Annotated in this window: 112 protein-coding genes, 4 tRNA genes, 3 rRNA genes and 1 riboswitch (2 of these 120 only partly in view); of the genes, 29 read left to right on the top strand and 90 right to left on the bottom strand. The window is 43.0% G+C overall.

Annotated features, from left to right (window positions below):
* On the top strand, positions 1-875 hold the final stretch of the coding sequence (locus K6V26_RS28245; protein WP_044245737.1) for an HD family phosphohydrolase. 1,156 nt of this gene lie to the left of the window's left edge; the window shows 875 of its 2,031 coding nt (coding positions 1,157-2,031); its start codon lies beyond the left edge, outside the window; its stop codon occupies positions 873-875.
* On the opposite strand, the gene K6V26_RS28240 is transcribed toward K6V26_RS28245, so the two are convergent.
* The 21 genes from K6V26_RS28240 to mutA form a co-directional block, all read right to left on the bottom strand.
* Entirely contained in the window at positions 850-1,341 is a 492-nt protein-coding gene (locus K6V26_RS28240; protein ID WP_122329206.1) for a low molecular weight protein-tyrosine-phosphatase, read from the bottom strand. The genes K6V26_RS28245 and K6V26_RS28240 overlap by 26 nt on opposite strands.
* A gap of 33 nt (positions 1,342-1,374) precedes the next feature.
* Complete coding sequence (priA, locus tag K6V26_RS28235; protein WP_044245839.1) at positions 1,375-3,837, bottom strand: replication restart helicase PriA; 2,463 nt, start codon at positions 3,835-3,837, stop codon at positions 1,375-1,377.
* A gap of 69 nt (positions 3,838-3,906) precedes the next feature.
* The gene (locus K6V26_RS28230) at positions 3,907-4,506 is read right to left on the bottom strand and encodes a porin family protein (protein WP_007654242.1); all 600 of its coding nucleotides are present in this window, start codon (positions 4,504-4,506) and stop codon (positions 3,907-3,909) included.
* Positions 4,507-4,773: 267 nt separating this feature from the next.
* A riboswitch (cobalamin riboswitch) is annotated at positions 4,774-4,972 on the bottom strand.
* 40 nt (positions 4,973-5,012) lie between these two features.
* Entirely contained in the window at positions 5,013-6,059 is a 1,047-nt protein-coding gene (locus K6V26_RS28225; protein WP_046147906.1) for a carbon-nitrogen hydrolase family protein, read from the bottom strand.
* An 11-nt stretch (positions 6,060-6,070) separates the two neighbouring features.
* Entirely contained in the window at positions 6,071-8,125 is a 2,055-nt protein-coding gene (locus K6V26_RS28220) for a heparinase II/III domain-containing protein (RefSeq protein WP_224264383.1), read from the bottom strand.
* A 66-nt stretch (positions 8,126-8,191) separates the two neighbouring features.
* Positions 8,192-8,695, bottom strand: coding sequence for a DoxX family membrane protein (locus K6V26_RS28215; RefSeq protein ID WP_046147904.1), 504 nt, complete (start codon positions 8,693-8,695; stop codon positions 8,192-8,194).
* A 22-nt stretch (positions 8,696-8,717) separates the two neighbouring features.
* Positions 8,718-10,256 (bottom strand): Gfo/Idh/MocA family protein, encoded by a 1,539-nt coding sequence (locus K6V26_RS28210; RefSeq protein ID WP_224264382.1) that lies wholly within the window; start codon positions 10,254-10,256, stop codon positions 8,718-8,720.
* A 152-nt stretch (positions 10,257-10,408) separates the two neighbouring features.
* On the bottom strand, positions 10,409-12,154 hold the full coding sequence (locus tag K6V26_RS28205) for a RagB/SusD family nutrient uptake outer membrane protein (protein ID WP_224264381.1): 1,746 nt from the start codon (positions 12,152-12,154) through the stop codon (positions 10,409-10,411).
* 12 nt (positions 12,155-12,166) lie between these two features.
* Positions 12,167-14,269, bottom strand: a complete 2,103-nt coding sequence (locus tag K6V26_RS28625) for a SusC/RagA family TonB-linked outer membrane protein (protein WP_262905158.1) — start codon at positions 14,267-14,269, stop codon at positions 12,167-12,169.
* Positions 14,236-15,624 carry a SusC/RagA family TonB-linked outer membrane protein gene (locus tag K6V26_RS28620; protein ID WP_262905157.1) on the bottom strand — a complete coding sequence of 463 codons (1,389 nt, stop codon included), beginning with the start codon at positions 15,622-15,624 and terminating at the stop codon, positions 14,236-14,238. The genes K6V26_RS28625 and K6V26_RS28620 overlap by 34 nt, the downstream gene beginning before the upstream one ends.
* 192 nt (positions 15,625-15,816) lie before the next feature.
* Entirely contained in the window at positions 15,817-16,905 is a 1,089-nt protein-coding gene (locus K6V26_RS28195; RefSeq protein ID WP_007654261.1) for a FecR family protein, read from the bottom strand.
* A 95-nt stretch (positions 16,906-17,000) separates the two neighbouring features.
* On the bottom strand, positions 17,001-17,594 hold the full coding sequence (locus K6V26_RS28190) for an RNA polymerase sigma factor (RefSeq protein ID WP_007654267.1): 594 nt from the start codon (positions 17,592-17,594) through the stop codon (positions 17,001-17,003).
* Positions 17,595-17,751: 157 nt separating this feature from the next.
* Positions 17,752-18,573, bottom strand: coding sequence for an N-acetylmuramic acid 6-phosphate etherase (gene murQ, locus K6V26_RS28185; RefSeq protein WP_010800518.1), 822 nt, complete (start codon positions 18,571-18,573; stop codon positions 17,752-17,754).
* A 69-nt stretch (positions 18,574-18,642) separates the two neighbouring features.
* Complete coding sequence (locus K6V26_RS28180) at positions 18,643-19,923, bottom strand: acetylxylan esterase (protein ID WP_224264380.1); 1,281 nt, start codon at positions 19,921-19,923, stop codon at positions 18,643-18,645.
* 62 nt (positions 19,924-19,985) lie between these two features.
* Complete coding sequence (locus K6V26_RS28175; protein ID WP_010800519.1) at positions 19,986-20,828, bottom strand: hypothetical protein; 843 nt, start codon at positions 20,826-20,828, stop codon at positions 19,986-19,988.
* A gap of 19 nt (positions 20,829-20,847) precedes the next feature.
* Positions 20,848-22,146 (bottom strand): MFS transporter, encoded by a 1,299-nt coding sequence (locus K6V26_RS28170; RefSeq protein ID WP_007654276.1) that lies wholly within the window; start codon positions 22,144-22,146, stop codon positions 20,848-20,850.
* Positions 22,143-23,105 (bottom strand): DUF4922 domain-containing protein, encoded by a 963-nt coding sequence (locus K6V26_RS28165; RefSeq protein ID WP_224264379.1) that lies wholly within the window; start codon positions 23,103-23,105, stop codon positions 22,143-22,145. Before K6V26_RS28165 ends, K6V26_RS28170 begins: the two co-directional genes overlap by 4 nt.
* A 1-nt stretch (position 23,106) precedes the next feature.
* Complete coding sequence (locus K6V26_RS28160; RefSeq protein ID WP_224264378.1) at positions 23,107-24,579, bottom strand: glycosyltransferase family 2 protein; 1,473 nt, start codon at positions 24,577-24,579, stop codon at positions 23,107-23,109.
* Between the two features lie 41 nt (positions 24,580-24,620).
* Complete coding sequence (locus tag K6V26_RS28155) at positions 24,621-25,847, bottom strand: J domain-containing protein (RefSeq protein WP_224264377.1); 1,227 nt, start codon at positions 25,845-25,847, stop codon at positions 24,621-24,623.
* Positions 25,848-25,935: 88 nt separating this feature from the next.
* Positions 25,936-28,086: a methylmalonyl-CoA mutase gene (scpA, locus tag K6V26_RS28150; RefSeq protein ID WP_010800522.1), complete on the bottom strand. Its 2,151-nt coding sequence runs from the start codon at positions 28,084-28,086 to the stop codon at positions 25,936-25,938.
* A 12-nt stretch (positions 28,087-28,098) separates the two neighbouring features.
* Positions 28,099-29,961: a methylmalonyl-CoA mutase small subunit gene (gene mutA / locus K6V26_RS28145; protein ID WP_010800523.1), complete on the bottom strand. Its 1,863-nt coding sequence runs from the start codon at positions 29,959-29,961 to the stop codon at positions 28,099-28,101.
* 274 nt (positions 29,962-30,235) lie between these two features.
* Here mutA and K6V26_RS28140 point away from each other — a divergent pair.
* Positions 30,236-30,308: transfer RNA gene (locus K6V26_RS28140), tRNA-Glu, on the top strand.
* A 216-nt stretch (positions 30,309-30,524) separates the two neighbouring features.
* Here the strand turns inward: K6V26_RS28140 and K6V26_RS28135 are convergent.
* Positions 30,525-30,875, bottom strand: coding sequence for an RNA recognition motif domain-containing protein (locus K6V26_RS28135; RefSeq protein ID WP_224264376.1), 351 nt, complete (start codon positions 30,873-30,875; stop codon positions 30,525-30,527).
* A gap of 381 nt (positions 30,876-31,256) precedes the next feature.
* Between K6V26_RS28135 and K6V26_RS28130 the strand changes: the two genes are divergently transcribed.
* A complete protein-coding gene (locus K6V26_RS28130; RefSeq protein ID WP_007654296.1) occupies positions 31,257-31,472 on the top strand; it encodes a winged helix-turn-helix domain-containing protein in 216 nt (71 codons plus the stop codon).
* A 58-nt stretch (positions 31,473-31,530) separates the two neighbouring features.
* Here the strand turns inward: K6V26_RS28130 and K6V26_RS28125 are convergent, their stop codons facing one another.
* The 3 genes from K6V26_RS28125 to K6V26_RS28115 form a co-directional block, all read right to left on the bottom strand.
* The gene (locus K6V26_RS28125; RefSeq protein WP_007654297.1) at positions 31,531-32,730 is read right to left on the bottom strand and encodes an alkaline phosphatase family protein; all 1,200 of its coding nucleotides are present in this window, start codon (positions 32,728-32,730) and stop codon (positions 31,531-31,533) included.
* Positions 32,731-32,812: 82 nt separating this feature from the next.
* Positions 32,813-35,998 (bottom strand): TonB-dependent receptor, encoded by a 3,186-nt coding sequence (locus K6V26_RS28120; protein ID WP_046147899.1) that lies wholly within the window; start codon positions 35,996-35,998, stop codon positions 32,813-32,815.
* A gap of 112 nt (positions 35,999-36,110) precedes the next feature.
* Entirely contained in the window at positions 36,111-38,114 is a 2,004-nt protein-coding gene (locus tag K6V26_RS28115) for a tetratricopeptide repeat protein (RefSeq protein ID WP_010800526.1), read from the bottom strand.
* A 134-nt stretch (positions 38,115-38,248) separates the two neighbouring features.
* Between K6V26_RS28115 and K6V26_RS28110 the strand changes: the two genes are divergently transcribed.
* Together K6V26_RS28110 and K6V26_RS28105 are read left to right on the top strand one after the other, a co-directional pair.
* Entirely contained in the window at positions 38,249-39,199 is a 951-nt protein-coding gene (locus K6V26_RS28110; RefSeq protein WP_007654301.1) for an SPFH domain-containing protein, read from the top strand.
* A gap of 28 nt (positions 39,200-39,227) precedes the next feature.
* Entirely contained in the window at positions 39,228-39,419 is a 192-nt protein-coding gene (locus K6V26_RS28105) for an Arc family DNA-binding protein (RefSeq protein WP_122329195.1), read from the top strand.
* A 41-nt stretch (positions 39,420-39,460) separates the two neighbouring features.
* On the opposite strand, the gene K6V26_RS28100 is transcribed toward K6V26_RS28105, so the two are convergent.
* Entirely contained in the window at positions 39,461-40,483 is a 1,023-nt protein-coding gene (locus tag K6V26_RS28100; RefSeq protein WP_122329194.1) for an HU domain-containing protein, read from the bottom strand.
* Between the two features lie 82 nt (positions 40,484-40,565).
* Here K6V26_RS28100 and cbiB point away from each other — a divergent pair, with 82 nt between their 5' ends.
* From cbiB to cobC, 6 genes are read left to right on the top strand one after another with little or no spacing between them, the layout of a single operon-like run.
* Complete coding sequence (gene cbiB, locus K6V26_RS28095; protein WP_046147895.1) at positions 40,566-41,516, top strand: adenosylcobinamide-phosphate synthase CbiB; 951 nt, start codon at positions 40,566-40,568, stop codon at positions 41,514-41,516.
* Positions 41,517-41,532: 16 nt separating this feature from the next.
* Positions 41,533-42,126, top strand: coding sequence for a S4 domain-containing protein (locus tag K6V26_RS28090; protein ID WP_007654307.1), 594 nt, complete (start codon positions 41,533-41,535; stop codon positions 42,124-42,126).
* Positions 42,127-42,130: 4 nt separating this feature from the next.
* The gene (locus K6V26_RS28085) at positions 42,131-42,649 is read left to right on the top strand and encodes a bifunctional adenosylcobinamide kinase/adenosylcobinamide-phosphate guanylyltransferase (protein ID WP_224264375.1); all 519 of its coding nucleotides are present in this window, start codon (positions 42,131-42,133) and stop codon (positions 42,647-42,649) included.
* A 15-nt stretch (positions 42,650-42,664) separates the two neighbouring features.
* The gene (gene cobT, locus K6V26_RS28080) at positions 42,665-43,702 is read left to right on the top strand and encodes a nicotinate-nucleotide--dimethylbenzimidazole phosphoribosyltransferase (protein WP_195437614.1); all 1,038 of its coding nucleotides are present in this window, start codon (positions 42,665-42,667) and stop codon (positions 43,700-43,702) included.
* Positions 43,703-43,734: 32 nt separating this feature from the next.
* Positions 43,735-44,487, top strand: a complete 753-nt coding sequence (locus tag K6V26_RS28075; RefSeq protein ID WP_007654313.1) for an adenosylcobinamide-GDP ribazoletransferase — start codon at positions 43,735-43,737, stop codon at positions 44,485-44,487.
* Positions 44,488-44,497: 10 nt separating this feature from the next.
* Entirely contained in the window at positions 44,498-45,031 is a 534-nt protein-coding gene (gene cobC / locus K6V26_RS28070) for an alpha-ribazole phosphatase (protein ID WP_224264374.1), read from the top strand.
* A gap of 98 nt (positions 45,032-45,129) precedes the next feature.
* Here cobC and rrf read toward each other — a convergent pair.
* The 6 genes from rrf to K6V26_RS28040 all read right to left on the bottom strand — a co-directional run bounded on the left by rrf (position 45,130) and on the right by K6V26_RS28040 (position 51,555).
* A 5S ribosomal RNA gene (rrf, locus tag K6V26_RS28065) occupies positions 45,130-45,240 on the bottom strand.
* 104 nt (positions 45,241-45,344) lie between these two features.
* A 23S ribosomal RNA gene (locus K6V26_RS28060) occupies positions 45,345-48,224 on the bottom strand.
* Between the two features lie 131 nt (positions 48,225-48,355).
* Positions 48,356-48,429: transfer RNA gene (locus tag K6V26_RS28055), tRNA-Ala, on the bottom strand.
* A 25-nt stretch (positions 48,430-48,454) separates the two neighbouring features.
* Positions 48,455-48,528 (bottom strand) — tRNA-Ile (locus tag K6V26_RS28050).
* Positions 48,529-48,684: 156 nt separating this feature from the next.
* Positions 48,685-50,211: ribosomal RNA gene (locus K6V26_RS28045) — 16S ribosomal RNA — on the bottom strand.
* Together the 16S, 23S and 5S rRNA genes with 2 tRNA genes alongside form the textbook arrangement of a ribosomal RNA operon.
* Before the next feature lie 711 nt (positions 50,212-50,922).
* Positions 50,923-51,555 carry a hypothetical protein gene (locus K6V26_RS28040; RefSeq protein ID WP_046146337.1) on the bottom strand — a complete coding sequence of 211 codons (633 nt, stop codon included), beginning with the start codon at positions 51,553-51,555 and terminating at the stop codon, positions 50,923-50,925.
* A 130-nt stretch (positions 51,556-51,685) separates the two neighbouring features.
* Here K6V26_RS28040 and K6V26_RS28035 point away from each other — a divergent pair, with 130 nt between their 5' ends.
* A complete protein-coding gene (locus tag K6V26_RS28035) occupies positions 51,686-53,119 on the top strand; it encodes a sensor histidine kinase (RefSeq protein ID WP_224264373.1) in 1,434 nt (477 codons plus the stop codon).
* Positions 53,116-53,799, top strand: a complete 684-nt coding sequence (locus K6V26_RS28030; protein WP_046146335.1) for a response regulator transcription factor — start codon at positions 53,116-53,118, stop codon at positions 53,797-53,799. The genes K6V26_RS28035 and K6V26_RS28030 overlap by 4 nt, the downstream gene beginning before the upstream one ends.
* Before the next feature lie 5 nt (positions 53,800-53,804).
* Here K6V26_RS28030 and K6V26_RS28025 read toward each other — a convergent pair whose 3' ends face one another.
* From K6V26_RS28025 to mltG, 5 genes are all read right to left on the bottom strand, one after another.
* The gene (locus tag K6V26_RS28025; RefSeq protein WP_224264372.1) at positions 53,805-54,593 is read right to left on the bottom strand and encodes a 4Fe-4S binding protein; all 789 of its coding nucleotides are present in this window, start codon (positions 54,591-54,593) and stop codon (positions 53,805-53,807) included.
* Positions 54,594-54,598: 5 nt separating this feature from the next.
* Positions 54,599-55,105 (bottom strand): peroxiredoxin family protein, encoded by a 507-nt coding sequence (locus K6V26_RS28020; protein WP_009859487.1) that lies wholly within the window; start codon positions 55,103-55,105, stop codon positions 54,599-54,601.
* 5 nt (positions 55,106-55,110) lie between these two features.
* Positions 55,111-55,692: an indolepyruvate oxidoreductase subunit beta gene (locus K6V26_RS28015; protein ID WP_224264371.1), complete on the bottom strand. Its 582-nt coding sequence runs from the start codon at positions 55,690-55,692 to the stop codon at positions 55,111-55,113.
* Complete coding sequence (locus tag K6V26_RS28010) at positions 55,689-57,287, bottom strand: thiamine pyrophosphate-dependent enzyme (RefSeq protein ID WP_046146333.1); 1,599 nt, start codon at positions 57,285-57,287, stop codon at positions 55,689-55,691. The genes K6V26_RS28015 and K6V26_RS28010 overlap by 4 nt, the downstream gene beginning before the upstream one ends.
* Before the next feature lie 83 nt (positions 57,288-57,370).
* Positions 57,371-58,414 carry an endolytic transglycosylase MltG gene (gene mltG / locus K6V26_RS28005; protein ID WP_009859490.1) on the bottom strand — a complete coding sequence of 348 codons (1,044 nt, stop codon included), beginning with the start codon at positions 58,412-58,414 and terminating at the stop codon, positions 57,371-57,373.
* Between the two features lie 146 nt (positions 58,415-58,560).
* Here mltG and K6V26_RS28000 point away from each other — a divergent pair.
* Together K6V26_RS28000 and K6V26_RS27995 are read left to right on the top strand one after the other, a co-directional pair.
* A tRNA-Ser gene (locus tag K6V26_RS28000) sits at positions 58,561-58,647 on the top strand.
* A gap of 251 nt (positions 58,648-58,898) precedes the next feature.
* Positions 58,899-59,207 carry a hypothetical protein gene (locus K6V26_RS27995; RefSeq protein ID WP_010800535.1) on the top strand — a complete coding sequence of 103 codons (309 nt, stop codon included), beginning with the start codon at positions 58,899-58,901 and terminating at the stop codon, positions 59,205-59,207.
* A gap of 76 nt (positions 59,208-59,283) precedes the next feature.
* On the opposite strand, the gene K6V26_RS27990 is transcribed toward K6V26_RS27995, so the two are convergent.
* The 10 genes from K6V26_RS27990 to K6V26_RS27945 form a co-directional block, all read right to left on the bottom strand.
* A complete protein-coding gene (locus tag K6V26_RS27990; RefSeq protein ID WP_009859492.1) occupies positions 59,284-59,541 on the bottom strand; it encodes a hypothetical protein in 258 nt (85 codons plus the stop codon).
* A gap of 96 nt (positions 59,542-59,637) precedes the next feature.
* Positions 59,638-60,381 (bottom strand): alpha/beta hydrolase, encoded by a 744-nt coding sequence (locus K6V26_RS27985; RefSeq protein WP_009859493.1) that lies wholly within the window; start codon positions 60,379-60,381, stop codon positions 59,638-59,640.
* A 49-nt stretch (positions 60,382-60,430) separates the two neighbouring features.
* The gene (locus tag K6V26_RS27980) at positions 60,431-61,288 is read right to left on the bottom strand and encodes a helix-turn-helix transcriptional regulator (RefSeq protein WP_224264370.1); all 858 of its coding nucleotides are present in this window, start codon (positions 61,286-61,288) and stop codon (positions 60,431-60,433) included.
* 292 nt (positions 61,289-61,580) lie between these two features.
* Complete coding sequence (gene fumC / locus K6V26_RS27975; RefSeq protein WP_224264369.1) at positions 61,581-62,981, bottom strand: class II fumarate hydratase; 1,401 nt, start codon at positions 62,979-62,981, stop codon at positions 61,581-61,583.
* 56 nt (positions 62,982-63,037) lie between these two features.
* A complete protein-coding gene (locus K6V26_RS27970) occupies positions 63,038-64,357 on the bottom strand; it encodes an MATE family efflux transporter (RefSeq protein ID WP_224264368.1) in 1,320 nt (439 codons plus the stop codon).
* 378 nt (positions 64,358-64,735) lie between these two features.
* Positions 64,736-65,104 (bottom strand): VOC family protein, encoded by a 369-nt coding sequence (locus K6V26_RS27965; protein ID WP_224264367.1) that lies wholly within the window; start codon positions 65,102-65,104, stop codon positions 64,736-64,738.
* 89 nt (positions 65,105-65,193) lie between these two features.
* Positions 65,194-66,015 carry an AraC family transcriptional regulator gene (locus K6V26_RS27960; RefSeq protein ID WP_224264366.1) on the bottom strand — a complete coding sequence of 274 codons (822 nt, stop codon included), beginning with the start codon at positions 66,013-66,015 and terminating at the stop codon, positions 65,194-65,196.
* A 225-nt stretch (positions 66,016-66,240) separates the two neighbouring features.
* Positions 66,241-67,098 (bottom strand): AraC family transcriptional regulator, encoded by an 858-nt coding sequence (locus K6V26_RS27955; protein ID WP_044215299.1) that lies wholly within the window; start codon positions 67,096-67,098, stop codon positions 66,241-66,243.
* A gap of 106 nt (positions 67,099-67,204) precedes the next feature.
* Positions 67,205-67,576 (bottom strand): DUF4907 domain-containing protein, encoded by a 372-nt coding sequence (locus K6V26_RS27950; RefSeq protein ID WP_195438336.1) that lies wholly within the window; start codon positions 67,574-67,576, stop codon positions 67,205-67,207.
* The gene (locus K6V26_RS27945; protein ID WP_224265886.1) at positions 67,551-68,552 is read right to left on the bottom strand and encodes a Kelch repeat-containing protein; all 1,002 of its coding nucleotides are present in this window, start codon (positions 68,550-68,552) and stop codon (positions 67,551-67,553) included. The genes K6V26_RS27950 and K6V26_RS27945 overlap by 26 nt, the downstream gene beginning before the upstream one ends.
* A gap of 264 nt (positions 68,553-68,816) precedes the next feature.
* On the opposite strand from K6V26_RS27945, the gene K6V26_RS27940 reads away from it, so the two are divergent.
* Complete coding sequence (locus K6V26_RS27940) at positions 68,817-70,139, top strand: DUF4270 family protein (protein ID WP_129698389.1); 1,323 nt, start codon at positions 68,817-68,819, stop codon at positions 70,137-70,139.
* A complete protein-coding gene (locus K6V26_RS27935; RefSeq protein ID WP_195438334.1) occupies positions 70,126-71,328 on the top strand; it encodes a hypothetical protein in 1,203 nt (400 codons plus the stop codon). Before K6V26_RS27940 ends, K6V26_RS27935 begins: the two co-directional genes overlap by 14 nt.
* Before the next feature lie 11 nt (positions 71,329-71,339).
* Here the strand turns inward: K6V26_RS27935 and K6V26_RS27930 are convergent, their stop codons facing one another.
* From K6V26_RS27930 to K6V26_RS27915, 4 genes are all read right to left on the bottom strand, one after another.
* Positions 71,340-72,386, bottom strand: coding sequence for a DUF2776 domain-containing protein (locus K6V26_RS27930; RefSeq protein WP_046146323.1), 1,047 nt, complete (start codon positions 72,384-72,386; stop codon positions 71,340-71,342).
* Positions 72,387-72,488: 102 nt separating this feature from the next.
* Positions 72,489-72,926, bottom strand: a complete 438-nt coding sequence (locus tag K6V26_RS27925) for a LytR/AlgR family response regulator transcription factor (protein WP_010800543.1) — start codon at positions 72,924-72,926, stop codon at positions 72,489-72,491.
* A 150-nt stretch (positions 72,927-73,076) separates the two neighbouring features.
* Entirely contained in the window at positions 73,077-73,835 is a 759-nt protein-coding gene (locus K6V26_RS27920; protein WP_009859506.1) for a LytR/AlgR family response regulator transcription factor, read from the bottom strand.
* A gap of 20 nt (positions 73,836-73,855) precedes the next feature.
* Positions 73,856-75,040: a sensor histidine kinase gene (locus tag K6V26_RS27915; protein WP_224264364.1), complete on the bottom strand. Its 1,185-nt coding sequence runs from the start codon at positions 75,038-75,040 to the stop codon at positions 73,856-73,858.
* A gap of 199 nt (positions 75,041-75,239) precedes the next feature.
* Here K6V26_RS27915 and K6V26_RS27910 point away from each other — a divergent pair, with 199 nt between their 5' ends.
* Both K6V26_RS27910 and K6V26_RS27905 read left to right on the top strand, forming a co-directional pair.
* A complete protein-coding gene (locus K6V26_RS27910) occupies positions 75,240-77,054 on the top strand; it encodes a 6-bladed beta-propeller (RefSeq protein WP_009859508.1) in 1,815 nt (604 codons plus the stop codon).
* 150 nt (positions 77,055-77,204) lie between these two features.
* Positions 77,205-78,332 (top strand): 6-bladed beta-propeller, encoded by a 1,128-nt coding sequence (locus K6V26_RS27905; RefSeq protein ID WP_195438332.1) that lies wholly within the window; start codon positions 77,205-77,207, stop codon positions 78,330-78,332.
* Positions 78,333-78,403: 71 nt separating this feature from the next.
* On the opposite strand, the gene rplS is transcribed toward K6V26_RS27905, so the two are convergent.
* The 3 genes from rplS to K6V26_RS27890 all read right to left on the bottom strand — a co-directional run bounded on the left by rplS (position 78,404) and on the right by K6V26_RS27890 (position 80,797).
* The gene (gene rplS, locus K6V26_RS27900; protein ID WP_009859510.1) at positions 78,404-78,751 is read right to left on the bottom strand and encodes a 50S ribosomal protein L19; all 348 of its coding nucleotides are present in this window, start codon (positions 78,749-78,751) and stop codon (positions 78,404-78,406) included.
* A gap of 143 nt (positions 78,752-78,894) precedes the next feature.
* Positions 78,895-79,539: a hypothetical protein gene (locus K6V26_RS27895; protein WP_224264363.1), complete on the bottom strand. Its 645-nt coding sequence runs from the start codon at positions 79,537-79,539 to the stop codon at positions 78,895-78,897.
* 4 nt (positions 79,540-79,543) lie between these two features.
* On the bottom strand, positions 79,544-80,797 hold the full coding sequence (locus K6V26_RS27890) for an AAA family ATPase (protein ID WP_009859512.1): 1,254 nt from the start codon (positions 80,795-80,797) through the stop codon (positions 79,544-79,546).
* 125 nt (positions 80,798-80,922) lie between these two features.
* Between K6V26_RS27890 and K6V26_RS27885 the strand changes: the two genes are divergently transcribed.
* Both K6V26_RS27885 and K6V26_RS27880 read left to right on the top strand, forming a co-directional pair.
* Positions 80,923-83,922, top strand: coding sequence for a glycoside hydrolase family 3 N-terminal domain-containing protein (locus K6V26_RS27885; protein WP_224264362.1), 3,000 nt, complete (start codon positions 80,923-80,925; stop codon positions 83,920-83,922).
* Between the two features lie 52 nt (positions 83,923-83,974).
* Entirely contained in the window at positions 83,975-85,003 is a 1,029-nt protein-coding gene (locus K6V26_RS27880; RefSeq protein ID WP_009859514.1) for an aminotransferase class I/II-fold pyridoxal phosphate-dependent enzyme, read from the top strand.
* A 422-nt stretch (positions 85,004-85,425) separates the two neighbouring features.
* Here K6V26_RS27880 and eno read toward each other — a convergent pair whose 3' ends face one another.
* On the bottom strand, positions 85,426-86,712 hold the full coding sequence (eno, locus tag K6V26_RS27875) for a phosphopyruvate hydratase (RefSeq protein ID WP_048314575.1): 1,287 nt from the start codon (positions 86,710-86,712) through the stop codon (positions 85,426-85,428).
* A 235-nt stretch (positions 86,713-86,947) separates the two neighbouring features.
* Here eno and K6V26_RS27870 point away from each other — a divergent pair, with 235 nt between their 5' ends.
* The 7 genes from K6V26_RS27870 to K6V26_RS27840 all read left to right on the top strand — a co-directional run bounded on the left by K6V26_RS27870 (position 86,948) and on the right by K6V26_RS27840 (position 93,177).
* Positions 86,948-87,346 carry a hypothetical protein gene (locus K6V26_RS27870; protein ID WP_010800547.1) on the top strand — a complete coding sequence of 133 codons (399 nt, stop codon included), beginning with the start codon at positions 86,948-86,950 and terminating at the stop codon, positions 87,344-87,346.
* A gap of 128 nt (positions 87,347-87,474) precedes the next feature.
* Positions 87,475-88,284 carry a MotA/TolQ/ExbB proton channel family protein gene (locus tag K6V26_RS27865; protein ID WP_009859517.1) on the top strand — a complete coding sequence of 270 codons (810 nt, stop codon included), beginning with the start codon at positions 87,475-87,477 and terminating at the stop codon, positions 88,282-88,284.
* 5 nt (positions 88,285-88,289) lie between these two features.
* Positions 88,290-88,898, top strand: a complete 609-nt coding sequence (locus K6V26_RS27860; RefSeq protein ID WP_009859518.1) for an ExbD/TolR family protein — start codon at positions 88,290-88,292, stop codon at positions 88,896-88,898.
* A gap of 12 nt (positions 88,899-88,910) precedes the next feature.
* A complete protein-coding gene (locus K6V26_RS27855) occupies positions 88,911-89,585 on the top strand; it encodes an ExbD/TolR family protein (protein ID WP_122328885.1) in 675 nt (224 codons plus the stop codon).
* Positions 89,586-89,622: 37 nt separating this feature from the next.
* The gene (locus K6V26_RS27850) at positions 89,623-90,438 is read left to right on the top strand and encodes an energy transducer TonB (RefSeq protein ID WP_044215307.1); all 816 of its coding nucleotides are present in this window, start codon (positions 89,623-89,625) and stop codon (positions 90,436-90,438) included.
* Between the two features lie 198 nt (positions 90,439-90,636).
* Positions 90,637-91,575 carry a PstS family phosphate ABC transporter substrate-binding protein gene (locus K6V26_RS27845; RefSeq protein WP_195585965.1) on the top strand — a complete coding sequence of 313 codons (939 nt, stop codon included), beginning with the start codon at positions 90,637-90,639 and terminating at the stop codon, positions 91,573-91,575.
* A gap of 21 nt (positions 91,576-91,596) precedes the next feature.
* Positions 91,597-93,177 (top strand): tetratricopeptide repeat protein, encoded by a 1,581-nt coding sequence (locus tag K6V26_RS27840; RefSeq protein WP_195585966.1) that lies wholly within the window; start codon positions 91,597-91,599, stop codon positions 93,175-93,177.
* An 87-nt stretch (positions 93,178-93,264) separates the two neighbouring features.
* Here K6V26_RS27840 and rplQ read toward each other — a convergent pair whose 3' ends face one another.
* The 34 genes from rplQ to K6V26_RS27670 all read right to left on the bottom strand — a co-directional run bounded on the left by rplQ (position 93,265) and on the right by K6V26_RS27670 (position 113,087).
* Positions 93,265-93,762: a 50S ribosomal protein L17 gene (rplQ, locus tag K6V26_RS27835; RefSeq protein ID WP_010800551.1), complete on the bottom strand. Its 498-nt coding sequence runs from the start codon at positions 93,760-93,762 to the stop codon at positions 93,265-93,267.
* Positions 93,763-93,770: 8 nt separating this feature from the next.
* The gene (locus tag K6V26_RS27830) at positions 93,771-94,763 is read right to left on the bottom strand and encodes a DNA-directed RNA polymerase subunit alpha (RefSeq protein ID WP_009859525.1); all 993 of its coding nucleotides are present in this window, start codon (positions 94,761-94,763) and stop codon (positions 93,771-93,773) included.
* A 12-nt stretch (positions 94,764-94,775) separates the two neighbouring features.
* Positions 94,776-95,381, bottom strand: coding sequence for a 30S ribosomal protein S4 (gene rpsD, locus K6V26_RS27825; RefSeq protein WP_009859526.1), 606 nt, complete (start codon positions 95,379-95,381; stop codon positions 94,776-94,778).
* Positions 95,382-95,504: 123 nt separating this feature from the next.
* Entirely contained in the window at positions 95,505-95,894 is a 390-nt protein-coding gene (rpsK, locus tag K6V26_RS27820) for a 30S ribosomal protein S11 (protein WP_005634781.1), read from the bottom strand.
* An 11-nt stretch (positions 95,895-95,905) separates the two neighbouring features.
* Positions 95,906-96,286, bottom strand: a complete 381-nt coding sequence (rpsM, locus tag K6V26_RS27815; protein WP_009859527.1) for a 30S ribosomal protein S13 — start codon at positions 96,284-96,286, stop codon at positions 95,906-95,908.
* 34 nt (positions 96,287-96,320) lie between these two features.
* On the bottom strand, positions 96,321-96,437 hold the full coding sequence (gene ykgO / locus K6V26_RS27810; RefSeq protein WP_005645768.1) for a type B 50S ribosomal protein L36: 117 nt from the start codon (positions 96,435-96,437) through the stop codon (positions 96,321-96,323).
* Positions 96,438-96,449: 12 nt separating this feature from the next.
* Positions 96,450-96,668, bottom strand: a complete 219-nt coding sequence (gene infA, locus K6V26_RS27805) for a translation initiation factor IF-1 (RefSeq protein WP_009318521.1) — start codon at positions 96,666-96,668, stop codon at positions 96,450-96,452.
* Positions 96,669-96,678: 10 nt separating this feature from the next.
* Positions 96,679-97,464, bottom strand: coding sequence for a type I methionyl aminopeptidase (gene map / locus K6V26_RS27800; RefSeq protein ID WP_009859528.1), 786 nt, complete (start codon positions 97,462-97,464; stop codon positions 96,679-96,681).
* A gap of 4 nt (positions 97,465-97,468) precedes the next feature.
* Positions 97,469-98,809: a preprotein translocase subunit SecY gene (gene secY, locus K6V26_RS27795; protein ID WP_009859529.1), complete on the bottom strand. Its 1,341-nt coding sequence runs from the start codon at positions 98,807-98,809 to the stop codon at positions 97,469-97,471.
* 3 nt (positions 98,810-98,812) lie between these two features.
* Positions 98,813-99,259, bottom strand: coding sequence for a 50S ribosomal protein L15 (gene rplO, locus K6V26_RS27790; protein WP_009859530.1), 447 nt, complete (start codon positions 99,257-99,259; stop codon positions 98,813-98,815).
* 29 nt (positions 99,260-99,288) lie between these two features.
* Positions 99,289-99,465, bottom strand: a complete 177-nt coding sequence (gene rpmD / locus K6V26_RS27785) for a 50S ribosomal protein L30 (RefSeq protein WP_009859531.1) — start codon at positions 99,463-99,465, stop codon at positions 99,289-99,291.
* A gap of 16 nt (positions 99,466-99,481) precedes the next feature.
* Positions 99,482-100,000, bottom strand: coding sequence for a 30S ribosomal protein S5 (gene rpsE / locus K6V26_RS27780; protein WP_009859532.1), 519 nt, complete (start codon positions 99,998-100,000; stop codon positions 99,482-99,484).
* Between the two features lie 5 nt (positions 100,001-100,005).
* Positions 100,006-100,350 (bottom strand): 50S ribosomal protein L18, encoded by a 345-nt coding sequence (gene rplR / locus K6V26_RS27775; RefSeq protein ID WP_009859533.1) that lies wholly within the window; start codon positions 100,348-100,350, stop codon positions 100,006-100,008.
* A 21-nt stretch (positions 100,351-100,371) separates the two neighbouring features.
* A complete protein-coding gene (gene rplF, locus K6V26_RS27770; protein WP_009859534.1) occupies positions 100,372-100,923 on the bottom strand; it encodes a 50S ribosomal protein L6 in 552 nt (183 codons plus the stop codon).
* A 16-nt stretch (positions 100,924-100,939) separates the two neighbouring features.
* The gene (gene rpsH / locus K6V26_RS27765) at positions 100,940-101,335 is read right to left on the bottom strand and encodes a 30S ribosomal protein S8 (RefSeq protein ID WP_009859535.1); all 396 of its coding nucleotides are present in this window, start codon (positions 101,333-101,335) and stop codon (positions 100,940-100,942) included.
* A 54-nt stretch (positions 101,336-101,389) separates the two neighbouring features.
* A complete protein-coding gene (gene rpsN / locus K6V26_RS27760) occupies positions 101,390-101,659 on the bottom strand; it encodes a 30S ribosomal protein S14 (protein WP_009859536.1) in 270 nt (89 codons plus the stop codon).
* A 3-nt stretch (positions 101,660-101,662) separates the two neighbouring features.
* On the bottom strand, positions 101,663-102,220 hold the full coding sequence (rplE, locus tag K6V26_RS27755; protein WP_010800552.1) for a 50S ribosomal protein L5: 558 nt from the start codon (positions 102,218-102,220) through the stop codon (positions 101,663-101,665).
* Complete coding sequence (gene rplX, locus K6V26_RS27750) at positions 102,220-102,540, bottom strand: 50S ribosomal protein L24 (RefSeq protein ID WP_009859538.1); 321 nt, start codon at positions 102,538-102,540, stop codon at positions 102,220-102,222. The genes rplE and rplX overlap by 1 nt, the downstream gene beginning before the upstream one ends.
* A gap of 18 nt (positions 102,541-102,558) precedes the next feature.
* Positions 102,559-102,924: a 50S ribosomal protein L14 gene (gene rplN / locus K6V26_RS27745; protein WP_010800553.1), complete on the bottom strand. Its 366-nt coding sequence runs from the start codon at positions 102,922-102,924 to the stop codon at positions 102,559-102,561.
* A 1-nt stretch (position 102,925) separates the two neighbouring features.
* The gene (gene rpsQ, locus K6V26_RS27740) at positions 102,926-103,183 is read right to left on the bottom strand and encodes a 30S ribosomal protein S17 (RefSeq protein ID WP_009859539.1); all 258 of its coding nucleotides are present in this window, start codon (positions 103,181-103,183) and stop codon (positions 102,926-102,928) included.
* A 9-nt stretch (positions 103,184-103,192) separates the two neighbouring features.
* Positions 103,193-103,390 (bottom strand): 50S ribosomal protein L29, encoded by a 198-nt coding sequence (gene rpmC, locus K6V26_RS27735; protein ID WP_009859540.1) that lies wholly within the window; start codon positions 103,388-103,390, stop codon positions 103,193-103,195.
* A 5-nt stretch (positions 103,391-103,395) separates the two neighbouring features.
* Positions 103,396-103,830: a 50S ribosomal protein L16 gene (rplP, locus tag K6V26_RS27730; protein ID WP_005634742.1), complete on the bottom strand. Its 435-nt coding sequence runs from the start codon at positions 103,828-103,830 to the stop codon at positions 103,396-103,398.
* Positions 103,831-103,849: 19 nt separating this feature from the next.
* Positions 103,850-104,587, bottom strand: a complete 738-nt coding sequence (rpsC, locus tag K6V26_RS27725; protein ID WP_009859541.1) for a 30S ribosomal protein S3 — start codon at positions 104,585-104,587, stop codon at positions 103,850-103,852.
* 6 nt (positions 104,588-104,593) lie between these two features.
* Complete coding sequence (gene rplV / locus K6V26_RS27720; protein ID WP_009859542.1) at positions 104,594-105,004, bottom strand: 50S ribosomal protein L22; 411 nt, start codon at positions 105,002-105,004, stop codon at positions 104,594-104,596.
* A gap of 53 nt (positions 105,005-105,057) precedes the next feature.
* On the bottom strand, positions 105,058-105,327 hold the full coding sequence (gene rpsS / locus K6V26_RS27715; protein WP_005634738.1) for a 30S ribosomal protein S19: 270 nt from the start codon (positions 105,325-105,327) through the stop codon (positions 105,058-105,060).
* A 20-nt stretch (positions 105,328-105,347) separates the two neighbouring features.
* Positions 105,348-106,172, bottom strand: a complete 825-nt coding sequence (gene rplB / locus K6V26_RS27710; RefSeq protein WP_009859543.1) for a 50S ribosomal protein L2 — start codon at positions 106,170-106,172, stop codon at positions 105,348-105,350.
* A gap of 8 nt (positions 106,173-106,180) precedes the next feature.
* On the bottom strand, positions 106,181-106,474 hold the full coding sequence (gene rplW / locus K6V26_RS27705) for a 50S ribosomal protein L23 (RefSeq protein WP_009859544.1): 294 nt from the start codon (positions 106,472-106,474) through the stop codon (positions 106,181-106,183).
* An 11-nt stretch (positions 106,475-106,485) separates the two neighbouring features.
* A complete protein-coding gene (rplD, locus tag K6V26_RS27700; RefSeq protein ID WP_009859545.1) occupies positions 106,486-107,115 on the bottom strand; it encodes a 50S ribosomal protein L4 in 630 nt (209 codons plus the stop codon).
* The gene (rplC, locus tag K6V26_RS27695) at positions 107,115-107,732 is read right to left on the bottom strand and encodes a 50S ribosomal protein L3 (protein ID WP_009859546.1); all 618 of its coding nucleotides are present in this window, start codon (positions 107,730-107,732) and stop codon (positions 107,115-107,117) included. Before rplC ends, rplD begins: the two co-directional genes overlap by 1 nt.
* Positions 107,733-107,753: 21 nt before the next feature.
* Positions 107,754-108,059 carry a 30S ribosomal protein S10 gene (rpsJ, locus tag K6V26_RS27690; RefSeq protein ID WP_005634728.1) on the bottom strand — a complete coding sequence of 102 codons (306 nt, stop codon included), beginning with the start codon at positions 108,057-108,059 and terminating at the stop codon, positions 107,754-107,756.
* 21 nt (positions 108,060-108,080) lie between these two features.
* The gene (fusA, locus tag K6V26_RS27685) at positions 108,081-110,210 is read right to left on the bottom strand and encodes an elongation factor G (RefSeq protein ID WP_009859547.1); all 2,130 of its coding nucleotides are present in this window, start codon (positions 110,208-110,210) and stop codon (positions 108,081-108,083) included.
* A 29-nt stretch (positions 110,211-110,239) separates the two neighbouring features.
* Positions 110,240-110,716, bottom strand: a complete 477-nt coding sequence (gene rpsG, locus K6V26_RS27680) for a 30S ribosomal protein S7 (RefSeq protein ID WP_009859548.1) — start codon at positions 110,714-110,716, stop codon at positions 110,240-110,242.
* A gap of 154 nt (positions 110,717-110,870) precedes the next feature.
* Complete coding sequence (rpsL, locus tag K6V26_RS27675) at positions 110,871-111,272, bottom strand: 30S ribosomal protein S12 (RefSeq protein WP_009859549.1); 402 nt, start codon at positions 111,270-111,272, stop codon at positions 110,871-110,873.
* Between the two features lie 456 nt (positions 111,273-111,728).
* On the bottom strand, positions 111,729-113,087 hold the full coding sequence (locus K6V26_RS27670) for a VapE domain-containing protein (RefSeq protein WP_224264361.1): 1,359 nt from the start codon (positions 113,085-113,087) through the stop codon (positions 111,729-111,731).
* 296 nt (positions 113,088-113,383) lie between these two features.
* On the opposite strand from K6V26_RS27670, the gene K6V26_RS27665 reads away from it, so the two are divergent.
* Positions 113,384-113,995: an HU family DNA-binding protein gene (locus K6V26_RS27665; RefSeq protein ID WP_224264360.1), complete on the top strand. Its 612-nt coding sequence runs from the start codon at positions 113,384-113,386 to the stop codon at positions 113,993-113,995.
* 86 nt (positions 113,996-114,081) lie between these two features.
* On the opposite strand, the gene K6V26_RS27660 is transcribed toward K6V26_RS27665, so the two are convergent.
* Positions 114,082-115,343 carry the 3' portion of a hypothetical protein gene (locus tag K6V26_RS27660; protein WP_224264359.1) on the bottom strand. The gene runs 844 nt beyond the window's last position, so only the last 1,262 of its 2,106 coding nucleotides appear in the window; its start codon lies beyond the right edge, outside the window; the stop codon is at positions 114,082-114,084.

Here is a 115,343-nt window from a genome sequence, read left to right as displayed (position 1 = left end):
TCCTGATCTTTATGTCCTATACGTTATGTTATATAAGCCTTGCCCTGTATCAGGAGGCGGACTTCAACAAGATCAACTGGTTGATGCTTCTATACTTCGGTATCAATTTCATCCTGCTGATGTTTACTTACATCCTGGTTTATATGCTGGAAAAAACATTCGGATATGTATCGAGCATCACGCTGGTGGAACTATCCAATATCAATACACCTATTCTTAAAAAGTTGTCGGAAACATCTCCCGGAACATTCCAGCATTCCTTGCAGGTCTCTATCCTGGCATCGGAAGCCGCTGCAAAAATCGGAGCAAATGCCCAACTGGTCCGTACAGGAGCCATGTATCATGATATAGGAAAGATGGCCAACCCGGCTTTCTTCACGGAAAACCAAAGCAGCGTGAATCCGCACGGCCAACTGACTTTCGACCAGAGTGCCAAAGTGATCATAAATCATGTCACCGATGGAGTCAGGATTGCAGAAAAGGCATTGTTACCCAAGGCTGTAGTCGATTTCATCCGTACACATCACGGATTAGGAAAGGCTAAATATTTCTATAATTCATTCAAAAACCAATATCCGGATAAAGAGATCGACGAAAAGGCGTTTACTTATCCGGGACCGAACCCGTTCTCGAAAGAGACTGCCGTGCTGATGATGGCAGACTCCGTTGAAGCCGCCTCCCGCAGCCTGAAAGAGCATACGGAAGAAAGCATCAGACAGTTGGTGGATAAAATTATTGACGGACAGATAGCAGACGGATTACTGAAAAGTGCCCCGCTGACGTTCCGGGATGTAGAGACGATCAAAAGCGTATTTGTCGACAAGCTGAAAACAATGTTCCACACCCGTATCAGTTATCCCGACCTGAAGAAATAGTTTCGAGCAATCCTCCACAGGCGTCTTCCAACAAATCGAGTACCAACTCAAAACCGGAGGCGCCCCCATAATACGGGTCAGGGACATGATCATACAACTTATTACGGGAATATTCCGTCATCTGATGTATTTTAGCTACTGATTCCAGATCGGGAGCTTTCCGTTTCAGGTCATCTATATTCCGGTCGTCCATTCCAATGATCAAATCAAAATCATAAAAGTCAGTCGTACGAACCGGACGGGAAATAGAATCCAGCACATATCCCCGGCGGGAGGCATGCGCCCTCATCCGCTGGTCGGCACGTTCTCCCTCATGGTATCCCATGATACCTGCCGAATCGACTTCTATATAATTGTCAAGGCCGGCATCTTTTACCAGCTTCTTCATCACAGCCTCCGCCGACGGAGAACGGCAAATATTCCCCAGACAAACAAACAATATCTTATACTCTTTCTTCTCTCCCATAATTTTCAATTCTCAATTCTCAATTTTCAATTATCAAGCCGGGTCCACATCATAATGCACCAGCAATTGCCTGAATGGCAAATAGCGTTGCATCTCTGAATGAACAGCCTCCAGTATTTCCCTGACAGGGGCGATGGCGGCGGCTATCTCTATTTTCAACACAATCTTCTTGATATGCAAAGTCTGCACACGTGTTACCGGAGGGGTGACAGGTCCCAGTACCCGTTCTCCGAGACGGGCATGCAGTTTCTCGGCATAGATCACCGACAGTTCCTGCAAAACCGACTCATTGCGGCTCCGGAGCACCAACACGATCAACCGGTAATAAGGAGGATACCGGAACATGCTACGCTCGCTCAACTGCAAACGAACCATTTCCTTATAAGCAAAATGTTGCACCATCCGTATCAGAGGATGTTCCGGCTGGGAAGTTTGCAAAACAACCGTACCACGTTTATCCCTTCTCCCTGCTCGTCCGCTTACCTGCACCATCAGTTGGAAAGCACGCTCGTGAGCCCGGAAATCGGGATAGTTCATCAGGTTATCGGCATTCAGGATTCCAACAACACTGACATTTCCGAAATCCAACCCTTTCGACAGCATCTGCGTTCCGATAAGGATTTGCGTCTTTCCTTTCTCGAAGTCGGAAATGATGCGTTCGTAAGCCGTACGGGTACGTGCCGTATCGAAATCCAACCGCTCGACCTTCGCCGAAGGGAACAGGGAAGCTATTTCCTCCTCCACCTTCTCTGTCCCAAAACCCATCATCTTCAACTCCGTACTCTGGCATTCCGGACAATGAGGCGGTAACTGGATGGTATATCCGCAATAATGGCAAACCAATTGGTTATGATATTTATGATAGGTCAGGCTGACATCACAGTTCACACAATGAGGCACCCAGCCACAACTCTTACATTCGATCAGCGGGGCAAACCCACGCCTGTTCTGGAACAAGATAGCCTGTTCACCGCGTGCCAGGGACGCATTTACTTTCTCGACCAATAACGGGGAGAAAAGTGTATCCTTCATGATCTTTTTCCGCTTCAGTTCCTTTATATCGGCAGTTATAATCTCCGGCATCAGGCAGTCACCGTAACGGGTAACCAACTCTACCAGTCCATACTTACCAGTCGTTGCATTGAAATAAGAATCGATCGAAGGGGTAGCAGATCCCAGCAGCGTCTTTGCCCCATGCATTCCCGCCAGCACGATTGCAGCATTGCGGGCATGGTAACGAGGGGCCGGATCTTGCTGCTTATACGTATTTTCATGTTCCTCATCCACAATGATCAGTCCCAGGTCCTTGAATGGCAGGAAGAGAGAAGAACGTACACCCAGCACTACCATCGGTTCGTTCCCATGCAGGAGTTTGTTCCATACTTCCACACGCTCGTTATCCGAGAATTTCGAATGATATACCAAGAGCTTATTACCGAACAGTTTAGCCAGCCGTTCGGTGATCTGCGTCGTAATAGCTATTTCAGGAAGCATATATAGAACCTGGCGTCCCAGCTTCAGAACCTCGTCTATCAGCCGTACATAAATTTCCGTCTTACCGCTGGAAGTAACTCCGTGAAGCAGGCAAACATCTTTAGAAGTAAAGGTATCATGTATCTCGCTATACGCTTTCTCCTGTGCCGGACTAAGCGAACTGAGAGGTTGCAAACGGCATACCGGAACCTGCAAACGCCCCACTTCTTTTTCATAGCTTTCAAGGACTCCCCGTTTCAGCAACCCGTCCAATATCGTTGATGAACAACCACTGCGTTCCAGTAATTCTTTTTTGGATACTTCCACGGTTAATGCCGGATTTAATGCGTGGCTCAGATCAAGGAAGCAAACCAGCAAAAGTTCCTGCTTCTTGGCCCGCTTAAAATCAGCAAAGGCTTCCTGCAAACGTTCTTCGGTTGCATATTCCTGAGACAGACGGATAAATGTCTGCATCTTCGGAACAAACCCGCGTTTCATCTCTTCGCTGACCTCCACTGCCCCACGGGCCATCAGGGAAGCAACTACGGGAACGACATTGCGCAGGCCTGTTTTCTTTTCCAACTCCGAAACTGTTAACTTGAGCACTCCTTTAAAAGCATCCAGCACAGCCTGCTCATTAGGACGCAAAGGACCGTCCGCCTCAAAATCGGCATTATAGGTGACAGCCGTCTCGCTTTCCAGTTTCAGCCCGGAAGGTAAAGCCGCTTTATAGACATCTCCCAGTTTACACATATAATAAGAGGCGATCCATTTCCAAAAACGAAGTTGCGGCCTCCGCAACACAGGGCTGGCATCCAGCAGGGCGTAAATCTCTTTTGTCTCAAAGTCCGTATTCGGCTTGCGTTCATGTACTTCCATCACAATGGCAGTGTAGTAACGTTTCTTGCCGAAATGAACAATGACTCGGCAACCGGGAGTTACGGCTGCCTCCAGATCCGTCGGAATACTATATGTATAGCTATTCTCCAACGGCAGGGGTAGTATGACATCTGCATATTTCATTTCCGAGGCCAAAAGTAACAAAAAAGGCCGGACTGTTAAAGCCCGGCCCCTCATATCTTCTGTCTGTTATCAGAACAAGATAGCGGCTGTCACCGACCATCCGCGGTTCTTGGCATTCAGATCATATTTTTCCGCACTGTAATTATCAGTCAGTCCCAGGCCATAGTTTATACCGACCTGCAAATGGCTGATCAGTTCCACACCTGCACCAAAATTAAGACCGGCACTAAAGTTTTTCGCTTTCACCTGTCCTACTACACTTCCGGGAATCTCCCAGAATTTATCGCCACCTACACGGAAACCGATATACGGACCGGCAGCCAGATATCCTTTAATGATAGGCAATCCGAATTTCCATTTCAAATTCACCGGGACATCGATATAATCTGTTTTCACATTCGTGGAAGTTCCTGTCTCCGATTTCACATCCATCCCTTTCTGTGAATAGAGGATAGCCGCATCCAACCCTACTCCAATCAGAGGAATCGTTGTCTCGATCATCGGACCGATCTGGAAACCAGTCACATTATCCGCTTTCAGAATATCTGAATTCAAATGAACGGACGATATATTCAAACCGCCTTTTACCCCAAACTTCAATTGGGATTTAGCGGGAACAGCAATAAATGCCATCAAAATAATCAAAACTAAACCTGTAACCTTTTTCATATTGCCTGTTTTTTATAAATACTATCTGCAAATAAACATACTTTTCCAATAATAAACAAGTATTCCGTCTTAACTGTTCAGTCTTTGAAAAAGAAAAGCATGGACCACCGACGGAGCTCATCCCGTCAACCGAACCATGCTTCTTTTCCTAATTATTATGGCAAAATAATTAAAAACAGATCCTAAAAGGACAGCAAACTGGGAATGGAACAAGAATAGAAAGACATCAGATGTCTTGTTTTTCTCATCCGGCCTTTCCTCGAAGCCGTCGAAATAATATGCCTTGCAGGTCTTCTGACTTACTTCCGGATCAAGCGCCTTCCCATTCCCCTTACAGAACAGTGGCAAAAGTATGCCTGATACGTTATGAAGCTCACAGCAGCGGGACTGTCCGGGATTCACACCCGGTTCCCTTTTAATCCTTACCCGCGGATACAGGCTCGGAACAATGCATAGCGCAAATATAGAGATATTTTTACATCTTATGGTAGCAGATCCTATAAATTTTATTTATTATGTTTACGATATTCATCTATTGCGTCTTTCGCCGGAGCTTTAATCAATTTTTGTTCACGAACAGCACGGGATTGATTGAAATAATCGTCCAATAACTGAATATCAAATTCATCTATCATCCGGTCTGCTGAAATCGAATCATGTTCACTGGTGATCATCACTGCCCCTATACGTCCGGGATCAGAGATAGAAACAAGATCACCGTACTTTCTTTTCAAAGCGGTCAATTTCTCCCAGTTATTATCGAGATGTACCAATTTACGGTCAAGGTTGACTGTAGCCACAGCATAATTATAATAGTTCGTACTTGAGGCGACCATCTCTCCCAATGGGTTACGTATCTCCGACGGAGCATTCAGAAAACCATAGGCACAAACAAAATAAGCCTGACAGGAATAAGCCCATTTGCTTTGTTCCAAACCTCCGTGATACATTGATGGAAACAAAATTATGTCCGGTTTTTGCTGAGCATACCGTTCCCTCAACTCATCAAAATTAAGATCGAAACAAACAGCACAAGCAACAGTCCCGAAATCACATAGCAGGAGTTCTGCTTCATCAGAAGGCATGATCTCATTCATTTCCTGGATAGTAGGAAAATTCTTATTATATATACCGGCTACTTTTCCACGTCGGTCAAGCAGTATACATGAATTCCACCAGCTTCCGTTTTCTTCCCTTTTGGTTCCAAAAGCAATATAACAGTGATTATCTTTTGCTACCGAAGCCAGGTAATCCTTTACCTGATCTTTCCTTACTTTATAATATTCAAACTGCTCTGCCGTAGTTAATCCGGAAGGACGATCGCATGCTTCCGTTAATAATATCAGATCCGGCTTATGTAATAACACTTTTGACAACTGCCTTTGCCAGTAATCGATCATCTGATCGACCATTTGCTGATAACTCATCTGATTATTTACGGAAACCGCAACCCCTCCACCTCCGATAGTGACTATTTTCACCGGATTCTTTGCCCGGGCTGCCAACACGACTGTAAAAACAGTTATAAAAATCAGGTAAACAGAATGTTTCATCTTCTTTCAGGTTATTTATGTTCCTCAATCACTGCAGGTGTACCGTCTAAGGAAAACAGAATTTTCCAACCGGCAACGGACGCCCCCAGTCTGCCATTTTCTTTAATCAATAGTGCCTCATCGGGTGTTATTTCCGGAGAACCGGCATCATCGACAAACAACACATGCAGGAAATAATCTTTCATCTGCTTGACAGCCGGTGAAACTTCCAACCGCCAGGCACCAGTTTGTATCTGGGGTTTCGGCCAGCAATTCTTATTTAAAGGGTAATTGATGCCATTCACCCAGGCCTCTTTACCTTCTCCACCTATCAGTTCCAACCGGGCATTTTCAGGATAAAGGGTAAAACTTGTCAATCGCCCTCCTCCGTTCTCTGCTACCATTCGATTCTCAACTACTTCCGGTTCATGAACCGTATGAAGCAAGAAACGTTTTTCAAAATCCTTCCTGGTACTTTCTACGCGATCGAAAACGACTATTACAGGACGGAATGTTGTATTTCTCCGCAGGTAAATAATCTCCCGCTGTGCAAGGCTGACCCTTTCCCGGTCATAGGCTTTAGTTGCATCTCCAACAGCATAAGTATATTCATCTGTCTCCCGACACAACGTGATTCCATCCAAATGAGCATGGCCGCCGGGCAGGATATCAGTCAGCTTTGTCGGTTCCTCTTCCCGGTAAGGTTGTCCCCCGTCATTGGATACCGAACGGCCATATACCTTATATTCCTGTTCCGGATCAAATACAATAATCCCGTTATGGGCAATTGTACGGGTAAAATAATTACACCAATGCGTACTTCCGTATCCGCCGTTTTCACAACCTTCATCATACATTCCGGAATCAATTGCCAGGGGTGACTTATAGTGGATCGTGAACGTATTTTCATCCCGGTGATGATGATTCGCCGAATAGAAAGGGACAGAACGGAACTGAAGCAAAGTTGTCTCTTCATCCCAACGATCCCGTGCTATAACAACTCCGGCATTTCCAAAATCCCGACTCAAAGGTAACGGTATTGTTTTATCATCCGGTGCAACCGGCCTAACGCTCTTATCAGCATACAAGATTCGGGCGAACGGATCTTTTGTCGGTTTGGCCAGCCAAGCTGCATAGGGATTTTTATAGATTCCGGCAGAAATATACAATAGCTCCTGTTCATCCTGCAAGTCGGTGTCAACCGAGTAAGCGTCCCCCGTATTCGCGAACAAACCATCTCCCTGCTGTCCGTATATCCAGAAAAGAGGTATTTCTGCCTGCCAGGGGAAATACATACATTCATTCGTAGCACTTGACATGACACTGTGCGTTCGTCCCGATAAATAAGGAGCACTGTAATTCCATCCCATATGATAGCCACCTTTCTCAGTGATCCATCCTTGTACAGGAAAATACCCCTGAACCCAGTGTTCACGTATCTCCAGTAATTTTTCTCTCAGCTCCGGTTTATCCGTAACCAAAGCCAGCAATCCGGTCAGCAAAGAAAAATTACCCCAGCGTGAATGTCCGCCAACATAATCCGCATAAGCCGAGAAATGCCAGTTCGTGTCCAAATGATCCAGTATTGCCTTTTCAATAGCCAGTTTCTCCCGGACAGTCAGAAAATGGTACAACCAATCATAGGCTACAGCCAGCGACATTAATCGTCCGCGGTATTCATCGTCATTTCCGACAGGACCGTCGTCCACCATCACCTGTACCCATTCTTTTACCCATCGGATATAGTTTTCATCTTCCGTCACCACAGCTACAAACGCCATATTACGCCCGATATCCCAATGTTTGAGATACCTTCCCCTACCCAACACCTCCGGAGAGAATTGTAAGGTCTGTTCTTTAAGATAAGACAATAATTCACTCCACTCCTGCCTGAACTCACCACGAACACGTTCACGGATAACCGGTAAATCCGTATCACGAAAATATAACCTGGGATGTCCCGGGTAAACTTTCACCCGGGAGGTATCCGAATAGATTATTACCGACGGTATTTCTTTTTGTCCGATCGTATACCCCCATTGTCCATACGCATCCGTAAAAGGGAAAACGGAAAATATTCCTATCATCCCCTTTATTCCGGTCCTTATATATCGATGTACCTTGCTCTTCATTCTTGTTTGAATTTAGAATTATTACAACCTCCTTGCCTCCTGTTTGAATCTGAACCGCCGGACAAAATAATCAAGTCCTGTGATATGGCTGGAAGGGAACCAGCAAAGCAGAAACAAAGCAGCCATTTCGATCAGATTCTTATTTACGACCCAATAACTTCCCTCTACATGAACATTTACTCCCAAGCTTGCAAACGGGGGATAAGCCAGATAATAGAATAACAGTAGTACGATCCCGAATATCTTACAATATCTGGAACATATTCCCAGAAACAATCCCAACCCCAGCAGAATCAGCCCCCATTCATTCATCAAATCCACACAACGCAGTACGGTTTCCGACTCAGTCATGCTTTTAAACAAGGGAGCAAACGGACCTGTCGTATTTTGTAAATAGGCTTTGGCAGTCCAGCCCGGAGTATAAAATTTGATCAATCCTTCATACAAAAAATGCCAGCCGATCAATACACGTAACAACGTAAGAGCCCATAACTGGCCTGTTGAATATTTTATTTCTTTTTCCATGATATATCGATTGATAATAAGTTTATTCGATTATGACTTTCTCATTCACTTTATCCCAATGAACAGGTCGCCGGTGTTCATAAGCCAGATTTGCCAGATTAAAAGTGACCGCCTCTTCGAACCCGACATCGATCCCACAACTGGTAGTTCCGAATCCTCGAATAGCATCGATCCATTCTTTCAGATGCAGGAAAGTGGCGTCAATGACTTTCCCGTCGATATAGGTCGGACCATAACCACTTTTCAGGTAAGTCTTGGCCGTGGCCGAAGATATTGCGTCCACATCAGCACACGGTTCGTAATAATACATGGGATCGTCTGAGCTTATCGCATGTTCTTTGTATCGCTCCGAGTAAGTATCCTTATACATCATAATCGCATTATCTATATCCATTGTCACCTCCGAGCCCAAAATATGGGACTGACGATAAATTCCACTTTTCAGCGTACTGTCATATGTCATGGTGAGTCCCCTTTCCGGATAGGTAAAGATTGCACTGAACAAATCCGGCATATCTCCGTGTCCTTTATAATAATATTGTCCGCCTAAAGCTACGACAGTATCCGGTATCCCCAGTTCCAACACCTGATTAACACAATCATATTTATGGGTAAAATCATTTCCGGTAACTCCGGTCCCGTAATCACTATATCGCTGCCAGTTAAAATATCGCTTCGGGTCAAACTCAACCCAGGGAGCTTTACCCAGAAATTCTTCCCAATTAATTGTATCCGGATTACCCAAATGGTCAAATTCCCTTGTCCGTATCCAGGCACCATTCAGATCATTCTTGTTGGTATATGTCTGCACCAATGAAACGACTCCTAATGCACCTTTTCTATACAGTTCATTAGCTATCTTGAAACTCATTTGCTGACGATTTTCGTGTCCTAACTGGAAAATAACACCTGTCGATTTAATCACTTCCCTTAACTCCAAAGCCTCCTCAATGGTGTGTGTCATCGGTTTTTCCAGATAGACATGCTTTCCCGCTTTTGCAGCATCTATAGCAATCCGGGCATGCGTATGGTCAGGAGTAGCAATAATTACAGCATCTATTTCATCACTGGCTATCATCTCCCGGTAAGTAGGAAATACTTTAGCCGGCCTATGTTCTCTTTTATCACCTCCCCGCCGTACTTTATTCAATGATATCTCATATCCTCTTTTCGCATGAGCATCGAAAGTATCACAAACTCCGGCAAAATCGACGTACAAGTCCTCCTCATCCAACAGATCCTGAAGCCTTTTGGTATACTTACCATTAATCGTATTTTCTTCCACATACTTCGAAGAGACAAAACCCAGAGAATTCAACAGTTGATCACCACGCCAACCATTACCGATCACACCAAACCGAACAACATTACTGTTATTTCCCGTAGGAGGTCTTAACTTATCTTCCGGAGCAGACAGATGGTCTATTTTCAAGGTAGAGAGATAATCGTTCTGTATCCTTTCCAGTTCTGTTGTAATATTACCTTTTGCTCCAACTGCAAAATAACCCAAAAAGGGAACCGCAGCCATACCTTTCAAAAAATCTCTTCGATTAGTTTTCATGGTCTCATTCTATTTTCTAAATTAGATAATCTTTATTATTTTCCGGCCATAGTGATTCCGGATAAACTATGTTCCGGTCCCCTCACAACGGGACCGGCGACATAGCTTCCCCAATATATCAGCGTATCACCCTAATAGATTTATTATAAGCCTCAGTTAGTCTGCCAGCCCGGATTCTGCTTCAAATTCGGATTTAATACGATCTGAGATTCTGGGATCGGATTCAGATAATCTCTCTTCAGATCAAACCTGTATCCGTCAGGAAGCGACCCTTTGAACGGATCGAGATATCCCTTTTCATCAACCGGATAAAAATCCGTGAACTGATTAGCCTTAGCACCTTTTGGTCTTTTACCAACAATCAGCTCCTCCGCGGCAGCCCAACGGGCTATATCATCCCACCGGAAACCTTCGGAAGCCAGTTCCACACGCCGTTCTCTCCTGATTTCATTGATAACAGGAGAAAGGGAAGGAAAGTCCCATTCCGGGTCAGATACAATTTCCGATATAATTAAATTAGGCATCCCTACCCGGTCACGGAGTTTTTTAACGGATATATCAATGTCATTCTGTGTAAGTTCACCAAGTTCTGCTTTGGCTTCCGCATAGTTCAGTAACACTTCCGCATAACGATATACAACAGAAGGAGTTTCTTCATAATTCAAACTATGATATTCCATTCTCGGATCATATCCTTTACGCAATACATGACCGGAAGGTGCATTAAACTTCGTATTCGTATTGACCTGGTCATATACGTCTTTCCAGTAAGTCGTACTTGTCTCGTCAATCATCCAGGGAGCCTCCGGCGTAAATATAGTCTGTTTAAACCGGGGGTCACGATCCTGCATTTCATCCATCAATGTATTATCTCCTTGATACAAAGGACTTACTTTGATCGGTTTCCCATCTTTACACAGATAAGCATCCGCCAGATCTTTCGTTATCGATTTATCATTAGGATATTCCAACTGATAGTTCTTATTGTTATTGATATTTAAAGCCGTCGAGAACTTTTTCCACAACAGAACCTCCGGATTGGACGAATAATCCCGTTGAGCGAACAAATCATTATAATCCTTCTCCGGGTTCCCTGTCGAATAGATTTCAAATAATCCTGAATTCATAACCAGGGTAGCTGCTTCAACCGCTTTTCTCAGATATTTCTCCGGATTGGATTCCTGTGCCTTGAAGTCGTCATTCGCATGATATTTCTCCCAGGTTCCTTCATACAGGGCTACTCTGGATTGAACTGCCAACGCCATCCATTTATTGATGCGTGACACACCATCGGTTTTCAGGTCAGACATCAGGAAAGCCGCAGAATCAAGATCCTGAATAATACGGTCGGCAACCTGATTGCGAGGTGTACGGGGTTCATACAATTCCGGGGAATCCGTATTCAACGTCTTTGTTATTACCGGCACATCCCCGAATGTCTGTAACAACTGGAAATAAATCAACGCACGGAAGAAATAAGCCTCTCCCACATACTGTTTGTAGCTATTGAAATCGCTTTCACATTTATGGTAATTATCAAAAAAGTAATTTACAGATCTTACTTCCGAAAAATCCCAACGGACACGCCCTTCATAACCGACCGTACGACTTCCCATCAAACGGGGATCTATCAGGCTGCCGATGATCATATTATCACTATTGAAATCATCACCTCCACCCCGATATTTGGTTCCCAGTACCGGTCCATAATACACAGGCAATAATGCATTCGTATAAAACTGGTTCACATAAATCTCCATATCAGACGGTTGCTTGAAAAAATCGGCAGAAGAGACCTCGTCCAAAGGATGTTTCTCCAACAAATCATCATTACATGCCGTAAAAGCCAAAGCAACCAGCAAAGAGAAAAATATAATTGTCAATTTATTCTGTTTCATAACTCTGTAGATTTAAAAGGTTAGATTAATTCCGAATGAATAGTTTCTCGATATCGGATAGATGGCACCTGCATTTTCTTTATTTCCTCCTCCCAAAGTCGGATCGGATGCAACCGTTGTCTCCGGCTCCAGAGAATCGGGTAACTTTGTTATTGTCAGCAGATTTTCTCCGGATACATAGATACGTATTCGCTGCAAGAACAATTTTCTGGAAATATGTTTCGGAACCGTATAACCTAATTGAAGATTCTTCAGACGTAAATAACTGGCATTAAGCACATATCTTGACTGAGGCAAACGATTTTTCTCCAACTCATATGTAAAATAAGGCTTCGGAAAATAAGCATCGGTATTAGGTCCCAATGCACTTTGCTCATCAGCCGGACGCCAATAGTCCAAAGCCGGACTGTTACTGAACAATGCAGATTCTGATCCGGGCGTTCCGCCTATCACAACTCCGTAAAACCGGTTCAAGCTTACATTTGCCAGATAATCCCGTTTACCGATGCCTTGCCAAAACATATTGAAATCAAAATCTTTCCATGTCAAACCGGCCGTAATACCATAATTGAAACGGGGGGTATGGTTACCGATCACTTTCAGGTCGCCATGATCATTCAATGTCCTTGCACCGTCATCCAGAATATTATTACCGTCCAGGTCTTTATATTTCATATCACCAGGCCCCCAGGTATTGTAATATTTGGACTGGTCGGGCATCGGTTCACCTTCCGATTGTATGATACCGTCTGTTACAAATCCCCATATCTCTCCTACTTTTTTACCTTCATACCAGTCATCGATACGTCCGCTGTCATTTTTGTATTTAAGGATCGTAGAACGGCTGTCTCCCAAGCTGAAAGCGACATTATAAGACAAGTCCGAAGTGATATGGTCACGCCAACTTACTGTCAGTTCAAAACCTTTGGTAGACAACTTGGCATTATTACTGTAAGGAATACTTGTTCCCAATACGGCAGGAACACTTTCAGCCGGTCCGAACATATCGCTGGTCACCCTGTTATACCAATCAAAAACAACTCCAAGACGATTATTGAGGAAACCCATATCTGCACCAATGTTCAATGTAGTCACAGTCTCCCAGGTCAAGTCATTTGGAACAATACCGGGAACTGTTGCATATATAGGCAACGAGTTTCCGATTATATGCGGTAAATCCCTATTAACAGGAACTGTGGAAAGATACAGATAGTTAGCGACATTCTGGTTGCCCAATGAACCGTATGAAGCACGTAACTTCAAAGAATTCATATAAGGTTCCACCGGATTCCAGAAATCTTCTTTCGAAATATTATATCCGACTGAAACGGAAGGGAAAAAGCCCCATCTCGAATTCTTTGCAAAACGGGAAGAGCCATTATAACGTGCACTGAATTCAAACAGATATTTCTCTTTATAATTATAATTAACACGTCCGAAATAACCTTCTGTCGCCCAATGCGTGATTTCATCCGACAAGGTCACATTACCTAATGCCGTATTGATCGAAGGTACTTCTTCCGTGATCAATTGCATCTTTGAACCGTACAAACCACGGAAATAACTCGTTTCCCTTTCATATCCGAATAATACTTTGAAATAATGGTCTTTCCATGTCTTCTCATACGAAGTGATCCCGTTGGCAAGCGTATAATAGGAATAAGCCAGTTGTTCCACAGAACCACTTTCCGGAGCACCGATATTTCCGATCGAACCATTCGGGTTCTGAACCTGAACCGGCTTGGGGTTCTGTATATTGGAACTGCCACCATAATTATAGTTATATGAAATACTGGTCTTCCATCCTGCTATCGGTTCGATCTCACCACGAAGCGTCAATCCCAGATCATGATTTTCCTTACGTTCACGTCCGTTACTCTGCAAAGCACGGACCAACGGGTTACTGATCGTACCATCTTCATTATACATAGGCATTAGTGGTCCGAAAGACAGGAAAGAACGTAAAATATACCCCTGAGACTGTCCTACAATACCTAACGGACGATCTATCTCTGAACGGGAATATTTGGAACTGAAATCAAAACGCAGCCATTTCTTGATTTCCGAAGATATATTGGCCATCACATTATAACGCTGGTATTTATCATCCCCCATTTATATAGACCACCCTGATCCAGATATCCGGCAGAAACATAATATTGCGTTTTCTCCCCTCCGCCTTCTATATTGATATTGTGCTTTTGCGAAAAAGCCGATTTCTTATAATACATCGAAGGCCAGTCATAATTCGCATTACCTTCCCATCTACCTCTCCAGATACTTGCAGGCGGACTCTCCAGATTATATTCCGGCTTATACGTCCCGGCCATATAATCTTTCACACGCTGCACCTGCGCATCCGGATAGATCGGAGCCAATCCGGAGTTTGCCTGTATCTGGTTATATGCCGTAACCCAAGTCAAAGCATCCACAAAATGCGGAATATTCAACGGAGAAGCAAAAGACAGGTTATTATTATACTGTATATGCATTTCCTGATTCTTTTTCCCTCTCTTAGTCGTTACCAATATAACCCCGAAAGGCGCACGCGAACCATATATCGCTGAAGCCGAAGCATCTTTCAGAACAGATATACTTTCAATAGACTCCGGATCCACAGTGTCAATATTAGTTTCCACTCCATCGACCAGAACCAACGGAGACTGGTTACCTGCCAATGAACCGGTACCACGGATATTCCATGTCCGTGCAGCACCTGGTTCACCACCCAGACTATTCATACTGATATTCAGGTTAGGAGAAGCTCCCTGGATCAACTGGGACATGGTTGGAGCCGAACGGTTTGCCAATACCTCTTCCGTGATTACATCGACAGAGCCGGTTAAATTCACTTTTTTCTGCGTGCCATATCCGACAACCACGACTTCATCCAGACTTTTAGAATCTTCCTGTAGCGTAATATTAAGCTGGCGGTTGCCTTTTACCGGGATTTCCTGCGTAATATAACCGATATAAGAGACCAGCAAAACAGCATTGTCCTGTACTGCCAAAGTAAATTTTCCATCCAGATCGGTAACAGTCCCATTTGTCGTACCTTTTTCCACCACATTAGCACCGATAACCGGCAATTTATGTTCATCCAATACAAGTCCTGTTATCTGCTTTTTTTCCACAACAGCCTGAGGCAGCCGGACTTCAGGATCCTGTTTCTTCTTATAAAAAATGACTTGACGATCTACAATTTTATAATCAGCCCCGGATCCTTCCAGCAGGTTATCCAGAATCTCATTTATAGAACCGTGAGACTTTTCCACATGGACTTTTTTAGACAAGTCAATCGCATTGTCATTATAAAAGAAAATAAATTCGGTTTTTCCTTCAATTTCGCTGAATACTTCTTGCAGGGTTTTATTTCCTGAAGACAGATGGATTTCCGTAACCTGGGCATACGTTGCTTCGTTCGCCCAACCATATGTTACAAACAGCAGGAGTAACAAAGTAATTCTCATAATATGAAGTACTTTCCGAAATTCTTTACAAGAATTCCGGGGATTTGTGATTAATTTCATACCTTTGTATATGTTTTTAGATTAAAAAATGTTTTTAGTAAAGCTTTTTTAATTTGAACTTAACCGGAAAGTAGGACCAGTACTTTCCGGTTTTCTTTTTTATGTCTTTTCTATCCCATGGTATTCCGTTTTTTATTGTTTAACACTAATCTTTATTACATCACCTTCTTTATCATATTCTATCGGCGCCGTGATAGATATAATCCGGAAAGTTTCCCTGATATCCGACTTTAAATCCAGTTTTCCGCTTACCGTCACTTTACTGATTTCCGCAGGATCAAAAGTCAGGACTACATTATAATATCTTTCTATTTTCTTCAGGACATCAGCCAACGATTCATTATGAAAAATAAGGAAACCGTCTTTCCAACAGATATATTCATATATATCCGCATCCTCTATCCGAGTCGCAAAAGTACTCTTCTCCAAAGTATAGAGTTGATTAGGCTTAATGGTTGTCGTATTCTTTTTATTAGCCACTTTAACCGCAACAGAACCTGTCGCCAAAGCGACGAACTGTTGTTTGTCATTTTTATAGGCAGATACATTAAATGATGTTCCCAGAACATTCACTTCCATCATATCCGTTTTTACCACAAACGGATGCTTTTCATTACGTGCTACCTCCAGATAAATTTCACCTTCCACATATATCTCCCGTCTGTCGGACGCAAATACTGCCGGATAAACCAGTTTCGTTCCGGAATTTGCCCAAATAGCGGAACCATCGCTCAATGTCACACGGGTTGTTTTTCCATGCGGAACGATCAGTTGGTTGTATTCACGCCTCGATGGTTCCGGCAAATCTATCTGCTTCTGATTCACACGCATATTCCCATCCTCATCATGGGATACTTGTACATCTTTGTCTTCAAACTCTATTTTATCTTTATCGCCTAAAATCACCATCACATTATTCGAGGCATCATCCGGTAATTGAGTATTGGAAAGAATGCTGTTATAATCGATCTCTTCCCGGGGAGATAAACCGGTATATATATAATAGGTAGCAATACACAATATTGCTACAACAGCAACATAACGCAGGAACATAGAGAAAGAGACAGACATACGTTTCGGACGACGGATAGCAGATTCTATTTTTGTCCACAATTCAGCTTTAGCTTCTGAAGAAAGTCCTTCATCAACCACTCTGATCTTCCGTTTCAATAACCGAAGATCTTCTTCCGAACTTTTTTTATTTTCTTCCGAGTTGTTCATCCTATTATAGTCTGTTATGTATTCATTAGGGAAACGAAAATGAGGCGCGTTTTGTACTCACTCAAAAGAGAAAAAATCAGAAATAAATTAAGCAATCAATTTAACGAGCTCAAAAACAAGATGATAAGAGTATCCATATTCAGACAACTTCTAATTTTTTCCATTGCACGGTGAACAATGTTACGGGCTGACTGATTATTAATTCCCAGCAACTGGGATATTTCATCATACGACATTTCCGCCTGAAAACGCAAATAAATCGCTTCTTTCTGACGATCAGACAAAAGACTGAGGACTTCTTCAAACCGGGCTTTTATACTTTCATCCGGTTCTTCATCCTCCTCCTGTCCAAATGCAAATTGTACATGGAAAGGTAATTCTTCCGGCGAAATATAGACCATCCGCTGGTTATGACGGATCATGTCTATCAATAAATTTTTCAATGAACTGAACAAGTAAAACAGAGGATTGGATAAAGCCGGAAGTTGTTGTCGGTTCTCATACAGTTTAATGAATAACTCCTGAATGCAGTCCTTCACTGACTCTTCATCGCTGACAAACTTTGTCCCATATCTGTATAATTTATCCGATGTCAATTCAAAGAGCGCAGAAAAGGCACTCTCCTCTCCATTACGGAAAAGTTCCCAAAGTGTAGTTTCATTTTTGAGGTCTTGCGAGTTTCGGACCATATGATATTTCTATTAATACGAACTATAAACACATAATAATGAAAAAAAAATACAGTCAAACCTTCCATCTTTATCTCACATCTCTAAGACAAAGATAAGAAAAGTATCGATAAATCCATTTTCTCTTGCTTTTGTTTCACACCCTCATACTATCATATCACAATTTCCCTGCACGATAAGCATCTATCGCTTCCTTTACGGATCCATGCATAAGCAGCAGATGGTAAGACTCAATGTAGCCAAGGTTTAGTTCGTTCATCAACATCCGTGTCCCACGGTCGATCAGTTTCTGGTTGGTAAGTTGCATATTTACCATCCGGTTGCCTTTTACACGTCCCAGTTGAATCATTACCGAAGTAGAGATCATGTTCAGGATCATCTTTTGCCCTGTTCCGGATTTCATTCGCGAACTACCGGTAACAAACTCCGGACCTACGATCATTTCAATGGCTACATCTGCCTCCGCTGCCATCGGAGAATCCGGATTACTGGAAATGGAAGCTGTCAGGATTCCTTGCTCACGTGCCTTGCGCAAGGCTCCTATTACATAGGGAGTCGTCCCGGATGCGGCAATGCCGATTACTGTATCTTTTGTTGTGATATGGTGCTCCTGCAATTCCTCCCAACCGCGATTCAGATCATCTTCCGCATTTTCTACCGGATTACGAAGCGCTTTGTCTCCACCCGCAATCAGTCCGATCACCAGGGTTGGCGGCATTCCGAAAGTAGGGGGGATCTCCGAAGCATCGAGTACGCCCAGACGTCCACTTGTGCCGGCACCCAGATAAAAGATACGTCCCCCTTGTTTCATCCGGGGGACGATCTGTAATACAAGTTCTTCAACCTTAGGTATCGTTTTCCGGACTGCTGACGCAACTTTCTGGTCTTCCGTATTTATATCGTCCAGTAATTCGCGGACCGACTTGCTTTCCAGATTATTATATAATGAGTCTTGCTCTGTTATCTTAGTAAACGACATATTAATATGTATTATGTATGTTGCTAAACAGATACAAAACTAACAAAATTTATGTCTGCGAACCTCTTCTTACTTATACATTTCTTTCAACCATTGGAACCGTGCCATATTTTGTTCCGGATAAGTCCAGTGACCGGTTTCCAGATAAAGATGCAGTTCTTTTGCTCCCGGAATGACATTATAAGCGGAATACATGGAAGTTGGAGGACAAGTCACATCATTATATCCCCAGCTATACCACCCCGGTGCATTTACACGACGGGCAAAATTAACCACATCAAAATAAGCTAATGTCTCCACCTCATTCGGACCAGGTTTTGCATTCCGGTAATAATGAGGCCAGCCACCGGCACGCTGGTGTAAATAACCGGCATAATCACATAAGGCCGGATAGAATGCTGCCAGAAACTTAATACGCGGATCCAATCCTGCCGTAACGATAGAAAGCGCTCCTCCCTGACTACCACCGGTTACACCGACAGTCGAACCGTCAAATTCAGGTAAAGAGAAAATAAAATCCACCGCTCTCACACAACCGAGATACACCCGTTTGTAATAATGGGTGTCACGATCATTCTTATTGATCCCGGGATAGCCGTTCAAAGCACCGGATGCCAGATTGTTATATACTTCTTGTGGCATATTTACCGGAATCCCATGAATTCCGATCTCTAATGTGATAACATCATCCCCTAAATTCATGCCGTTATACGGACGGATACCGGCACCCGGAACCTGGAGTATAGCCGGATATACCCCTTCCTTTTTGGGGACAACCAGAATACCATACATACGGGAACCCGGACGCTCATTCTGAAAACTGACATGATAAACGTTTTGCGTAGACGTACATCTTTCCGGCATCAACACCATTTTAGGGTCCAGAGACGTTTTACGGACATCTTCAATCGCCTGCTTCCAGAAACTGTCGAAATCTTTCGGATCAGCGGTTGTCGGCCGGATTCTTTCTTCGTCTACGGCAACCGTGGCCATTCCTTCATAATTGCGACCATCTACTTTTGCTATGACCTTACAACGCAAAAAACCAGGTTCATTCATAGAGCCTTTTAATGTTGTTTTACCATTTTTCAAAAGTACATCCGCTTCCTTCTTTACGGGGAAATACTCCGGTCCCACTTCATAATCAACCACCACGTCTTTCAGGAGATTTTCATTCCTAAAGACCTGAACGGTAAAAGTAACTTCCTCCTTTTGTTTATATTTCCAGTCTGTCCGATCCGGAGATACCACCACATTGACCAATTTCTGAGCCGGCTGAGCCTCCAGCCTTAACGAACTTCCTACCAGCAATACCAGAAGGAAGCAGAATGAGAATAACACTTTTTTCATCTTGAGAATTTATTAAATATAAGATTACAAACACAACAAAGATAAATACGATCTATCAGATATCAAAACGTTGATTGACCATGATATGCAATCAGTCCTTCCATCGGACTTCGGGCGATCGTCCCCAAACGGATTCCCAAATCAAACGCGATCTCCTTCAATATATCCTGATAATACCAGGCTACCGAACCTACCAGGTGGACAGGCAGTTCAAAATAATCGTACTGTTTCACATTCCGGGTAAAAAAAGCCAGAAAACTACGGGTAACCAACTCCCAGATAGCCGGTTCATCCAGATGCTCCCGTATAAAAGGAGAAAATCCTGCCAGAAAACGGTTAGGGAAAGGCTGCCGGTAAACCTTGTCCATAATCAGGGCCGGGGTCAACTCATATTGTGTCAGAAACTGATCTTTCAGGGCCGGAGACAACTGGTCTTTCAAGACATCACCAATCAATAATTTTCCCAATACCGCACCACTCCCCTCATCGCCCAGGATAAATCCCAGAGGAGAGACATTCTTTACAATCTCCCTGCCATCATAATAACAAGAGTTGGAACCGGTTCCCATAATGCAGGCAATCCCCGGCTGATCTCCGCACAGGGCACGGGCAGCCGCAAGCAAGTCGCTCCCTACCTCAACCGGAACAGACAGATACCGGTTGACGGCCCGCCTGATCATATTATTCTTCTCCGGGAAAGCACATCCTGCTCCGTAAAAATAAATAGCTGAAGGTTCGAAATCTTTTAGAGAAGGTAACAGGCCGGCTTCTATCTCCTTCCCGATTTCCTCTTCTGTCTGAAAAAAAGGATTCATGCCCCGTGTTTTGAAACGGAGGATAAATTCACCATTCTCCACTACACACCAATCAGTCTTCGTGGACCCACTATCAGCTATCAATATCATATTTCACTTTATTATAAAATCAATCAATACGTCTGTCTTTTTTGCCAAATGCAGGATCTATCTTCAGGAAAGCCGTCACTGCCAAAGTGATCAGGCAGCATCCCATCACCCACCAGAAAAAGTGCTCATATCCCAACTGCTCCTGCAACCATCCGGCAATCATTCCCGGCAGCATCATACCTAAAGCCATAAATGCCGTACAGATGGCATAATGAGCCGTCTTATGTTCACCCTCTGAGAAATAAATAAGGAACAGCATATAAGCCGTAAAGCCGAATCCATACCCAAACTGCTCAATAAAGACACATACATTTATGATAAGCAGATTCTCCGGCAGGGCACTGCTCAGGTAAATAAAGACCAGATCCGGCAAAGTAATTGCCAGCGCCATCGGCCAAAGCCATTTCTTCAGTCCGCCTTGTGCCGCAACAATTCCACCGATGATCCCGCCTAAGGTCAGTCCGATAATCCCGATCGTACCATAAACAAAACCGATCTCTGCCGTTGATAATCCGAGTCCTCCAACATCACGCGGATCAATCAGGAAAGGAGTGACCAGTTTTACCAGCTGTGCTTCCGGGAAACGGTATAACAGCATAAACAGGATCGCAATCAAGGCCTGTTTCTTCTTAAAAAACGAAACAAATGTAGCAAAGAATTCTTTAAACAGGGTAGAAGCCGTCACAGCGACAGCCGGTCTGTCCGATTCGGGTGTCGGCAATATATATTTATGATACAGGCATAGCCCGATAAACAAACCTGCCAGGATCAAAAATGTAACCGACCAGGCCAGCGGTATCTTTCCGGTACTTTCTTCCAAAGCACCAGCCAGCATCACCAACAGACCTTGTCCGGCAATAGTTGCGATACGGTAAAATGTACTTCGTATCCCGACATAAAAAGCCTGGTCATGCGAATCCAGCGCTAACATATAGAAACCGTCAGCCGCAATATCATGCGTCGCAGAACTAAACGCCACCAACCAGAATATAGCCAAAGTCAGCTGAAAAGAATAATCCATCGGAATAGTAAAAGCAATACCCGCCAGTCCTGCACCTATCAGAAACTGCATGGTAACCACCCACCAGCGCTTCGTCTTCAGTAAATCGACGAAAGGACTCCAGAAGGGTTTGATCACCCAGGGAAGATAAAGCCAACTGGTATAGAGGGCTATATCTGTATTACTGATCCCCAAACGTTTATACATGATGACAGAGATCGTCATCACTGCCACATAAGGGAGGGCCTCTGCAAAATAAAGCGTAGGTATCCAGCTCCATGGAGACGCTATTGTGGATTTTCCGGTTAATAGTTTCATTTTCGCGAGCTAGATTGTATCATTTTACGTACTATTTCATTCTTCTCTTCTTCCGAAATGCTTACTTCCCGCAAAATAGTTTCAAGATCTTCAGACGTCACCTTATCAAAATCCTTCTCTAAAGGAGTGATAAAAAGACCGGCCATCTCAACCGTTGCCGGACTGATCAGGATATTGGCATCCCCTTCTGCATAAAAACAGGACGGACGCAATTCCTTACGAGGGAATATACAGGATATCCAGTTATCCTCATCCTTCCAAGTAACCACATTCATCATCGGTTCAGAATCTCCTTCTTTTATTTCCAGTTGTGCGTATAATTGTTTAAAAGCATAGTCGGCTTCGCGCAAATCACTGGAGATCAGCAGAAATGCAGACGCCATAAAATCGTAAAGTACATAAAGAACCGTATTACGCCCCTCCCATACTACACCCTTGGAAGCCTTTTTATAGTTCATTTCAATCGGCAAATTTCCCCGTTCCATTGCCTGGAAATGCATATGATCCGGTGCAGAGGCTCCACATTTCGGACCATTGTAAAAGACGGCATAATCCTGAAGATCGTGTGCCAACCACAGCATATCCTCATAATAAGGAAGAATTTGCTGATCTTCATGCCACTTCAATGGTATCGTCAGATGTCCGCTGGAGATTGGATAAGGATTAACCAGTATATCGAAAGCATCATTGTAATCAATACCATATTGTTCTTCCGGCCGGTGACAGAAAAAACACGGTCGTGCTTGCAAAGAAGCAGTGTCTGTTTTAGCAGCAGAGGAACGGATACGCTCCGGATTGAACTGTAATATAACAGGGAAATCCTTTATATAAAGATACCGGGTCTTAAGGCTTGCCAAAGCATAGGTATTCGTGCGAACCAACTCCCAATCTCTTATCTGGTTATCGAGAAGATCTTCTACGCGTTCTCTCAACTCATTCATTTCAGACTTATCAATCATATCATTTTTGATTTAACGTTCTTCGGGTACCCAATTCAATGGCTCGGATACTGTCTTTATAGGCATTATGTTCGTTGGTTTTCCGGATATCCAATGCGGCATCGGTATTGTCCTCCCAACGGCGGCAGAGATAAAGGACATCGTAAATACGCCCGATCCGGTAAATACGCGATATAGCCAATCCTATGGCATAATCTTCGCCATAACTCACATTCGGCATTTTCAACTCGCGAAGAATCGGGGTATAGAAAGCACGGGGTGCTCCCAGTCCATTGATACGCAAAGCATTATTACGTCCATTCTCTTCCGTCCATTCCCGGTGGTCGATAATGCCGGGCGCTATTTCATTCAGGTCGAAATCAGTCATTTTATAGGTTCCGATCACCATTGCACAACTTTCCGCATAAAAAGCATCCACAATCTTTTGCAAAGTATCGGGACCGCTATACACATCATCACTGTCAAGCTGTACACAAAACTTACCGCACGAAGGATGCCCAGCCGCCTCATTCCAACAACCGCCGATTCCGAGATCGTCACGTTCGGGGATCAGGTGTATCAGACGTTTATCTTCTGCATACTGCTGAATAACCTCTGTTGTCCCGTCGGTCGAATGATTGTCGACAATGATCAGGTTGAAGTCAAAATTGGTCTGCTGCCTAAAAACAGAACGGATCGCATCCTCGATCGTACGGACGCGGTTGCGGACAGGGATGATCACAGATGCTTCGCAAGGGAAACCTTCCTTCTTAAACTTTACCTTCAAAGGCTTCTTCTTCAGAAAAGCACCCAAATATTTCAGATAGACAGTACAGGCCGATTCCATTTCCTCCTGCACCTCACGGTTCTTTGGATCCACATAATCAAACTGTTTCTCGCCACTTTTCCGATTATCTTCTTCTGTAAAAGAATAAAGATACTCCCGGATATGAACAATAGTCTCCGGCATAAATGAGGCATTGAGCTGGTAAAGATAGAAACCTGCATAGACATACTCCGGAAACATTTTTTTACGAGATTCGAAATAATAGTTCAATTCATCGTAATTAAGCAGCAATAACGGACCGAAATCAAAATCATCCCGTATGCTTCCCTCCTGATAATCGTTCAACGGGTGTTCCTGCCGAATACCGTTACATATTTTATAATGATCGGCATAAACGATTTTACAACATCTGTTTTCAGCGACAAAAAGCATCCGCTCCAGTCCGTTTTGTCCGAACTTCAAAGGAGTTGTACGGGTATAGAATAAAACATCCCGCCCGTCGGCATGTTCCCAAATAGTACGCAAAGTCTTTGTACCGGTCAGCGTATCGACCTGCAGGATTTCGCAACCGTCACAGGCTTCCGCCTGCAATGAATCAGAAGCTAAAAGATATATTTTATTAACCAGCCCGGTACTCCTGAGTTCGTCTACAGTCAGTTTCACCATGGCTGGAGAAACATAAGGCAAAAAACAATTTACTGTTTGCATAATAGCACTTTTAAGATTGTCGGGTAAAGATAACAAAAAGATTAATCCTCCTCCCAGTAAAAGTCATCATAAAGCTCTTCTTCTCTTTGCTTTTTCCGGTATTTTTTCAAAAAAGCTCTCATTCCCGTAAGCGTAGAAACGCTTTGCATATACTCTTCCACTGTTTGCAGCAGGTTTTTCTGCTGAGACAAAAGAATATCCAGGTGAATATCTATCTCTTTCAAAGGAACAGTTCTCAATTGCGTATAAGCATTTTCCACACCAGATAAAGGAGCCTGACAAATCAAGTAAAATTCTTCTTCCAAACGATTCAACTGTGCACGCAAAATCTTATTATAACGTTTCAAAACCTCATCCGTTTGCGATTGAGGTGTCTTTGCCGATTCTTCCTGCAACCAGTTAATCTGCATCATCAACAAGGAAGCCAAGTCTTTTTGTTTATATGCTTCCGTCAGTTGTTTCATCCGTTCTTCCTTCTGTGCACGCAATGTTTCATCTGTTTCCCGGTCCGGATGAAGTTCCTTCACCAGTTCCAGATATATTTCACGCATTGACTTTAAAGTTTGTTCCTCCTGCAATTTCTGATTCAATTCGGCTTTGGTCATTTTCCTTTCTCTGGACTGCGACGATTTCTGTTCCTCTCTGGCTGCACGCCTCTGTTGTTCTTTTTCTTCCGCCGCCTCCATTTTCTCCATCTCATTCTTCATTAAATCATTAAAAGCGTTGAGCAGTTCCTCTTCCGTCTTTGCGTTTTTCATTTTCTTATTGAGTTTAAAACCCATCATTTGGATAGCGAACAACGTATCCTGTACTGCTTCCATTTCCAGTTCTTCATGAGTCATTCCAGATAAGAGTTCCTCATATTTATGAACGAGGGGAACAATAACGGAGCGTTGCTCTTCATTCATATAGTCAGTCACTCCTTCGCTTTCAGCAGCAATAAGATCTATCAGCGTTTTCCGATCCGTTTTACTCAGTTTCCCTTCTTCATATATTCCATCCAGATAAATCAGATAATCATATTTCATTGCAGTCTCTTTCTCAAATAGAGATTTAGCATGCTCCTGATAGAAAGTTCTGATTTTTCGTTCCTTCTCAGGAATAAACGTGATCTCTGCCTTTAGTTCATTTATCTTCCTGTTCAGGCGATTGAACTCAGACTGGGCAGCGGTAAGTTTCGTTCTTCCTTTCTTTTTAATAACAGGAGTCAGGGACAAATCATCATTTGCCACATCCTGATCTTGAAATAGTTTTGCTTGTTTGTTCATATCAATACTTATATGGTAATAAAAAAACTGCGTAACTCTCCACCGAAAGCTACGCAGTCTCCTATTTATTATAAAAACTTTACAGCTATTATTCCTCTCCTAACAGGATTTCCAGGATTTGAACGGCAGCCTTAGCTACTGATGTACCCGGACCGAAGATAGCGGCAACACCTGCCTTGTACAGGAAGTCGTAGTCCTGTGCAGGAATAACACCACCGGCGATAACGATAATGTCTTCGCGGCCTAACTTCTTCAGTTCATCGATAACTTGCGGTACCAATGTCTTGTGTCCGGCAGCCAAAGAAGAAACACCCATTACGTGAACGTCGTTTTCAACAGCCTGGCGGGCAGCTTCAGCCGGAGTCTGGAACAACGGTCCCATATCCACGTCGAAACCACAGTCGGCATAACCGGTAGCTACAACCTTAGCACCACGGTCGTGTCCGTCCTGCCCCATCTTAGCGATCATGATACGCGGCTGGCGACCTTCTTTCTTTGCAAACTTTTCTGTCAGCTCGCAAGCCTTCAGGAAGTCGGCATCTTTCTTTGTTTCTGATGAGTACACGCCTGAAATAGTTCTGATGATTGCTTTATAACGTCCTACAACAACTTCGCAGGCATCAGAGATTTCTCCCAGTGATGCACGCAAGCCGGCAGCCTTAACAGCCAGTTCCAGCAAGTTGCCTTTCTTAGTTTTCACACATTCGGTGATGTCTGCCAATGCTTTCTGAACAGCTTCTTCGTCGCGGTTTTCACGCAACACTTTCAAGTTAGCAATCTGTTCATTACGTACGGCAGTGTTGTCAATCTCAAGGATATCGATCGGATCTTCTTTCGGCAGACGGTATTTGTTAACACCAACGATTGTCTGAACGCCTGAGTCGATACGAGCCTGAGTACGAGCAGCCGCTTCTTCGATACGCATCTTCGGAAGACCTGTTTCGATCGCTTTTGCCATACCGCCCATGCTTTCGATTTCCTGGATCAAAGCCCAACCTTTGTGTACCAGTTCGTTTGTCAAAGATTCTACATAGTAAGAACCGGCCCACGGGTCGATTTCCTTACAGATCTTTGTTTCTTCCTGGATATAAATCTGTGTATTACGAGCGATACGTGCAGAGAAGTCTGTCGGCAAGGCGATAGCTTCGTCCAACGCATTGGTGTGCAAAGACTGCGTGTGTCCCAGTGCAGCTGCCATCGCTTCGATACAAGTACGACCTACGTTGTTGAACGGATCCTGTTCAGTCAACGACCATCCTGAAGTCTGGCAGTGAGTACGCAGCGCTAAAGATTTCGGGTTCTTGGCTCCGAAACTCTTCACAATCTTCGCCCACAACATACGTGCAGCACGCATCTTGGCGATTTCCATGAAGTGGTTCACACCGATTGCCCAGAAGAATGACAGACGCGGAGCAAATGCATCCACATCGATACCTGCGTTAACACCGGCACGAAGATATTCCATACCGTCGCATAGGGTATAAGCCATTTCAATATCTGCTGTCGCACCGGCTTCCTGCATGTGATAACCGGAGATAGAGATAGAGTTGAACTTAGGCATCTTCTGTGATGTATATTCGAAGATATCAGCGATAATCTTCATAGAGAATTCAGGCGGATAGATATACGTATTACGCACCATGAATTCTTTCAGGATATCGTTCTGGATAGTACCGGCCATTTCTTCCAGCTTAGCGCCTTGTTCCAAACCTGCGTTGATGTAGAATGCCAATACCGGAAGAACACCACCGTTCATAGTCATGGATACAGACATTTTGTTCAAAGGAATACCAGCGAACAATACTTTCATGTTTTCCAGCGAACAGATAGATACACCGGCTTTACCAACGTCACCCACAACACGTTCGTTATCGGCATCGTATCCGCGGTGAGTCGGAAGGTCGAATGCAACAGACAGACCTTTCTGACCGGAAGCCAGGTTACGGCGGTAGAATGCATTTGATTCTTCTGCGGTAGAGAAACCGGCATACTGACGGATCGTCCAGGGACGCATCGCGTACATACCGCTATACGGGCCACGCAGATAAGGAGGCAGACCGGATGCATAGTGCAGATGCTCCATACCTTCCAGGTCTTCTTTTGTATATACTGGTTTCACCTCGATATGCTCGGGTGTTTTCCAATTGGCTTCGATGCCATTGGCTTTTGCCCATTCGGCAGCATTGGTAGCTGCAAAACCGGCATTCTTTATATCTATATTCTTAAAATTTGGTCTCATAATTGTTTCTACTTAAGCGATTCCTAATTTTGCGTTGAAAGCCTTCAATGTTTCAAGTACGTTGCTCTTCACATTGATAAACTGATCGATACCCTGAGCTTTCAGGTCTTCCATGCATTCAGGAGCACCTGCTACAACGAATTCAGCACGTCCGGCCAACGCCTTATAAGCGGCAGGAGCATATTCTGCATATTCGTCATCACTAGAACAAAGAACAACGATTTGAGCACCGGCTTTCATCGCTGCCTCAACACCAGCTTCAACAGTTTCAAAACCTAAGTTATCAATTACCTTATATCCGGCGCAAGCAAAGAAGTTGCTTGAGAACTGTGAACGGGCAATACGCATAGACAAGTTACCGATAGTCAGCATAAAGACATTCGGTGTCTTGCCGCTGTTTTCAGTTGCCAGACGCAATGCTTCGAATTCAGATGCACCACGAGAGAAATCAAGAGGAGTAACCGTTGCTTCACCACAAGAATGACCACCACCGCAACAGCAGGAAGCTGTTTCTTTAATCTTACCGGCAGCTACTTCTGTGAAGTTCGGGAACTGGTTAGAACCCAGCAGGATTTCGCGACGGGTAGCAACAGCTTTCTTACGAGCTACGTTAGAAGCATTTACTGCATTCTGTATGTTACCGTTAGCCACTTCAGCACCGAAACCGCCTTTGTCTTCTACTTCCAGGAACAGTTTCCAGGCAACGTCAGCCAACGAGTTAGTCAGTACTTCTACATAATAAGAACCGGCAGAAGGATCGACCACCTTATCCAGGTGACATTCTTCTTTCAGTAACAATTGCTGGTTGCGTGCGATACGTTCTGAGAAATCATCCGGAGTTTGATAAGTCTTATCGAACGGACGAACAGTGATAGAATCGACACCTGCCAAAGCAGCAGACATCGCTTCAGTCTGAGAACGCAACAAGTTTACATGAGCGTCGTAAACAGTCATATTCCATTCGGAAGTCTGAGCATGTGCGTTCATCTTGCATGCACATTTGCATTCAGGATTGTAAGCAGCAACAATTTCAGCCCACAACCAACGTGCTGCACGAAACTTAGCAATTTCCATGAAGTAGTTAGAGCTGATACCCAGATTAAATTTAATCTTTTTGGCAACTTCGTCTGCGCTGAATCCAGCTTCAGTCAGTTTAGCCATCAGTTCGTTACCCCAAGCCAGTGCATAACCCAGTTCCTGAGTAATATAAGCACCTGCATTATTGAAGTAGAAAGCGTTTACAGCTAAAACTTTATAACCCGGCAGCGCCTGACCAGCTTTGAGCACAGCAGATGCAGCTTCTACCCAGTTTTCATTTTCTTTACCTTTTACCAACGGTTTCTTGAACGGGTCGTAGTTAACAGAACCGAAACATTTGTTCAGGTCTACGTCTTTTCCCTTCAGGATATATTCCAGAATACCGATCAGTTTTTCAGCCTTGCAGTTACAAGTGTTGAAGTTCAGTTCAGTAGCTTCCGGACAGATACCGTTTAATAATGTTGCAATATTTTCGGCATTCACTTCATCACCTTTGATGATGAAACCGAGAGAAGTAACACCTTTGGTTAGCAAATCAAGAGCCTTTTCGTTGGCTTCCTTGAAACAGGTTACTTCAATGTTCTGGCGTACCTTCCAGTCGTTATCCTTCTTTGTTCCGCGAACATAAGGGAATTCACCGGGAAGAGACTCGGTAGTCTTCAAACCTTCGATGTCTTCTGCACGATAGAAAGGATTTACATTAAATCCTTCGCCTGTCTTCCAGACAAGCTTTTTCTCAAACGGAGCACCTTTCAGGTCAGCCGTAATCTTCGCCATCCACTCTTCAGTAGTGACCGGAGCGAATTCTGAGAAAAGTTTTTCTTTTAGTTCTGCCATAATATTAGTTATTTTAATACTGGTATTAGTAATTGTTCAATAGTATATTGTTCAATAACAGGTGGCAAAGGTAGAATAAATAAACAGGAAGAACAATGAAAAATAAACGAAATTGCGCTCAGTTTTAACGCCTTTTAGTTGTATGGAGACAATTATAGTAGCATAATGACAGGAAGATACAAAATTCTTTACATTTTTTCCTGTTCCGGAGAACACCGAAACGAAATAATAACTATTTTTGTCCCGTCAAACAATGAAAACTATAATATGAAACGGTGCATTCGTCTAGTGGCCTAGGACGCCGCCCTCTCACGGCGGAAACTCGGGTTCGATCCCCGGACGCACTACAAAAGCCTGCTGAATGATTTCGGCAGGCTTTTTTATAGAGATCAACATACAGTTTGCAAATTTCTCATATATTATGATACTGCTTTCTCACATATTATGCGACTCTAATATCATAATATATGAGAAAGCAGTATCATAATATATAAAATCTGCGTCCATAAGAAACAAAAAAGCGACCTGTTGCCAGATCGCTTTTCCATTTGCTATAATGCGAATTAATATCTTCTTCCGCCGCCGTTACCGTAGCCACCGCCACGATTACCGCCGCCGTAACCACCACCACGATTACCACCGAAACCACCGCCACGGTTTCCACCACGGTCTTCTCTCGGACGAGCCTCTGTTACGTTGATTACTTTTTCATCATAAGTAGCCTGGTTTAATTCTTCGATAGCCTTCTTGGCTAAATCGTCATCCTTCAATTCTACAAAACCAAAGCCTCTTGAACGGCCTGTTTCTCTGTCTGTGATAACTCTAGCTGAGAGGATTTCCCCATAGTCAGCAAACAACTCGTTTAAGTCAGCGTCTGTGACGTTATAACTTAAATTTGAAATGTAAAGATTCATTTATAAAAACTTATTTAGTTAATTGTTTATTGAGGGATGAATAGAATAATAGTTGAATGAATATACTTTACAAATCTAAGTTGCGAGCAAAACTTCAAATACAAGTTTAAATCAATCTCAATAGGCTACAAATGTAAGGTTTAATTCGACACCACCATACTTTATGACAATCTTTTTCAAACATTTTTTCTCAAAAAACGCTTATAAACAAACAATGATTTATTTTAAGTTCGTGAATCTCCATCCGCCTGTTTTACAAAAAAAATCTTTTGACGGAATCTCCTTTTTATAAAACACACTAAAAAAAACGTCAGAATATATCATTTCCGCTTTAATTTCTGTTTTAACTCAACATACCATAAACATAAAAGAGAATTTGTCATGACGAAAGGAACAATTGGATTAAATGCAGGTACCATCAGGAATCTGTTACTGGATGGTGGATGTTGGAGTTTGGAGGAGTTGAAAAAGGCAACCTCCTTATGTGAAGCTGATTTATGGTCTGCAATCGGATGGCTAGCCCGCGAAAACATGATTCAGATCACTAGTGCCAAAAGTCAGATAGCTTTTTGTCCGGGGATGAATTTCAATTATTAAATGAAAGATACCCTTTGATATTAAAAAAGCGACCTTCAACAGATCGCTTTTTTTATTTTTACCGGAATAAAGTATTTACAACCACACTATCACCGTCATTTGGAGCAGGCTCCAAATTTAACAACCGGGATATGATCAGATAAAGATTTACATTTGCCATGACAGGTAATTCGACATTCTCTTTAAATGAAGGGCCTGCCGCATAAAATATAGCTTCCATCTCCGGTGAAAAATTATCATAACCATGAGTTGCACCCGGATAAGGATAGGATTTATCACGGAAATGCAGGTAAGTTCCGATATTGGGAAGCACAACCAAATCACCTATACGGGGATTATTCCCATAAACATATTCAGCAGGAATTTCCTCTTTCTTCCAAACCGTCACATTCGGAACCTTTTTCAGGATATTGTATGCGGTCTCGGTATAACCATTCTTCGGATAAAGCAAAGTCGGGACACCGTCAAAAATATAATCAAAACTGTCACGAGGCAAATAGTCGTTCAGATTGACATATTTCTCAGGCGTATAAGTAGCCATTCCGTGATCGGACAGAACTATAAAATCTATTTTATCGAAAATATCCAGCTTGCGGGCCTCGTTAAAGAAATGGTTCAATACACGGTCCAGCTCCTCTACTTTCTCTAAAGTTGCCGAAGAGTCAGGCGTACAGATATGACCGATCGCATCCGGCTCTTCGATATACCACATAACCAGATGAGGACGTATATCCTCCGGTAGCTGCAACCAGGCTACTACAGAATCGGCGCGGTCCGAATAAGGGACCTTTTTATCAAAAGGTTTCCAGATGGAAGGCTGGCGGCCCTGGATCGGATACTCACTGCCCACCCAGAAGAAAGAGGCTGCATGCACTCCCTGTTTCTCTGCCGTATTCCAGATCGGTTCCCCTCCATAAAAGCCGGGAGTGGGGTCCGCCATACGGTAAATACTATCCAAGTCGGAGGCATAAAAGAAATTATTAACCAGGCCGTGATGATCTGGGTGCAAACCGGTTGCCATACTGTAATGGTTCGGAAATGTTACGCTGGGAAAAGAAGGACGGAAAGCGGCACGAATCCCGACTTTCGCCAAAGAATCCAATGTCGGGGTATAAGCACGATCGGGATAATCGGAACGGAATCCATCCATGGAAAGAACGACCACATAACGGTCATGGCGTTTCGATGACGAACAGCCGGAAAAAAGTATACCGGCCAGAACGATACATCCTATAAATAAACTTACATATCTTTTCATATACAATCACCTCAAAAAGAAAGAGGTCCACAAAGATAGTGAACCTCTCCCGATTATTTTATTCAAATCGTTAAATACACGGCTAGAAAATATATTTCAATCCAACCTGGGCATGCCAGCGGGAAGTGATATTTGTATTAGTATACATTTCTCCCGGATCATAGAACTGGTAAGTTGCTCCATTTGTCCCAATCTTAGTTGTAAGAGGAGTCAAATCATAACCTGAATTAGTTTGATAATACATACCCCACTTTTTATTCAATAAATTGCCTACATTGATAATATCGAAATTAAGCTGGATTGTATTTCTTTGTCCTGCGATATCAACAAAAAAGTCCTGGGCAAAATGGAAATCAAAATGATGCTCAAATGGCAAAGTCATTTGATTACGTTTAATATGTGTTCCTTTGGATTTGCGAAGTTCACCATTTCCTTCAATCCATTTTATTAAAGCATCCTTTTGTTCTGCAGCAGTAACAGTATTATTGTTAGAATGAATATCAGTAAATACCATCTTCTCCAGTTCTGCATCTGTAGGCACATACATCAAATCATTACGATATCCATCTTTATTCAGATCCGTATAATCCAAAAGGGAATATCTGCCACCTGTCTGCCCATTATAAAACAAGCTGACTGTTGTTGCAAAATGTTTTGCATATTCCTTACGGTAAGATACAGAACCGATCACACGGTTACGGACATCAAACATCGACCATGTCAATTCTGGATTCATATCACCGTAATATGTTGCATTATATTTCCAACCGGAATAGGCTTGTGAAGAATTTCCGTCATTCAATGATTTTGCTTGCCCATATGTATAAGCGATCATTGCATTCAAACCGAAGTCAAATGATTTTTCCAGTTTTGTCGTAATATTAAAAGTATAACCTTTGCTTGTGTTTTTCAACAGCATGACCTGAGTGAAATGATTGTCCTGCTTTTCATAAACAGGACGGTCATCTCCTCCGTTGTTCAAAGTCTCGCCTTTCCACTGATAATTAATATTTTCGTATAAAATATTATTCAGAGTCTTGGAGTAAAGTCCCTCCAATGTTCCTCTGATACCAAATGGAAGCATTTGTTCCACAGCTAAATTTGCACGGAAAACAGAAGGGAAACGGAAGTTTTTAGCCATTACATCGACTTCCGATGTAGGCACTTTTGCATTAGGATCTTTATATTGCTTGTTCGGATCAATATTAAACTTAAAATCTGAAGGATAGTTGCCCAAACTGGAAGAATAAGCGGTGCGAACCATCTCAACTCCTGCATTTCCAAAACTATTTGAAATCCAAACAAATGGAACACGGCCTGTAAATATACCAGCCCCACCACGCAATAAAGTTGTCCGGTCTTCATTTAAGCTCCAACGGAAACCGACACGGGGAGACCACAGTACTTTGGTTGTAGGCATTTGGTCTGTTGCCAACCCCATACTCGTCGCTACTGTCGAGCTATTAAACACCTCATTCGCTCTAGGCTTATCAAATAATAAAGGAATATCCAGACGTAACCCGTAAGTCATACTAAAACGATTCGTAACTTTCCATTCATCCTGAGCATAAAAACCAAGCTGGGCAGCGCCAAACACTGGTGCCCAACGATCTGTTCCTGTTATTTTTTCATTAGAGTAGGAGTATTCATATGAATTCGGTAATACCTCATTTGCTGTTCCTACAGTCAAAAAATCATCTAACGAATTATAAACATAAGAACCATAAATATTAGTGATATACAGATTTTTCATATGGAAGAACTCATTATGGGTTCCCAATGTTATCGTATGATTTCCTTTATTCCATATCAGGTTGTCCTCCAGTGTAAAAATATCCTGGTCCAAAGCATTGGCGGCTGAATTTCGTTCTGTACCTAATTCCAAGCTTGATTTCTTGGTAGGATCACCATTATTTATCAAATTATTAATCGTTATATTTGGAAGAGGTTGTCCGATTGGATCACGATAATCCCTAACATAAGTCCAACCAAACCTGAACTCATTCGACCAGGAAGGGGTAAACTGTGTATTCAATTCGGATACCAGCGAATGCGTTTTGTTATTCATAAAATAACCGTTATCATTCAGTTTTGCAGAAGAGACAGAATTTGAAAATACCATTTTTCGCCCGTCCAGAAAGCTATAACGAACAGTAAATTTATTCTGTTCATTGATGTTCCAATCCAAACGGGTAAGAATTTTATTAGAGTACGTATCAATATCCTGTGGTCCATAACCACCTGCATTATAACCTCCTGTCAACTGGGATATTTTATTAACGATTTGGTCTACTTCTTTCACATCCAGATTAGACTCAGTCGAACCGATATTATTAGAAGACGGGTATGTTTCCTTTACCCGTTCATAGTTTGCAAAGAAGAACAATTTATCCTTTACAATCGGCCCACCTAACGTAAAACCATACGTTGCGCTGCTCTGATCACCTAACTTCTTACGTTCTTTTGCATCCTTTCCCGGAGTCTTCCCATAAAAATTCTCATTATTATAATACCAATAAGCAGAACCATGGAATGTATTCGTACCGGATTTTGTAATTGCATTTATACCTCCCCCGGTAAAACCTCCCTGACGGACATCATACGGCGCTATTACTACTTGAATTTCTTCAATCGCTTCAAGAGAAATCGGGTTGGCACCAGCTTGTCCGCCATTCGTTCCACTAGACGAAAGACCAAACACATCATTGTTTGTAATACCATCAATTTGGAATGAATTATATTTGTTACTCGAACCTGCAAAAGACATGCCACTAGCGGTATTCACTCCTAATGGATTCATCTTTGTCACATCAAAAATACTACGGCTGACAGAAGGAGTCGCCTGAATTTGCGATTGATTGAAGTTTTGTGCCGCCCCGGTCTTCTGAGAATTAAACAAGGCTGCCTTCGATGCCGTGACAACCACTTCATCCAACGATAATGATTCTGTCAACTTTACATCCAACAAATAAGTTTCACCTAATTGAAGCGTAATATTTTTATATACCGCTTTCTGAAAGCCGACATAAGACACCTCAACGGTATAAGGACCGCCGGTACGCATCCCCTGTAGACTGTAACGTCCATCCGCATTAGTAACAGTTCCATACGTAGTACCGGAAGGCTCATGAACAGCCTGTACTGTTGCGCCGATCAGAAGTTCGCCTTCCGCCGTCACTTTTCCACTGATCCCGGAAGTGGTAACCTGGCCATTCAACGTGAATGTCAGACAAAAAAGAAAAAGAACAAACACAGATAAGTTCTTCATACTAGATAATATTAAAATTAAAACAATCGAAACACTTTTTATACAACGCCACAAAGATATATAATCTATGTTACCAACGCATTACGAATATGCTTGATTTTTATGGACTTTCTTAAATATTTCGATTTTCCCGCAAACTATCGGCTATATCCTGATGCTGCTGAGCAAGTTCTTCCTCCCCGACAAAACGATAAGCTTCAGCCAGATACTCGTGTGCTGATGCGTGTTTGGGCTTAATGGAAACGGCTTTTTGGAGATCAGCGACCGCCTCCTCATAATATTTCATGCGTAGATAACATTTTCCACGATTATAACGGGCCTTAAATGAAAGGGGGCTCAGTTTGACAGCTTCATTCAATGCCACTTGGGCATCGTATGTTTCGCCAATATCCAGTAGCGTGACACCTTTGCGCACCCAGGCATCCACATACTCAGGATACAGTTTCAAGGCTTTATCGAATGAGCGGAGAGCAGCATTCGGATCATTGGCTTTGGTTACACATTCATTTCCCATCAAATAATATTCATGGGCATATTCTTTCAGGATTTCACGTTGCGCGTAAAGTTCTTCTTTTAGTTTCTTGATTTCCTGGCGTTGCGTATTCATACGCTGAAGTTTGGAACGGAGCAGGCGCTGCACCAGCGGTTTGTCCATTTCGTTTCGTTTCCCTATTGCAAGAGCAAAAGACTCCACGGCATCCTTCATATTCCCACGGTTAAAATCATGGGCAGCACGGGCATATAAAAGTTCCGCCTCACTTTCCCGCAGGCTCTTTTCAATCAGTTCCTTACTATTGAAGATCTGGCTGAACTGAACAATTTCTTTACGTACAAAAATATCGTGAGGAGTCACTTTACTCTTCAGAACCAGTCCTTCGAGGGATGTGCAACGGCTTAGTGCCACGTATGTCTGACCGCCGGCAAAGACACCTCCGGTCAAATCCACGACAACCCGGTTAAACGTAAGTCCCTGGCTTTTATGCACGGTAATTGCCCAAGCAAGACGGATCGGCAATTGTTCGAAAGTACCGACAATCTCCTCCTCTATCCGTTTTTCCTTTTCGTTATACTTATATTTATAATTACGCCACGAAGTAGGTTCCACCAGATGTTCGATCCCGTTTTCCAACAGGACATATACATTCCCGTTCTCATCGATACCCGAAATCATACCGATAGTTCCGTTCACCCACCGACGTTCATAATCATTATCAATAAAAATCACCTGTGCCTGTTCCTTGATTGCCAGATTCAATTGTGTTGGCAAAGATGATTCGGGAAAATCCCCATCTATACGCCCTGCGGAAATAAACTCTTCACCAGGCAATTCCGACAACTTCTTTTCATTGATGAAGTCTACCTGATCGCGCCGGGTAGCAAGTGTAATGTACATATCTTCGTTATTCGGCTCAAATTCAGGAAAATAACGGGTATTCAAAATTTCCAGCTCCTGTCTTCTTGCCGCATTGCTCCGTATCCGGTCCAATATATTAATAAATACGGGATCGGTCTGGCGATAAACTTTCTGCAACTCAATAGGCACCAGGTTGATTGACTTGAAAACCCTGGCTGAAAAGAAGAACGGACTGGCATAGAAAAGACTGAGTATCTCTTTCTGGTCAGACGGCACAACCGGCTCCAACTGAAACACGTCTCCGACAAACAATAACTGTTTTCCTCCAAACGGCAAACGCATATTTCCTGAAAAAACACGTAAAATACGATCTACACAGTCGATAATATCCGCCCGCACCATCGAAATTTCATCAATAATGATCAGCTCGACCTCCGATATTATTTTCCGGTGCTCTTTCCGGTATTTGAAAAATTCAAAGATCCGCCCGTCTTTCAGGCTTAAATCTGGATCATCCGGTAACATCGGACGGAACGGCAGTTTGAAGAAAGAATGCAAAGTCACCCCTTCAGCATTAATAGCCGCGATACCAGTCGGAGCCAATACGACATATTTCTTTTTGGTATGCGAACAAATATATTTGAGAAAAGTGGATTTGCCCGTCCCCGCTTTCCCTGTCAGGAAAACAGACTGGCGGGTATGGGTAATCAGTTGCAGGGCATCCTGAAATTCCTTGTTGTCCGTATCTAGTTGAAATTCCAATCGTGTAAATTTTGAGTAGACAAAGCTAAATAATATTTTAAATATCCCCTTATAAAAAGAGTATATTTTATTTGGTCATGTGCAGGAAATTGTTTTCATTTGTGATATCAAAATAATATCAAATACAAATTATTATGAAAGCAGAAGAACACAATTTTAAAGGACTAATAATCAATGGATTCATTGGTCTATTTATCAATCTCATTCTAATACCATTATTCATTGTATTAGTTCTCTATTTTTATGGAGAGACAAACTATATCTGTGCTCCACTGACAATAGTGTTGTTCATAGCATTCATCCTAATGCTTCCCGGATATATTTCCCAGGAGCCGAACGAAACCCGGGTCATGGTATTTTTTGGAAAATACGAAGGCACATTCACGCAAACAGGGTTTTATTGGGTAAATCCATTCATGAACAAAAAGAAACTTTCTTTGCGTGCCCGCAATCTGGATGTTGAGCCAATCAAAGTAAACGACAAAATCGGCAATCCGATCCTGATAGGACTTGTGCTGGTTTGGAAACTGAAAGATACTTACAAAGCGATGTTTGAAATCGATGCACAAACGATGGCTAATAATAAAAAGAATGGTCAGGCAGGTGTAACAGTAGCCGAACGGATGAATGCTTTCGAAGATTTTGTCCGTGTACAAAGCGATGCCGCTCTCCGGCAAGTAGCCGGGCAATATGCTTACGACAACAACGAACAGGAAACCAACAAGCTGACCCTTCGAAGCGGAGGTGAAGAAATAAACGAACAGCTGGAACATCAACTGAATGAACGTTTGGCGATGGCTGGCATGGAGATAGTGGAAGCTCGTATTAATTATTTGGCTTATGCCCCGGAAATTGCTGCTGTCATGCTACGGCGCCAACAAGCTGATGCCATTATCTCTGCCCGCGAAAAGATCGTTGAAGGAGCCGTCTCGATGGTAAAAATGGCATTAGACAAATTATCGGAAGAAGAAATCGTCGAACTCGATGACGAAAAAAGGGCGGCAATGGTAAGCAACTTATTAGTCGTACTATGCGCAGACGAGCCGGCCCAGCCGATTATCAACACAGGTACATTATATCAATGATTCTAAATTTTTAATATTAATATAAGTGATGGCCAAAAAAGAGAATGCAACCAAAAATTTTGTTCTGCGGATCGATGCAGAGATGATGGATGCTATCGAAACCTGGGCTGCGGATGAATTCCGCAGCACCAATGGCCAGATACAGTACATTCTGGATCAGGCACTACGAAAGGCAGGCCGGTTAAAAAAGAAAAAACAATACAAGAAGGAAGAGGAATAAAAAGAATTCGTATAAAAAAATCAATACAAGAAGGGGACTAATTATCGACTGATAAACAACCAGGCATCTTTATATTTCTCATTCGTACGCAAAGTTGCCATATAGCTTTCAGCCTGCTCACGATTATCAAATCTATCGGCATAGATACGGTACTTACCATCACGAACAACTTTACTCACATGCTTGCAATCTTTACGATCTACCCCGGCAATATATTTATCTGCTTGTTCTTCCGTAGGAAAACTGGCTATCACGATATGATACATTTTCTGATTCGGCTTGCTGACCGCCGGTTGGGGAGCGACCTCCTGCTTTTTCACTTTCGGGGTTGGTGCAACAGCTATCGCATCGTTTTTCACCTCCGGCGCCTTGGTTTCAGGAGCCACAGTCTCAACCGGTGCGCTCATTTCCTCCGTTTTCATTTCAGGCGCATTTCTGGCAACCATTTCCGTCGGAACAAAACTGGCAGTATAAGCAGCCTGGTTCACATCTTCCACCGGAGTTGAAACCAATAAGAATAAAGTGACAGCAGCAGCCGAAGCAGCTACTACGCGGAGAAACTTCCGGCTAACCGGTATATATAATGTATCTTTTTTCTTCTTTCCGGTAAGCAATGCTACCTCTTCACGCGCAGCCAAAACAGGTTTAAGCTGTGGAAAATTAAAAGCCGCCAATCCATATGAACAGACACTGAATGCATCCGATTCTCCCGGATGGAAAATCATCTGGCCTTCCTGTCCCAGACTGAAAGAACCTAACAGACCAAAGGATAATCTCTTTTCTTCCTGCAAAGCTGCTTTCATATCGTCGACATCTTCCTCCAGCATCAATTGTGCCTTCCGGTAATTAACACCATACATTTGCATGTATGACTCTGAAAGTAACCCGTCGTTATGTTGCAGTGTGATATTAAAAACGATTTCTTTGCGTTGCGGACTGAACAAATGTTCCTCTCCGTTGCATACGGCAGAAACTGTTTGCAGTACAAAACCTCCAAATTTCGGTACAATCACACAGTCATGTACCAGTAATAATCGTTCTATATGTGTTATTATCCTAAGCATAAGACAAAGGTAGATATTTATTAGTGAATTTACAAAACAAAAAACGGTACAATTTTCTACCTTTGTCTCTCAAACAAATAATATGTACTGGTTAACTCAATCGATATATTCATTCAAGGTAATCCCCTTTCTGGGCGGATGGCTGGCAGACCGCCTGTTAGGTGATCCGGAAGGCTGGCCTCACCCCATCGTCTGGTTCGGCAAACTCATTTCTTTCGGAGAGAAAAAACTGAATCAGGGTGAGAACCGTTTCTATAAAGGAGGTCTGTTGACACTAATCCTTGTAGCAGGCATTTACTTTATAACCCGGCTAATCCTTTTCTGGGGAGCATTTATAAATACTTATTTATACGCAATTCTTGTCGGAGTAGGTGTATTCTATTGCCTTGCCGGAAAAACATTGATTACGGAAGTAAAAGCCGTTTTTGAAGCAGTAGACCGTAGTGTGGAAGAAGGACGGACACAAGTCGGACGCATCGTCGGACGTGACACCTCCGATCTATCCCCACAGGAAATCAGGGCCGCCGCCCTTGAAACTTTGGCGGAAAACCTGAGTGACGGAGTGATCGCCCCGATGTTCTGGTTTGGCTTTTTAGGATTGCCCGGAATGATGGCTTATAAAATGATTAATACACTCGACTCGATGATCGGCTATAAAAACGAGCGATACAAAGAATTCGGAGAAGCTGCCGCCCGGTTGGACGACGTTGCCAACTACATACCTGCCCGGCTGACAGCTTGCCTGATGTTACTGGTTTCCGGAAACTGGCACAAAAGAGATTTTCTGACACGTTTCGGTAGGGCACATCTCAGTCCCAATTCAGGTTATCCGGAAGCAGCATTGGCAGCCATCCTCGATTGTCGTTTCGGGGGTACACACGATTACTTCGGTCAAGCAGTGGAAAAGCCTTATATCGGAGTCAACGACAGGCCTTTTACAACAGAAGATATGTTAATAGCAACTAAAATAAACAGCAATACAGAACTAGCCATGGGATTGCTTGTTTGTCTTCTATCAATATTATTACAATAAAGAAAATTATACAGACATGGAAATAAGACTAAACAAATTGCTCAGTGACGCAGGACTTTGCTCGCGCCGGGAAGCAGACAAGTTCATCGAAATGGGGCGGGTTACCGTCAACGGAAAACAGCCGGAAGTCGGCCAGAAAGTTAGCAAAGCTGATATCGTCATGCTTGATGATATTAAAGTTAATTTCAGCCAGGCTCAGGAGCATGCACGCACCGGTTCCGGTAAAACTCAAAATCTGATCTTCGGCGACCCTGTTGCCAAAGTGGAGAAAAAAGAAAAGAAAGTGGAAGACAGTGCGCCTGTTGAAAAAAAGAAACCTTCCGGTTCCGGCAGTAAGCTGAGACCTGGTAAATATGTCAAATACAACAAATATGCTGCTGCCAGAAAAGCGGCTAAAAGCGGAGAAAAACCGAAAGACAAACTGACTCCGGAAGAAAAGGCACTCAAAGATGCCATGCGTCCGAAGTTCGGTAAATCTTTGGGAAAAGCAGCCGTTGCGCAACGCCTTGCCGCTTCTCCCAAATCTGCCAGTTTACGAAAAACGAGTAAAAACAATCCGATAAACAAAGGGAAACGAGTTGCTACCCGCAACAAGCCTAAAGGAGAATAATACGATGCCGCACAAACATATCGTACTTATTACAGGAGGTCAACGTTCCGGCAAAAGCGGATATGCACAAAAGTTAGCCTTATCATTGAGCACTAACCCGGTTTACCTGGCGACTTCGCGTGTATGGGATGAAGAATTCCGTCAACGGGTTCTCCGTCACCAGGCAGACCGTGGTCCGGAATGGACAAATATAGAAGAAGAAAAATACCTGAGCCATCATAATCTGAATGCCCGGGTAGTCGTTATAGATTGTGTCACGTTATGGGGCACAAACTTTTTTTTCGACAATGACAGTAATGTCGAAAAATCATTGACAGAACTGAAAGAAGAATTCAACCGGCTGACTCAACAGGAGGCTTATCTTATATTCGTGACCAATGAAATTGGGTTAGGCGGAGTCTCGCCAGATCCGGTTCAACGCAAATTCACGGACCTGCAAGGGTGGCTGAACCAACATATAGCCTCCCGAGCCGACGAAGTCGTACTGATGGTAAGCGGAATACCCATGAAAATAAAAGGATAACAAAATAACAATACAATGATTACTTTTAATATTGAAAAACCAGATGCTGCTATCGCAGAAACATTACAGGAAAAAATAAACAATCTGACAAAACCTAAAGGTTCATTAGGTAGATTAGAAGAATTAGCTCTTCAGATTGGTTTGATCCAGCAGACACTTACCCCTTCCCTACATCATCCGGTCAATGTCATTTATGCCTCCGACCACGGTATTGCAGATGAAGGAGTAAGTAAATCACCCAAAGAAGTCACCCGCCAGGTAATTCACAATTTCCTGAACGGCGGAGCCGGTGTTTGTTTTCTTGCCCGCCAGCATGGCATCGAACTGAAGATTGTTGATGGTGGCATAGATTTCGACTTTCCTTCCATTCCACAACTAATCGACCGGAAAATCAGGAAAGGGACCCGTAATTTCCTCCATGAAGCAGCAATGACACAGGAAGAAATGGAATTGGCACTACAATACGGAGCTGAAATTGTGAGTGATTGCCATAAGGAAGGATGCAACGTCATCAGCTTTGGCGAAATGGGAATAGGTAACACGGCAGCTTCCAGCATGTGGATGACCTGCCTGACAGGTATTCCATTGATAGAATGTGTCGGTGCAGGAAGCGGATTAGACAGTATAGGCGTACAACATAAATATAATGTGTTGAAAGCATCGCTTGAAAACTATAAAGGAGATAATAGCCCATTAGATGTGATCCGTTATTTCGGAGGATACGAAATGGTCATGGCTGTCGGTGGAATGCTCCGGGCAGCAGAACTCAAAATGATCATACTTGTCGACGGGTTTATCATGACCAACTGTGTTCTGGCAGCTTCCCGGTTATATCCTGAAATGTTACCTTATTGCATATTCGGTCATTGCGGAGACGAAGCCGGACACCGGAAAGTACTGGATGTATTGCAGGTAAACCCGATTCTAAACCTGGGACTGCGTTTGGGAGAAGGTTCCGGTTCCGTGTGTGCTTATCCGATCGTAGACTCGGCCGTACGCATGATCAACGAGATGCATACTTTCCAACAGGCGGCTGTGACAAAATATTTTTAACTGGATGGTATCCATTCCTAACATTTAAATATATGTTGCGTATACTGGCTGCATTCATATTCTTTACACGTCTGCCTTTTTGGAAACTGGCTGAAGTACCTGCCGAATATTTTAAAAATATAGTGAGCCGGTGGGCTTTAGTCGGCTGGTTTACTGCCGGGCTGATGGTGATTGTACTATATGCAGGCTCACTTGTTCTGCCTTCCGGAGTTGCTTTAGCCCTGGCTATGATCACCCGTTTATTAATCACAGGCTGTCTCCACGAAGACGGCCTGGCTGATTTTTTTGACGGATTCGGAGGAGGCACAAACCGGGAACGGATATTGGCTATTATGAAAGACTCGCATATAGGAAGTTATGGAGTCATTGGTTTGATCTGCTATTTTGGCCTGTATTATTTGTTGCTCAGCAATCTCCCGGTCGAACTGGCAGGTTGTGCCATCCTTGCAGGTGATCCTTATAGCAAAGGTATTGCAGGTATGATCATCAATCGCCTCCCATATGCCCGAAAAGAGGAAGAAGCAAAAAGTAAAACAGTTTATAGCCGGATGACAACCGGAGAATATCTGTTCAGTCTGATTTGTCTGTTACTGCCTCTGTGCTGGTTGCCTGAACCCGTATATTTTCTGGCAGGTCTCCTACCCGTTGCTACCTGGTACCTATTGACTACTTTTATGAAAAAGAAAATACAAGGATATACCGGTGACTGCTGCGGAGCTACATTTCTATTATGCGAATTAAGCTTTTATCTGGGTATAGCTGTTATATATACAACAACACTTTAGTTATTTACATATGAATATCTATTTAATCAGACATACGTCTGTCGACGTTCCCGCAGGTTATGCTTACGGACAAACCGACGTACTGCTGCGCCCATCTTTTGAGGAAGAAGCCGAAAAAGTAAAAGAATCATTATCCGGACTTACTTTTGACAAAGTCTGGTGTAGTTCGCTAACCCGCTGTGTAAGGTTAGCCTCCTATTGCGGTTATCCGGATGCCATTCGGGAAGATCGCGTAAAAGAATTGAATTTTGGGGAATGGGAAATGATATCCTGGGAAGACTTATCCTCCGACCCACGTTCCGAAGCCTGGTTTGCAGACTGGATCAATATCAGAACACCAAACGGAGAATCGTTAAAAGACCAATACGACCGCGTCAGTTCATTTCTTGATGAGATCAGAAAAAGCGGAATGCAAGATGTCTGTATATTTGCCCATGGAGGTGTTTTAACTTGTGCGCGTGTTTATGCGGGAGAATATGGAATAGAGGAAGCCTTTAAAAACGTGCCATCCTACGGAGAAATAATAAAGCTGAGTTTCGACTGAGCTTTATTATCTTATTTGACATTTATTATTTCTATTTGAACCGTCATTTACATAAAACAAAAAGGAGTCCACTCTATCGAATGAACTCCTTTTATCTAAAACGGCGGCTATCTACTCTCCCACTTTTACGCAGTACCATCGACGTGGTTGGGCTTAACTTCTCTGTTCGGAATGGGAAGAGGTGGATCCCCAACGCTATAACCACCTTAATACCTTTTAAGATGTTTGACCTGGACAACGCTACTTTATCAGTAACTTTCGCTTTGTCAGTATCTCTACTAACCCTGCTGATATATCAATCCTTCCTCCCGGAAATAGAAAGTCTCGGGCTATTAGTACTACTCGGCTTCGACATTACTGCCCTTACACCTGTAGCCTATCAACGTCGTAGTCTACAACGACCCTCAGGGAGATCTTATCTTGAGGCTGGCTTCGTACTTAGATGCTTTCAGCACTTATCCAATCCAGACTTAGATACCCGGCGGTGCACCTGGCGGTACAACCGGTAAACCAGAGGTCTGTCCAACACGGTCCTCTCGTACTAGTGTCAGAGCCACTCAAATCTCCTACGCCCACGATAGATAGAGACCGAACTGTCTCACGACGTTCTGAACCCAGCTCGCGTGCCACTTTAATGGGCGAACAGCCCAACCCTTGGGACCTTCTCCAGCCCCAGGATGTGACGAGCCGACATCGAGGTGCCAAACCGCTCCGTCGATATGAGCTCTTGGGAGCGATCAGCCTGTTATCCCCGGAGTACCTTTTATCCTTTGAGCGATGGCCCTTCCATGCGGAACCACCGGATCACTATGCTCTAGTTTCCTACCTGATCGAGTTGTCTCTCTCCCAGTCAAGCACCCTTATGCCATTACACTCTACGACCGGTTACCAATCGGTCTGAGGGTACCTTTAGAAGCCTCCGTTACTCTTTTGGAGGCGACCACCCCAGTCAAACTACCCACCATACAGTGTCCTCATTTCCACGAGTTAGAACTCAAACAACCAAAGGGCCGTATTTCAACGGCGACTCCACCGACACTGGCGTGCCTGCTTCGCAGTCTCCGGCCTATCCTACACATTAGTTGCCCAAATTCAATGTAAAGCTATAGTAAAGGTTCACGGGGTCTTTTCGTCCCATCGCGGGTAATCGGCATCTTCACCGATACTACAATTTCACCGAGCTCACGGTTGAGACAGTGTCCAGATCATTACACCATTCGTGCAGGTCGGAACTTACCCGACAAGGAATTTCGCTACCTTAGGACCGTTATAGTTACGGCCGCCGTTTACTGGGGCTTCAATTCAAACCTTCTCTTGCGATGAGCTCTCCTCTTAACCTTCCAGCACCGGGCAGGTGTCAGGCTGTATACTTCATATTTCTATTTCGCACAGCCATGTGTTTTTGTTAAACAGTTGCCTGGACCTATTCTCTGCGCCCTGCCATCGCTGACAGGGACCCTTTATCCCGAAGTTACAGGGTCAATTTGCCTAGTTCCTTAACCGTGAATCACTCGAGCGCCTCAGTATTCTCAACCCAACTACGTGTGTCCGTTTACGGTACGGGTACTCTATAGATATGCTTAGCGGATTTTCTAGGGAGCCTGTTTACATCCATATTGCCTTGTACAAGTACTCGGCATACTCTCAGGTTCGACTCTCACGGCGGATTTGCCTACCGCGATCAACGTCTACACCCTTTAACCATCTATTCCGTCAGATGGCAGGACTGTCACTTCTCCGTCTCCACATCGCTCTATAAAGTAGTATGGGAATATTAAACCATTCTTCCATCGGAATCGCCGTTCGGCTTATCCTTAGGTCCCGACTTACCCTGATCCGATTAACGTTGATCAGGAAACCTTAGTCTTTCGGCGAGGAAGTTTCTCACTTCCTTTATCGTTACTTATACCTACATTTGCTTTTCCAGCTGCTCCAGCAAGGGTTATCCCTCACCTTCAACGCCACTGGAATGCTCCCCTACCATCCATTACTCTGGATCCATAGCTTCGGTAAACAGTTTATGCCCGAGTATTATCCACGCCAAACTCCTCGACTAGTGAGCTGTTACGCACTCTTTAAATGAATGGCTGCTTCCAAGCCAACATCCTAGCTGTCTCTGCAGTCTGACTTCGTTAGTTCAACTTAACTGTTATTTGGGGACCTTAGCTGATGGTCTGGATTCTTCTCCTCTCGGACGCGGACCTTAGCACCCGCGCCCTCACTCCAGGGCAATATATAGTACGCATTCGGAGTTTATCTGGACTTGATAGGCGGTGAAGCCCTCGCATCCAATCAGTCGCTCTACCTCATACTATACTAACCCTAGGCTGCACCTAAATGCATTTCGGGGAGTACGAGCTATCTCCAAGTTTGATTAGCCTTTCACCCCTACCCACAGTTCATCCGAAAGCTTTTCAACGCTTACCGGTTCGGTCCTCCAGTTAGTGTTACCTAACCTTCAACCTGACCATGGGTAGATCACTTGGTTTCGCGTCTACTCCCTCCGACTAATTCGCCCTGTTCAGACTCGCTTTCGCTTCGGCTCCGTATCTGAAATACTTAACCTTGCCGGAGAAAGTAACTCGTAGGTTCATTATGCAAAAGGCACGCCGTCACAACTTACATTGCTCCGACCGCTTGTAGGCAGACGGGTTCAGGGTCTATTTCACTCCTCTGTTCGAGGTTCTTTTCACCTTTCCCTCACGGTACTGGTTCGCTATCGGTCTCTCGGGAGTATTTAGCCTTACGGGATGGGCCCCGCTAATTCACACAGAATTTCTCGTGCTCCGCGCTACTCAGGATACCACTAGGCTTCGTTAGAAAGTCGTGTACGGGATTTTCACCCTCTATGATCACTTTTTCCAAAGCGTTCCACTTTCCTAATTTCTTGCCACAGCGTGGTCCTACAACCCCGGTATTGCCTAAACAATACCGGTTTGGGCTCTTCCGCGTTCGCTCGCCACTACTTGCGGAATCATTGTTATTTTCTCCTCCTATGGGTACTTAGATGTTTCAGTTCCCCACGTTCGCCTCCCATTACGGGATGACAGGCCTTCAACCTGCCGGGTTGCCCCATTCGGAAATCTGAGGATCAAAGATTATTTGCATCTCCCCCCAGCTTATCGCAGCTTATCACGTCCTTCGTCGCCTCCGAGAGCCAAGGCATCCACCGTCTGCCCTTGCTTACTTTCTTATTTCCGGTTACCACAGGGGTAAATTGGATTGATATATCTTCAGCTTGCTCTTGTTACTTTATTTTACGTTGTCCATCATGTCAAAGATCTTTTCGTTACTTTACGTTTCCTATGTCTCGGTAACTTTTCGTGGAGAATAACGGATTCGAACCGTTGACCCTCTGCGTGCAAGGCAGATGCTCTAGCCAGCTGAGCTAATCCCCCAGTTTTTCCCTTTTCAGAGATTCTGTAGTCCCAGGCAGAGTTGAACTGCCGACCTCTACATTATCAGTGTAGCGCTCTAACCAACTGAGCTATAGGACTGGCTTATCTTAATCTCCTGAAACTGCCGGATTTCCTTCAGCTTCATCTTTCTCTACTGGGTATCCAGTTTATAAGATCATATATAAATACATATTCAACCGTAGTACAAGTTAACTAATACCTTTAGTCAACTTGATAACGAACTCTTCGCTCCAGAAAGGAGGTGTTCCAGCCGCACCTTCCGGTACGGCTACCTTGTTACGACTTAGCCCCAGTCATCGGTTTTACCCTAGGCCGATCCTTGCGGTTACGGACTTTAGGTACCCCCAACTCCCATGGCTTGACGGGCGGTGTGTACAAGGCCCGGGAACGTATTCACCGCGCCATGGCTGATGCGCGATTACTAGCGAATCCAGCTTCACGAAGTCGGGTTGCAGACTTCGATCCGAACTGAGATGAGGTTTGGAGATTAGCATCCTGTCGCCAGGTAGCTGCCCTTTGTCCCCACCATTGTAACACGTGTGTCGCCCCGGATGTAAGGGCCGTGCTGATTTGACGTCATCCCCACCTTCCTCACAGCTTACGCTGGCAGTCTCACTAGAGTCCTCAGCTTGACCTGTTAGTAACTAGTGATAAGGGTTGCGCTCGTTATGGCACTTAAGCCGACACCTCACGGCACGAGCTGACGACAACCATGCAGCACCTCGCAAATTGCTATTACTAGAGACTCTGTTTCCAGAGCTGTCAATATGCGTTCAAACCCGGGTAAGGTTCCTCGCGTATCATCGAATTAAACCACATGTTCCTCCGCTTGTGCGGGCCCCCGTCAATTCCTTTGAGTTTCACCGTTGCCGGCGTACTCCCCAGGTGGATTACTTAACGCTTTCGCTGTGCCGCTTACTGTGTATCGCAAACAGCTAGTAATCATCGTTTACTGCGTGGACTACCAGGGTATCTAATCCTGTTTGATCCCCACGCTTTCGTGCTTCAGTGTCAGTTATAGTTTAGTAAGCTGCCTTCGCAATCGGAGTTCTGCGTGATATCTATGCATTTCACCGCTACACCACGCATTCCGCCTACCTCAAATATACTCAAGTCAACCAGTTTCAACGGCAATTTTATGGTTGAGCCACAAACTTTCACCGCTGACTTAATTAACCACCTACGCACCCTTTAAACCCAATAAATCCGGATAACGCTCGCATCCTCCGTATTACCGCGGCTGCTGGCACGGAGTTAGCCGATGCTTATTCATATGGTACATACAAAAAGGAACACGTTCCTCACTTTATTCCCATATAAAAGAAGTTTACAAACCATAGATCCTTCATCCTTCACGCGACTTGGCTGGTTCAGGCTCTCGCCCATTGACCAATATTCCTCACTGCTGCCTCCCGTAGGAGTCTGGTCCGTGTCTCAGTACCAGTGTGGGGGACCTTCCTCTCAGAACCCCTATCCATCGTAGACTTGGTGAGCCGTTACCTCACCAACTATCTAATGGAACGCATGCCCATCTATCAGCGATAAATCTTTAACAAATATTTCCATGTGGAACCCCTGTTTTATGCGGTATTAGTCCGACTTTCGCCGGGTTATTCCCCTCTGATAGGTAGGTTGCATACGCGTTACTCACCCGTGCGCCGGTCGCCACCAATGTATTGCTACACCGTGCTGCCCCTCGACTTGCATGTGTTAAGCCTGTCGCTAGCGTTCATCCTGAGCCAGGATCAAACTCTTCGTTGTTTAAATTGTTTTATATCTCTATGCTCAGAATCCGTTATTTTATTTCAAGTTATTGACGGTATTAATTTCTAATACTTGTACTACTTGTTGATATGTAAATCTTTCAAAGAACTTTCGCTTTCTTTTCGATTGCGGCTGCAAAGGTAAGGACTTTTTTTAAACCACCAAATTTTTTAGAAGAAAAATTTGAAAAGTTTTTTTTGAGTCGCTGTGGCGGTTGGAATTTTGCTTAGAACCTCTAACCTCATCCCCTTTCCTCAGGTTACCTCTTTCATCATGTTGGTGCGCCGTTCTCTCTCGAATGCGGGTGCAAAAGTAGTAGATTACTACATACACTCCAAACTTTTTATCGATTATTTTTCATTTATTTTTTAACGGCAGGCACTGTAATATAATGTACGCACAAAGAAGACTGAAAAAATATTCCTCGCTAACCAGTACACCCCGCATCTTTCGATTCGACCATACGGTTACTTTAGGTTTTTGTCTACTTATTTCAGGACACGACTTCCCTTTCTTTTATTCGTTCAATATATATCGAATGAATAATACACTATTATCAAATGAATAAAGCATATATGTGTTCTTTGCGTTTGATATATATCAAACGAATCACTTATACTGTAGCCGGACTGAGTTCGATACAAGTATATACAGAAAACGAAGGAAGGAAAAAGGTATCTATACATAACCTTAAAAAACTCAGGATTACTAAATATTTTTCTTCCCATATTTAAAAATATAACTAAAACCAATCCCTATTTCTATAGGAGTCGATGTTTTCAGTTTCTTATCAAATTCAACAATTCCTGATTTATAATAATCCAACGTGCTATATCCCAACCAAGCGGCTATAGAAAAAGAACGACCTACCGGATACTGATAACCAGCCTTTATTACATATTCGAATTCGTGATGAATAGATTGCCCCTTATTTGACAAACGATCGAAATTCCAATTCAGTCGGTTGTAAGCAAATTTATTTTCAATAAAGATATAATGGGAACGATCAATTTTTTCTTCGTATTTAATTGGCAAATAAAACTTCGGAGAGATATGAAGAGAAAAAAAAGAACCTTTATAGACTAAATTATCCCCTCTTAATCCTCCCAACCCAACTCGCTGTGTAAAACCACCTCCACCAAAACCAGCATTAACCCCAAAGAAAGGGACAAAATCAAATTCATATCCGATATCAGCGGCAATAACTCCAGGATTACCTATTTGGCTCAATGTGTAATGCCAACCGAATAAATATTTGAAACCGGCATTAATCTTCTGTCCTTCCTGAGCATAAGATACGACAACAGGCAATAGCAATAATAAAACCAGTATCTTCTTCATATTATTCTTTCGTTTAAGACAATACAAATATAGAAAGAGCCCCCTAATCAAACCGTTACCACATTGCCATCTACTGTTATTTAGTGTTACCACCGGAATGAACGAAGACAAATCAAGTTATATTTGTAATATGAAATTACAAATGCGTCTTATACTGATCTTCGTTTCCTTATCGGTCCTGGGAATATTCTTTTTCCAGGGATATTGGTTATGGAATAGTTATAACATAGAAAAACAACAAATCAGAAGAATTATCAACGAAACACTTCAGCAAGCAATTAATGAAGATCTGACAGAGCGGATGGAAAAAATGAAAAACGACACGACACCCGGTGCACCTCACGGCCAAGTGGAGTTCAGTTTTTCTATGGACAGTACTTCCCATACAGCCTCCCAACAGACACCCCGGAAATATTATTCCCGTACCCGGCTCCAATTATCCAATGAAACCGACAGCACCGTTTTTCAGGCTTATAAACCGGAAAACACCCCCATGATGAGAATGGCATTCAAAGGAATCTGGCAAGCTATTAACGGGATTTCTCCTGTAAACATTGAAAAAACCGACAGCCTATGGTCAACCTTTCTCAGTGCAGAAGGTATATACAACCGTCATTTTATCGACTTTACACTAGGCACAGACACTCTTCTGGCTTCTTCTTTACCGGACAACCAGAATCCAACCAATTTGCTTGCCACCCAAAAAATAGGCGTTAACAGTGACGATAGTATCGGCATGCAAGGATTTATCATTGCACCCGGAGAGACAGTACTCAAGCGGATGGGGCCATTGTTTCTCGCCTCATTCTTTCTGATTATCATTACGACAACTTGTTATATCTACCTGATACGAACCATTTTACACCAGAAAACGATCGCCCAGATAAAAAATGATTTCGTCAACAACATGACCCATGAACTGAAGACTCCGATCACCATTACTTACTCAGCTATCGACGCTTTGCAAACATTCAATTTCGTCGAACAAAAAGAGACACGGGAGGAATATTTCACACTTTGCCGCCAACAATTAAAGCATCTTTCCGGTCTGGTTGAAAAGATACTTAGCATGGCTGTCGACGAGCGCAAAAACTTCCGGCTGCAAAAAGAGACTTTCCGGATAAAACCGGTCATAGATAATCTGGCACAACAGCTTACGCTAAAAACAGATAAACCTGTTTCTTTTCAGATCGTCTGTGAACCTGAGGAACTGACGATATATGCCGATAAACTGCATTTCACCAATGTAATCAGCAATATGCTCGATAATTCAATCAAGTACTCCGGAAAAAGCGTACTAATCTCCATTCGGATAAACCGAATAGAGAAAGGGACTCAAATCGACCTGACAGATAACGGTATAGGCATCCCTACCGTTCAACTAAACCGCATATTCGAACGTTTCTATCGTGTCCCCAAGGGGAATATACATGACGTGAAAGGTTTCGGACTCGGACTCAGCTATGTCAAAGACATCATAGAGCGGCATAACGGGACTATTACCGTTGAAAGCAAAGAAAAAGAAGGAAGTACATTTACTATTATAATACCGGAAAAGAAATGATACATGTATTATTGGCCGAAGATGAAATAGCATTAGCTAAAATAATCAAAGACAGCTTGGAAAGCCGCCGGAAATTCCAAATTACAATTGCGGCAAACGGCAATGAAGCAATGTCTTTATATCACCGCTCAAAACCGGATATCCTGGTATTGGATGTGATGATGCCTCAAATGGATGGATTCACGCTTGCCAAAATGATCCGTCAAACCGACACACAGACACCGATCTTATTCCTTACCGCACGCTCATCGGTCGATGACCTGGTAACCGGTTTTCACCTGGGAGGAAATGATTATCTGAAAAAGCCGTTCGACATGGAAGAATTGATCGTTCGCATCCTCGCCCTATTGAACCGTCCGATAATCATAGAAGAAGAAAAACGACCGGAAGTTTTCAGCATCGGTCAATATACGTTCGATTACCCCCGTCAGACGTTACAGATAAGCGACCAAACAGAAACATTATCGCATCGGGAAGCCGAGATTCTACGCATGCTCTGCCAACATACGAATGATGTATTGCACCGTAAACCGGTTTTACTGGAGTTATGGGGAGACGATTCCTTTTTCAATGCCCGCAGCATGGATGTTTTTATCACCAAGCTACGTAAAAAATTAAAAGCCGATCCCTCGGTTCAGATTGTGAACATCCGGGGGATCGGCTATAAACTGATCATATAGTAAAATCAAATAAACAATTCAGGTTCGCGACGTGCGCTGAAGTTTTTATGAAGCATAGCCGTATAGGGAGTATCGAAAGTACGGGCCCCTTCCGGACATTCTTTTACGCAGGCACAGCATTTAATACAAAGCGACGGATCACTGAACATACGATCATCGACAATCGATATCGCCGCAACAGGGCATACATCGATGCAATACTCACATTGTGTACACAAATCCTCATCCGTCACAGGAGCCTGTGGAGTGGAAGGACCTTTTACTTTGTACGGGAAATTTCCTTTTACCTCCAACGGCTGTAAATCCGTCAACGTCAATACGTTATCCAACTTTTTCAGAATTTCGCTACCGAATTCGGATGCTTTCAACAAATCGTCCTTATCCGGCCGACCGGCGGCAATAGGCATATCTTTCCGACTGTATGAATGCTCACCGATAAAGGCACCGGCACTCACCGGCACGAATCCCTGAGCGGAAAGCGCATCGCTTAACTCCTTTAAAGCGTCTTCGTAATCGCGGTTTCCGTAGACTACGACAGGAATAACCGGAGTTGCGTTTCCTTTAAACATACGGATGCGATCCATAGCCGTCTCCGCAACGCGGCCTCCATATACAGGAACCGCAACGATTACCAGTTCATTCCCTCCCATCGAAAGCAGTTCCTTCAATCCTTCATGGGTAATATCCGATTCGGACAAAGTATCCGCTTCCAACGCTTCGGCAATTGCATAAGCTATTTTTGCAGAAGTATGCGTCGGAGAGAAATAAATCAAATGTATATTCTGATATTGCATATCGTTTACTTTAAAGATGCACCAATCTTATCCATCAATCCGGCAAACTCCTCTTCGGTATATCCCTTGCCGGCATACATCACTTTTCCGTCTTTACCTATCAGATAAGTACGGGGAATCAGGTTCTTTGCAAATGCTCCGAAGATGGCACGGTTCTTATCCGGATACAACGGGAAGGTGAAACCTTTTTTCTCATTATACTTTGCCAACTCGGCATCTGTATGTTCACGTCCAATCACCAACATCTGAAAGTTTTTATTATCCTTAAACTTCGGCCACAACTTCTGCTGTACTTCCGCCAGTTCTTTCTGACAGGGAGGACACCAGGTTGCAAAGAAATTTATCAGCACTACTTTCCCTTTCAGGGAAGCAGACGAGATTTGTTTACCATCGTCGGAAACGATCGTGAATGCAGGCATCTGGTCGCCCACTTTTATAATATCACCATCGTTCTGAGCACGGGCTACAAACGCGAAAATTGCAAGCAGGACGGTTAAGAGGTACTTCTTCATAGGCTTTATTTTATTCTTTGGGCAACATCGTAACCGGCTTTCAGGGCTTTCAGGTTCATCTCAACCACTTCTTCCCCTTTACGACCGAAGATACGACGGATACCATCTTCTATTTTATTATACTCAATTCCAATAAAAGGAGCAGCAGCACCCAACATCACGATATTGGCGGCACGGGCCGTAGAGACTTCCTTAGCTATAGCTTCCACATCCAGGATAACCTTATGCGGCAATTTATCCAGCTCTTCGTTTACTTTCTCCATATCCGGATAATTAGGGATATTGACAAACGGCTGTGAATTAGTCACCAACCAACCATCTTCTTTCAGATAAGGAAGATAACGGAGACTTTCCATCGGTTCCAGGGAAATGATCAGGTCGGCATGTCCCTTCGGAATCAGGTCGGACGCGATCGGCTGGTCAGACAAACGCAGGTTCGACTGTACGTCGCCACCACGCTGGCTCATTCCGTGAACTTCCGCCTGCTTCATATACAAACCTTCTTTCAAAGCGGCTTCTCCAACAACGGCGGCAATAGAGAGGATACCTTGTCCTCCTACACCTGACAATATAATATCTGCTCTCATTTCTTGCTTGCTTTTTTCTTTCTTGTTAATGTCTGGATACATTCACGACGCGGGATCAGGACAGATACGCCTTTGTATTCGATCTCTTCGCGGATGATCTGTTTCATTTCTTCGTAATTCTTCTTCAACGGGATCATAACACGGATATGAGCGGGATCAACACCGATACCTGCACAGATAGCTTCCAGGCGTCCTGTTCCGGCTGAATCCTGTCCGCCGGTCATAGCCGTTGTTTCATTATCGGAAATCACGATTGTGATGTTTGTATCCTCATTGACACAATCCAGCAAACCGGTCATACCGGAATGCGTGAAAGTAGAATCACCAATTACCGATACGGCCGGGAATACACCGGCATCAGAAGCCCCTTTCGCCATTGTAATGGAAGCCCCCATATCGATACAAGAGTCGATTGCACGGAACGGAGGCAAAGCTCCCAATGTGTAACAACCGATATCGCCGAATACTTTCGGGTCTTTATATTCAGCCAGCACCTCATTCAATGCTTCATACACATCGCGGTGACCGCAACCCTGGCATAATGCAGGCGGACGCTGTTCCACCACTTCGGGGATAGCATAGTAACTGGTAATATCTTTGCCTAAAGCCTTGCCTACGGCATCCGGAGTCAACTCGCCGTCACGCTGTAAAGTCCCGTCCAAACGGCCGTGAACAGTTATCCCTTTACCCAGGAACCCTTTCAATTGTTCTTCCACAACCGGATAGCCTTCTTCAAGCACCAGAATTTCCTTACATTCACCGGTAATCTTTTCCACCAACTTACGTGGCAACGGATATTGAGTAATCTTCAATACCGGATATTCGAACCCGTCAGGATAATTCTCCGACAGATAGTTGAATGCAATACCGGTTGTAATGATACCCATCTCTTTGTTGGGAGCATCGAAATACTGGTTATATTTTGAACTTTCAGCCGCTTCGGTAAACCCTTTCTGCGCTTCCAGCAATACTTTGAAACGTTTGCGTGCCAAAGCCGGAAGCAAGATAAAACGCTGACGGCCGTCAGGCGGACAACTCATCGTATTTTCTTCCTTGATCGGACGCGTTACCACACCGGCACGAGAGTGCGCCATACGGGTAGTAATACGCATCAAGATCGGATAACCCAGTTTTTCTGAAAGCTCGAAACCTTCATACACCATATCGTATGCTTCCTGCTGGCTGGATGGTTCCAACATCGGGATCATAGCAAAATTTCCATATACACGGTTATCCTGCTCGTTCTGTGATGAGTGCATGGAAGGGTCGTCGGCCGTAATAATAATCATACCACCGTTGATACCGCTCATTCCGGCATTCATAAAGCAGTCTGCCGCCACATTCAGTCCGACATGTTTCATACAGCAAAGCGAACGCTTTCCGGCATAACTCATACCTAAAGCTGCCTCCATTGCTGTTTTTTCATTCGTACTCCAACGGCTGTGTATCCCCCGTTCTTTCGCTACTGCCGAGCCTTGTATATACTCGGTAATTTCAGTTGAAGGGGTACCCGGATAGGCATAAACACCGGAAATACCGGCATCGATCGCAGCCTGTGCGATAGCCTCATCCCCCAAGAATAGTTGTTTTTCCATGTATATTTGTTTTCTTAAATTGATTTTTATGTTATACCAACAGCCAAAGATACAGCTTTTACCATAAACAAAAAGCAAAAAGCCTACCGAATCTTTCTCCTGTTCAGTTCAGCCCGGTAACGGTTTGCATTGCGATTATGCTCTGCCAGCGTTGCCGCAAAATTATGCCGGCCCGAAAAATCTTCTTTGGCGCACATATAAAGATAATTATGCTTCATATAATTCAAAACGCTGTCCATCCCCTTGATAGTCGGGACACGCAGCGGTCCGGGCGGCAACCCGGCATATTTATATGTATTATATGGAGAATCTATTTCCAGATGTTCGAACAGGATACGTTGCAAGGTAAAATCACCCACTGCAAATTTGACGGTAGGATCGGCTTGTAACGGTATGCCACGATGCAGACGATTCAGATACAAACCAGCCACAATCGGATATTCATCCGCCGCAGCCGTTTCTTCCTCTACGATGGAGGCCAGGATGGCGACTTCCGCAGGTGTCAGATCAATCGCTTTTGCCTTCTCCAGACGTGCTTCCGTCCAGAAGGCTTTATATTCACGATTCATACGCTGCATCAGTTTTTCTGCGGGAATATTCCAATAGACCTCATAGGTGTTCGGAATAAACATGGAGAGGATTGTTTCGGTAGTAAATCCCAGCGAATCGCAATAAGCCGAATCGTTCAGCAAGACAAGCAGGTCATCTTTATCCAGCATCAACTGTTCGTCCAACCGTTCCACCAGATCATCTTTAAAGCGGATATTATTAAAGGTAAGACGGGTTGCCACCTGATGACCGCGCCGCAGATCGTTCAACAGTTCCAGGTTGCTCATTCCCGGCGATACCGCATATCGGCCGGTCTTCATATTTCCCTGGTATTGCAGGAATCCGGCCAACTGTTTAAAACTTCCGATACGATTGCAGCCGGCCGAATCAATCAACTGACGGCAAAGTTCGCCGAAATCCTTGTCTTTTCCTATATACAGATAAACCGTTTCTTTGGGAGTAAAGTTAGGCGCCCATGCCAGACGGTATCCCCAGAAACCTGTGCCCGCCAGCAAAAAGACTAAAAATACGACAATCCCAATTAGTATATTACGCTTCCCCTGTTTTTTCTTATTCATTTTTTCCTCCAATAAAATACTGATTATCAGAACAGGTCACAAAAGTAATACCTTTTTCCGAAAAAATAGATGCAAAATCCTTTGTTTATTTAAAAACATCCGCCTATCTTTGCAGCGCAATTCTAAGGAAGAAGCACAGAACACATGGAAGTGTGGGTGAGTGGCTGAAACCACCAGTTTGCTAAACTGACGTACTCGTAAGGGTACCGGGGGTTCGAATCCCCCCGCTTCCGCTCCAAAGGCTGTTAGTCGAAAGATTGACAGCCTTTGTTGTTTTACCCCCTAAAACGAACCTGCCATTGAGGAAAATTTCATCACATTTCCCCAATTCCACATCCCCATTCTACAGTCTGGCACAATCACGAATACGCAATACTGTTTGATTATCAACACACAAGCAATCATACCATCCGTTTGGCACACGAATTGAATTACATTAAGCGTATTAGTAATAAAAGATTGTTGAATTAAAAAAATTAAGATCATGAAAAAGGTATTAGTAGTAATGGCAATGGTTATGGGTGTTGGTTGTATGAGTGCTATCGCAGCAGAAACAAGTGTTGATTCAGTAGCTTGCTGTCAGTCTACTCAGGATGAGTACACAAAGGTTGAAGTGGCAGATGTTCCCGAAGTAGTGAAAACAGCAGTTGAAAAAGCCTATGCAGGCCAGACCATCAAAGAAGCCTCTGTAGCAGAAAAAGACGGAGCCAAGACTTATAAACTTGTTATCGCTACAGCCGAAGGTACGGAAAGCACAGTTACCTTCAATGACAAAGGCGAAGAAGTAAAATAAAATTTAATAACAACAGTTATGTCGGTTAAGACAAACGTCCGGATGTCCCCAGGGAAGTCCGGACGTTTTGTTGTTTTTAGCTCTCATGTTTTTCAGCCCATTCAAATATAACCGGACTCTGCACATCCACACCGAACTCCGCCGCTTTTTGCAGGATACGGTAAGCCAGCAACGGCTTCTTATCCTCGGGTGCATATCTGAAATAAGATTCGGCAGCCCTTACATGGGCCGCATCGGGCATAGGAAACTCACGGGTTTCCGGAAGACCAAAATCAGAGGAAGGAAGTTCCTTGCGTTCTTCTGTCGTCAACTTGTCACTAAACCTGTTTACCATAATCATTTATTTTTGATTGTTCATTATAACCCACTCAACAACCAAAAAGCTCATTTCTATTGCCTGATTTAGCAATTATTCTATTAAAACAGGGAATCAATCCTCTTTCTTCAGCAAGATGATATCCAGAATGGAACTGACTGTATCCGCTTTTTTGACCACCATCAGATGATCGCCTCCCTCAACGGGAAAAACATTTTCAAGCCGGTCATAAGGAAAGATCTGATCGGCCGTGCCATGAATATGATAAAGGTGTTCGCTCTTATTGTCCGGTACCCAGTCAGTGATCTGTTCTACCGCCCATTTGATATATATGGGATCGGTAACAGTCATATACTCTGCCAGGTCGGAATTGGAGGCATTATATACCAGGCGGTTAAAGGCATTGGTAATAAAGTCGGTCGACGAGAAAAGCCGTTTAGGCATAAACTCCATCAGGTTGACTTTCCTGACTGCCTGGAAAAGAATAGGGATTTCCCTTTTGCTTTTAAAGGAAGAAATGATAACGCACTTCTCCGGTTTCAGAAAAAGTGTCATCTCCTGCATGATAACGGCACCAAAAGAATAACCGATCAGGATAAACGGGCGCGAGGTGTCGATCGTCTTTGCCATCTTATGGGCATACTCCGACAATGATTCGTCGGGGCTGGGAATAAACCATTCAATATAGGCTTTTTTATACCCCTTCGGAAGCCGCAGTTTGTCAAAGACCTTACAGTTATAGCACATCCCGGAAATAAAATAGACAGTAATATCCTCCGCCTCCTTTTTCCAAAGCCAGTTTACCAACGATGACAAACGTCTCCACAGTCCGGGTGATTGCACTTTACTTCCTTCCATATATCATTTTTACTTTATAAGCATAAAGATAGTGGTTTTGTTCAAATGATCATCTATCGGCTTTCAGCTGACGTAATAATTCGGAAGGAGTGCAGCCAAACTGCTGCTTGCAGAAACGTGTAAAATGAGTCGCCGAGTTAAACTTATACAACCGCATAACATCACTCAGCGTATTTCCCGGTTCGGCCAGTTTGAAACGCACATGTTTTGCTTTTTGTTTCAATAACCATTGATGGGGAGAGATTCCGAACTCTTCCTTGAACTTATTATTAAAATTCGTACGTCCCATACCGGCTATTTTTGCCAACCCGTCCACCTGGTCCACCTTCAGATAATTTTCAAGTATGAGGGAACGGAAATCCAGCGATTTTCCAACGATAGGATGAAATAAATAAGCCAACTCTTCTTTTCGATAAAATCCCCGAAACAGCAAAAACAGCTCCATCGACTTTATCTCATGCAAATGCTTGCAGTTCATCTTCGACTCCAGGTATTCTATGATAGTCTCCAGGAATAAACGTAAAGGCGGATATATAACAGTCGGCTGATAATCATACTCGATCTCACGACTAAGGGGAGCCAGCGATTGAAGTTCCAGTTTATTGCAAGCACCGGGGAAACGGTCAAACGTAAATATAACAAGGTTGGAATCAGATAATATCTTACAGAAAAAATCAGAGGACTTCGGGATCAATATAAACTCATCCGACCGGATGATTCTGTTTCTTTGCTCATTACAACAAATAACAGCTTCACCTTCCAGGAAAAAGATCAGATGATGGCAATCCTTGTCCTGCTCTTTCAGTTCACTCTCCTCTCTTACTATACGATGTTTAAATCCAACTAAAATATCCGGAGAATAATCTTTACAAGATATATGCTCTTCCAAATAAAGTAACTTTTTCATTACATCCCCCATTTTTAATTCCGACATTAGTGTTTCCTCATATTTACCTTTACAACGGTATCGCATTCAGTCGGTTATTCACTCACTATACAAAAGGCTCATTTCACAATTTGAAACAAATGTATAACTTTTTCCGGTTAAACAACTCACATATCCATCGTTAATGTTTACATATCTGCTACGGAAATACGGCGAGGCTATTATTGTCCGGCGCTTTCCGAAAATAAAAAAGTGCAGTTCCTGCATATATTACAAAAACAGCACTTTATCAATTACTTATCAGAAAATTAAGTTACTCAATCCTGCCTACCATTCCGGAAGGATCCACCCATTCATCGAACTCTTCGGCCGTAAGCAACCCGGAATCAACGGCTGCCTGCTTCAACGATTTGTTTTCACGAAATGCTTTCTGGGCAATCGAAGCTGCTTTATAATAACCGATCTTCGGATTGAGTGCCGTCACCAGCATCAGGGATTCGTCCAGATGTTTCTTTATAGTCTCTTTTACCGGCTGGATACCGACAGCACAATGGTCGTTGAAACTCCGGCAACCATCACCGATCAGCCGCGCGCTGTGCAGAAAATTATAAATAATCATCGGCTTGTACACATTCAACTCAAACTGCCCCGACGCACCGCCTACGGAGATCGCCACATCGTTTCCCATGACCTGCGCCGCAATCATGGTGAGAGCTTCGCACTGGGTCGGGTTCACTTTCCCCGGCATGATAGACGAGCCCGGCTCATTTTCCGGCAAACGGATTTCACCGATTCCCGCACGCGGACCGGAACCCAGCATACGGATATCGTTGGCTATCTTCATCAGGCTGACTGCGACGCCTTTTAACGCACCGTGCGTTTCAACGATCGCATCATGGGTTGCCAGCGCCTCGAATTTATTGGGCGCCGTGACAAACGGCAGACCGGTCAGTTCCGATATTTTCTTTGCCACCTTCTCCCCATAGTTTTCCGGAGTGTTGATACCGGTACCGACAGCCGTACCTCCCAACGCCAGTTCCGCCAGATGCGGCAATGTATTCTTTATCGACTGGATGCCGTATTCCAGTTGGGCGGCATACCCGCTAAACTCCTGCCCCAAAGTCAAAGGAGTCGCATCCATAAAATGAGTACGCCCGATCTTGACGATCGGCATGAACTCCCGGCTTTTCATGACAAGGGTACGGTGCAACAACTCCAGAGACGGAATCGTGTTCTCCCGAAGCATCTTATAAGCGGCGATGTGCATAGCCGACGGGAACGTATCATTAGACGACTGCGATTTATTCACATCGTCGTTAGCCATCAGGACCTTCACCTCATCGGTCAGTTTTCCGCCATTCAGGACATGTGCACGGTTGGCAATCACTTCATTCACATTCATATTGGTCTGCGTACCGCTACCAGTCTGCCAGACCACCAGGGGAAACGCCTCATCCAGGCGGCCCGCCAGTATCTCATCGCAGACACGTACTATCAGATCGCACTTTTCCACCGACAGCACACCTGCATCCTTATTGGCCAGCGCGGCTCCTTTTTTGAGGTAGGCAAAGGCATAAATAATCTCTTTGGGCATACGGTTTATATCTTGTGCAATCTCAAAGTTTTCGATACTACGTTGCGTCTGCGCTCCGTAATAAGCATCCACAGGAACCCTGACGGTTCCCAGGGTATCTTTTTCTATTCGACATTCCATAACTTCTTCTTATTCGTTTTTCTTATAAAACCATTCAGATTATGAATTGTTTACGATTACAACCGGTATGTCTTTTTATATACACACTTCATGTACCAATAAGATAAGACGAAGAGAGACAGGACATAAATATGTTCCGTCGTCCAATACACAGCGAGAGGGAGATTCGGGGTTGCGGACAATACATACAGGTATATCACATAGAAAACCGTCGTGACCACTTCAAAAAGGAAAGCCGTACGGGTCCTTCCGGTTCCGGTAACGGCATTGCAATAAATATGAGCCGGAACCGAAAAGAGGTAATTAGCCAGCATGACCGTAAAAGGCCAGAAGGCAATCCGGATCAACTCCTCATTCTTCGTATAAACGCCCAACACCGCATCGGAGAAAAAGAAGGTCAGCACAATCAAAGGAAGTCCTACAAAATAACCCAGGCAAACCATTTTACGGCACAAAGGCATCACCTTTGCGTATTCGCCTGCCCCTATCAGATTGCTGACCAACGATCCCGTTGTTGTCGAGAATGAGCAGACGATCACAAAAAAGACCGTCGATATGCTCCGGATGATATTGGCTACAGCCAGTATGTTTTCTCCCAGATGTTCAATCATCACGAAAAAGAAGAACCAGGGAGCCACACTGATAAAAGCATGCATCATACTCCACACAGAGAGATGAAGCAAACGGAGCAATAACCGCCCGTCGTACACAGGCCGCAAGCCATACCGACATTTGTCGACCTCCCGGAAGATATAGACAAGAAAGACGATTAAAAAAGACAATTCAGACAAGGTTGAAGCCAGAGCGGCACCGGAAATACCCAATCGTGGAAACCCAGCATGACCGAATATCAACAGGTAATTCAGTAGGATATTGGTCGTCACCATAACCACGGCCCCGACAGTCAACACCCTGGTTTTGATAATCCCGACAAAGAAAGAACGGAAAGCCAGTGCCGGGAAAGTAAACAGAAGCCCGAATGTCCGCCAATCGAGATAATCCATTACGGCACCATAGACCTCATCCGAAGTGACCAATCCGGATAAAATAACCGGTGCAATCCATTTGGATAACAGGAACAGGAAAACCGCCAGCACTACCAGGAAAAACAATCCCTGAAAAAACACCTTTCCCGTTTCATCGTATTTCTGTTCGCCGTTACGGCGTGCCACCATAACCTGCAATCCGAGGCTAAAACCAAAACCCAGCATATAAAGAATCAGGTAATACATGCCGGCCAGGGCGGAAGCGCCCAGCTCAACCTCCCCGTAATGCCCCAGAAATATAGCGTCGGTAATATTGATCAGTTGTTCCATTAAAATGCTCATCATCACGGGATAGTTGATGAGCCAGATCTGTTTGTATGTGAAATTCATAATTCAACTTAATATATAGCGTCGGCATACGTTCCCGCCAGAGAACATACCGCGACCATGAATACTAAAAAATAGATAGATTGTACCCTGTATAAAATAGGATAGCGAAAGTCAGGCAAAACAGTTTTTGCCTTATGTCCGGGAGAACGACGCTATATACAGAGTTGCCACTTCATAAGTTGAATAATCGGATTATTTGATTCGGGAACAAATGTAGGAGTTTTTTCAGGAAATAACAAGGAGGTGCCCAAAGTCTCTCCACAGTCATCCTTGGATAGCCCTAGGATCGCATACTACACCGACAAAACAGGTTGCATGAATTGTCGGATCAAGTGCGTCATGACAAAACAGACTTTACAGCACCTCCTTCAAGCATGTTTACTTATCAGAATACAATCCCAGCGTATTTCCTTCGCTATCGGAAAACATTGCGAAATAGCCGCGGTCTTCGGATTCGATCTTTGTCTTTTCGCGGACGATGCTGCCACCGTTGGCTTTGATCAGAGCAAGCGTTGCATCCATGTCGTCCACATTCAGATGGACAAGCACGCCGTTCTTTGCCGGAAGGAAGTCGGCCGCCCATGAGATAGCACCCGGAGCCAAGCCGTCCTCGTCGGGGAAGAAAGCCATCTTTTCGGATTTGCATTCCATCACGCTCAATTCCAGGTTCAACACTGTTTCATAAAACTTCACGGCTCTGCCAAAATCTGCCGTAGGGATCTCGAAGAAAGAAACTAACTTTTTCATGTTCACTTTTTTTGTCGTTAAACTATTTCTGCCAATTGACAATGCAAAGGTAGGACACGCCGAAGGAGCAAACTTGGAAAAAAAGGACATTAGTCGTTTTCGGTAGAAAAATAATCGGAATAGGGTGCACAGAGGGACAGGTATTCCTTCGGCGTATAGCCGGAGAATATTTTAAACTCGCTGATAAGATGAGGCTGGTCGTAGAAACCGCATTCGCAGGCCAGCCGCGAAAAGGTCATGCCCGGAACAGACTGCAACATATACAAAGCATACTGGAAACGGACTATGCGCAGGAAATCTTTGGGACTGATCCCTATATGCCCGGTAAACACACGCTGAAACTGCTTGGTACTTAAAAAGACGGAAGATGCCAGGTCGGATACACGTATCTCCCCTTTTTCACGGTCGATCGTCGAGATCACAGAACGCATGCGCTCCAGGTTATACGATTTCAAGGGATTTAACCGACGAAGGAGGAATTGCTCGACCAGACGGATACAATTCCGGTCTTCTGCTTCGTATAGGAGGCGGTCTTCCAGTTCCAGCAGGTCGCGGTCGCCTGCCTCACCGGCAGTAACCTTCCGGTCACAAAATTCGCTGACCGGTATACGGAAAAACGCATTGGCGGCATAGGTATGGAAAACGACAGCCAATATCTTTATATTTCCGGTATAGCTCAGGTCGGAGAAGCCGACGAACTGCCCGCACAGGACGGACTGGCTATCCAACCGGCGGGTATCCTGCCGGGAAGAAAGCGAGACCGGATTTCCGCGGTAGAAAAGCATCTGGATATTACCACACGGAATAATACGCTCGGTACTCCGGGCGACACTATCCGTCTCCAGCAACCAGTAATGCCTGATGTAAGGAGCAAGTGTCGGCGATGGTAATACGATCTGAAATGATTCCATGGCGGCAAATATACAAATTTATCCGGCCGGGATATAACTATCGAAGTACAAAACTGTCGGAGAACTACCGACATCATTCCGGCAATCTGCCACCCTTTTTCCGCAGACTAAGGCAGGAATCATCCTACATGATTGCCACAATCATCCCACATGATTACTACAATCATCCGGGATGATTCCTGCTTTAGTCGTATAGGCGACCATGCCGATGTCCGGCAAAGCCGTCTATTCGACCGGGACATAAATCTCGGTCATCAACTCTTCCGGTGCCGTATTGGCCGGATTGTTCAGATACTTTTCATACCCCGGGGAGTCGGCCGGTTTATAGCCGCCTTCCGGTAACAGGTGCGAATAGACCGTATCGTATACGGATTTCAGATGTTCATAAGAACCCTGATAGCGGTAAACAGCATATTTGCCGCCCGGCAACTGTTTTACTCCTATTTCACCCCGCGGTTCCGCCGGTTTGGGGAGGATAAGGCAAACGTCTGTCCGCAACTTATCCGGCTCGGTCACTTTGGGATCGTTATGATAAATACAGATATGCTCGATGCCCTCCGAGAAGAGGTTCTGTTCTTTCACGAATCCCCATAACTTTTGCCAGGCTCCGCAATAATCGAGGTTCATATACGCTCCCGACAGACGCAGGTAAGCGATCTGGCAGGCCGGAAGTTCTTTCACTTCCGCTTCTATTTTCAAATCGTGTCTTATTTCTAATGGTCTCATGATAATGTAATCTTTGTTTTTACGATATCCGTTCGGCGAAATACCATAGAACTGTTTGAACACCTTCGACAGAGAAGAGGGTACATCGTATCCAACGCGCCAGGATATTTCCTGTACCGGCATATCAGAGTGACGCAGTAACCGAGCGGCCGTCTCGACTCGCATCCTGACAATAAAGGCACCTATATTTTCACCGAGGAATGCCTTTACTATCCGATGGAAATGCCAGGGCGAAAAACCGGACATTTCTGCCAGTATATCCAGATCAATTGTTTCGCTCAAATGATTGTTGATATACTCCACGAGGATATTTACTTTACGCTGATACTCTTCCGTTGTTGCAGGTCGTTGTTCCATATTCTTTTGTATTTCGCTACAAAGATAACCTCCGGCCTGAAAACCTACTTGTCCTATCTTGCTAAAAAGAGAAAGGGCGACCATCACTGGCAGCCCCTTCCGACGTTCACGTTGAATTATCGTTTGTTTCTAAATCAGAGAGTGAATGTTTAATATCATCCATTGTTATTGAAAAATTTTCATTGTTGTTGAGCCTTTCCAGGACCAGCGCGCCGATCTTACGGGCACTGGCCTCATCCGGGAAAGACCTTAGCGTGTCAATTGCAGGAATGGTGGGCTGATATATCAACACCTTCTCATTCATCACGATCCGATAGCCCCAGCCATCCTCCAATTGAAACGTTTGCAACTCCGGTTGCCGGCCGTCCGGGGACCCCTTTTCCCCGGGACGGAAATAAATAAGTGAAATAAGTACCGGTAGCAGCACCAAGCCCCAAAGAGCTTTTCTACCTTTAATAGTCATCATCGTCGTATTCATAAGGGTGAAGTTCCCAAACGTCATCAAAACGGTAAGTGCTGCTTTTACCCGTTGCCACAAATCCCCTCTCACCATTGGAGAAGCCGACCGCAACCGTACGGGCCGTACCTTTGAATTTGGCTACATTTTCCCACAAATCGGTTGCAGGATAATATTTCCAGGTGTCAGAACGTAAACTTCCGCTTTCACCGCAGGTCAGGTAGACAGCTCCGTCGATCACGAAAGCCACACCATTCATACGTGCTATATTATAATCATCGTCATAATCATCATCTGAAGTATCGGCTATGTCGCGTAATTGCGTCCATGATTCCGTCAACGGGTCAAACATCCAGAAATCGTCCACATATTCTCCGTTGTTCACTCCGCAGCAGACATATGCCTTGTTGTCCAAAACAAAACTGGTGGCACCCCAGCGTTTAGTCCCCCCGATACTAACGATCTGCTGCCAGCTGTTGGAAGAAGGATTGAACGCATAGAAATCTTTCAGATAATTTCCGTCGTCACCACAACCGATATAGGCCTTTCCGCTGACACCGAAAGCCACCGCACCGTAACGCGCCGTTCCGGGGAAGTCGGCTTTCTGTGTCCAAGTATTGGCAGCAGGGTCATATTCCCAGAAATCATTCAGACGGTTCACTCTGTCATAGCCGGTTCCGAAATAACCTTTACTATCGACAGTCATGGCCACCGCTGAGTTTCGGGCTGTCCCCGGGAAGTTAGCCTTTTGTGTCCAGGAATCGCGGTCCATATCATACTCCCACAAGTCTGACAGACAGTTTTTACCATCATACCCGCAAACCAGATAGCCTTTATTTCCGATAGAGAACGAAGAGGCATCACTGCGTGCCAGGCCGTCGAAGTCGGATACGCGATACCACTTACCTATCAAATCATCATCATCGTCATCCCCACAGGATACCATTACCAGAGGCAGCAACGCCAGCAGGAACAGAAATAGTCTTTTTTGTGTCATCATATAACGTGTTACTGTTTACGGTTGCAAAAGAATAAAGTATCCGAAACACCGGCAAATTAAATCGACAAATGGCGGTTCCTGTCCGATGAACGGGTATTTATGGGAGGTAAAAGGCTTTTTCGGACGTTGTTTCCGGCTTAGCGCCGACTAATCTCCGGAATCAGGCGATTAACAGAGAAATCCGGGGCATTGGCAGGTTATTCTTGCACAGGAAATACCGAATCCGGTTCTTTGTGCGGTCAATAGAATAGTATTATATATATGAAAAGAAGCCTTTTTCTGCTATGGATATGCCTGGCAACAGCCGGTTGCCTCTTCCAATCCTGCTATGACGAGAGTAATAAGTATGGTAACGGATTAGTATCTTCGGCATTCCGCAATATCAGTACCGACACCAGTACGGTGACAGTCGCAGCCATGCTGATCGACTCGCTGGAAACCTCCGGCAAGGAGCTCGTCCTGCTGGGTGAATATACGCATCCGGTATGGGGCAAAATGTCCGCCTCCGGTTATGTATCCTATAACCGTCCTTCCTATAATACCGATATAGACGAGCGCGTCGTACTCGATTCGCTTATGCTCACCTTCAGGTACGGAGGTTATTATATTGGTGACACGCTGAAGACCCAACGCTTCAACGTACACAGGCTGACCCAGAAACTCAGGCTGGGAGACAACGGTTATCTTTATAACACCTCGTCGTTCACCTATGAACCCGAACCATTGGCAAGCCATAGCTTTATCCCGCGGCCGAACAGCGGGGAAGAGGTGGAAGTGCGTCTCCCAGACGAAATGGGCCAGGATTTCCTGACCCGTTTCCACAGCCGCGACGTACAGGTTAATTCCGATTATTTCGAAGATTATTTCAAAGGGCTGGTCGTTATTCCCGAAGGGGCCGACAACCAGTCGCTCCTCTCCTTCCAAGTGGCCGACAGTTCAGCCGTGCTCGTTCTCCATTACCATATAATAGATGAAAAGGAAAACGAACAGGAACTGACCTTTACGCCCAATACCAGCACCCAGTTCAACCATTACGAGCATGACCGGAGCGGTACGGCGCTGGAACCATTTCCTCCCGGGCAGAAGGAAATCCCTTCCTCCCAACTGGATAACAGGGGTGTTTTGTTTGGCGGACTGGGATGGTATGCCCGCCTGGAATTTCCTTATATCAATAATATCCTTATGCAGGGAGAGCAGGTGGCGATTGAAAGCGCACTGCTAAAAATTTATCCTGAACCGGGCACGTTTTCGGCAGAGAATGCCCTGCCTGACAGCCTTTATCTTTATATCGCCGACGAGAACAACGTGGTTACCGATGCCGTGACCGACTATCTCGGTGAAGAGGTGCAAAGCGGAACATTGGTAAAAGATGATACGTATGATGAAAATACCTATTATTACTTCGACATTACCAGTTTTATGCAACAGGAACTGGGAGCTTTCGGTATGTATAAGCATAACCTGCAACTGGTATTCAACGAAGATACTTATACAAAGACATTCCGCAACCTGACCATCAGCGACCAGCAAGGCCGTTCGCCCATTGTTTTACAGCTAATCTACAAAGTATATGAAAGTTATTAAGCATCTGACTCTATTCCTTTTACTGACCCTTCCCGTCCATGCACAAAATATAATGACCTCGTCGCCTTACTCGATGTTCGGGATCGGCGAGATCGTAACGGGATTGTATGGTTCCAATTCGGCGATGGGAGGTGTATCGACAGGTATGCGCGGCACCTGGTTGCTCAATACGGAAAATCCGGCTGGCCTGACGGGGCTCGACACGCTCCGGTTGTTTGCCGAGACATCCGCCTTTATGAAAAGCGAGTCGTACCAGTCGAAAAACGGCAACAGCAATGCTTTCACCGGAAATATGTCGGCTTTCACGCTGGCAGGACGTATCATGCCGCACTGGTATATGGCAGCGGGATTGACCCCTTATTCATCGGTCGGCTATTATTTCCAGAGTACGGAACCACTGGAAGGCTCACCCGGTTCATACTATACAAGTACGTTCGAAGGATATGGCGGACTATCAAAGGTTTACCTGACCAATGCATTTATGTTGGGCAAGAATCTATCGGTCGGCGTCAACGTCAGTTACATCTTCGGGAACACCAAACTTACGGAAAGCCAGAGCAGCATTTCCGTAGAGAACAGAATGTACACGCATGCGTTCTATGCTGATTTCGGATTGCAATATCACCGCCAGATCGGAAAAGAGACGGCTTTTACAATCGGGGCCGTTTACGGATATAAACAGCGACTGAGCATTGAAAATTCGATCGCAATCGTTTATAGTAGCAGCGAAACGGAGGAGAGTAAAAGGAATACAACCCAATATCTGCCTCAATTTGCCGGCATAGGCGGCTCGCTGACCTACAAGAAATGTACTTATGCGCTCGACTATGATTTCCACCAGTACAGCAGCCTTTCATCGGGCGACAGCCGGGTAAAATTCAGGGATTCGCATAAATTGCGGCTGGGGTTCGATTATTCGCCCAACGGTTATTCGTCTTCGAGTTTCTGGAAACGCAGTTCATATAAGGCCGGGGTAAACCTGTCGACTCCTTACTTGCAGATCAACGGGCAAAAAGGTTACGCTTACCGCTTCAGTGCCGGAATGGGACTTCCGGTAACGAACGGACGGATCAACGTAGCCCTTTACTACGACAAGACCCAACTAAATAATGATGTATACGGACAGAGCACTTTCGGGATGACGGTTACGTATACGCTGAGTGAGTTGTTTTATAAGTTGAAATTGTAATCGGGAGCCTTTTATTTCGAAGATGTCCCGCTCTCCAGAATGCTGACAATGGAGAATAAAGTAAAGCAGATGCCACCCAAGCCGGCTAAAACTCTGGCCGGAACAAAATAGTAAGCATGAGCGGAACCCAGTTCGAACAGGAAGGCGGACAGGAACAAACAAGTCAATGCCGTAAATATAGGTATTAACGGAATACGGTTTGATAATTTGAATTCGTGCCGCCATATTTTGGATAGCAGGATCACTTTGCTGGAAATGCTATAGCATACCAATCCCAGTCCGATCATGATATAGCCTGTTGTACCGTTTGCCGGATTGATGGTAGCCAGGATCAGGATAATTCCCCATACAGCACAAATACTTCCCATGACCAATACCATAATAGGCCAGAATTCACGTTCGGTAGGAGAAAATATATTCCTGATCTGCCGGGCAATAGTCGCAACCAGGGCAATCAGACTCGTACAGATACAGGCCAAGCCGATCATCACATGTCCGGCCACAAAATATTTCGAGTCCTCGTCGCTATAGGCTAACAGGCAGAATGCCCATATCCAGGCGGTCAAGGCGATCAGTCCGGCAATAGCAATCAGGGTCAGTCCCTGGGCACGGGTAAAAGCCTCGGGCGGAATATCATGGCCTGTCTTTTTCGAATTGACGGTAATCATGGTGAACCGGGTGGAAGAGGTGGCAGTTGTGGCTACACAAGCGGTAATCAGTCCCACTCCGCAGATTACATGACCGGCTACAAACGATGCCGTATCAGGCGACCGCATAATCCATATCCCTGCAACGACCGTCAGGATAGCCGACAAATATCCCAATGCCGGAAGCGCATACCGGCTGATCTCTCCGAAAGTATTAATGATCTGCCTGATAATGGTTGCCGCCGTTGAGAACAAGGCTATACAAATCATCCCCAAAGAAAATACGACCGGACCAGCCACAAAACGGCTCGGGTCGGTTCCATATTCATACACGAACCAGCCGTAACCGAAACAGAACAGGGCCATCAACAAGGGTATAGCCCTAAAAAGAACACTAATGCCGTAATTCATAGTCTATTTGTTTTTAATTTTCCTCCAAACAGACAGGATTACGGCATTGTTCCTCAAATTACATTTTTATAGAATCTTTTTAGTTATCAGGGACAGGGAGACCTATTCCTGCAAGGCCAACCGCCCCATAAGTGCCGGAAGGTAGGAGTCGCTGATCGGGATCAACTCGTCACCGATGCGGATACGTTTCCGTTCGATATAACTGATGTGGGAAAGAGATACGATATAAGAACGGTGCACACGGCAAAACAAACTGTCGGTGAGGTTTTCTTCAAACCGCTTCAGGCTGACCTGCGAAAGCAGCGGTTTGCCGTTCGTGCGATGAATCTTCACATAATCGCCATAGCCTTCCAGAAAAAGAATCTCTTCTTTACGAAGGCGAATGATCTTACTTCCTTCCCGAACAAAAACAGGTTGTTCGGTCTGTTCTTTGTGCAACACTTCATGCACATCAGCCAATGCTTTATCCAACTTCTCAAAATAGCCCATCAGAGCATTCAACGTAGAAGCATCTCCATCGAAAGTAATACATTTCAACATAGTCGCTTTTCTTTTAAGTTTACACTACAAATAAATAAGAATATTCGGTGAACAAAGGTTAAGAACCGATAAATGGTAGAATTGGGTCGGTGAATCGCCCGGAGGAAGAGGGTGAAAAAAATCACCTCGATGATGCAGTATTTCACCGGATCATTCTTCCATCAATATCCATTTCTTGAATACCGGGGTTTTCGTTTTACTGATAATGATACGTTCCGGAATAGGCAAAGTGAGGTTGACAGACAGGCGGCTGCCGAACCAAAGGTCAATATCCTTAATGGCTTTCCGGGAGATAATGAACTGGCGGTTGGCACGAAAAAAATGCTTTTCATCCAGTTGGTCGCCCAAGGCATCCAGAGTGCGGTCTACCGGATGCAGCTTGCCGTCGGAAGTATAAGCAGTAACCTTTTCATTCATTGTATAAAAATACAGGATATCTTCTACCTGCAACGGATAAAATTTGTCGGTGAGCATGATCAGAAGGCTCTTTATGACGTGCCGTCCCTGTATGGTATCGTTCGTGCGCCGGATATGGGCCAACCGCTCTTCGGGGCTGAAGAGGCGCAATTTTCCTAATGCCCGTTCAAGGGAAGTCAGTGTGATCGGTTTCAGCAGATAATCGATACTGCTGACCTGGAAGGCTTGCAGGGCATACTCGTCATAGGCCGTTGTAAAAATGACCGGTGCAGCGATTTCCACCTGTTCGAATATTTTGAAGGCTGAGCCGTCAGCCAGGTGGATATCCATAAAGATAATATCCGGCTGGGGATAGTTATGGAAATAAGTAACGCTTTCCTCTATACTCTCCAGTTCGGCCACTACCTCGACAGGCATCATGGTGTTTTGCGAAAGAATTGCTTTCAGGCTACCAACAGCAGCCGTTTCATCCTCGATAATTACAGCGTTCATACAGTTTAATCTTTTAATTGTTATACCCGTCCGTTACCGTTCAGCAAAGGAAGGGTTACCTTAAAATAATCTTTCCGGTTGGAGATATGGATATCCTTTCCGGTAAGCATCCGGTAACGTCCCCAGAGGTTCTTCAACCCAATGCCGCTTCCCGTGCTCTCTTCCACCTTCGGCTGTACCCTGTTGGATACGACCAGTTGGCTCTCTTTAGTAGTATAAACGTCGATTTGCAGCGGATACTGCTTGCTGATCACATTATGTTTAACCACATTTTCGATCAGCGGCAGAATACTCAGGATGGGCAAATGCCATAATAAAAGTGCCGGAGCCGCTTGAATAGAGAAGAATAGCTTCCCTTCATAACGGACGCCAAGGAGATAAGTATATGCTTTCACAAACTGCAATTCTTCTGCCAGCGTAACCATTTCTTTCTTGTTGCTCTGCAAGATATAACGGAAAACATTCGACAACTCATCCAGATAAGTCAATGTCTGCTCCTTCTCCCCGCTCCTGATCAGGGAGTTCAGCCCATTCAGGGAATTGAAAAAGAAATGAGGGTTGATCTGTCCCATCAAGGCATTGTATGAAGTCTGGAGCTTTTCAGTCTTCAATTGTTCATATTCAAGCATCATCTGTTGTTTACCATTCAGCAGGCGTATCAAAAGGACACTCAGCAAAACGGTTAACAGTATAAATAGATGTTCCGTCAGAAAGGGTTTCGGGAAATCTGTCGCCCGGCTGAGAACCATAGACATATGCGGATCAGGGGAAGCAGGGGGTGTCGCTTTCTTTCTTGCCGCATCTTCCATTATAACAAAACTATCAGAACGGAACATTTGATCAACTTCCAAAAGGTCGATCATCACAAAACGGTGTATGACCGGATACATGAAAAAGAACGCAATGCCACAGACGATTGTCACACCGACAGACAACAGGATTGTTTTATATTCTTTATTACAAAACAGACGGTCGCCCAACTTATACATTTGAGAATCCAGTATAAACAGCAGAAAGGCATATGCAAAAAACCAAAATAAGGAATAATAAAGAAATTCATCTCCGGACGAATAGTTCCCCGGGAAAGGGACTCCCAGCGACTGCATTTTATAAGTATGCATCAACATGGTAAAGTTGACGAATAGGCTTAACAGCACTGACACAATAAAACCAATCAGCAGATTGTTTTTTACGGAATGTTGCATAAGTGTTTTATTTATAGGTGACAAAAGTAAACCTATTACCACGTCGATAAAAATTAAACCGATGAAAGAGACAAAAACATCGGCGAATCGCCGTAATTACCTAATAAAACGTATATCTTTGTCCAATCTAGAAAGGTTAGTCACTACTCTGCCTTCCACATTATATATACTCACTTTATAGAATAACAACAAATCAGATATGTCTGAATGGTGTAAATATATTAACGGAAAACTAGTATTATTGATATTGACAGGAACCATACTTCTCGTTCTGACTACATGCTCTAAAAGGGAGAAGGAAGAAATGCACACCATCGATATTCGCTCCGGATGTATATATCCTCAGGCCATACCATTAAGTAGTATCACAGATTCAGTCGAGATCATTCATTTTTCTGATCCTTTTTATAGGGATAAAGTCTTGTTGCTCGACAGTGTAATCGTCGTAGAGAGTAAAAAATCTTGCCAGCTTTTCGACCGCAAAGGAAAGTTCATAAAAGAAATTGCCCGTAAAGGAAACGCTCCCGATGAATACCCTAATTGTTTGGCATTAAATGAATGGAATGGGAATATCTATATTACAGATCACAATGGTGTAACAAAAGTTTATACACTAGACGGACAATTTTTGGAAACCTTTCTATGCCCTATCGATTTTCTAAGTACAATAGGAGTCCTGAATGAAAAGGAATTTGTCGGATACCGCATCAACTATAAAGGGAATGAGAAAGACCGAATGATATTCTATGGGAAAGATACTATCTTCAACAGACTCTCCTACCAAAAAGAATACACTGAACCCAAAAACTACTTCTTTTTCAGGAAAGACGGCCATTTTGTAAGAACTCCTCATTCTTTATTAATGAAAGAGTTACTGAACGATACGATTTATCAGGTTTCGTCTGCTACGCATAACATCGAACCGGCTTATCTGCTGGAACTGGACTCGTTGCGGGGAGATGAATCTTTGCGTTACTCACTGGAAAATCCGGAATTCGAACTATTCCGTTATACACCTTATATCATGTTATTAGGAGAACACAACTCAACCTGCTGGTTCACCACCGTATACAGTTCCTATGAACAACAAAAACAAATATACGCAACGCACTGCTATGACAGGAAAACCAAAAAGGTTTACAGCATGGAACTTAAAATGTCATTGAAAGATATGGGGAAGGATAGTCAACTCTTATATGATTCTACCCAATATACCCCTCCTTCAGTCAATTGGGATAATTTCTTTCCGGAACAAATGTCGACAGACGGACGTTACCTGATGTCATACAGAGGAAACGATATATTAGTCATAGCTCGGCTAAAAAAGAATCCTATAGCCATCCTCCAACCGGACACAAACCTCAGATGGCACACAGTTCTTTTGCCTCTTATTATATTATTAATACTCGCAAGTACATATTTTTACTTCCGCCATAAAAAGATCAGGCAAGCCTTGAAACAAATAAAGAAACAGTTATCCAGTAATGAAGAAATCCTGAAACACTATCACATAGAACTGGAAAAGATGCGGAAATCATCCACTGAAACGACCGCTTCCATACAAAAGTCGGCCGAACTGGAACAGCAAATCTACCTCCTTGAAATACAGAATGAGGAACTAAAGCAACATTTAGCAGTCCGGGAACAGAAAAAACAAAAAACGGAAACAGAAAGGACACATCTTTCCGTATCTGATGAAGGTTACAACTTATTTATAAAACTGAAGGCAGAACCGTCCTATGTCTTTATCGGAGAAAAAGAGCACGAACATCTTTGCCGCATTACAGATAAACTCTATCGTCAGTTTGCCACCCGCCTCCAGACTACTTATCAAGAATTGACCAAACACGATATAGAAACCTGCTGCCTATTGAAAGCCGGACTAACCAATCAAGAGTTAAGCATCATCTTCAACAATACGCCAGCAGCTATCACCAAATCAAAGAACCGGATTAAGAAGCGAATAGGACTGAATGGGGATACAAATCTCGATTCTTTCCTTCAGGAGTTTTGAATGTTGTCCGGTCAGTTACTCCATTTTATTTTGTAACAATTAGTATTTCAACTGTTTAACAAAACACATTTGTCAAGGTGTGATTCTCAGAACATCCTTTTTGTTCCTGTACTTTTGCGATATGAACTATAAACTCAAATCAACAATGTTATGAAAGTACATGTTATTCTTTTTATTTCTTTTCTGGGAATAATCATATCCTGCACACAGAAATCCGACCTTCACTCCAGTATAGACGTCGTCAATATCGGACAGCAAATGGAAAACCCTTCTGAAGTACCCATCCGCGATTTTGCCAAATCTGTCGAAATCGTCCAGTTGGAAACAAACGATTCGCTGTTGATACGTGATATCTACAATCTCCATTTATTTGATAATAACCTGTTAATTGATGGCCGTTTGTTTGACAGGTTTGGTAAGTTCTTAAATCAGGTCTACCGAATAGGTGAAGGACCGGGCGAAGTAACCAAAGGAGCCAATGTCATTAAGGTGAAAGACAACAAAATATATGTACTTGATTTTGCAGGTAAAGTAAATGTATATTCACCGGATGGTAAATGTCTGGAAACAATCAAATCGCCAGCTAATTTCTATTTTGAATTCCAACCGCTGGATAATGGTAATTTCGTCGGCTTCAAATCCAACTTCAAAGGAGATGAAAAGATCTGTCTGGAGTTCTTTGACAAAAACGGATTACAGGCAACTGTCCCCTACACCGAACAATACACCTCTGAGGCAAGCTGGTTTGCGCCGGGAGAAGGCAAATTTTTCGATCATAATGGCAAATTGTTGTTGAAAAAGCTCCTTTGCGATACAATCTATCAAGTAGATACAAAAAAACATCTGCTGGTTCCGGCCTATCATATAGATTTCGGGAAATGGCCATCCAAAGAAACTCTCCGGTATAGCTACAAATCAATAGAAGAACTACAGAACCGACTTTTTACAGAAATGCCGTTTGTCAGTTTCTTGGGAGAGGGTAGTGATTATCTCGTTTTCACTGTCACTTTCACCGACATGGTAAAACAACAAATGATGCATAGTACTAATTTCTATAACTTCCAAAATAAAAGTACCCGAAGTGTCATGCTGACATTATCTGATGAAGATCTTAAAATACTGGGAGAAGACGGCGATCCGCTCCCCGATTATATGAAAGGCATATCAAATAACTATTTCTTCCCTCAGGTGATGTCGGATGACGGAAATAGCCTGATCAGTTGGCGACAACAGACAAACGACCAAAATCCAGCTGTTATTATAGCGACACTCAAATAATATATCCATACAAAAAAGCCACCCAAAACGAATCGGATGGCTTTTTTGTATGGCAATTAAATCCCGAAGGATTAGAATCTTCTTTCTTTGATTCTTGCTTTCTTACCTGTAAGAGCACGCAGGTAATACAATTTAGCACGGCGTACTTTACCCAGTTTGTTTACAGTGATACTTTCGATGAACGGTGATTCGATCGGGAAAATTCTTTCTACACCAATGTTCTCAGACATCTTACGAACAGTAAAACGTTTTTTGTCACCATGTCCTGAGATACGGATAACAACGCCTCTGTACTGCTGGATACGTTCTTTGTTACCTTCTTTAATACGGTAAGCTACTGTAATAGTGTCACCACTCTTGAATGAAGGATATTCCTTCTTTGTAGCAAACGCTTCTTCTGCAATCTTAATTAAATCCATTGTTTTATAGCTTTTTAATTGTAATTTTAAATGAAACGCAATTTAACGGGCTACTTCTCCCGACAGAGATTGCGCAAAGCGGATGCAAAGTAACGAAAGATTTATTTGATACGCAAATTGTAGGGGGAAAATTCATTCGAAAATCAAAGATACTTCCTTATATCAATACTCTTTTCTGAATAAGGAATAAAGAAAATGGGTAACTCATCAAATTTATAGTCCATCTTCAATGGTAAATTTTTTAGTAAAGATATATCATGTTTCAATATCAAACCAGAGTCTTTGGCATTATACAATTTGATACAAAAACGTTCTTTACAATAACCAGACATAATCTGAGCCTTTTTAGTGAGCTTTGATAATGTCTCAATATCCGGTTCTAAAGCTATAATCAAAGCACAACACTTATAATTTTCTTTCACAAAATCATCAAAAGAGTGCAGCAACATAAACAATTTTGCATAACTTGCCTCTATCTGACTTTCCGCCTTTATGATATTATCATAAGTATATTTACTTTTCAATTCAACCCAAATTAAATATTTCTCTTTCGCACAATGATAAATAAGCACTCCGTCACATCCTTTGCATAAAGAGAAACGATCGTCTTTTTGTTTGAACAGTAAATTCATCTGATCTAATATCTTTTTATTTAAATAGATAAAATCTCCATTCTCAAGACGGACGGACCGCACCTTCGCCTGCGGATCTTCTTCTTCGATTGTAACTGCTCCTGTATATTCACAAATAAAGTCAGGATTAAATAAGGTTTTAAGTTTATCTATCATAAAGCTATAAATTATGTTCTTCTATAAAATCATCCAAAGCAAACGAAACGGTAGTTGTTTGTTGTACTACATCAGAAAAAGTATCAAACGGAATACCTTTAGAAGGTTCCTGTGTTATAATCTCTACACTTCCGTCTTCCCTTCTCTTAAAATAATAAGCACCTAGTTTATCAGGGTTAAGAGTTAACTCGCCATCAAGCCCGTTCTGATTACATAAAGCATTATAATCTTCTGCCGATACATTCGACTTAATGTAATGTAGCTTCAATAAGTCATTTATTCTCCCCATAAAATAGTCGCTATGTGTTGTTACCTGAAAAGAAGCACCATCGTTCACTGCATGAGCAATCAGATCTGCCACTTTTATTTGCATCCGGGGATGAAGATGAGCTTCAGGTTCTTCTATTAAAACCGACAGTTCTGCCGCCCGATATCGCTGCAACAACAAAAATAAAGGACTTAACTCTTTAATTGAAGAAGCTGCCGCACTAATAGGTAATTTTGTTCCATTAAACTCATAATAAAGCCGTCCGTCTTGCCTGACCAGGTTTCCTTTTAATATATCTGATATCGCATCTAACAAATAAGGAGGGCAAAGAGTCTCATTATACGAAGCAGAAAGAACCAAATCCAGTACCTCTACAAACTCTTTATACATTCCAATACTCATTATAGCATTCGTTGCACTTATACTAGCTCCCATTAAAGCAGCTCTGGCTGGCGGCAAAAGCATATTTCTCTGATAACCTATATTTAAAAGTGACTCAGATAAATATCCTTGACTTATAATAGCCAAAAGGTTTATATTAGGCCGAGTTTTTTTATAAGGACTTCCTTCATTGCCATTCAAATAAGTTATTATGTCTTTTTCTCCAGTGTCTTCTACCAGCTTATATCCAATTGTAAAATTAGGGAAATTAACGTCTATTTCTACTTCTGCTTCCAAGCCTTCATTTCCTATCAAATATCCAATAAAACGAGAAGCATTCTTATTCAACCATTTTTTATACTGTTGAGCTGATATAGTTATATTATATTGATTAAGTTGATTTATTTCTGAAGCATTTTTACCTAACACCTCTTCTATAAAAGAAACTAATGCCGCCTCTCCCATCATTGAATTAACAAAAAAATAAGACAAAAAAGCAGCATAGCTTTTCCCTAATCCCGAATCTCCCGAAAAGATCATAAAAGGCTTGTACTCAAAAGTGGTATTCTTCAAAGCACCCAGTTTATGTATCTTAAATTGTATAGGCATAACGACTTGTTTTATTGTTTTGCATCAAAGATACAAATAACCTTAATACGAAAAAGATATCAAAGCTAAAATTCATAATTCAGCTTATTTTCTTATTTTTGGTGGATAATAATGATAACGTGAAGATGAGGAAGATACTTACAATGCTGTTATGTTCTGTGTGTTTACTAACGGCCAAAGCACAGACTATTCCTAATATGTACCGTAACGTCGATCAGGCAAAAATGAATCATTGGGTTGATTCTGTGTTTGATAAGATGAGTTACGATGAACGGATCGGGCAACTCTTTATGGTGATTTCCGAACCGAAATCGGATAACCGCACCATGCAGCGGCTTATGCGATACGTCAATGAAATAAAGCTCGGAGGAATCCTCTTTCATAAAGGGAATCCTGTTACCCAGGCTGAAGTAACCAACCGGTTGCAAAAAGCGTCACGTGTCCCGATGTTCGTTTCGCTGGACGGAGAATGGGGCTTGTCTATGCGCCTTAGCGGAACGACCCGTTTCCCTAAAAACATGATGCTGGGAGCTATCGAAGATGATAAACTGATTACCGAATACGGAAAGGAAGTAGCCCGCCAATGCAAAGAGATGGGCATTCAAATCAACTTTGCCCCCGATATAGATGTAAATAGTAATACCGATAACCCGGTAATCGGCCTCCGTTCGTTCGGAGAGAATCCCCGTGCCGTTGCCGATAAAGGAATAGCCTATGCTCGCGGATTGGAAACTGCCGGTATCATCTCTGTAGCTAAACATTTCCCGGGGCATGGCGATACTTCGGATGATTCGCATAATACATTGCCTGCCGTCCATCATGACCGGGCACGCCTGGACAGCGTTGAATTGTATCCTTTCAAACGTTACATCTATGATGGTTATGCCGGAGTTATGACCGGACATCTTTATGTTCCGGCACTGGATAAAACCCGTAATCTCCCTTCCTCCTTTTCCCGTCCGATTGTAACAGGACTGTTGCAGGAAGAACTTGGTTTCAGAGGCCTTTGCTTCACAGACGCGCTGGCCATGAAAGGTGCTACGACTAAAAAATCGGATAATCCGTCAGTAAAAGCATTACTGGCTGGGAATGATATATTGCTGGCCCCGGCTGCCCCGATTAACGATTTCACAGCAGTGAAAGAAGCGATCGACGAAGGTATTTTATCCATAGAGGATATCGAAGCCAAATGTATCAAGATACTCCAGTATAAATATATTACCGGACTGGATAAATACCGACCGATTGAAACGAAAGGATTAAGCAAACGGCTGAACTCACCGCATGCAGCCTGGCTGGCCGCCAAACTCAATGCAGAAGCAATTACATTATTAAAGAACGAATCCGACATGGTCCCGCTCAGACAGCTGGATAAAAAGAAGATTGCCGCCTTGTCAATCGGTTCGCCTGCCGGAAATGAATTTCAGGAAATGCTGGGACGTTACGACAGTATTGCCTGCTTCAGCATCAGCCGTAGTTCAACAGCTGCACAAATCCAACATGTTTACAGACAGTTGGAGAAATACGATGTAATCATCTGCGGCGTACACACAGTCCGCATCCCTGAAAGCCTGCAACTTCGCCAGCTGGCGACTAAGAAAGAGCTCGTTTATGCCTTCTTTACCCTGCCCTATTTCTGTAAGGAATATAAAAGTTCCATTATGAAAGCGAAGGCGGTAGTGATGGGATACGAAGGAACGCCTCTTGCTCAGGAATATGCCGCCCAGGTTATCTTCGGGGGGATTCCAGCTAAAGGCAAACTACCGGTTACCATCCCAGGCGTATTCCATGCCGGAGCCGGTATCTTCACGGAAAAAACACGGTTAGGTTATCACGAACCGGAGGAAGTCGGAGCCAATCCCATACGCCTCGATGTAATCGGATCCATTGCAGAAGAAGGACTTGAAGAAAATGCCTATCCGGGTTGCCAGGTGCTGGTTGCCAAAGACGGTATGATTATTTACGACAAGGCCTTTGGTTACTTTGACTACGACCAAAGCCGGAAGGTACAGGAAAATTCCGTCTACGACCTGGCGTCTGCCTCCAAAGCGGCCGGGACCTTACTTGCCGTAATGAAAGCGTACGATGAAAAGAAATTCACCCTCAATAATAAAATAGCGGACTTTCTCCCCGAACTGAAAGGTTCCAACAAGAAAGACCTGAATATAAAAGAATTGCTTTACCATCAGTCAGGAGTTGTCTCCACAATCAATTTCTATCTGAATGCCATCGATAAGGATAGTTACAAAGGCAGCCTTTACAGCAGTGTAAAGAACGCTACCCATCCGGTACGCTTCGATGCCAAAACATACGTACGCAATGATTTCAACTATCTGCCCGACCTGGTTTCTACTGAGAAGAAACCGGGATTCACCACCGAGGTAGCCCGCAACTTCTACCTGCACGATTCCTTCAAAGACAGTATCATGCAGGAAATAAAAGACTCCCGCCTCGGAACACGCGGCAAATATGTGTATAGCTGCGTCAACTTCATCATGCTGAAAATGATGGTGGAAAACCAGATGAAGCAACCGATGGACCAGCTGTTGCATAACGACTTTTATAGCCGGCTGGGAGCCTGGCACACCACTTATAACCCGCTGAAAAGAATAGACAGCCTTCAGATTGTCCCGACCGAGAACGACCAGTTCGTACGCCGCCAGTTACTTCGTGGCTATGTGCACGATGAAGCTGCCGCTTTCCAGGGGGGCGTCTCCGGCAATGCCGGCCTGTTTTCGAATGCCAATGACCTGGCGAAAGTATTACAGCTTTTCCTTAATCAGGGCACTTATGGCAACGAACAATACTTATCAACAGAAACCTGTCGTCTTTTCACCCAAAGTAAAAGCCCGACAAGCCGCCGCGGACTGGGTTTCGACAAGCCTGCCCCGGGAACACATAAAGGTTCTCCTTGCAGCAGCCTGACGCCACCTTCCGTCTATGGACACACCGGCTTCACCGGGACTTGTTTCTGGGTAGACCCAGACAACCAGTTGCTTTATATCTTCCTTTGTAACAGGGTCAATCCGTCGCGTGCCAATAATAAACTCAGCCAGTTGGATATCCGCAAACGAATACAGGATGCAATCTATAAGGCAATTGATAGGAAAAGCCAAAAAGATTAGTATTTTTGCACCACCTTTTAGAACAACATTAATTACATAAAACAAATAAAGTATGCTATTCGGACACGGTGATGACTTTTACAATTCGCAGAACGAAGTAAAGATTAACTTCAGTTCTAACGTATGGCACGGTGCTAACCTCGATAAACTCAAGGAACATCTCAATGAGCATTTCAGTAAACTGACACGTTATCCGGAACCGGATGCTGCTTCACTTAAAAGGTTGCTTGCCCGCCGGTATGAGATAAAAGAAGAAAATGTAGTTGTAACCAATGGTTCGATTACCGCCTTCTATCTGTTGGCACAGGCTTGGAGAGGGGCTAAATCAACGATTGCCGTTCCTTCCTTCTCTGAGTATGAAGATGCCTGCCGCCTACACGAACACGAGATAAATTTCTTCCCAACCTCCGACGACCTTTCGGAGCTTTCTCTGGAAGGACAGGATTTCTGCTGGATATGCAATCCTAACAATCCGGATGGTAAATTGATTCATCGTACGGAATTACTCCGGTTGATTGCAGCCAACCGCAATACAAAATTCATCATCGACCAGGCTTATGTTGCCTTTACCACCGAAGATATGCTAAAGCCTTCAGACGTTAAGAATCACCCAAACCTGATTCTTATCCAGTCTATCTCTAAGGCCTACAACATTCCGGGATTACGTATCGGTTACCTGGTGGCTTCTCCAGAAATAACAGCCGAAGTAAATAAGTATATCATCCCCTGGTCGGTAAACGCTATTGCGCTTGAAGCCAGTAAATATATCCTGATTCATCCGGCCCAGTTTACTTTGCCTATCCGTAAGTGGCAGCGTGAAACAGCCGAATTGATTTATCAGTTAAGCAAATTCGATAACCTGGAAGTCATTCCTACTTCAACAACCTTCTTCCTTGTCCGCCTAAAGAAAGGCACAGCGGCAGAACTAAAGAAATACTTGTGGGAGAAGAATGGAATCCTGATTCGTGATGCCTCCAACTTCCGCGGACTGGATGAAACATACATCCGCCTGTCCACCCAAACAAGTGCTGAAAATCAGATATTGATTGATGCTATCCGTGAATGGTTCGCTCAATTATAATAGTATAAAATAGAATAGCCGGAGTAAAGAGATTTTTTTTGCTCCGGCTATTTCATCTCTCACATGCATTAATTCGAATAAAAACCATTCACCTTTTATCTGCCTGTCATCTATCGCTCCCCCTACTGACTATTCCTGCATAGCATACTGTCTTTTACTATAAAAGATATGACTCATTCTCTTTTCCATCGCCGTCGCAAAGCTTACCGACGGACGTGGATAAGCTTGCTAACGTCCGTCGGTAAGCTTTGCGACGGTCGTGAAAAAGACAAGATATAATATGCTTTCGATTAGAAATAAATAACCTCCGGGGTAGTTGCAACTAGCCTTTCTGATAAAGGTAAGGGACATAAACACAAAAAGGCCGCCTCTTTGGGAGGCAGCCCTTCAGTCTATTACATCTGATTCTGTAAGTGTCAGAATTATTTTTTGTACGTCTTATAGCCATAAACAGCCAAATCGCCCAATTCTTCCTCGATACGAAGCAACTGATTGTACTTAGCCATACGATCCGAACGGCTCAATGAACCGGTTTTGATCTGTCCTGAATTAGTAGCTACGGCGATATCGGCAATTGTTGCATCTTCCGTTTCACCGGAACGGTGCGACGTCACTGAAGTATAGCCGTTACGGTGAGCCATTTCAATAGCATCCAGTGTTTCACTTAATGTTCCGATTTGATTTACTTTAATCAGGATAGAGTTGGCACAGCCTTCTTCGATACCTTTCTTCAGGAATTCAACATTAGTTACGAACAAGTCGTCACCAACCAACTGAACACGGTCACCTAAAGCTTTGGTAAGATGCTTCCATCCTTCCCAGTCGTTTTCGTCCATACCGTCTTCGATAGAGTCGATCGGATATTTGTTAACCAAATCCAACAGGTAAGCCACCTGTTCGGCAGCAGTCCGTTTGGCACCGTGGGCACCTTCAAACTTCGAATAATCGTAGATACCCTTCTTATCGTAAAACTCGGAAGCAGCACAGTCCATAGCGATTGTCACATCTTTACCCGGTTCGTATCCGGCAGCTTTAATAGCGGCCATAATAGAACCCAAAGCATCTTCCGTACCGTTGAGAGCCGGAGCAAAACCACCTTCGTCACCAACTGCCGTACTCAGTCCGCGGTCGTGCAACACCTTCTTCAAGGCATGGAATACTTCTGCTCCCATACGCAAGCCTTCACGGAAACTCTTTGCACCTACCGGGCGAATCATAAATTCCTGAAATGCTATCGGAGCATCACTGTGCGAACCGCCATTGATAATATTCATCATCGGAACAGGCAATACATACGTATTTGTTCCGCCTATATAACGATATAACGGTAAATCGAGATAACTGGCAGCTGCTTTAGCTACGGCCAGCGAAACACCTAACATGGCATTGGCACCGAGTTTCGACTTTGTCTTTGTTCCGTCCAACTGAAGCAGTTTATGGTCGATTGCACGTTGGTTCAATGCACTCATTCCGATGATAGCCGGTGCAATTACATTGTTAACATTATCCACAGCTTTCAGTACACCTTTGCCTCCGTAGCGTTTTTTATCACCGTCACGCAGTTCTATTGCTTCATTTTCACCAGTAGAAGCACCGGATGGAACGGCAGCACGACCAAAAGCGCCGCATTCAAGAAGCACATCTACCTCTACTGTCGGGTTACCACGGGAATCAAGAATCTCTCTACCTATTACTTTTTCAATTTTCATAACCTAAATATTTAGTATTCTGTATTTTTTTCACTCAGTACAAATATAACAAACGGTTCACTAAGATTGTTGCCAAACCCTTATAAAGATTTTCAATGAATAAATAGAGGACTGCCTTTTTGAATACTATACTTTATCTATATTTATCCCCCGAATCAACAGGCATTTTTTCTTAAAAAGTTACAACCTTTTGCATTAACAAAATGTTTTAACATAAAAAGTTTATTGTCGAATCATGAAGAAAGTTCTGTCCATATTAACACTCCTTATCCTGATCTTTACAGGGCAGGAGATTGCGTTTAATATCGACAACGAAGAGATGATTCAACCATGTAACCTTAATGGCGAAGAAAAGAGCCTCTCCTACGATAATAAATTAAAACAGTTTGAATTAGGAAAAATCCCTCTTGAGTCTCTTGATATAACTGCACGTACCAAACCGGCTTTCGATAACTACGAACGGCTATTCAAATTATCGAACAGCAATAAGAGTCTTCTTCTCTTGAAGTTGAAAGAGCAGGCCTCACAATATAAAATATCGGAGACACTATCTATTATCCATACAATAAACTACCTCTCGCTTCGCAAATGCGGAAATCAATGGATCTACGTTTTGCGAAAACTCATTATTTGATATTATTATAAGACATTTATAATTGTTGATTATGCCTTCGAATACGGCATGATTCGGGTGTGCATTTCCTTTTTTGTACACTAAGACTATTATTTTCTGTTTTTTATCTCTTTAATAATATCAAAATTATGAAAACAAATCAATCTGTTATATCGAAAACATCTAATGGCGTTTCAGCCGGCATCGTCATTATCATTTGCTTTATCCTGGCAGTATGCTTCTTTCATTTCGTACTGGGCAATCCTTCCAACTTCATGGATAATAATCCGGATAATCATCCGCTTCCCGGCAACTATGCTGGTACGATTTATAAGGGAGGTTTCATTGTCCCCGTTGTTATCACTCTTTTACTTACTGTAATCACCTTGAGTGTAGAACGTTTTATTGCCATCAACCGGTCTAAAGGGAAAAAAGCCCTGCTAGGATTTGTACGTACTATAAAAAAAGACCTTGAAGACGGGAATCTGGACGCAGCTCAAAAGGCTTGTAAAGAACAGCAGGGTTCTGTGGCCAATGTGGTTAACGCCGCATTGACCCGTTACGCTGATGTAGAAAACAGGGCGGATCAGACCAAAGAACAAAAGATGGTCATCATACAGAAAGAGATCGAAGAGAGCACGGCACTGGAATTACCGTCTATGGAACAGAACCTGCCGGTTATTGCTACAATCTCGACATTGGGAACTCTGTTCGGGTTGCTTGGAACCGTACTAGGTATGATCCGTTCGTTTGCCGCCCTGGCCAATGCCGGAGCTCCCGACTCGGTAGCATTGTCGACCGGTATTTCCGAAGCTCTGGTCAATACGGCCTTAGGTATCGCCACCGGTGCCATGGCTATTATCTCGTACAACTATTTCACCAGTAAAATAGATAATATCACCTATGCCATCGATGAAATAGGTTTCTCTATCGTACAAACATTTGCGGCTAAACACTGAAACATATGCCTAAGATTATAGTAAAACGAAAAAGCACATTCATCGACATGACGGCGATGAGTGATGTAACGGTGTTACTGCTTACTTTCTTTATGCTGACATCTACCTTCATCCAGAAAGAACCGGTCGTGGTTACTACTCCGGCTTCCGTTTCCGAAATAAAAATACCGGAAACGAATATTCTTTCCATCCTGGTAGATCCGGAAGGGAAAGTATTTATGAGCATGGACAAACAAGAGGATAAGGCAAACGTATTAAAGAAACTGGGACAAGACTACGGTATTAACTTCAGCGACAAAGAAATATACGAATTCAGCCTTCTTCCTTCCTTCGGTGTTCCTATCCAGAATATGCAGGAATTTCTGAATCTTCCGTCTTCCGAACAAGACCGTCTGACGCAGAATTACGGAATCCCTGCCGATAGCACGAACAACCAATTCAAAGCCTGGGTACAACATGCCCGCGAAGTGAACCGCGACCTGGTGATCGCCATCAAAGCCGACCAACAGACGCCGTATCCTAAAATCAAAAATATAATGAACACATTGCAGGACCTGAGAGAAAACAGATATAATCTCATAACAACTCTCAAGAATGTGCCCGACAATGTTTAAACAACAAGCAGTATGGCAGAAGTAAATACAGATAAAGGAAAAGGCGACGGCAAGAAAGGCAAACAAAAGAAAGTCAATATCCGTGTCGACTTTACGCCGATGGTGGATATGAATATGTTGCTGATCACGTTCTTCATGCTTTGTACTTCGCTGAGTAAGCCGCAGACCATGGAGATCAGTATGCCGTCGAAAGACCATGTCACGGAAGCCGAACAGACAAAAGTGAAAGCCTCTAAAGCCATCACCCTTATATTGGGTGAAGACAGCAAGGTGTACTACTATTTCGGTGAACCGGATTATGAACATGTAGAATCACTGAAAACAACCGATTTTTCTCCTACCGGATTACGTAACATCCTACTGGAACGCAATTCCGACGCTATACAACAAATATCGGAGTTGAAAGTGAAAAAGCTAAACAAAGAAATATCCGAAGATGAGTTTAAAAAGCAGGCTACAGAGATAAAAGGAGGCAAAGATGCCCCGGTCGTACTGATCAAGGCGACCGACGATGCTTCTTATAAAGACCTGGTAGATGCGCTCGACGAAATGCAGATATGCAATATTGGTAAATATGCAATCGTCGATATAACCGACGGAGATAAATTTCTGGTCGACAACCTGAAAAGCGGCGGAGAACTCGCTAAACAAATAGCAGAGGCTAATGCCGGCCCTAAAAGAAAATAATTCGTATCACCAATAAAAAAGAACGATCATGATTAATATGAACAATATAAATCTGAATTCACCGGAGTGGTGCGAATTGATCTTCAACGGGAAGAATAAAGACTACGGAGCATACGAGTTGCGTAAAAATTCTTCCGGCAGACATATCCGCGCATTGATCATTGTAGCTATCGGAGCTATTCTGGTCATGACAATCCCGGTTTTGATCAAATCGGTTATTCCCCAGCACGCCAAAGAGCAGGTACTGGAAGTAACGACACTTTCCAACCTGCAAATGGAAACGAAGGTACCGGAAGAAAATCAAATCCGTAATTTAGAGGCTCCACCTCCTCCCGTACTGAAAAGTACAATCAAATTTACCCCTCCTGTTATTAAGGCGGATAAAGATGTAAGGGAGGAAGAGGAAATCAAGACACAGGAAGAACTGACAACCTCAAAACTGGCTATCTCAGTGGCAGACGTAAAAGGTTCCGAAAGTGAAGATGCCATCGACATTGCAGACCTGAAAGACAACAAGGAAGTGATTGAAGAAGAAACCGAACCTTATGTTGCCGTTGAACAAATGCCGCAATTCCCTGGTGGAAACGAGGCTTTACTGAAGTTCATTAGTACACATTTGAGATACCCGGTAATCGCTGCCGAAAATGGTATTCAGGGAACAGTTACCCTCCGCTTCGTTGTAAGCCCAACGGGAGAGATCACGAAAGTGGAAGTTCTAAGGCAATTGGATCCGGCTTGCGACAAAGAAGCATTACGCGTTATCAAGTCTCTGCCACAATGGGTTCCGGGGAAACAGAATGGTAAACCGGTACCGGTCTACTTTACAGTTCCGGTACGATTTAAATTACAATAAGATGGAGGTAAAGTGTATAAATATGAAGTTTGTCTGGGGTATATTCATGGTCATGATATACCTCGGAATGACTTTCCTGCTGGTTTTCACTAACTTGTTTAATGAGAATATGTCATTCCCTATGCGAATAACAGTTGGTATTCTGTTCTTCTGCTACACTTTATTCAGAGGTTACAGGCTCATAAAAGACAGCAAACGATGAAAAGTTTATTCTATATAACAGTATGTATAGTTCTGTTGGTTTCTTGCGGAAACAAGAAAACAGAAACTCCGGACGATACTCCGACCAGTGGCGTTATCGCTATAGCTTCCGATGGCTGCTTTGCCCCTGTCGTAGAAGAAGAAATCGCCGTTTTCGAAAGTATTTATAAGGAAGCCGGGATTGTTCCTTACTTTTCCGGTGAAACAGAAACTATCAACAGGTTGCTGCGCGATAGTATCCGGCTGGCCATTACTTCACGCCCGCTAACCAAAGAAGAGACGGAATTTATGAACACTAAAAAATTATTCCCCAGAAACATTCAAATAGCAACAGATGCCATTGCATTGATTGTAAATAAACAAAATACAGATTCTCTGATTGGTATCCCTGCATTGAGAGACATACTGACGGGAAAAATAAAAGAATGGAAAGAACTCAGTTCCGATAACCAATCGGGAAGGATCGAAGTTGTATTCGATAACCCTAATTCCGGAACTGTACGCTATGCTATCGATTCAATCTGTAACGGAAAATCATTTTCCGGGGATTTACATGCAATGAAAGAAAACCGGCAAGTAATAAACTATGTATCCCAAAACCGTGGAGCGTTAGGTATCATCGGAGTAAACTGGATCAGTAATCCGTCCGATACAAGCAACATGAGTTTTTCTGAGAATATAAAAGTAATGGCAGTCAGTCCTTACAGGCATGCCACTGCAACAAATAGTTTTAAACCGTATCAGGCCTATATTGCAATGAAAAAGTATCCGATGAGCAGGCCTGTTTATCTGATATTATCAGAACCCCGCATGGGCCTGGCTTCCGGTTTTACAACTTTCATAGCTAGCGACCGGGGACAGCGGATCATTCTTAAATCAGGTATTCTTCCGGCTACACAACCTGTAAGGTTGGTAAATGTCAGAGACCAGTTATAAACCCTATAAATATTTACAGTCATGAAAAAGAATTTATATATAATCCTTTTAAGTTTTATCGCTATTGCCGTTTACGCAGATAACCGGCAAGGCATTGACTTTTACAAAGCCGGCGAACCAACTATAGCAAGCTGGCTTTTTGAGAAACAGCTGAGCAGTTCTCCTGCCGAACAGGCTGAAGCTTTATACTATCTGGGAGAAATTGCTTTTGATGAAAATAAAACTTCCGAAGCTTTGGCTAATTACCAGAAAGGATGGACGACATTTCCTGATTATGCCTATAATAAAGTAGGTGAAGGTAAAGTGCTACTCAAAACAGATAAATCTACTGCGCAAAAAGCATTTGATGCAGCAATCAAAATCAATAAAAAAGATGCTTCTGTTTATGTCGCTATTGCTAAAGCCTACTCAATGAACGGAATGGAGGCAGAAGCCCAGGCGGCTCTCGATAATGCAAAGAAATATAATGCTAACGACCCCGCCATTTATTTGTATGAAGGCGATTTACTTATCAGCAAAGATAAACCAGGAGATGCCGCCGGAAGATATGAACAAGCTATCCACTTCGATCCGGCCTGTAAGGAAGCTTATATCAAATATGCAAACGTATATCAGGGAGTCACTCCAACATTATCAATAGAAATGCTTCAGAAAGTAATTTCAAACTATCCGGATTACTTGCCGGCGTACTGCCATTTGGGAAACATCTATTCATTACAAGGGAATTATCCTAAAGCTGTAGCAGCTTATAAAACCTACATGGCAGGAGGTCTTTACTCAACAGACAATCTGGTTCATTATGCCTCTGCTTTGTTCTTCAATAAACAATACGCTGAATCCGGTAAAATAATCAGTGAAGGACAAGCTATTGACCCTGATAACTTTTTATTGAAACGTCTGGCCATCTATAATGATTACGAAAGCAAAGCCTACGAAAAAGGACTGGAAGAAATAGAGACTTTCTTCAATAATCCGGATGCTAAATATATCTGGCAGGACTATTTATATTACGGTCGCCTGTTGAATAAAGCAAAACAATATGATCAGGCAGCAGATGCATTACAGAAAGCTATAAAAGAAAGTTCTTCGCATACAGAAATCTATAAGGACCTTGCTGAAGTTTATAGTAACAGCGAAAATAATGCTGAGGCCATCAAGGCTTATACGCAGTATATAGAGGCGCTGGGAGAAGAATCGGAAGCTGCTGATTACTATCAATTAGGTAAATATTACTATACAGCAGCTGCAAAAGATAGTATTGCAGCACAAAAGTACCTGTTCAAAGCTGATAGCTTATTTGCTATTGTAAAAGAACGTGTACCGGATAGCCACCTTGGTAGCCTATGGCAGGCACGTACACAATCTCAACTGGACCCCGAGACAGAACAGGGTTTAGCCAAACCCTATTACGAGTCTTGCATTCCCATTCTTGAAAAAAACAAAGAGAAATATAGCAATGAATTAACCGAATGTTACCGTTACCTGGGCTACTATTATTACTTGAAACAAGATATGGATAACTCCAAAATTTACTGGAACAAGATTTTATCAATCGATCCATCTAATGCTACAGCGCAGGAAGCTTTAAAAAATATCAAGTAAGTAAACAAATAAATTAATTTGTTTATATACAAAAACAGCCGGCATAAGAATGTCGGCTGTTTTTGTATCGTATATAAGTTACAGAAATTATTCTGCAGCTTTTTCTTCTGTTGCTTCTGCTGCAGGAGCTTCAGCAACCGGAGCAGCTGTTTCAGCAGCTGTAGATTTCTTACGAGAACGTCTTGTTTTCGTAGTTTTCTTAGCTGTAGTATCCTTCAACATGTTTTCGTTGTAATCAACTAATTCAATGAAGCACATAGCAGCGTTGTCACCTAAACGGTTACCAGTCTTAATAATTCTGGTATAACCACCCGGACGATCACCGATCTTCTGAGCTACTTCCTTAAAAAGTTCTGTTACAGCGTTCTTATCCTGTAAAGTACTAAATACCACACGTCTTGAGTGAGTTGTATCCTCTTTGCACTTTGTGATCAGAGGTTCAACAAACTTACGAAGCGCTTTAGCTTTTGCTGTTGTCGTAAAGATTCTCTTATGCTTGATCAAAGAAGAAGCCATATTAGACAGCATTGCTTCACGGTGAGTATTTGTACGACCTAAATGATTGAATTTCTTATTATGTCTCATCGCTTTACTTACTCTTTATCTAATTTATATTTCGTGATATCCATACCGAATGAAAGGTTCAGGCTTTCAAGCAGTTCATCAAGTTCAGTGAGCGACTTCTTACCGAAGTTACGGAATTTCAACAAATCATTCTTGTTGAATTTAACCAGTTCACCCAATGTTTCAACATCTGCAGCTTTCAAGCAATTCAAAGCACGAACGGAAAGGTCCATATCTGCTAGCTTGCTCTTAAGCAACTGGCGCATGTGAAGTACTTCTTCATCGAATTCTTCATTGCCGTCAGTATCTACTGTCTCGATCGCAATCTTTTCATCTGAGAACAACATGAAATGATGTATCAGAATCTTAGCAGCTTCTTTCAACGCTTCCTTCGGATGAATAGAACCATCTGTGGCTATTTCAAGAACCAACTTTTCGTAGTCCGTCTTTTGCTCAACACGGAAGTTCTCGATTGAATACTTAACATTACGTATAGGAGTATAAATAGAGTCGATGGCAATAACGTGAACGTCTGCATTCGGGTCTCTATTTTCATCAGCGGGAACATATCCGCGTCCTTTATTTATTGTTAATTCAATCTGGAAACCAGCGTTCGGATCCAAACGGCAAATAACCAAGTCTGGATTCAATACTTCGAATCCGGTCAGCTGTTTACCTATATCACCGGCTTTGAACACTTCCGAACCCGAAACAGTAATACTTACTTTCTCATTCTCTATGTCGTCTACAATATGCTTGAACCGTACCTGTTTCAGGTTCAAGATAATGTTTGTTACATCTTCAATAACACCGGGAATTGTACCAAATTCATGGTCAACACCTTCGATCTTAATGGATGTAATAGCAAAACCTTCAAGCGACGACAGGAGAATACGGCGCAGAGCATTACCTATAGTAATACCATAGCCGGGTTCCAACGGACGAAATTCAAACTTTCCGAAGAAATTGTCCGCTTCCAACATTAATACTTTATCGGGTTTTTGAAATGCTAATATCGCCATGGAAATCAATTATTATTTAGAATACAATTCTACGATCAACTGCTCTTTAATGTTTTCAGGAATGTCAGTTCTTTCCGGCAGATGCAGTAATTTTCCGCTTAAAGAAGACTGATCCCACTCAATCCAAGGATATTTACTGTGGTTGAATCCTGATAATGCATCAGCAATCACTTCCAAAGACTTGGATTTCTCTCTAACACCAACGATCTGACCGGCTTTCAAAGAGTAAGAAGGAATGTTTACAACCTTACCATCAACTGTAATGTGACGGTGAGAAACCAACTGACGTGCAGCAGCTCTCGTAGGAGCAATACCCAAACGATAAACTACATTGTCCAAACGACCTTCCAGTAACTGAAGCAGAACTTCACCGGTAATACCCTTTGAACGCTGCGCTTTGTCGAACAGGTTTCTAAATTGTTTTTCCAATACACCATAAGTGTATTTAGCTTTTTGCTTCTCGCGAAGCTGAATTCCGTATTCAGAAGTTTTTCTTTTTCTGGCGTTACCATGTTGTCCGGGAGGATAATTCTTTTTAGAAAGAACTTTATCCGGTCCGAATATAGCCTCACCAAACTTACGGGCAATTCTTGTTTTTGGTCCAGTATATCTTGCCATTTTTTTATTGTTTTAATTTTTCTGTCTGAATCTGGAACCGTGCAGCCGCGATTACAGAGAGGATAAGGTCTTTATGCAATCTATTCACAATTCCGGATTCAATGTTCAAGAAACTATAGTTAATTATACTCTTCTCTTTTTCGGAGGACGACAACCATTGTGAGGCAGCGGAGTAACGTCTACGATTTCAGTTACTTCGATTCCGGCACCGTGGATAGTTCTGATAGCAGACTCACGTCCGTTACCCGGTCCTTTTACGAATACTTTTACTTTTCTCAAACCAAGATCATAAGCTACCTTAGCACAATCTTGTGCTGCCATCTGAGCGGCATACGGAGTGTTCTTTTTAGAACTTCTGAATCCCATCTTACCTGCAGAAGACCAACTGATTACCTGACCTTCACTGTTGGCAAGAGACACAATAATGTTATTGAAAGAAGAATGAATATGAGCTTGACCGTAAGCGTCAACTTTTACGTTTCTCTTCTTTGCTGCGACTGTTTTTTTTGCCATATCAACTCTTATTATTTAGTAGCTTTTTTCTTATTTGCAACAGTTTTCTTCTTACCCTTACGAGTACGAGCATTGTTCTTTGTGCTCTGGCCTCTCAAAGGCAAACCAATACGGTGACGAACACCTCTGTAACATCCGATATCCATCAGACGCTTGATGTTTAGTTGAACTTCAGAACGAAGATCACCTTCTACCTTGTACTCAGCGCCAATGACTTCACGTACTTTTGCAGCTTGATCATCTGTCCAGTCTTTTACTTTGATATCACGATCAACGCCTGCTTTCTCTAAAATAGATTTTGAAGCACTCCGACCGATACCGTAGATATAAGTCAAAGCGATTTCTCCTCTTTTATTTTGTGGCAAGTCTACACCAACTATTCTTATAGCCATATTACTTACTTAATTATTTTGCAAAAATAATAAATTATCCCTGACGTTGTTTATACTTAGGGTTTTTCTTGTTAATTACGTATAAGCGACCCTTTCTTCTTACAATCTTACATTCAGGTGTACGCTTCTTTAAAGATGCTCTTACTTTCATATCTAGTTATTTTTATTTATATCTAAAAGCAATTCTACCTTTTGATAAATCATACGGAGACATTTCTACTCTAACCTTATCACCAGGAAGAATTTTAATATAATGCATACGCATCTTTCCTGATATGTGGGCAGTAATTTCATGTCCGTTCTCTAATTCCACACGAAACATTGCATTTGACAATGCTTCTACTATAACTCCATCTTGTTCAATAGCTGCTTGTTTAGCCATATAAATCAAATTAAATTGCGTTATTTCCTAGAACTTCTTCTACAAATTCAAATGAAGATAAAATCTGAGGACCATCGGGTCTTATCGCTATACAATGCTCAAAATGAGCAGAACATTTTCTGTCTTTTGTACGCACCGTCCAACCGTCCTTTTCAAAAACGACATTTTTGCTTCCCATATTGATCATAGGTTCAATGCAGATGCACATACCACTACGCAATAAAGCTCCGCAACCATATCTTCCATAATTGGGTACTTCAGGTTCTTCATGCATCTTGCGTCCGATACCATGTCCCACCAGTTCCCTTACAACAGAGTAACCTTTCGATTCACAGTATGTCTGCACCGCATGACTAACATCTCCTACTCGTTTTCCTTCTACAGCTTGTTGAATACCTTGATAAAGAGATTCTTTTGTCGTCTTCAACAAATTCTTCACTTCCGGTGCCACTTCACCTACACAAAAAGTATAAGCTGAATCGCCAACAAAGCCATTCAATATGGTACCACAGTCAACTGATATGACATCACCTTCTTTTAAAACTGCTTTTGAGGAAGGAATACCATGCACTACCTGCTCATTTACAGAAGCACATATTGAATTTGGAAAACCACCATACCCTAAAAAAGCTGGGACTGCTCCATTATCCCTAATGAATTCTTCAGCAATCTTATCGAGTTGAAGAGTTGTAACCCCGGGAGCAATATGCTTTGCCAATTCTCCCAGTGTCCGGCCTACCAATTGATTGGCCGAACGCATCAACTCGATTTCTTCATCTGTTTTTAAATAGATCATCCTATTAATAAGCGGCAACTGAGCCTGTACGACCTTTAATTCTTCCTGACTTCAACAAACCGTCATAATGACGCATCAACAAATGACTTTCTACTTGCTGCAATGTATCCAACACTACACCAACCAAAATCAACAAAGATGTTCCTCCAAAGAACTGAGAGAACTCCATACTCACACCAGCGATTCTTGCAAAAGCAGGCATAATAGCTACCAATGCCAAGAAGAATGCACCCGGAAGAGTAATACGATCCATGATTGTATCCAGATAGTCTTTGGTACTTTTTCCAGGTTTAACACCCGGAATAAATCCATTGTTTCTCTTCAAATCATCAGCCATCTGGGTCGGATTGATCGTGATAGCTGTATAGAAATAAGTAAAGAGGATAATCAATACCGCAAATACAAAGTTATACCAGAAACCGGTATTATCCATAAATGCAGCCCAAAAACCACTTTGATCACCTGTACTGGAGAATCCTACAATAGAAATAGGAATAAACATAATTGCCTGAGCAAAGATGATAGGCATAACGTTTGCAGCATTTACCTTTAAAGGAATATACTGACGAGCGCCACCATATTGTTTGTTACCTATAATTCTCTTAGCGTACTGTACGGGCACTTTACGAGTTCCCTGAACCAATAAAATAGCACCGGCAATAACAAGTAAAAGAAACAGCATTTCAAACAAGAACATAACCAGACCACCAGTTTTTTCACTTGTTCTTGAAATAAATTCCTGGAACAATGAATGCGGTAGACGGGCTATGATACCAATCAAAATGATAAATGAAATACCATTTCCAACACCTTTATCTGTAATTCTTTCACCTAGCCATAAGATAAACATACTTCCTGCAGCCAGAATAATAGTAGAAGATATAGTAAACAGAATACCCGGAGGTAAAGCTGCACCAGCAGCCTTCAACTGAACACTTAAGTTCACCAGATACGTCGGTCCCTGGAATAACAGGATAGCTACTGTGAGGTAGCGAGTCCATTGATTGATCTTTCTACGACCACTCTCCCCTTCTCTCTGTAATTTCTGAAAAGAAGGAACTGCAATGGCTAACAACTGCATAACAATTGAAGCGGAAATATAAGGCATAATACCCAATGCAAAAATAGAAGCATTAGAGAATGCACCACCTGAAAACATATCCAACAGTGCAAGCAATCCGCCTCTTGTCTGCGCCTGTAAAGCGGTTAACGCTTGAGGATCAATACCAGGAAGTACTACATACGTTCCGAAGCGATATATAGCCACCAATAAAAGAGTGGTGAGGATCCGATTTCTCAGATCCTCAATCTTCCAGATATTTTTTATTGTTTCAACTGCTCTCATGACTTAGAGTTTAACAACAGTTCCACCTACGGCCTGGATAGCTGCTTCTGCACTTTTAGAGAAAGCATGAGCTTCAACATCTAATTTAACAGTCAGGCTACCATTACCAAGAATCTTAACCATTTGAGATGATGAAATAAAACCAGCTTCGATCAATTCGTTAACACCTATTTTAGTTAAGTTCTGAGATTCAGCCATTAACTGTAATGTAGCGATATTGATAGCTTTATATTCAACACGATTAATATTCTTGAAACCAAATTTAGGCAAACGTCTCTGAATAGGCATCTGACCGCCTTCAAATCCGATCTTTTTTGAATAACCAGATCTTGACTTTGCTCCTTTATGACCTCTTGTTGAAGTTCCTCCTAATCCTGAACCCGGACCACGGCCGATTCTTTTTCTGGTCTTAGTAGATCCTTCAGCAGGTTTTAAATTTGATAAGTTCATATCTTATAATTTATTTTTTCAACCAATTATTACTTTTCTACTGAAACCAAATGTTTCACTTTCTCAACCATGCCTAAGATAGCCGGAGTAGCTTCATGCTCTACTACACGGTTCAACTTTGTCAGGCCCAGTGCATCAAGTGTTCTTTTTTGGTCTTTCGGGCACTTAATTCTACTCTTAACTTGTTTAATTTTAATAGTCGCCATAATTTTTCCTCCCTAATTAACCTCTAAACACTTTTTCTACAGATACACCTCTGTTCTGAGCTACAATAAACGGACTTCTCAATTCACCCAGCGCAGCAATAGTAGCTTTTACCAAGTTGTGAGGGTTTGATGATCCTTTTGATTTAGCCAAAACGTCAGTAATACCAACACTCTCCAATACAGCACGCATAGCACCACCGGCTTTTACACCAGTACCATGAGATGCCGGTCTGATCAGCACCTGTGCACCACCGAATTTAGCAAGCTGTTCGTGAGGAATAGTACCTTTATGAACAGGAACCTTGATCAAATTCTTTTTAGCAGCTTCTACACCTTTAGCGATAGCTGTCGTTACTTCACCAGCTTTACCTAAGCCCCAACCGATGATACCGTCTTCGTTTCCTACTACGACAATAGCAGCAAAACTAAAAGTACGTCCACCTTTCGTTACTTTAGTTACGCGGTTGATTGCAACTAATCTGTCCTTCAACTCTAAGTCGTTGGTCGATTTAACTCTATTATTAACTCCTGCCATCTTCATTAAAATTTAAGGCCGCCGTTACGTGCAGCATCTGCTAATTCTTTAATTCTACCGTGATACAGATAACCATTACGATCGAAAACAACAGCCTGAATACCAGCTTCCTGAGCGCCTTTAGCGATCAATTCACCAACCTTGGCAGCGATTTCTTTTTTGGGAGCCTTAACATCTAATTTCAAAGATGAAGCAGCAGCCAAAGTTTTACCTGTAGTATCATCTATAACCTGTGCATAGATCTGCTTGTTGCTTCTAAACACAGTAAGGCGTGGACGTTCAGGTGTTCCTGCAACTTTTCCACGTATTCCTCGTTTTATTTTTAATCTTCTTTCTTCCTTCGTTGTCATGATAATTTCAGTTTACGTAGATTACTTACCTGCTGATTTACCAGACTTTCTGCGAATTTCCTCACCCACAAACTTAATACCCTTACCTTTATACGGTTCCGGCATTCTGAATGAACGAATCTTAGCACAAATCTGACCCAGTAATTGTTTATCAGCTGATTCAAGGATAATAAGAGGATTCTTATTTCTCTCAGTCTTCGTTTCAACCTTCACCTCTTTAGGTAACTGCAAATAGATATTGTGAGTATAACCTAAAGAAAGATCCAACAGCTGTCCTGTGTTAGTAACACGGTAACCAACACCGACCAGTTCCAGTTCTTTTTTGTATCCTTCAGATACACCGATCACCATATTGTTGATCAGAGAACGATACAAACCATGTAATGCACGATGGTTCTTATCATCTGTCGGTCTTGCTAAATGAATAACTCCATCTTCCAGAGTTACATTAATATCAGGATTAACAGCCTGAGTCATTTCGCCCTTAGGACCTTTTACAGTCACCACGCTATCCTTAATCGTAACCGTTACACCGGCCGGCACATGAATTGGTAATTTTCCTATTCTTGACATTCTTCTTTCCTCCTAATTAATAAACATAACATAATACTTCACCACCGATCTTCAGATCGCGGGCTTCTTTGTCTGTCATCACACCCTTAGAAGTCGAAAGAACGGCAATACCTAAACCATTCAATACTCTCGGCATTTCTTTGTAACCAGTGTACTTACGCAAACCTGGAGTAGAAACTCTCTCAAGTTTCTTGATTGCATTCACTTTGTTTACCAGGTCATACTTCAAGGCAATCTTAATTGTTCCCTGAGGACCTTCTTCTACAAACTTAAAATTAAGAATGTAGCCCTTTTCGAAAAGGATCTTAGTGATCTCTTTCTTTAAATTTGACGCCGGCACTTCAACAACTCTGTGCTTCGCTTTAATTGCATTACGCAATCTTGTCAAATAATCTGCAATAGGATCTGTCATATATAAATGAATTAAATTGATCCGGCCACCCGGACAATATTTAAATAAAAAAACTTACCAACTTGCTTTCTTTACACCCGGGATTAAACCATTGGATGCCATTTCACGGAATTGAATACGTGAAATGCCGAACTGGCGTACATACCCTTTCGGACGACCTGTAATTTTGCAACGGTTGTGCAAACGTACAGGAGAAGCATTTTTAGGTAAAGCCTGCAAAGCTTCGTAGTCACCAGCAGCTTTCAGTTCAGCTCTTTTAGCGGCGTATTTAGCTACTAGTTTTGCTCTTTTAACCTCGCGGGCTTTCATTGATTCCTTAGCCATAACTTAGTCTTTTTTTGCATTTTTAAAAGGCAACCCAAATTCTCTCAACAGAGCATACCCTTCTTCATCTGTTTTCGCAGAGGTCACAAAGGTAATATTCATTCCTAATATTTTAGTAATATTATCGATATTTATTTCAGGAAAAATAATTTGTTCCTGAATACCCATGGTATAATTACCTCTACCATCTAACTTACTTTCAATACCTTTAAAGTCACGAATACGCGGAAGAGCGATACGAACTAATCTTTCCAAAAATTCGTACATCTGCTCACGACGCAATGTTACCATCACGCCGATAGGCATTTTTTTACGCAACTTAAAGTTTGAGATATCCTTTTTAGATACTGTCGCAACGGCCTTTTGACCAGTAATTGTAGACAATTCGCTGATTGCGATATCGATGATCTTCTTGTCGGCAGCAGCCATACCCAAACCTTGATTGATTACAATCTTCTTCAATACGGGTACCTGCATTACTGATTTATATCCGAACTCTTTTGTCAAAGCAGGAACAATTCTGTCCTGATATTCTTTTTTAAGACTGGCAGTATTGCTCATTACTTAATTTCCTCCCCTGATTTTTTAGAATAACGAACTAAAGCACCTTCAGCATTTTCTTTACGTCCGATACGTGTCGGTTTACCTGATTTCGGGTCAACCACGTTCAGGTTTGAAATATGAATAGGAGCTTCCTTCTTTTCAATTCCTCCTTGCGGATTCTTTGCATTAGGCTTGGTATGCTTTGATACCATATTAACGCCTTCAACAATAGCACGGTTCTCGTCTACGAGCACCTGTAAAACACGACCTGTTTTACCTTTGTCTTCGCCGGCATTAACAAAAACTATATCGCCTTTTTTGATATGTAATTTACTCATTACCTTAAATTTTACGAATTAAAGTACTTCAGGTGCAAGTGAAACAATTTTCATATTTGTTGCACGAAGTTCTCTGGCAACCGGACCGAAGATACGGCTTCCACGAATATCACCACCGGCATTCAACAATACGCAAGCGTTATCATCGAAACGGATGTATGAACCATCCGGGCGACGGATTTCCTTTTTAGTGCGAACAATGATAGCCTTAGAAACAGCACCCTTCTTCACATCACTTGACGGGATTACACTCTTAATTGCTACTACAATTACATCCCCAACAGAAGCATAACGTTTTCTGGTTCCGCCTAAAACACGGATACATAAACATTCTTTTGCGCCACTGTTATCTGCTACTACTAGTCTTGATTCTTGTTGTATCATGTTACTTAGCTCTTTCGATTATTTGAACTAATCTCCATCTCTTTGTTTTGCTCAAAGGACGAGTTTCCATAATTTTTACGGTATCACCGATATTGCACTCATTCTTTTCGTCGTGAGCATGATATTTCTTCGTTTTGTTAACGAACTTACCATAAATGGGGTGTTTTTCCTTCCATTTAATAGCAACAGTGATGCTTTTATCCATCTTGTTGCTAGTAACCACGCCCGTTCTTTCTTTTCTTAAATTTCTAGTTTCCATCAGGCTCAATTATTTGTTGTTAAGTTCTCTCTGGCGCAATTCTGTTCTCATGCGCGCAATCATCCTGCGTTGTTGTTTAATCTGTGCAGGGTTGTCTGTCGGAGAGATAGTGTGGTTAATAACCTTCTGATCGTAGGCAGCAACCTCAGCATCTACTCTTTCAAGCAATTCTTTTGTGCTTAATTCTCTAATTTCTGCAATCTTCATAACAATTACGCATTTTGATTAGCCATATCATAATCACGTCTCACAACAAATTTCGTTGTTACCGGAAGCTTCTGTGCTGCTAAGCGCAAAGCTTCTTTCGCAATATCAAAGGGAACACCTTCAATTTCGAAAATCAGACGACCTGGAGTAACAGGCGCAACAAAGCCTTCCGGGTTACCTTTACCTTTACCCATACGTACTTCGGCCGGTTTCTTTGTAATAGGTTTATCCGGGAAAATCCGAACCCAAACCTGACCCTGACGTTGCATATAACGAGTTACCGCGATACGGGCAGCTTCAATCTGGCGACCGGTAATCCATTTATTCTCTAACGCTTTTATACCGAACGAACCGAATGCCAGCTGGTTGCCACGTTGAGCTTCACCCTTCATGCGACCTTTCTGCTGTCTTCTGAACTTGGTTTTCTTTGGTTGTAACATCTCTTCTTAATTCTAACGTTTAACGATTAGCTTTTTTTCTCTTGAAGTTCTTATCTCCTCTGTTGCCACCGGCATTGTCATTTCTGCGGCCTGAATCTTTAGAAGCTGTGAATGAAGGAGCAAGATCTCTCTTACCATAAACTTCACCACGGCAGATCCATACCTTGATACCCAGCAAGCCAACTTTCGTCAACGCTTCAGCCAAAGCGTAATCGATATCTGCTCTCAGAGTGTGTAACGGAGTTCTTCCTTCTTTGTACATTTCAGAACGAGCCATTTCAGCACCGTTCAAACGACCAGATACTTGCACTTTAATACCTTCTGCACCCATTCTCATGGTAGAGGCGATAGCCATCTTAATAGCACGACGGTAAGCAATTTTTCCTTCAAGTTGACGAGCAATATTGTTTGCAACAATGACTGCGTCTAATTCGGGTCTTTTTACCTCAAAGATGTTGATCTGAACTTCTTTGTCGGTAATTTTTTTCAACTCTTCTTTCAATTTATCAACTTCCTGACCACCTTTACCGATGATGATGCCCGGACGTGATGTGCAAACTGTTATTGTGATCAACTTAAGCGTACGTTCAATAACGATACGAGATACACTAGCTTTAGCAAGACGAGCATTCAAGTATTTACGGATTTTGCTATCTTCCAGCAAAGTATCTCCGTAATTTTTGCCGCCATACCAATTGGAATCCCAACCACGGATGATTCCTAAACGATTACTAACCGGATTAACTTTTTGTCCCATCTACAATTAATTTTGACTATCGTTTTTACTAAGTGTATCAACAAACAAGGTTACATGGTTCGAACGTTTACGAATTCTGTATCCTCTACCCTGGGGAGCCGGACGCATTCTCTTCAATGTAGTAGCGCAATCAACGCTGATTGAAGAAACAAACAACTCACCAGTTTCTGCTTTACGTTCATTTTTCTGCTCCCAATTGGCAATTGCTGAACGAAGCAATTTTTCTACTCTTGCTGCAGCTTCCTTGTTAGAAAACTTCAAAACACCAAGTGCACGGAATACTTCCATACCACGGATCATGTCTACAACGAGACGCATCTTACGCGGAGAAGTAGGTACGTTACGCAACTTTGCGAAGTACATGGTCTTTTGGGCTTCTTTTCTTGCTTCAGCTGATATTCTTTTTCTAGCACCCATTTTTATTGATTCTTTTTATTTTCAGATTCCTGAATTCCTGTTACTACCGATAATTATTTTTTCTTGTTACCGGCGTGACCACGGAACGTACGAGTTGGTGAAAATTCTCCCAACTTGTGACCTACCATATTTTCGGTTACAAAAACAGGAATAAATTTATTTCCATTATGAACTGCAATAGTATGGCCTACAAAGTCAGGCGAAATCATTGAAGCTCTTGCCCATGTCTTAACTACGGCTTTCTTTCCTGACTCATTCATAGCCAAGACTTTCTTTTCCAGCTTTACGTTAATATACGGGCCTTTTTTTAGTGAACGACTCATAGTTTACTTAATTAATCAGATTATTTCTTTCTTCTTTCAATAATATACTTTGAAGAATGCTTCTTCGGAGCTCTTGTCTTCAAGCCCTTAGCATACAAGCCTGTACGAGATCTTGGATGACCTCCGGAAGCACGACCTTCACCACCACCCATTGGGTGATCAACCGGGTTCATAACAACACCACGGTTGTGAGGACGACGACCTAACCATCTAGAGCGACCGGCTTTACCTGATTTTTCAAGACCATGGTCTGAATTACCTACACTACCAATTGTAGCCTTACATGCAGCAAGAATCTTTCTGGTTTCGCCAGAAGGCATCTTAATAATTGCATAAGCACCTTCTTTAGAAGTCAACTGAGCAAAAGCACCAGCAGAACGTACCATTTTGGCACCCTGTCCGGGACGAAGCTCAATATTATGAATAATAGTACCAACGGGAATATTTGCCATAGGCAAAGTATTACCTACCTCAGGAGCGGCATCGCTACCTGAAACCACTGTCTGGCCAACTTCCAAGCCGTTCGGAGCGATAATATAGCTCTTTGCTCCGTCAGCATAATACAATAAAGCGATGCGAGAAGTACGGTTTGGATCGTACTCGATAGACTTTACTGTTGCAGGAATGCCATCTTTATTTCTCTTGAAGTCGATAATTCTGTACTTTTGTTTGTGACCGCCACCAAGATAACGCATTGTCATCTTACCTGTGTTGTTACGACCACCAGTACTGCTCTTACCTACCACAAGAGACTTCTCTGGTGTACTTGCAGTGATTTTATCAAATGCACCAATAACTTTGTGTCTCTGCCCCGGTGTTGTGGGCTTTAATTTACGTATTCCCATTTCTTTTTTTAGATATTACTAAAGAAATCAATTGTTTCTCCTTCTTTCAACGTTACGATTGCCTTCTTAAAAGCTGCCTGTTTACCATTGATAATACCTGATTTTGTATAACGGCTTTTCTGCTTGCCGGAGTAGTTGATGGTGTTAACATCAACTACAGTTACATTATACATATCCTGTACAGCTTTTTTGATCTCCAACTTGTTGGCATCAGGAGAAACACGAAAACCATAGCGATTAGCCATTTTTTCAGTAATCGCTGTTTGCTTCTCTGTTACTATAGGTTTAATAATAATTCCCATTTCCTTACTCCTTATGCATTAAAAAGTTTTTCTATAACAGCAACAGAACTTTCAGTCAAAACCAAATTAGCTGCATCAAGCACTTTGTATGTGTTTAATTCAGAGGCTGTTATAACATTTGTCTTTTCTAAATTACGAGCCGACAAATATACAAAATTATTTTTCTCCGGTAAAACCATAAGTAACTTTTTATCAGCCACTTTCAGGTTTTTAGCAATTGTTACAAATTCTTTAGTCTTCGGAGCTTCCAGAGCGAAATCTTCTACAACTACAATTGCATTATTTTTAGCTTTATAAGCCAAAGCAGACTTACGAGCCAGACCCTTTACCTTCTTGTTCAATTTGAACTCATAATCTCTCGGTTTCGGACCGAAAACGCGAGCACCACCAACCAATACAGGAGAGTTGATATCACCACGACGGGCTCCACCACCACCTTTCTGACGGATCAGTTTGCGTGTACTACCAGAGATCTCACTTCTTTCTTTCGATTTGTGAGTACCCTGACGCTGGTTTGCCAAATACTGCTTTACATCCAGGTAAATGGCATGATCATTGGGTTCAATGCCGAAGATAGCATCGTTTAAAGTTACCTTTCTTCCGGTATCTTCACCTTTAATATTAAATACGCTCAGTTCCATTACTTTTCAATTAATACGATTGAACCTTTTGCTCCTGGAACAGATCCTTTAACCAATAAAAGATTATGTTCCGGCATTACCTTGATCACTTCCAGGTTCTGAACTGTTACACGTTCATTACCCATCTGTCCGGCCATACGCATGCCCTTGAATACCTTTGCAGGGTATGAACAAGCACCGATACCACCGGGAGCACGCAAACGGTTATGCTGACCGTGAGTAGTCTGACCTACACCACCGAAACCATGACGTTTTACTACACCCTGGAAACCTTTACCTTTTGATGTACCAACTACATCAACGAAACCTGCATTTTCCAGATAATCCACAGTGATCACATCACCCAGATTGTATGCAGTTTCAAAATTCTTGAACTCGGCCAAGTATCTCTTGGGAGTTACACCGGCTTTCTTGAAGTGGCCCATTTCCGGCTGAGTTGTATGTTTCTCTTTTTTGTCTTCGAAACCCAACTGTACAGCTTCATAGCCATCTTTTTCCAAAGTCTTAATCTGTGTAACAACACAAGGACCCACTTCGATAACAGTGCATGGAAGATTTTTTCCCTCGGCACTGAAAACGGATGTCATTCCGATTTTTTTTCCTAATAATCCTGGCATTTCACTTAATTTTTAAATAACTCACACTTTAATTTCTACTTCAACACCGCTGGGTAATTCCAGCTTCATCAAGGCGTCAACTGTTTTTGCAGTTGAGCTGTAAATGTCTATCAATCTTTTGTAAGATGACAGTTCGAACTGCTCACGAGATTTCTTATTAACGAAAGTAGAGCGGTTCACAGTAAAGATACGTTTGTGTGTAGGCAGAGGAATCGGTCCGCTAACAACAGCACCTGTAGCCTTTACCGTCTTCACGATCTTCTCGGCAGACTTGTCTACCAGAGAATAATCGTAAGACTTTAATTTAATTCTGATCTTTTGGCTCATATTGTTATATATGTTTCTAAATTATTTGATCAAATCAGCACGACCCTGTACTTCTGTCAGTACCTGCTTAGCAATAGAAGAGGATACCTGAGCATAGTGAGAGAACTGCATTGAAGATGTTGCACGACCTGAAGTGATAGTACGCAGTGCAGTAACATAACCGAATGTTTCAGCCAAAGGCACTTTAGCTTTTACAACACGTGCACCAGTACGGCTTGTTTCCATACCTTCTACCTGTCCACGACGTTTGTTCAAGTCACCGATAACATCACCCATGCTTTCTTCCGGAGTAACAACTTCCATCTGCATGATCGGCTCCATCAAAGCAGGACCTGCCTTTTCTGATGCGCTCTTGAATGCCTGGATAGCACAGATTTCGAATGACAACTGGTCAGAGTCAACCGGGTGGAATGAACCATCGATCAATGTAACTTTCAGCTTATCCAACGGATAACCGGCAAGAATACCGTTCTTCATTGCTTTTTCGAAACCTTTCTGTACTGAAGGAATAAATTCCTTAGGAATGTTACCACCCTTTACTTCATCAATAAACTGAAGTGTTCCTTCGAAACTTTCGTCAGCCGGTTCGATACGAACGATGATATCAGCAAACTTACCACGACCACCAGACTGTTTCTTATAAACTTCGCGAAGTTCAACAGATTTAGTGATAGCTTCTTTATAAGTAACCTGAGGTTTACCCTGATTACATTCAACCTTGAATTCACGACGCAGACGATCAACGATGATATCTAAGTGAAGCTCACCCATACCGCTAATTACAGTCTGACCTGTTTCTTCGTTAGTCTGAACACGGAAAGTAGGATCTTCTTCAGCCAACTTAGCCAATCCCATACCCAGTTTATCCAGGTCTTTCTGAGTCTTAGGCTCTACTGCGATACCGATAACCGGATCCGGGAATTCCATAGATTCCAGTGTAATCGGATGTGCTTCGTCACAAAGAGTATCACCAGTACGGATATCTTTGAAACCAACACCAGCACCGATATCACCACAACCGATAGCTTCCATCGGGTTCTGCTTGTTTGAATGCATCTGGAACAGACGAGAAATACGTTCTTTCTTGCCTGAACGAGTGTTGTATACATAAGAACCAGCCAATAAAGAACCTGAATATACACGGAAGAAACACAAGCGGCCTACATACGGGTCGGTTGCAATCTTAAATGCCAATGCAGTCAACGGCTCTTCGAACAACGGTTTACGCACGACTACAGTATCAGGATCACGTGGGTCTGTACCTTCGATAGCTTCTGCATCAGCAGGGCTAGGCAGGTAAGCACAAACAGCATTCAATAAAGTCTGAACACCTTTGTTCTTGAAAGAAGAACCACAGATCATCGGATTGATCTGCATAGCGATAGTACCTTTACGGATAGCAACTCTGATTTCATCTTCTGTAATAGTTGCAGGATCATCAAAGTATTTTTCCATCAAAGCATCGTCGCATTCAGCCAGAACTTCCAACATCTTATCTCTCCATTCTTCAGCTTCATCCTTCAGGTCTGCCGGAATTTCTTCAACAGAATATTCAGCACCCATAGTTTCGTCATGCCAAAGGATAGCCTTCATTGTTACCAAGTCGATTACACCTTTGAAAGTTTCTTCTGCACCGATAGGTATCTGAATAGGACAAGGATTAGCACCCAATACATCCTTCACCTGACGAACTACTTCAAAGAAGTTTGCGCCGGAACGGTCCATTTTATTTACATAACCAATTCTGGGTACATTATATTTATCAGCCTGACGCCATACTGTTTCAGACTGAGGTTCTACACCTCCAACCGCACAGAATGCAGCAACTGCACCATCCAGAATACGCAGTGAACGCTCTACTTCAACAGTAAAGTCCACGTGCCCCGGAGTGTCAATCAAGTTGATTTTATATTTGTCATTAGCGTAATTCCAGAAAGTAGTAGTCGCAGCAGAAGTGATAGTGATACCACGTTCCTGTTCCTGCTCCATCCAGTCCATTGTTGCAGCACCGTCATGAACCTCACCAATTTTGTGAGTCAGACCTGTGTAGAAAAGGATACGCTCAGAAGTCGTAGTCTTTCCTGCATCAATGTGCGCCATGATACCGATGTTTCTGGTATATTTTAATTGTTCGTCAGCTTTTGTTGCCATCTTTCTTTTATTCTCCTAAATTTGCTAAATTAAAATCTGAAGTGTGCAAATGCACGGTTAGCTTCAGCCATACGGTGCATATCTTCTTTTCTTTTGAATGCGCCACCCTGGTTGTTGTAAGCATCTACAATCTCTGCAGACAACTTATCAGACATAGTCTTACCACCTCTCTTGCGTGAGAAGATGATCAGGTTCTTCATAGAAATTGATTCTTTACGATCGGGGCGAATTTCAGTAGGTACCTGGAAAGTAGCACCACCAACACGGCGTGACTTCACTTCGACTTGGGGGGTAATATTGTCGAGTGCAGCTTTCCAAATTTCGAGAGCAGACTTTTCCTCGTTAGGCAATTTAGCCTTAACGTTTTCCAGAGCGGAATAGAAAATTTCGAAGGCAGTATTTTTCTTGCCATCATACATTAAATGGTTTACGAATCTCGTAACCTTTACATCACCGAAAACAGGATCCGGGAGGATCTGTCTTTTCTTTGGTTTTGCTTTTCTCATTTTGTTTTCAAAAATTTCGTTTTTGTCTTTGGTTGCCTTTTAATTTTGTCTTCAACGGTTCCGCTGAACCATTTACTCAACCTTGTAGCCTATCCAAATAACTCAAACCAGCTTTAATACTTAAATTTAAATTCTCAGTTTGAAAGGGTGATTTTTACTTCTTTCCTTTTGCTGGAGCAGCACCCGCTTTTGGACGTTTTGCACCGTATTTAGAACGACGCTGAGTACGACCATTAACGCCAGCTGTATCCAAGGTACCACGTACAATGTGATAACGTACACCAGGAAGGTCCTTCACACGACCACCACGTACTAATACGATTGAGTGTTCCTGCAAGTTGTGTCCTTCTCCCGGAATGTAAGAGTTTACTTCTTTACCATTTGTCAAACGAACTCTCGCTACTTTACGCATTGCAGAGTTAGGCTTTTTCGGGGTTGTAGTATAAACACGTACACAAACACCACGTCTCTGAGGACAAGCATCCAATGCAGGTGATTTACCTTTTACCACCAAAGTTTCCCTTCCTTTTCTAACTAATTGCTGAATTGTAGGCATTTCTTTTCTTTTTTAAACTTTGAATGTGTTATAATTTTATTTATCTCTTTTTTCTATTTCAGGCTGCAAAGATACGCATTATTTCCGTATAACCAACGAGTTACATCTGTTTTTCTGCATAATCTGCGCTAAAAACGGTGCAAAGTTACATAATAGTTCCCGTTTGTTTCTGTTCTACAACATGTGAATTCAAACTATTTATTATTATTTAACACGAAGCCCCGCCGGCTTAAAACCAACAGGGCTTGTCTTGTGTCTGTTTTCTCTCTTCACAAAGGTACTGACATATATAATATAACAAATCACCTTTCAGGTTTCAGCCGATATATCACACTGACTATCAAGCCAAAACAATGAAAGATGATTTATCAAGAATCTTTCTCTTATCCAACCTCATTTTCCCCATTTTTCAGAGTCCAATGTTAATTGGCCCTTTTTCCACCTTAAAAGACCATTTTACACCAGTGCAACCACCCTATAAAAATTACCGGATTCGGTATGTTTCCGTTCAATCCCCTGGGAAGAAAGGAACTTTCCGAAATTACCTGCCGACACCGAGCGCATAGCTGCCGGATTATACTTTTTCAACCGCTGGAAAATCTCTGCAGCAGAAAGCATCAATGCCTTCTCACCATATCCGGCCGGACGAAAGCAGCTCCTGAACACATCTTCTTCGACAGGATGTTTGTAATACGATTCGTTGGCCGCCATGATCTCCGCTTCCTCTTCAGAAGTGAACCAATACCGTTCACCCGCCAGTAATTCGGCTTTCAGTTGAGCATAAAGCTGACGATAATCAAGCGGAGAACAGTCTATTTTATTTTCTATTTCAACACACAGGAACCGACGACTTCCAGTGGGATCAGTCAGCAACTCCTTCTGATTAGACGTTGCGATGAAAGAAGCGACACGAGGTAACGGACGGTAATTTTTCTGGTGCGCTTTGCGAACACATGGATTGACAACCTGCATCAAGTTCTTCAACAATGCCATCTTGCGAGGAGTAAACTTATCAAATTCATCCATATTGATCAAGCCGAATTCCGTCAGCTTACATTCTGCCGCTGATTGGGCGGACAGATCGTAGCTGTCCGTATAATACCGCTGCAACTCACGAGGAAGCAATAATTTGCAGAACGTAGACTTCTGTTTTCCCTGTGTACGACTGACTAACACCGGCGATACACTGTTTGCATGCAGCCGGTCTGTCTCCAACCATTGCGCCGCCATCCCCAACAACCAGCGATGAAAACATTTTACCCACAACGGAACCGAAGAAACCCTGCGTGCCAGACTATCGATCCGGTCAGTCCCATCCCAGTCCGGTAACTCATCCATATAAAGGCGGAACGGATGATATTCAGGAATACTATCAGAAAACACATAGCGCGACACATCCCTGTCCCAACAATCTATCCCTTGCTTTCGCGCTTCTATACAGAAACTGTTCAACTCGCGCTGTCCCACAGGCTGGAAGCAGGCTCCGGAAAGATTCCGCTTCCTGAATTCCGTCTCCGATGTCAACTTGTTGAAACGGAGATCGTACTGTTCACCCAGAAACTGCTCCATTGCCATCATCGCCCGGGTCGCTTTTTGCAAAGGGGTATCCGTTGCTGCAAAGGGCACAACATTACCTGCATTATTCACAACCGACATTTCCTGCATCATTGCCGAGTGTTTTTCCGGTAGCTCTTCTGTTGCCACTACCGGCATCACCTCCGATACTGCATTTGTTATCACTTCCGTTTCATCCGAAAACCGTCCGTGCATCACCAGGTCACACAGCTTTTCAATAAGATTTTTAATCGCATTCATATTCGTTTTTTTTAGTTATTTTCAGCGAATATAATACCGTATATCAAGGTTTTACAAATTAACAGACTACTATTTTCCAACAATCTCATCTACCGGAAAAGTAGGCAAAAAGTATTGCTTAAGTCATATACATCTGTTACCTTTGTAGTCATTCAATAATCACTCCACAGTTGTAAGGCGTAAGAACCACTTCTGTTAAGCAATAGCCTTACACTTGTGAGTCTTACGCCCTACAATTGTCAAGCGATGAATAGACAAGCATTTAAACAGGAGTTATTCATTAAACAAGTAAGAATATGTCAGCAGAATACGACTTCTATAAAAACCCCATACCGAAAGGGAGTAACCGCAAACCACGCCTGCATGCCCGGATTGTGCCGCGAGGAGTTATCACCACCGAAATGCTCTCAGAAGAGATACACGATGCCAGCAGCCTGACAACCGGCGATGTAGAAGCAACTATAACCATGCTAAGCAAAGCGATCATCCGTAATCTGAAACAAGGAAAAAGAATACATATCAAAGGATTGGGTTATTTGGAAATGACACTGCAATGTCCGCCTATAAAAGACCCGAAAGAGATACGGGCCGAATCCATCCAGTTCAAGTCGGTGGCGTTTCGTCCGGAAATAGCGTTAAAAAAGGAATTGAGTACCACCCGGTTTGTCAGGGCAGCACATAAAAATCATTCGAAAAGTCGCTCGGAAACAGAAATTGACAACTTATTAACCATCTATTTCTCAACCCATGCATATATCACCCGCCTGGAGTTCCAGCAAGTTTGTAGATTTACGAAAGGGACAGCTAATCGTCGTCTGACAGAAATGGTAAAAGCCGGGAAATTAAAGAAAGAAGGAATAGATAGATTCCCGATTTATGTACCTGTGCCCGGGAACTACAAAAAATAAGACAAATCAGCCACCCTTCATCCCAACAGGTTGTTTTACAAGGATGAAAGGTGGCTGAAAGATGAAAGGATAAACACCGTATCTACTTACAGTGATTTATTAAAGCCTTCATATTTTACAGTCCACGAACCATCCTGGGGAAAACCTGGAGCGTTAATAGCCGGACAACCGTCCCATCCCCCTGCCATCATGGCAACAGCCGTGAGTAATCCACCGTTACCGGGAAAATAAGGGAAAGGAGCCCTTCCTCCTCCAACAAGACCATGTTCGTCGAAGTCGAAGGCCGGATAATTTAACAAATAGTCGACAGCCTTATCCGGATGGGATAAACGGGCCGCACACATGGCAAGCATAGGAAAATCCCATCCCCATGTATCATTCAACTTCCAGGTATTATGAACTTTGGATAATGTTTTATCCATAACAGAGATATCGACTCCGTCTCCCGGTAACATGCCATAGGTTCCGATCAAAGCCGGATGTTCAAAAGCATACTTGGTCCACATATCCCGAATACCTTCATGAGTCACATATACACCGTCTTCAACCGGCAGCGGAGACAATTTTTCTTCAACAAGCTTCCAGTTTTCCTCTACCGGAAGTGAAAGACGTTTACGCCATTCGTTGGCTACCCGTAAACCGAATTTCCAATAACTCAGTTCAAAGGCCGGATTCATCGTTTCTTCCGGCTTTGTATTTTCAGAAACGATAAATACAGGAGGACCTAAGACATACTGATCCCTATCTTTCACATAGAAAGCATAATCGGTCATAAAATCAGCCGTACCGAAAATAACCTGTTTCCATTTCTCCAGGGTTTCCCGGGTAGGATGCAATCTATAATCCAACTCTGCAAAATAAATCGGATGGGGTTGTTGCCAGATCAGTGTCGCATGTATCAGGTTAGGCCATTCACGATCAAAATCAGCCGTACATTTCGGCCAACGGGCACCCTGGTACCCCTGTCTTTTAGCCCTCTCTATGGAAGTCGGCAAATAATCACGGTAAACGGAAAGCGATTTATCCAGCAAGTTCCAACGGTTCCATAACGCATAATGAACACCATGCCACCAGATCATTTCAAAATGAAAACGTCCGTACCAGCCATTATTGACCAGTCCGCTTTCCTGAGGAGGAAGCGAACCTGCCTCATTTATCTTCATTACGAACTGGGACAATACGATCCTTCTCTCCAATTCTTTCCAGCGAAGATCTTTACTGGCAGACAGGTCGATTGCCGCTCCCGATTCCCAGAAAGATTTCCAACCAGCGGAACTTTCCCTGAATATCTGGTCCGCAACCAACCCTCCATTGGTTTCCTCACGGGAATAAAGGCAGGAGAATTCAA

Source organism: Parabacteroides goldsteinii (assembly GCF_020091425.1).
Taxonomy (GTDB): Bacteria; Bacteroidota; Bacteroidia; order Bacteroidales; family Tannerellaceae; genus Parabacteroides; species Parabacteroides goldsteinii.
This window is presented reverse-complemented; position numbering and strand designations above follow the sequence as displayed.

Bases quoted from the DNA above. Each gene is read 5' to 3' on its own strand.
- K6V26_RS28100 (WP_122329194.1), bottom strand. From the start codon at position 40,483: ATGCTTAGGATAATAACACATATAGAACGATTATTACTGGTACATGAC.
- K6V26_RS28120 (WP_046147899.1), bottom strand. From the start codon at position 35,998: ATGAAGAACTTATCTGTGTTTGTTCTTTTTCTTTTTTGTCTGACATTC.
- K6V26_RS27895 (WP_224264363.1), bottom strand. From the start codon at position 79,539: ATGATAGATAAACTTAAAACCTTATTTAATCCTGACTTTATTTGTGAA.
- K6V26_RS28160 (WP_224264378.1), bottom strand. From the start codon at position 24,579: ATGCAAACAGTAAATTGTTTTTTGCCTTATGTTTCTCCAGCCATGGTG.
- K6V26_RS27965 (WP_224264367.1), bottom strand. From the start codon at position 65,104: ATGAAAAAGTTAGTTTCTTTCTTCGAGATCCCTACGGCAGATTTTGGC.
- rpsD (WP_009859526.1), bottom strand. From the start codon at position 95,381: ATGGCAAGATATACTGGACCAAAAACAAGAATTGCCCGTAAGTTTGGT.
- K6V26_RS28090 (WP_007654307.1), top strand. From the start codon at position 41,533: ATGGAAATAAGACTAAACAAATTGCTCAGTGACGCAGGACTTTGCTCG.
- rplN (WP_010800553.1), bottom strand. From the start codon at position 102,924: ATGATACAACAAGAATCAAGACTAGTAGTAGCAGATAACAGTGGCGCA.
- K6V26_RS27925 (WP_010800543.1), bottom strand. From the start codon at position 72,926: ATGTTGAAATGTATTACTTTCGATGGAGATGCTTCTACGTTGAATGCT.
- rplC (WP_009859546.1), bottom strand. From the start codon at position 107,732: ATGCCAGGATTATTAGGAAAAAAAATCGGAATGACATCCGTTTTCAGT.
- K6V26_RS28225 (WP_046147906.1), bottom strand. From the start codon at position 6,059: ATGAAACATTCTGTTTACCTGATTTTTATAACTGTTTTTACAGTCGTG.
- K6V26_RS27850 (WP_044215307.1), top strand. From the start codon at position 89,623: ATGAACAATATAAATCTGAATTCACCGGAGTGGTGCGAATTGATCTTC.
- rplX (WP_009859538.1), bottom strand. From the start codon at position 102,540: ATGAGTAAATTACATATCAAAAAAGGCGATATAGTTTTTGTTAATGCC.
- K6V26_RS27955 (WP_044215299.1), bottom strand. From the start codon at position 67,098: ATGGAACAACGACCTGCAACAACGGAAGAGTATCAGCGTAAAGTAAAT.
- K6V26_RS28110 (WP_007654301.1), top strand. From the start codon at position 38,249: ATGAAAGCAGAAGAACACAATTTTAAAGGACTAATAATCAATGGATTC.
- K6V26_RS28025 (WP_224264372.1), bottom strand. From the start codon at position 54,593: ATGCAATATCAGAATATACATTTGATTTATTTCTCTCCGACGCATACT.
- K6V26_RS27935 (WP_195438334.1), top strand. From the start codon at position 70,126: ATGAAAGTTATTAAGCATCTGACTCTATTCCTTTTACTGACCCTTCCC.
- rplW (WP_009859544.1), bottom strand. From the start codon at position 106,474: ATGGGAATTATTATTAAACCTATAGTAACAGAGAAGCAAACAGCGATT.
- cobT (WP_195437614.1), top strand. From the start codon at position 42,665: ATGATTACTTTTAATATTGAAAAACCAGATGCTGCTATCGCAGAAACA.
- K6V26_RS27860 (WP_009859518.1), top strand. From the start codon at position 88,290: ATGCCTAAGATTATAGTAAAACGAAAAAGCACATTCATCGACATGACG.
- rpsH (WP_009859535.1), bottom strand. From the start codon at position 101,335: ATGACAGATCCTATTGCAGATTATTTGACAAGATTGCGTAATGCAATT.
- K6V26_RS28220 (WP_224264383.1), bottom strand. From the start codon at position 8,125: ATGATAGGAATATTTTCCGTTTTCCCTTTTACGGATGCGTATGGACAA.
- rpsS (WP_005634738.1), bottom strand. From the start codon at position 105,327: ATGAGTCGTTCACTAAAAAAAGGCCCGTATATTAACGTAAAGCTGGAA.
- K6V26_RS27995 (WP_010800535.1), top strand. From the start codon at position 58,899: ATGAAAAAGGTATTAGTAGTAATGGCAATGGTTATGGGTGTTGGTTGT.
- ykgO (WP_005645768.1), bottom strand. From the start codon at position 96,437: ATGAAAGTAAGAGCATCTTTAAAGAAGCGTACACCTGAATGTAAGATT.
- K6V26_RS27910 (WP_009859508.1), top strand. From the start codon at position 75,240: ATGTCTGAATGGTGTAAATATATTAACGGAAAACTAGTATTATTGATA.
- rpsC (WP_009859541.1), bottom strand. From the start codon at position 104,587: ATGGGACAAAAAGTTAATCCGGTTAGTAATCGTTTAGGAATCATCCGT.
- K6V26_RS28195 (WP_007654261.1), bottom strand. From the start codon at position 16,905: ATGAACAACTCGGAAGAAAATAAAAAAAGTTCGGAAGAAGATCTTCGG.
- cbiB (WP_046147895.1), top strand. From the start codon at position 40,566: ATGTACTGGTTAACTCAATCGATATATTCATTCAAGGTAATCCCCTTT.
- K6V26_RS28240 (WP_122329206.1), bottom strand. From the start codon at position 1,341: ATGGGAGAGAAGAAAGAGTATAAGATATTGTTTGTTTGTCTGGGGAAT.
- K6V26_RS28205 (WP_224264381.1), bottom strand. From the start codon at position 12,154: ATGAAACAGAATAAATTGACAATTATATTTTTCTCTTTGCTGGTTGCT.
- scpA (WP_010800522.1), bottom strand. From the start codon at position 28,086: ATGAGACCAAATTTTAAGAATATAGATATAAAGAATGCCGGTTTTGCA.
- K6V26_RS28175 (WP_010800519.1), bottom strand. From the start codon at position 20,828: ATGATATTGATAGCTGATAGTGGGTCCACGAAGACTGATTGGTGTGTA.
- mutA (WP_010800523.1), bottom strand. From the start codon at position 29,961: ATGGCAGAACTAAAAGAAAAACTTTTCTCAGAATTCGCTCCGGTCACT.
- K6V26_RS27945 (WP_224265886.1), bottom strand. From the start codon at position 68,552: ATGACACAAAAAAGACTATTTCTGTTCCTGCTGGCGTTGCTGCCTCTG.
- rpmC (WP_009859540.1), bottom strand. From the start codon at position 103,390: ATGAAGATTGCAGAAATTAGAGAATTAAGCACAAAAGAATTGCTTGAA.
- K6V26_RS28125 (WP_007654297.1), bottom strand. From the start codon at position 32,730: ATGAAAAGATATGTAAGTTTATTTATAGGATGTATCGTTCTGGCCGGT.
- infA (WP_009318521.1), bottom strand. From the start codon at position 96,668: ATGGCTAAACAAGCAGCTATTGAACAAGATGGAGTTATAGTAGAAGCA.
- K6V26_RS27960 (WP_224264366.1), bottom strand. From the start codon at position 66,015: ATGGAATCATTTCAGATCGTATTACCATCGCCGACACTTGCTCCTTAC.
- K6V26_RS28040 (WP_046146337.1), bottom strand. From the start codon at position 51,555: ATGAAGAAGATACTGGTTTTATTATTGCTATTGCCTGTTGTCGTATCT.
- K6V26_RS28075 (WP_007654313.1), top strand. From the start codon at position 43,735: ATGTTGCGTATACTGGCTGCATTCATATTCTTTACACGTCTGCCTTTT.
- K6V26_RS28015 (WP_224264371.1), bottom strand. From the start codon at position 55,692: ATGAGAGCAGATATTATATTGTCAGGTGTAGGAGGACAAGGTATCCTC.
- K6V26_RS28170 (WP_007654276.1), bottom strand. From the start codon at position 22,146: ATGAAACTATTAACCGGAAAATCCACAATAGCGTCTCCATGGAGCTGG.
- K6V26_RS28625 (WP_262905158.1), bottom strand. From the start codon at position 14,269: ATGGGGGATGATAAATACCAGCGTTATAATGTGATGGCCAATATATCT.
- K6V26_RS28030 (WP_046146335.1), top strand. From the start codon at position 53,116: ATGATACATGTATTATTGGCCGAAGATGAAATAGCATTAGCTAAAATA.
- K6V26_RS27990 (WP_009859492.1), bottom strand. From the start codon at position 59,541: ATGGTAAACAGGTTTAGTGACAAGTTGACGACAGAAGAACGCAAGGAA.
- K6V26_RS27665 (WP_224264360.1), top strand. From the start codon at position 113,384: ATGTCAGCAGAATACGACTTCTATAAAAACCCCATACCGAAAGGGAGT.
- K6V26_RS28210 (WP_224264382.1), bottom strand. From the start codon at position 10,256: ATGAAAACTAATCGAAGAGATTTTTTGAAAGGTATGGCTGCGGTTCCC.
- priA (WP_044245839.1), bottom strand. From the start codon at position 3,837: ATGAAATATGCAGATGTCATACTACCCCTGCCGTTGGAGAATAGCTAT.
- K6V26_RS27870 (WP_010800547.1), top strand. From the start codon at position 86,948: ATGAAGAAAGTTCTGTCCATATTAACACTCCTTATCCTGATCTTTACA.
- cobC (WP_224264374.1), top strand. From the start codon at position 44,498: ATGAATATCTATTTAATCAGACATACGTCTGTCGACGTTCCCGCAGGT.
- rplF (WP_009859534.1), bottom strand. From the start codon at position 100,923: ATGTCAAGAATAGGAAAATTACCAATTCATGTGCCGGCCGGTGTAACG.
- K6V26_RS28215 (WP_046147904.1), bottom strand. From the start codon at position 8,695: ATGGAAAAAGAAATAAAATATTCAACAGGCCAGTTATGGGCTCTTACG.
- K6V26_RS27915 (WP_224264364.1), bottom strand. From the start codon at position 75,040: ATGCAACATTCCGTAAAAAACAATCTGCTGATTGGTTTTATTGTGTCA.
- K6V26_RS27855 (WP_122328885.1), top strand. From the start codon at position 88,911: ATGGCAGAAGTAAATACAGATAAAGGAAAAGGCGACGGCAAGAAAGGC.
- secY (WP_009859529.1), bottom strand. From the start codon at position 98,809: ATGAGAGCAGTTGAAACAATAAAAAATATCTGGAAGATTGAGGATCTG.
- K6V26_RS27905 (WP_195438332.1), top strand. From the start codon at position 77,205: ATGAAAGTACATGTTATTCTTTTTATTTCTTTTCTGGGAATAATCATA.
- K6V26_RS27970 (WP_224264368.1), bottom strand. From the start codon at position 64,357: ATGAATTTCACATACAAACAGATCTGGCTCATCAACTATCCCGTGATG.
- rpsG (WP_009859548.1), bottom strand. From the start codon at position 110,716: ATGAGAAAAGCAAAACCAAAGAAAAGACAGATCCTCCCGGATCCTGTT.
- fusA (WP_009859547.1), bottom strand. From the start codon at position 110,210: ATGGCAACAAAAGCTGACGAACAATTAAAATATACCAGAAACATCGGT.
- K6V26_RS28010 (WP_046146333.1), bottom strand. From the start codon at position 57,287: ATGGAAAAACAACTATTCTTGGGGGATGAGGCTATCGCACAGGCTGCG.
- K6V26_RS28135 (WP_224264376.1), bottom strand. From the start codon at position 30,875: ATGAATCTTTACATTTCAAATTTAAGTTATAACGTCACAGACGCTGAC.
- K6V26_RS28620 (WP_262905157.1), bottom strand. From the start codon at position 15,624: ATGAGAATTACTTTGTTACTCCTGCTGTTTGTAACATATGGTTGGGCG.
- K6V26_RS27830 (WP_009859525.1), bottom strand. From the start codon at position 94,763: ATGGCGATATTAGCATTTCAAAAACCCGATAAAGTATTAATGTTGGAA.
- rpsJ (WP_005634728.1), bottom strand. From the start codon at position 108,059: ATGAGCCAAAAGATCAGAATTAAATTAAAGTCTTACGATTATTCTCTG.
- rpsM (WP_009859527.1), bottom strand. From the start codon at position 96,286: ATGGCTATAAGAATAGTTGGTGTAGACTTGCCACAAAATAAAAGAGGA.
- K6V26_RS28130 (WP_007654296.1), top strand. From the start codon at position 31,257: ATGACGAAAGGAACAATTGGATTAAATGCAGGTACCATCAGGAATCTG.
- K6V26_RS28190 (WP_007654267.1), bottom strand. From the start codon at position 17,594: ATGGTCCGAAACTCGCAAGACCTCAAAAATGAAACTACACTTTGGGAA.
- eno (WP_048314575.1), bottom strand. From the start codon at position 86,712: ATGAAAATTGAAAAAGTAATAGGTAGAGAGATTCTTGATTCCCGTGGT.
- K6V26_RS27920 (WP_009859506.1), bottom strand. From the start codon at position 73,835: ATGAACGCTGTAATTATCGAGGATGAAACGGCTGCTGTTGGTAGCCTG.
- K6V26_RS28085 (WP_224264375.1), top strand. From the start codon at position 42,131: ATGCCGCACAAACATATCGTACTTATTACAGGAGGTCAACGTTCCGGC.
- K6V26_RS27890 (WP_009859512.1), bottom strand. From the start codon at position 80,797: ATGCCTATACAATTTAAGATACATAAACTGGGTGCTTTGAAGAATACC.
- rplO (WP_009859530.1), bottom strand. From the start codon at position 99,259: ATGAACTTATCAAATTTAAAACCTGCTGAAGGATCTACTAAGACCAGA.
- K6V26_RS27950 (WP_195438336.1), bottom strand. From the start codon at position 67,576: ATGAATACGACGATGATGACTATTAAAGGTAGAAAAGCTCTTTGGGGC.
- K6V26_RS27930 (WP_046146323.1), bottom strand. From the start codon at position 72,386: ATGAATTACGGCATTAGTGTTCTTTTTAGGGCTATACCCTTGTTGATG.
- K6V26_RS27985 (WP_009859493.1), bottom strand. From the start codon at position 60,381: ATGGAAGGAAGTAAAGTGCAATCACCCGGACTGTGGAGACGTTTGTCA.
- rplD (WP_009859545.1), bottom strand. From the start codon at position 107,115: ATGGAACTGAGCGTATTTAATATTAAAGGTGAAGATACCGGAAGAAAG.
- K6V26_RS27840 (WP_195585966.1), top strand. From the start codon at position 91,597: ATGAAAAAGAATTTATATATAATCCTTTTAAGTTTTATCGCTATTGCC.
- rpsE (WP_009859532.1), bottom strand. From the start codon at position 100,000: ATGGCAGGAGTTAATAATAGAGTTAAATCGACCAACGACTTAGAGTTG.
- rplR (WP_009859533.1), bottom strand. From the start codon at position 100,350: ATGACAACGAAGGAAGAAAGAAGATTAAAAATAAAACGAGGAATACGT.
- rpsQ (WP_009859539.1), bottom strand. From the start codon at position 103,183: ATGGAAACTAGAAATTTAAGAAAAGAAAGAACGGGCGTGGTTACTAGC.
- K6V26_RS28105 (WP_122329195.1), top strand. From the start codon at position 39,228: ATGGCCAAAAAAGAGAATGCAACCAAAAATTTTGTTCTGCGGATCGAT.
- rplV (WP_009859542.1), bottom strand. From the start codon at position 105,004: ATGGGTGCTAGAAAAAGAATATCAGCTGAAGCAAGAAAAGAAGCCCAA.
- K6V26_RS27885 (WP_224264362.1), top strand. From the start codon at position 80,923: ATGAGGAAGATACTTACAATGCTGTTATGTTCTGTGTGTTTACTAACG.
- rpsL (WP_009859549.1), bottom strand. From the start codon at position 111,272: ATGCCTACAATTCAGCAATTAGTTAGAAAAGGAAGGGAAACTTTGGTG.
- K6V26_RS27940 (WP_129698389.1), top strand. From the start codon at position 68,817: ATGAAAAGAAGCCTTTTTCTGCTATGGATATGCCTGGCAACAGCCGGT.
- K6V26_RS28165 (WP_224264379.1), bottom strand. From the start codon at position 23,105: ATGATTGATAAGTCTGAAATGAATGAGTTGAGAGAACGCGTAGAAGAT.
- K6V26_RS27880 (WP_009859514.1), top strand. From the start codon at position 83,975: ATGCTATTCGGACACGGTGATGACTTTTACAATTCGCAGAACGAAGTA.
- K6V26_RS28035 (WP_224264373.1), top strand. From the start codon at position 51,686: ATGAAATTACAAATGCGTCTTATACTGATCTTCGTTTCCTTATCGGTC.
- rplP (WP_005634742.1), bottom strand. From the start codon at position 103,830: ATGTTACAACCAAAGAAAACCAAGTTCAGAAGACAGCAGAAAGGTCGC.
- K6V26_RS28180 (WP_224264380.1), bottom strand. From the start codon at position 19,923: ATGAAAAAAGTGTTATTCTCATTCTGCTTCCTTCTGGTATTGCTGGTA.
- K6V26_RS27670 (WP_224264361.1), bottom strand. From the start codon at position 113,087: ATGAATGCGATTAAAAATCTTATTGAAAAGCTGTGTGACCTGGTGATG.
- rplB (WP_009859543.1), bottom strand. From the start codon at position 106,172: ATGGGAATACGTAAATTAAAGCCCACAACACCGGGGCAGAGACACAAA.
- rpmD (WP_009859531.1), bottom strand. From the start codon at position 99,465: ATGGCGACTATTAAAATTAAACAAGTTAAGAGTAGAATTAAGTGCCCG.
- rpsN (WP_009859536.1), bottom strand. From the start codon at position 101,659: ATGGCTAAGGAATCAATGAAAGCCCGCGAGGTTAAAAGAGCAAAACTA.
- fumC (WP_224264369.1), bottom strand. From the start codon at position 62,981: ATGGAATGTCGAATAGAAAAAGATACCCTGGGAACCGTCAGGGTTCCT.
- K6V26_RS28155 (WP_224264377.1), bottom strand. From the start codon at position 25,847: ATGAACAAACAAGCAAAACTATTTCAAGATCAGGATGTGGCAAATGAT.
- rplQ (WP_010800551.1), bottom strand. From the start codon at position 93,762: ATGAGACATAATAAGAAATTCAATCATTTAGGTCGTACAAATACTCAC.
- map (WP_009859528.1), bottom strand. From the start codon at position 97,464: ATGATCTATTTAAAAACAGATGAAGAAATCGAGTTGATGCGTTCGGCC.
- mltG (WP_009859490.1), bottom strand. From the start codon at position 58,414: ATGAATAAGAAAAAACAGGGGAAGCGTAATATACTAATTGGGATTGTC.
- K6V26_RS28230 (WP_007654242.1), bottom strand. From the start codon at position 4,506: ATGAAAAAGGTTACAGGTTTAGTTTTGATTATTTTGATGGCATTTATT.
- K6V26_RS27845 (WP_195585965.1), top strand. From the start codon at position 90,637: ATGAAAAGTTTATTCTATATAACAGTATGTATAGTTCTGTTGGTTTCT.
- K6V26_RS27980 (WP_224264370.1), bottom strand. From the start codon at position 61,288: ATGAAAAAGTTACTTTATTTGGAAGAGCATATATCTTGTAAAGATTAT.
- rpsK (WP_005634781.1), bottom strand. From the start codon at position 95,894: ATGGCAAAAAAAACAGTCGCAGCAAAGAAGAGAAACGTAAAAGTTGAC.
- rplS (WP_009859510.1), bottom strand. From the start codon at position 78,751: ATGGATTTAATTAAGATTGCAGAAGAAGCGTTTGCTACAAAGAAGGAA.
- K6V26_RS27865 (WP_009859517.1), top strand. From the start codon at position 87,475: ATGAAAACAAATCAATCTGTTATATCGAAAACATCTAATGGCGTTTCA.
- K6V26_RS28020 (WP_009859487.1), bottom strand. From the start codon at position 55,105: ATGAAGAAGTACCTCTTAACCGTCCTGCTTGCAATTTTCGCGTTTGTA.
- rplE (WP_010800552.1), bottom strand. From the start codon at position 102,220: ATGAGCAATACTGCCAGTCTTAAAAAAGAATATCAGGACAGAATTGTT.
- murQ (WP_010800518.1), bottom strand. From the start codon at position 18,573: ATGTCGTTTACTAAGATAACAGAGCAAGACTCATTATATAATAATCTG.